Origin of the sequence: Bradyrhizobium sp. 138, assembly GCF_023074075.1 — a bacterium.
Classification (GTDB): Bacteria; Pseudomonadota; Alphaproteobacteria; order Rhizobiales; family Xanthobacteraceae; genus Bradyrhizobium.
In genome coordinates, this window is sequence record NZ_JADPKT010000007.1 from 279,934 (window position 1) to 390,654 (window position 110,721).

113 protein-coding genes, 2 tRNA genes and 4 pseudogenes (1 of these 119 only partly in view) are annotated in these 110,721 nt (G+C 64.5%); 50 read left to right on the top strand and 69 right to left on the bottom strand.

Translation table 11 applies throughout. The annotated features are described in order from the left end of the window. Positions 1–147: 147 nt before the first annotated feature. Complete coding sequence (gene clpS, locus IVA79_RS05750) at positions 148–480, bottom strand: ATP-dependent Clp protease adapter ClpS (RefSeq protein WP_063194953.1); 333 nt, start codon at positions 478–480, stop codon at positions 148–150. Between the two features lie 481 nt (positions 481–961). Here clpS and IVA79_RS05755 point away from each other — a divergent pair, with 481 nt between their 5' ends. Then, complete coding sequence (locus IVA79_RS05755) at positions 962–2,308, top strand: pilus assembly protein (protein ID WP_247550872.1); 1,347 nt, start codon at positions 962–964, stop codon at positions 2,306–2,308. Positions 2,309–2,382: 74 nt separating this feature from the next. Here the strand turns inward: IVA79_RS05755 and IVA79_RS05760 are convergent, their stop codons facing one another. After that, the gene (locus tag IVA79_RS05760) at positions 2,383–2,721 is read right to left on the bottom strand and encodes a phasin family protein (protein WP_247550873.1); all 339 of its coding nucleotides are present in this window, start codon (positions 2,719–2,721) and stop codon (positions 2,383–2,385) included. A 387-nt stretch (positions 2,722–3,108) separates the two neighbouring features. On the opposite strand from IVA79_RS05760, the gene IVA79_RS05765 reads away from it, so the two are divergent. Then, positions 3,109–4,944, top strand: a complete 1,836-nt coding sequence (locus IVA79_RS05765) for a D-alanyl-D-alanine carboxypeptidase (RefSeq protein WP_247550874.1) — start codon at positions 3,109–3,111, stop codon at positions 4,942–4,944. A 235-nt stretch (positions 4,945–5,179) separates the two neighbouring features. Here IVA79_RS05765 and IVA79_RS05770 read toward each other — a convergent pair whose 3' ends face one another. From IVA79_RS05770 to IVA79_RS05785, 4 genes are all read right to left on the bottom strand, one after another. After that, positions 5,180–5,905 carry a DnaJ domain-containing protein gene (locus IVA79_RS05770; RefSeq protein ID WP_247550875.1) on the bottom strand — a complete coding sequence of 242 codons (726 nt, stop codon included), beginning with the start codon at positions 5,903–5,905 and terminating at the stop codon, positions 5,180–5,182. Positions 5,906–5,977: 72 nt separating this feature from the next. Next, positions 5,978–6,727, bottom strand: coding sequence for a VWA domain-containing protein (locus tag IVA79_RS05775; protein WP_247550876.1), 750 nt, complete (start codon positions 6,725–6,727; stop codon positions 5,978–5,980). 133 nt (positions 6,728–6,860) lie between these two features. Continuing rightward, the gene (locus tag IVA79_RS05780; RefSeq protein WP_247550877.1) at positions 6,861–7,721 is read right to left on the bottom strand and encodes an alpha/beta fold hydrolase; all 861 of its coding nucleotides are present in this window, start codon (positions 7,719–7,721) and stop codon (positions 6,861–6,863) included. A gap of 340 nt (positions 7,722–8,061) precedes the next feature. Beyond that, positions 8,062–8,985 (bottom strand): division plane positioning ATPase MipZ, encoded by a 924-nt coding sequence (locus tag IVA79_RS05785; protein WP_247550878.1) that lies wholly within the window; start codon positions 8,983–8,985, stop codon positions 8,062–8,064. A 283-nt stretch (positions 8,986–9,268) separates the two neighbouring features. Between IVA79_RS05785 and panC the strand changes: the two genes are divergently transcribed. Continuing rightward, positions 9,269–10,120, top strand: coding sequence for a pantoate--beta-alanine ligase (panC, locus tag IVA79_RS05790; RefSeq protein ID WP_247550879.1), 852 nt, complete (start codon positions 9,269–9,271; stop codon positions 10,118–10,120). Here the strand turns inward: panC and IVA79_RS05795 are convergent. The 4 genes from IVA79_RS05795 to IVA79_RS05810 all read right to left on the bottom strand — a co-directional run bounded on the left by IVA79_RS05795 (position 10,117) and on the right by IVA79_RS05810 (position 12,933). After that, complete coding sequence (locus IVA79_RS05795) at positions 10,117–10,557, bottom strand: DUF1489 domain-containing protein (RefSeq protein ID WP_247315332.1); 441 nt, start codon at positions 10,555–10,557, stop codon at positions 10,117–10,119. The two genes, panC and IVA79_RS05795, sit on opposite strands and share 4 nt — an antisense overlap. 42 nt (positions 10,558–10,599) lie before the next feature. Then, positions 10,600–11,610, bottom strand: coding sequence for a hypothetical protein (locus IVA79_RS05800; protein ID WP_247550880.1), 1,011 nt, complete (start codon positions 11,608–11,610; stop codon positions 10,600–10,602). A gap of 174 nt (positions 11,611–11,784) precedes the next feature. Next, entirely contained in the window at positions 11,785–11,976 is a 192-nt protein-coding gene (locus IVA79_RS05805) for a hypothetical protein (protein WP_247550881.1), read from the bottom strand. Between the two features lie 294 nt (positions 11,977–12,270). Then, the gene (locus IVA79_RS05810) at positions 12,271–12,933 is read right to left on the bottom strand and encodes a glutathione S-transferase family protein (protein WP_247550882.1); all 663 of its coding nucleotides are present in this window, start codon (positions 12,931–12,933) and stop codon (positions 12,271–12,273) included. A gap of 122 nt (positions 12,934–13,055) precedes the next feature. Here IVA79_RS05810 and IVA79_RS05815 point away from each other — a divergent pair, with 122 nt between their 5' ends. Further along, positions 13,056–13,772 carry a DUF599 domain-containing protein gene (locus tag IVA79_RS05815; protein ID WP_247550883.1) on the top strand — a complete coding sequence of 239 codons (717 nt, stop codon included), beginning with the start codon at positions 13,056–13,058 and terminating at the stop codon, positions 13,770–13,772. A gap of 924 nt (positions 13,773–14,696) precedes the next feature. On the opposite strand, the gene IVA79_RS05820 is transcribed toward IVA79_RS05815, so the two are convergent. The 4 genes from IVA79_RS05820 to mgtE all read right to left on the bottom strand — a co-directional run bounded on the left by IVA79_RS05820 (position 14,697) and on the right by mgtE (position 18,550). Continuing rightward, the gene (locus IVA79_RS05820; RefSeq protein WP_247550884.1) at positions 14,697–15,533 is read right to left on the bottom strand and encodes a hypothetical protein; all 837 of its coding nucleotides are present in this window, start codon (positions 15,531–15,533) and stop codon (positions 14,697–14,699) included. 49 nt (positions 15,534–15,582) lie between these two features. Further along, positions 15,583–16,401 (bottom strand): aldo/keto reductase, encoded by an 819-nt coding sequence (locus IVA79_RS05825; protein WP_247550885.1) that lies wholly within the window; start codon positions 16,399–16,401, stop codon positions 15,583–15,585. A 178-nt stretch (positions 16,402–16,579) separates the two neighbouring features. Beyond that, on the bottom strand, positions 16,580–16,897 hold the full coding sequence (locus tag IVA79_RS05830) for a helix-turn-helix domain-containing protein (protein ID WP_247550886.1): 318 nt from the start codon (positions 16,895–16,897) through the stop codon (positions 16,580–16,582). Positions 16,898–17,128: 231 nt separating this feature from the next. Then, entirely contained in the window at positions 17,129–18,550 is a 1,422-nt protein-coding gene (gene mgtE / locus IVA79_RS05835; protein ID WP_247550887.1) for a magnesium transporter, read from the bottom strand. Positions 18,551–18,632: 82 nt separating this feature from the next. Between mgtE and IVA79_RS05840 the strand changes: the two genes are divergently transcribed. Then, positions 18,633–19,439 carry a polysaccharide deacetylase family protein gene (locus tag IVA79_RS05840; protein WP_247550888.1) on the top strand — a complete coding sequence of 269 codons (807 nt, stop codon included), beginning with the start codon at positions 18,633–18,635 and terminating at the stop codon, positions 19,437–19,439. 161 nt (positions 19,440–19,600) lie between these two features. Beyond that, positions 19,601–20,875: a polysaccharide deacetylase family protein gene (locus IVA79_RS05845; protein WP_247550889.1), complete on the top strand. Its 1,275-nt coding sequence runs from the start codon at positions 19,601–19,603 to the stop codon at positions 20,873–20,875. A gap of 3 nt (positions 20,876–20,878) precedes the next feature. Here the strand turns inward: IVA79_RS05845 and IVA79_RS05850 are convergent, their stop codons facing one another. Beyond that, the gene (locus tag IVA79_RS05850) at positions 20,879–21,253 is read right to left on the bottom strand and encodes a hypothetical protein (protein WP_247550890.1); all 375 of its coding nucleotides are present in this window, start codon (positions 21,251–21,253) and stop codon (positions 20,879–20,881) included. Between the two features lie 285 nt (positions 21,254–21,538). Here IVA79_RS05850 and IVA79_RS05855 point away from each other — a divergent pair, with 285 nt between their 5' ends. From IVA79_RS05855 to IVA79_RS05865, 3 genes are all read left to right on the top strand, one after another. Beyond that, a complete protein-coding gene (locus IVA79_RS05855) occupies positions 21,539–21,796 on the top strand; it encodes a hypothetical protein (protein ID WP_247550891.1) in 258 nt (85 codons plus the stop codon). Positions 21,797–22,059: 263 nt separating this feature from the next. Continuing rightward, positions 22,060–22,740, top strand: coding sequence for a class I SAM-dependent methyltransferase (locus tag IVA79_RS05860; protein ID WP_247550892.1), 681 nt, complete (start codon positions 22,060–22,062; stop codon positions 22,738–22,740). Then, entirely contained in the window at positions 22,737–24,416 is a 1,680-nt protein-coding gene (locus IVA79_RS05865) for a Rieske 2Fe-2S domain-containing protein (protein ID WP_247550893.1), read from the top strand. The genes IVA79_RS05860 and IVA79_RS05865 overlap by 4 nt, the downstream gene beginning before the upstream one ends. Positions 24,417–24,438: 22 nt before the next feature. Here the strand turns inward: IVA79_RS05865 and IVA79_RS05870 are convergent, their stop codons facing one another. The 5 genes from IVA79_RS05870 to IVA79_RS05890 all read right to left on the bottom strand — a co-directional run bounded on the left by IVA79_RS05870 (position 24,439) and on the right by IVA79_RS05890 (position 28,018). Beyond that, on the bottom strand, positions 24,439–24,627 hold the full coding sequence (locus IVA79_RS05870) for a hypothetical protein (protein ID WP_247550894.1): 189 nt from the start codon (positions 24,625–24,627) through the stop codon (positions 24,439–24,441). Between the two features lie 12 nt (positions 24,628–24,639). Continuing rightward, positions 24,640–24,969, bottom strand: a complete 330-nt coding sequence (locus tag IVA79_RS05875) for a four-helix bundle copper-binding protein (protein ID WP_247550895.1) — start codon at positions 24,967–24,969, stop codon at positions 24,640–24,642. A gap of 108 nt (positions 24,970–25,077) precedes the next feature. Then, positions 25,078–26,022, bottom strand: a complete 945-nt coding sequence (locus tag IVA79_RS05880) for a cation diffusion facilitator family transporter (RefSeq protein WP_247550896.1) — start codon at positions 26,020–26,022, stop codon at positions 25,078–25,080. 26 nt (positions 26,023–26,048) lie between these two features. Then, positions 26,049–26,945: an NAD(P)/FAD-dependent oxidoreductase gene (locus IVA79_RS05885; RefSeq protein ID WP_247550897.1), complete on the bottom strand. Its 897-nt coding sequence runs from the start codon at positions 26,943–26,945 to the stop codon at positions 26,049–26,051. Then, positions 26,942–28,018 (bottom strand): flavodoxin family protein, encoded by a 1,077-nt coding sequence (locus IVA79_RS05890; RefSeq protein ID WP_247550898.1) that lies wholly within the window; start codon positions 28,016–28,018, stop codon positions 26,942–26,944. Before IVA79_RS05890 ends, IVA79_RS05885 begins: the two co-directional genes overlap by 4 nt. A 126-nt stretch (positions 28,019–28,144) precedes the next feature. Between IVA79_RS05890 and IVA79_RS05895 the strand changes: the two genes are divergently transcribed. Next, positions 28,145–28,429, top strand: a complete 285-nt coding sequence (locus IVA79_RS05895) for a hypothetical protein (RefSeq protein ID WP_247550899.1) — start codon at positions 28,145–28,147, stop codon at positions 28,427–28,429. A gap of 21 nt (positions 28,430–28,450) precedes the next feature. Here IVA79_RS05895 and IVA79_RS05900 read toward each other — a convergent pair whose 3' ends face one another. The 7 genes from IVA79_RS05900 to IVA79_RS05930 form a co-directional block, all read right to left on the bottom strand. Then, on the bottom strand, positions 28,451–28,651 hold the full coding sequence (locus IVA79_RS05900; RefSeq protein ID WP_247550900.1) for a hypothetical protein: 201 nt from the start codon (positions 28,649–28,651) through the stop codon (positions 28,451–28,453). Between the two features lie 131 nt (positions 28,652–28,782). Beyond that, positions 28,783–28,965: a hypothetical protein gene (locus IVA79_RS05905; RefSeq protein ID WP_247550901.1), complete on the bottom strand. Its 183-nt coding sequence runs from the start codon at positions 28,963–28,965 to the stop codon at positions 28,783–28,785. 549 nt (positions 28,966–29,514) lie between these two features. After that, a complete protein-coding gene (locus IVA79_RS05910; RefSeq protein WP_247550902.1) occupies positions 29,515–30,258 on the bottom strand; it encodes a Crp/Fnr family transcriptional regulator in 744 nt (247 codons plus the stop codon). Beyond that, positions 30,258–33,425, bottom strand: coding sequence for a CheR family methyltransferase (locus IVA79_RS05915; RefSeq protein ID WP_247550903.1), 3,168 nt, complete (start codon positions 33,423–33,425; stop codon positions 30,258–30,260). The genes IVA79_RS05910 and IVA79_RS05915 overlap by 1 nt, the downstream gene beginning before the upstream one ends. Before the next feature lie 99 nt (positions 33,426–33,524). After that, complete coding sequence (locus tag IVA79_RS05920; RefSeq protein WP_247550905.1) at positions 33,525–33,728, bottom strand: hypothetical protein; 204 nt, start codon at positions 33,726–33,728, stop codon at positions 33,525–33,527. Beyond that, a complete protein-coding gene (locus IVA79_RS05925) occupies positions 33,719–33,991 on the bottom strand; it encodes a hypothetical protein (protein ID WP_247550907.1) in 273 nt (90 codons plus the stop codon). Before IVA79_RS05925 ends, IVA79_RS05920 begins: the two co-directional genes overlap by 10 nt. Positions 33,992–34,001: 10 nt before the next feature. Next, a complete protein-coding gene (locus IVA79_RS05930) occupies positions 34,002–35,009 on the bottom strand; it encodes a chemotaxis protein CheB (protein WP_247550909.1) in 1,008 nt (335 codons plus the stop codon). Between the two features lie 86 nt (positions 35,010–35,095). Here IVA79_RS05930 and IVA79_RS05935 point away from each other — a divergent pair, with 86 nt between their 5' ends. Then, positions 35,096–35,500, top strand: coding sequence for a response regulator (locus IVA79_RS05935; RefSeq protein WP_247550911.1), 405 nt, complete (start codon positions 35,096–35,098; stop codon positions 35,498–35,500). A gap of 405 nt (positions 35,501–35,905) precedes the next feature. On the opposite strand, the gene IVA79_RS05940 is transcribed toward IVA79_RS05935, so the two are convergent. Continuing rightward, positions 35,906–36,514, bottom strand: a complete 609-nt coding sequence (locus IVA79_RS05940; protein WP_247550913.1) for an isochorismatase family cysteine hydrolase — start codon at positions 36,512–36,514, stop codon at positions 35,906–35,908. Positions 36,515–36,837: 323 nt separating this feature from the next. On the opposite strand from IVA79_RS05940, the gene IVA79_RS05945 reads away from it, so the two are divergent. From IVA79_RS05945 to IVA79_RS36760, 5 genes are all read left to right on the top strand, one after another. Further along, positions 36,838–37,212, top strand: a complete 375-nt coding sequence (locus tag IVA79_RS05945; protein WP_247550915.1) for a hypothetical protein — start codon at positions 36,838–36,840, stop codon at positions 37,210–37,212. 1 nt (position 37,213) lies between these two features. Beyond that, positions 37,214–37,780 carry a DNA-binding protein gene (locus IVA79_RS05950; protein ID WP_247550917.1) on the top strand — a complete coding sequence of 189 codons (567 nt, stop codon included), beginning with the start codon at positions 37,214–37,216 and terminating at the stop codon, positions 37,778–37,780. 331 nt (positions 37,781–38,111) lie between these two features. Then, positions 38,112–39,317, top strand: coding sequence for a zinc metallochaperone GTPase ZigA (zigA, locus tag IVA79_RS05955; RefSeq protein WP_247550919.1), 1,206 nt, complete (start codon positions 38,112–38,114; stop codon positions 39,315–39,317). 12 nt (positions 39,318–39,329) lie between these two features. Next, positions 39,330–39,527, top strand: coding sequence for a hypothetical protein (locus IVA79_RS05960; protein ID WP_247550921.1), 198 nt, complete (start codon positions 39,330–39,332; stop codon positions 39,525–39,527). 30 nt (positions 39,528–39,557) lie between these two features. After that, complete coding sequence (locus tag IVA79_RS36760; RefSeq protein WP_256465549.1) at positions 39,558–39,692, top strand: hypothetical protein; 135 nt, start codon at positions 39,558–39,560, stop codon at positions 39,690–39,692. Between the two features lie 171 nt (positions 39,693–39,863). Here the strand turns inward: IVA79_RS36760 and IVA79_RS05965 are convergent, their stop codons facing one another. Together IVA79_RS05965 and IVA79_RS05970 are read right to left on the bottom strand one after the other, a co-directional pair. Then, positions 39,864–40,628: an SDR family NAD(P)-dependent oxidoreductase gene (locus IVA79_RS05965; protein WP_247550923.1), complete on the bottom strand. Its 765-nt coding sequence runs from the start codon at positions 40,626–40,628 to the stop codon at positions 39,864–39,866. 113 nt (positions 40,629–40,741) lie between these two features. Next, positions 40,742–41,533, bottom strand: a complete 792-nt coding sequence (locus IVA79_RS05970; protein ID WP_247550925.1) for an SDR family oxidoreductase — start codon at positions 41,531–41,533, stop codon at positions 40,742–40,744. Positions 41,534–41,831: 298 nt separating this feature from the next. Here IVA79_RS05970 and IVA79_RS05975 point away from each other — a divergent pair, with 298 nt between their 5' ends. Both IVA79_RS05975 and IVA79_RS05980 read left to right on the top strand, forming a co-directional pair. After that, on the top strand, positions 41,832–42,590 hold the full coding sequence (locus tag IVA79_RS05975) for an SDR family NAD(P)-dependent oxidoreductase (protein ID WP_247550927.1): 759 nt from the start codon (positions 41,832–41,834) through the stop codon (positions 42,588–42,590). Next, positions 42,587–43,519 (top strand): sigma-70 family RNA polymerase sigma factor, encoded by a 933-nt coding sequence (locus IVA79_RS05980; RefSeq protein WP_247550929.1) that lies wholly within the window; start codon positions 42,587–42,589, stop codon positions 43,517–43,519. The genes IVA79_RS05975 and IVA79_RS05980 overlap by 4 nt, the downstream gene beginning before the upstream one ends. A 498-nt stretch (positions 43,520–44,017) precedes the next feature. On the opposite strand, the gene IVA79_RS05985 is transcribed toward IVA79_RS05980, so the two are convergent. Both IVA79_RS05985 and IVA79_RS05990 read right to left on the bottom strand, forming a co-directional pair. Continuing rightward, positions 44,018–44,102, bottom strand: a tRNA-Leu gene (locus IVA79_RS05985). 182 nt (positions 44,103–44,284) lie between these two features. After that, a complete protein-coding gene (locus IVA79_RS05990) occupies positions 44,285–44,527 on the bottom strand; it encodes a FliM/FliN family flagellar motor switch protein (protein WP_018647371.1) in 243 nt (80 codons plus the stop codon). Positions 44,528–44,594: 67 nt separating this feature from the next. Here IVA79_RS05990 and lipB point away from each other — a divergent pair, with 67 nt between their 5' ends. Further along, the gene (gene lipB, locus IVA79_RS05995) at positions 44,595–45,344 is read left to right on the top strand and encodes a lipoyl(octanoyl) transferase LipB (protein ID WP_247550931.1); all 750 of its coding nucleotides are present in this window, start codon (positions 44,595–44,597) and stop codon (positions 45,342–45,344) included. Positions 45,345–45,542: 198 nt separating this feature from the next. Next, on the top strand, positions 45,543–46,256 hold the full coding sequence (locus IVA79_RS06000) for a DNA helicase (RefSeq protein ID WP_247550933.1): 714 nt from the start codon (positions 45,543–45,545) through the stop codon (positions 46,254–46,256). A 43-nt stretch (positions 46,257–46,299) separates the two neighbouring features. On the opposite strand, the gene IVA79_RS06005 is transcribed toward IVA79_RS06000, so the two are convergent. After that, entirely contained in the window at positions 46,300–46,722 is a 423-nt protein-coding gene (locus IVA79_RS06005; protein ID WP_247550936.1) for a 4-oxalocrotonate tautomerase family protein, read from the bottom strand. 112 nt (positions 46,723–46,834) lie between these two features. Between IVA79_RS06005 and IVA79_RS06010 the strand changes: the two genes are divergently transcribed. Further along, positions 46,835–47,698 (top strand): LysR substrate-binding domain-containing protein, encoded by an 864-nt coding sequence (locus IVA79_RS06010; protein ID WP_247550938.1) that lies wholly within the window; start codon positions 46,835–46,837, stop codon positions 47,696–47,698. Here the strand turns inward: IVA79_RS06010 and IVA79_RS06015 are convergent. Genes IVA79_RS06015 through IVA79_RS06025 form a run of 3 tightly spaced genes read right to left on the bottom strand, consistent with a single transcriptional unit; the run spans position 47,693 to position 50,365 of the window. After that, complete coding sequence (locus IVA79_RS06015) at positions 47,693–49,129, bottom strand: TIGR01777 family oxidoreductase (RefSeq protein ID WP_247550940.1); 1,437 nt, start codon at positions 49,127–49,129, stop codon at positions 47,693–47,695. The genes IVA79_RS06010 and IVA79_RS06015 overlap by 6 nt on opposite strands. After that, positions 49,126–49,791 (bottom strand): DUF4166 domain-containing protein, encoded by a 666-nt coding sequence (locus IVA79_RS06020; protein ID WP_247550942.1) that lies wholly within the window; start codon positions 49,789–49,791, stop codon positions 49,126–49,128. Before IVA79_RS06020 ends, IVA79_RS06015 begins: the two co-directional genes overlap by 4 nt. Positions 49,792–49,807: 16 nt before the next feature. Continuing rightward, positions 49,808–50,365 carry a MarR family transcriptional regulator gene (locus IVA79_RS06025; protein WP_247550944.1) on the bottom strand — a complete coding sequence of 186 codons (558 nt, stop codon included), beginning with the start codon at positions 50,363–50,365 and terminating at the stop codon, positions 49,808–49,810. A gap of 144 nt (positions 50,366–50,509) precedes the next feature. Here IVA79_RS06025 and IVA79_RS06030 point away from each other — a divergent pair, with 144 nt between their 5' ends. Continuing rightward, positions 50,510–52,030: a PAS domain-containing sensor histidine kinase gene (locus tag IVA79_RS06030; RefSeq protein ID WP_247550946.1), complete on the top strand. Its 1,521-nt coding sequence runs from the start codon at positions 50,510–50,512 to the stop codon at positions 52,028–52,030. A 168-nt stretch (positions 52,031–52,198) separates the two neighbouring features. On the opposite strand, the gene IVA79_RS06035 is transcribed toward IVA79_RS06030, so the two are convergent. From IVA79_RS06035 to IVA79_RS06050, 4 genes are all read right to left on the bottom strand, one after another. After that, positions 52,199–52,498: an acylphosphatase gene (locus tag IVA79_RS06035; protein ID WP_247550948.1), complete on the bottom strand. Its 300-nt coding sequence runs from the start codon at positions 52,496–52,498 to the stop codon at positions 52,199–52,201. Then, positions 52,495–53,361 (bottom strand): isocitrate lyase/PEP mutase family protein, encoded by an 867-nt coding sequence (locus IVA79_RS06040; RefSeq protein ID WP_247550950.1) that lies wholly within the window; start codon positions 53,359–53,361, stop codon positions 52,495–52,497. The genes IVA79_RS06035 and IVA79_RS06040 overlap by 4 nt, the downstream gene beginning before the upstream one ends. A 159-nt stretch (positions 53,362–53,520) precedes the next feature. Beyond that, on the bottom strand, positions 53,521–55,536 hold the full coding sequence (locus IVA79_RS06045; RefSeq protein WP_247550952.1) for an acetyl/propionyl/methylcrotonyl-CoA carboxylase subunit alpha: 2,016 nt from the start codon (positions 55,534–55,536) through the stop codon (positions 53,521–53,523). A 165-nt stretch (positions 55,537–55,701) separates the two neighbouring features. Continuing rightward, complete coding sequence (locus IVA79_RS06050; RefSeq protein WP_247550954.1) at positions 55,702–56,793, bottom strand: putative zinc-binding peptidase; 1,092 nt, start codon at positions 56,791–56,793, stop codon at positions 55,702–55,704. Positions 56,794–57,018: 225 nt separating this feature from the next. Between IVA79_RS06050 and IVA79_RS06055 the strand changes: the two genes are divergently transcribed. From IVA79_RS06055 to IVA79_RS06065, 3 genes and pseudogenes are all read left to right on the top strand, one after another. Beyond that, positions 57,019–59,496 carry a PAS domain S-box protein gene (locus tag IVA79_RS06055; protein WP_247550956.1) on the top strand — a complete coding sequence of 826 codons (2,478 nt, stop codon included), beginning with the start codon at positions 57,019–57,021 and terminating at the stop codon, positions 59,494–59,496. A gap of 151 nt (positions 59,497–59,647) precedes the next feature. Further along, positions 59,648–60,087, top strand: a pseudogene (locus IVA79_RS06060) (EamA family transporter). A gap of 54 nt (positions 60,088–60,141) precedes the next feature. Beyond that, positions 60,142–61,401: an arsenic transporter gene (locus IVA79_RS06065; RefSeq protein WP_247550958.1), complete on the top strand. Its 1,260-nt coding sequence runs from the start codon at positions 60,142–60,144 to the stop codon at positions 61,399–61,401. Between the two features lie 76 nt (positions 61,402–61,477). On the opposite strand, the gene IVA79_RS06070 is transcribed toward IVA79_RS06065, so the two are convergent. Beyond that, a complete protein-coding gene (locus IVA79_RS06070) occupies positions 61,478–62,842 on the bottom strand; it encodes an MFS transporter (protein WP_346658147.1) in 1,365 nt (454 codons plus the stop codon). Between the two features lie 24 nt (positions 62,843–62,866). Continuing rightward, entirely contained in the window at positions 62,867–63,634 is a 768-nt protein-coding gene (locus IVA79_RS06075) for a GntR family transcriptional regulator (protein ID WP_247550961.1), read from the bottom strand. Between the two features lie 179 nt (positions 63,635–63,813). On the opposite strand from IVA79_RS06075, the gene IVA79_RS06080 reads away from it, so the two are divergent. The 3 genes from IVA79_RS06080 to IVA79_RS06090 are packed head-to-tail and all read left to right on the top strand — an operon-like array spanning position 63,814 to position 66,845. Beyond that, the gene (locus tag IVA79_RS06080; protein ID WP_247550964.1) at positions 63,814–65,013 is read left to right on the top strand and encodes a mandelate racemase/muconate lactonizing enzyme family protein; all 1,200 of its coding nucleotides are present in this window, start codon (positions 63,814–63,816) and stop codon (positions 65,011–65,013) included. A gap of 12 nt (positions 65,014–65,025) precedes the next feature. After that, a complete protein-coding gene (locus tag IVA79_RS06085) occupies positions 65,026–65,793 on the top strand; it encodes an SDR family oxidoreductase (RefSeq protein ID WP_247550966.1) in 768 nt (255 codons plus the stop codon). Between the two features lie 20 nt (positions 65,794–65,813). After that, the gene (locus tag IVA79_RS06090; protein ID WP_247550968.1) at positions 65,814–66,845 is read left to right on the top strand and encodes an L-idonate 5-dehydrogenase; all 1,032 of its coding nucleotides are present in this window, start codon (positions 65,814–65,816) and stop codon (positions 66,843–66,845) included. Positions 66,846–66,912: 67 nt separating this feature from the next. Here IVA79_RS06090 and IVA79_RS06095 read toward each other — a convergent pair whose 3' ends face one another. Continuing rightward, complete coding sequence (locus IVA79_RS06095) at positions 66,913–67,797, bottom strand: DUF3280 domain-containing protein (RefSeq protein WP_247551435.1); 885 nt, start codon at positions 67,795–67,797, stop codon at positions 66,913–66,915. A 192-nt stretch (positions 67,798–67,989) separates the two neighbouring features. On the opposite strand from IVA79_RS06095, the gene IVA79_RS06100 reads away from it, so the two are divergent. Both IVA79_RS06100 and IVA79_RS06105 read left to right on the top strand, forming a co-directional pair. After that, positions 67,990–69,372 carry a HAMP domain-containing sensor histidine kinase gene (locus IVA79_RS06100; protein ID WP_247550970.1) on the top strand — a complete coding sequence of 461 codons (1,383 nt, stop codon included), beginning with the start codon at positions 67,990–67,992 and terminating at the stop codon, positions 69,370–69,372. Beyond that, positions 69,369–70,031 carry a response regulator transcription factor gene (locus tag IVA79_RS06105; protein WP_247550972.1) on the top strand — a complete coding sequence of 221 codons (663 nt, stop codon included), beginning with the start codon at positions 69,369–69,371 and terminating at the stop codon, positions 70,029–70,031. Before IVA79_RS06100 ends, IVA79_RS06105 begins: the two co-directional genes overlap by 4 nt. 23 nt (positions 70,032–70,054) lie before the next feature. Here IVA79_RS06105 and IVA79_RS06110 read toward each other — a convergent pair whose 3' ends face one another. After that, positions 70,055–71,038, bottom strand: a complete 984-nt coding sequence (locus IVA79_RS06110) for a VOC family protein (RefSeq protein ID WP_247550974.1) — start codon at positions 71,036–71,038, stop codon at positions 70,055–70,057. Between the two features lie 143 nt (positions 71,039–71,181). Here IVA79_RS06110 and IVA79_RS06115 point away from each other — a divergent pair, with 143 nt between their 5' ends. The 4 genes from IVA79_RS06115 to IVA79_RS06130 all read left to right on the top strand — a co-directional run bounded on the left by IVA79_RS06115 (position 71,182) and on the right by IVA79_RS06130 (position 75,685). Further along, on the top strand, positions 71,182–71,973 hold the full coding sequence (locus IVA79_RS06115) for a DNA-binding transcriptional regulator (RefSeq protein WP_247550976.1): 792 nt from the start codon (positions 71,182–71,184) through the stop codon (positions 71,971–71,973). Positions 71,974–72,047: 74 nt separating this feature from the next. Then, complete coding sequence (locus tag IVA79_RS06120; protein ID WP_247550978.1) at positions 72,048–73,556, top strand: bifunctional 3-(3-hydroxy-phenyl)propionate/3-hydroxycinnamic acid hydroxylase; 1,509 nt, start codon at positions 72,048–72,050, stop codon at positions 73,554–73,556. A gap of 24 nt (positions 73,557–73,580) precedes the next feature. Then, positions 73,581–74,432: a fumarylacetoacetate hydrolase family protein gene (locus IVA79_RS06125; protein ID WP_247550980.1), complete on the top strand. Its 852-nt coding sequence runs from the start codon at positions 73,581–73,583 to the stop codon at positions 74,430–74,432. A gap of 41 nt (positions 74,433–74,473) precedes the next feature. Continuing rightward, positions 74,474–75,685, top strand: a complete 1,212-nt coding sequence (locus tag IVA79_RS06130) for an ABC transporter substrate-binding protein (RefSeq protein WP_247550982.1) — start codon at positions 74,474–74,476, stop codon at positions 75,683–75,685. A gap of 101 nt (positions 75,686–75,786) precedes the next feature. Here IVA79_RS06130 and IVA79_RS06135 read toward each other — a convergent pair whose 3' ends face one another. Then, positions 75,787–76,629 carry a hypothetical protein gene (locus tag IVA79_RS06135; protein WP_247550985.1) on the bottom strand — a complete coding sequence of 281 codons (843 nt, stop codon included), beginning with the start codon at positions 76,627–76,629 and terminating at the stop codon, positions 75,787–75,789. Between the two features lie 202 nt (positions 76,630–76,831). Between IVA79_RS06135 and IVA79_RS06140 the strand changes: the two genes are divergently transcribed. Together IVA79_RS06140 and IVA79_RS06145 are read left to right on the top strand one after the other, a co-directional pair. Continuing rightward, entirely contained in the window at positions 76,832–77,716 is an 885-nt protein-coding gene (locus tag IVA79_RS06140; RefSeq protein WP_247550987.1) for an IclR family transcriptional regulator, read from the top strand. Between the two features lie 57 nt (positions 77,717–77,773). Then, positions 77,774–78,232, top strand: a pseudogene (locus IVA79_RS06145) (tripartite tricarboxylate transporter substrate-binding protein); the annotation flags it as partial. 27 nt (positions 78,233–78,259) lie between these two features. Here IVA79_RS06145 and IVA79_RS06150 read toward each other — a convergent pair. From IVA79_RS06150 to IVA79_RS06160, 3 genes are all read right to left on the bottom strand, one after another. Then, on the bottom strand, positions 78,260–78,526 hold the full coding sequence (locus IVA79_RS06150; RefSeq protein WP_247550989.1) for a hypothetical protein: 267 nt from the start codon (positions 78,524–78,526) through the stop codon (positions 78,260–78,262). Positions 78,527–78,663: 137 nt separating this feature from the next. Beyond that, a complete protein-coding gene (locus tag IVA79_RS06155; protein WP_247550992.1) occupies positions 78,664–79,155 on the bottom strand; it encodes an SRPBCC family protein in 492 nt (163 codons plus the stop codon). Positions 79,156–79,157: 2 nt separating this feature from the next. After that, complete coding sequence (locus tag IVA79_RS06160) at positions 79,158–79,544, bottom strand: metalloregulator ArsR/SmtB family transcription factor (RefSeq protein WP_247550994.1); 387 nt, start codon at positions 79,542–79,544, stop codon at positions 79,158–79,160. A gap of 281 nt (positions 79,545–79,825) precedes the next feature. On the opposite strand from IVA79_RS06160, the gene IVA79_RS06165 reads away from it, so the two are divergent. Beyond that, positions 79,826–80,878, top strand: coding sequence for a serine hydrolase (locus tag IVA79_RS06165; protein WP_247551437.1), 1,053 nt, complete (start codon positions 79,826–79,828; stop codon positions 80,876–80,878). 9 nt (positions 80,879–80,887) lie between these two features. On the opposite strand, the gene IVA79_RS06170 is transcribed toward IVA79_RS06165, so the two are convergent. Beyond that, positions 80,888–81,592 (bottom strand): SDR family oxidoreductase, encoded by a 705-nt coding sequence (locus IVA79_RS06170; protein WP_247550996.1) that lies wholly within the window; start codon positions 81,590–81,592, stop codon positions 80,888–80,890. 116 nt (positions 81,593–81,708) lie between these two features. On the opposite strand from IVA79_RS06170, the gene IVA79_RS06175 reads away from it, so the two are divergent. Further along, positions 81,709–82,551: a GNAT family N-acetyltransferase gene (locus tag IVA79_RS06175; RefSeq protein ID WP_247550998.1), complete on the top strand. Its 843-nt coding sequence runs from the start codon at positions 81,709–81,711 to the stop codon at positions 82,549–82,551. Positions 82,552–82,559: 8 nt separating this feature from the next. On the opposite strand, the gene IVA79_RS06180 is transcribed toward IVA79_RS06175, so the two are convergent. The 7 genes from IVA79_RS06180 to IVA79_RS06210 all read right to left on the bottom strand — a co-directional run bounded on the left by IVA79_RS06180 (position 82,560) and on the right by IVA79_RS06210 (position 86,318). After that, positions 82,560–83,000 carry a hypothetical protein gene (locus IVA79_RS06180; RefSeq protein WP_247551000.1) on the bottom strand — a complete coding sequence of 147 codons (441 nt, stop codon included), beginning with the start codon at positions 82,998–83,000 and terminating at the stop codon, positions 82,560–82,562. A 313-nt stretch (positions 83,001–83,313) separates the two neighbouring features. Next, positions 83,314–83,607: a hypothetical protein gene (locus tag IVA79_RS06185; protein WP_247551002.1), complete on the bottom strand. Its 294-nt coding sequence runs from the start codon at positions 83,605–83,607 to the stop codon at positions 83,314–83,316. A gap of 12 nt (positions 83,608–83,619) precedes the next feature. Further along, positions 83,620–84,048 carry a curlin repeat-containing protein gene (locus IVA79_RS06190; RefSeq protein WP_276577457.1) on the bottom strand — a complete coding sequence of 143 codons (429 nt, stop codon included), beginning with the start codon at positions 84,046–84,048 and terminating at the stop codon, positions 83,620–83,622. 90 nt (positions 84,049–84,138) lie between these two features. Beyond that, a complete protein-coding gene (locus IVA79_RS06195) occupies positions 84,139–84,549 on the bottom strand; it encodes a curlin (protein WP_247551006.1) in 411 nt (136 codons plus the stop codon). Positions 84,550–84,575: 26 nt separating this feature from the next. Next, on the bottom strand, positions 84,576–84,968 hold the full coding sequence (locus IVA79_RS06200; RefSeq protein ID WP_247551008.1) for a curlin: 393 nt from the start codon (positions 84,966–84,968) through the stop codon (positions 84,576–84,578). Positions 84,969–85,089: 121 nt separating this feature from the next. Beyond that, on the bottom strand, positions 85,090–85,491 hold the full coding sequence (locus IVA79_RS06205) for a curlin subunit CsgB (protein WP_247551010.1): 402 nt from the start codon (positions 85,489–85,491) through the stop codon (positions 85,090–85,092). A 179-nt stretch (positions 85,492–85,670) separates the two neighbouring features. Continuing rightward, complete coding sequence (locus tag IVA79_RS06210; RefSeq protein WP_247551012.1) at positions 85,671–86,318, bottom strand: response regulator; 648 nt, start codon at positions 86,316–86,318, stop codon at positions 85,671–85,673. A gap of 611 nt (positions 86,319–86,929) precedes the next feature. On the opposite strand from IVA79_RS06210, the gene IVA79_RS06215 reads away from it, so the two are divergent. The 5 genes from IVA79_RS06215 to IVA79_RS06235 all read left to right on the top strand — a co-directional run bounded on the left by IVA79_RS06215 (position 86,930) and on the right by IVA79_RS06235 (position 93,424). Continuing rightward, positions 86,930–88,360, top strand: coding sequence for an efflux RND transporter periplasmic adaptor subunit (locus IVA79_RS06215; RefSeq protein WP_346658148.1), 1,431 nt, complete (start codon positions 86,930–86,932; stop codon positions 88,358–88,360). Further along, positions 88,357–89,082, top strand: coding sequence for an ABC transporter ATP-binding protein (locus tag IVA79_RS06220; RefSeq protein ID WP_247551017.1), 726 nt, complete (start codon positions 88,357–88,359; stop codon positions 89,080–89,082). Before IVA79_RS06215 ends, IVA79_RS06220 begins: the two co-directional genes overlap by 4 nt. Further along, entirely contained in the window at positions 89,079–90,302 is a 1,224-nt protein-coding gene (locus IVA79_RS06225) for an ABC transporter permease (protein WP_247551019.1), read from the top strand. Before IVA79_RS06220 ends, IVA79_RS06225 begins: the two co-directional genes overlap by 4 nt. A gap of 51 nt (positions 90,303–90,353) precedes the next feature. After that, entirely contained in the window at positions 90,354–90,671 is a 318-nt protein-coding gene (locus tag IVA79_RS06230) for a LuxR C-terminal-related transcriptional regulator (RefSeq protein ID WP_247551021.1), read from the top strand. Between the two features lie 851 nt (positions 90,672–91,522). Next, positions 91,523–93,424 carry an alkaline phosphatase family protein gene (locus IVA79_RS06235; RefSeq protein ID WP_247551023.1) on the top strand — a complete coding sequence of 634 codons (1,902 nt, stop codon included), beginning with the start codon at positions 91,523–91,525 and terminating at the stop codon, positions 93,422–93,424. A 40-nt stretch (positions 93,425–93,464) separates the two neighbouring features. Here IVA79_RS06235 and IVA79_RS06240 read toward each other — a convergent pair whose 3' ends face one another. Next, a complete protein-coding gene (locus tag IVA79_RS06240) occupies positions 93,465–94,037 on the bottom strand; it encodes a hypothetical protein (protein WP_247551025.1) in 573 nt (190 codons plus the stop codon). A 393-nt stretch (positions 94,038–94,430) separates the two neighbouring features. On the opposite strand from IVA79_RS06240, the gene IVA79_RS06245 reads away from it, so the two are divergent. Next, positions 94,431–95,090, top strand: coding sequence for a peroxiredoxin (locus IVA79_RS06245; protein ID WP_247551027.1), 660 nt, complete (start codon positions 94,431–94,433; stop codon positions 95,088–95,090). Positions 95,091–95,147: 57 nt separating this feature from the next. Here IVA79_RS06245 and IVA79_RS06250 read toward each other — a convergent pair whose 3' ends face one another. Beyond that, positions 95,148–96,878, bottom strand: coding sequence for a Cache 3/Cache 2 fusion domain-containing protein (locus tag IVA79_RS06250; RefSeq protein ID WP_247551029.1), 1,731 nt, complete (start codon positions 96,876–96,878; stop codon positions 95,148–95,150). Positions 96,879–97,224: 346 nt separating this feature from the next. Between IVA79_RS06250 and IVA79_RS06255 the strand changes: the two genes are divergently transcribed. Next, positions 97,225–97,539: a histone gene (locus tag IVA79_RS06255; RefSeq protein ID WP_247551031.1), complete on the top strand. Its 315-nt coding sequence runs from the start codon at positions 97,225–97,227 to the stop codon at positions 97,537–97,539. A 54-nt stretch (positions 97,540–97,593) separates the two neighbouring features. On the opposite strand, the gene IVA79_RS06260 is transcribed toward IVA79_RS06255, so the two are convergent. From IVA79_RS06260 to IVA79_RS06270, 3 genes are all read right to left on the bottom strand, one after another. After that, positions 97,594–98,337 (bottom strand): hypothetical protein, encoded by a 744-nt coding sequence (locus IVA79_RS06260; RefSeq protein WP_247551033.1) that lies wholly within the window; start codon positions 98,335–98,337, stop codon positions 97,594–97,596. A gap of 97 nt (positions 98,338–98,434) precedes the next feature. Beyond that, on the bottom strand, positions 98,435–99,307 hold the full coding sequence (locus IVA79_RS06265; protein WP_247551037.1) for a DMT family transporter: 873 nt from the start codon (positions 99,305–99,307) through the stop codon (positions 98,435–98,437). Between the two features lie 97 nt (positions 99,308–99,404). Next, a complete protein-coding gene (locus IVA79_RS06270; protein ID WP_247551039.1) occupies positions 99,405–99,851 on the bottom strand; it encodes a hypothetical protein in 447 nt (148 codons plus the stop codon). 292 nt (positions 99,852–100,143) lie between these two features. Here IVA79_RS06270 and IVA79_RS06275 point away from each other — a divergent pair, with 292 nt between their 5' ends. Beyond that, complete coding sequence (locus tag IVA79_RS06275; protein ID WP_247551041.1) at positions 100,144–100,404, top strand: hypothetical protein; 261 nt, start codon at positions 100,144–100,146, stop codon at positions 100,402–100,404. Between the two features lie 31 nt (positions 100,405–100,435). Here the strand turns inward: IVA79_RS06275 and IVA79_RS06280 are convergent. After that, positions 100,436–100,890: pseudogene (locus IVA79_RS06280) on the bottom strand (host attachment protein). Between the two features lie 295 nt (positions 100,891–101,185). Here IVA79_RS06280 and IVA79_RS06285 point away from each other — a divergent pair. Together IVA79_RS06285 and IVA79_RS06290 are read left to right on the top strand one after the other, a co-directional pair. Continuing rightward, positions 101,186–101,473: a hypothetical protein gene (locus tag IVA79_RS06285; protein WP_247551043.1), complete on the top strand. Its 288-nt coding sequence runs from the start codon at positions 101,186–101,188 to the stop codon at positions 101,471–101,473. Positions 101,474–101,925: 452 nt separating this feature from the next. After that, positions 101,926–102,894, top strand: a complete 969-nt coding sequence (locus IVA79_RS06290; RefSeq protein ID WP_247551045.1) for an AraC family transcriptional regulator — start codon at positions 101,926–101,928, stop codon at positions 102,892–102,894. A 68-nt stretch (positions 102,895–102,962) separates the two neighbouring features. Here IVA79_RS06290 and IVA79_RS06295 read toward each other — a convergent pair. The 3 genes from IVA79_RS06295 to IVA79_RS06305 all read right to left on the bottom strand — a co-directional run bounded on the left by IVA79_RS06295 (position 102,963) and on the right by IVA79_RS06305 (position 104,425). Next, positions 102,963–103,039: transfer RNA gene (locus IVA79_RS06295), tRNA-Arg, on the bottom strand. A 154-nt stretch (positions 103,040–103,193) separates the two neighbouring features. Then, positions 103,194–103,691 (bottom strand): hypothetical protein, encoded by a 498-nt coding sequence (locus IVA79_RS06300; RefSeq protein ID WP_247551047.1) that lies wholly within the window; start codon positions 103,689–103,691, stop codon positions 103,194–103,196. Between the two features lie 161 nt (positions 103,692–103,852). Further along, positions 103,853–104,425, bottom strand: coding sequence for a hypothetical protein (locus IVA79_RS06305; RefSeq protein WP_247551049.1), 573 nt, complete (start codon positions 104,423–104,425; stop codon positions 103,853–103,855). A gap of 187 nt (positions 104,426–104,612) precedes the next feature. Between IVA79_RS06305 and IVA79_RS06310 the strand changes: the two genes are divergently transcribed. Beyond that, positions 104,613–104,999 carry a VOC family protein gene (locus IVA79_RS06310; RefSeq protein WP_247551052.1) on the top strand — a complete coding sequence of 129 codons (387 nt, stop codon included), beginning with the start codon at positions 104,613–104,615 and terminating at the stop codon, positions 104,997–104,999. Positions 105,000–105,040: 41 nt separating this feature from the next. On the opposite strand, the gene IVA79_RS06315 is transcribed toward IVA79_RS06310, so the two are convergent. After that, complete coding sequence (locus IVA79_RS06315) at positions 105,041–105,538, bottom strand: hypothetical protein (RefSeq protein WP_247551054.1); 498 nt, start codon at positions 105,536–105,538, stop codon at positions 105,041–105,043. Between the two features lie 256 nt (positions 105,539–105,794). Here IVA79_RS06315 and IVA79_RS06320 point away from each other — a divergent pair, with 256 nt between their 5' ends. Next, complete coding sequence (locus IVA79_RS06320) at positions 105,795–106,148, top strand: GrlR family regulatory protein (RefSeq protein WP_346658150.1); 354 nt, start codon at positions 105,795–105,797, stop codon at positions 106,146–106,148. Here the strand turns inward: IVA79_RS06320 and IVA79_RS06325 are convergent, their stop codons facing one another. From IVA79_RS06325 to IVA79_RS06335, 3 genes and pseudogenes are all read right to left on the bottom strand, one after another. Then, a complete protein-coding gene (locus IVA79_RS06325; protein WP_247551058.1) occupies positions 106,149–108,836 on the bottom strand; it encodes a PAS domain S-box protein in 2,688 nt (895 codons plus the stop codon). A 123-nt stretch (positions 108,837–108,959) separates the two neighbouring features. Continuing rightward, a pseudogene (locus IVA79_RS06330) lies at positions 108,960–109,873 on the bottom strand (EamA family transporter). Positions 109,874–109,954: 81 nt separating this feature from the next. Continuing rightward, on the bottom strand, positions 109,955–110,721 hold the 3' portion of the coding sequence (locus IVA79_RS06335) for an NUDIX hydrolase (protein WP_247551060.1). Its footprint extends 49 nt past the window's final position; the window shows 767 of its 816 coding nt (coding positions 50–816); its start codon lies off the right edge, out of view; it ends in the stop codon at positions 109,955–109,957.

Here is a 110,721-nt window from a genome sequence, read left to right on the forward strand (position 1 = left end):
TTTGGATGCAAAACCCGTTCCGATTTGGGCAGAACTACCCAATTGGGCAGGGTTGACGCTGGTGCCGATGCTCTTGGGATCATGCAGCAGCTTGTGCTGCCATCACACACCACGCGAACAGAACCGCTCTAAAGAACGCGACCGCGATTACTTCTTTTCCATCACGCATTGCAGCGGATGCTGGTGCTTGCGGGCGAAATCCATCACCTGCGTCACCTTGGTCTCGGCGATCTCGTAGGTGAACACGCCGCACTCCCCGATGCCATGATGGTGAACGTGCAGCATGATCTTGGTCGCGGCCTCGATATCCTTGTTGAAGAACTTCTCCAGCACGTGGACGACGAACTCCATCGGCGTGTAGTCGTCGTTCAGGATCAGCACGCGGTAGAGGTTCGGCCGTTTGGTCTTGGGTTTGACCTTGGTGATGACCGACGTGTTCGGACCCGAGGGGGTGCCCGAACGGTTCTCATCATTGCTCATGCGAGGAGCGTAGGCAGCGGCTGGCGCGGACAGTTCGAGTCTGGAAGTCAATTGCGGCATGGCTCAGGCGTTCAAATTCCCCACGGAAGCGAATGGCGGTCACCGCGCGACCCCGCCCTTCGGAGCCTGGCGCAGGCGCGCCGCCTTGTTGGATCGCCGCTCCCGACAATCCGGTCCAAGCCGGATCGTTCGCCAGCAATATGGGCCTGCCCCCGGCTCGCCGCAAGCGCGCAAAACTGCGGCCGATGCGGCCACGGCAGTCCCGATTCCCGGACCGGGCGATCCAGCCAAGGTTAATCAACCCGGACCGATTTGACAAAAATTTCCGCGGCGCCGGTTAGACCATGTTGACCAGGAACCTGGCCATTTTACACGATTGCGACGTTTCTCCCGGGATACCCCGGACTTCTACGGTGCAATTTACCAACCATTCAATGGCGTGGCGCGAAATCGGGCAAAACCACAGATTTCGGGGATCGCCATGTTTCGCTCGCCACTTGTCAGCCTGATCGGTCGACAGTTCGCCCGCTTCGCGGCGGCCGAACAAGGCAATATCGCCATGATCTTCGCCATCACGCTGGTCCCGGTCCTGAGCCTGGTCGGCGCCGCAGTGGACTATAGCCGCGCCGTCCAGGCCCGCACGTCCATGCAGGCGGCCCTCGACTCCGCCGCTCTGATGCTCTCCAAGGATCTGTCGTCCGGCACCATCACCACGTCGCAGATCAGCACGAAGGCGCAAGCCTATTTCAACGCGCTGTTTACCGGCACCGCCACCCTGCCATCGGTCAGCGTCGCCGCCACCTATACGGCGAGCACCAGCATAGGCTCCACGATCCAGCTCAGCGGAACTGGCACCTACACGACCAGCTTCCTGAAGATCGCCGGCTTTCCGACGCTCGGCATCGGTACCACGTCCACCAGCGCTTGGGGTAACGTCCGCATGCGCGTGGCCCTGGTGCTCGACAACACCGGCTCCATGGCTCAGGACGGCAAGATGCCGGCGATGCAGACGGCCGCGAAGAACCTGGTCGATCAGCTCAGCGCGCTCGCCAAGAATACCGGCGACGTCTACATCTCGATCGTTCCGTTCGCCAAGGACGTCAACGTCGGCGCCGGCAACTACAACAAGGACTGGGTCGATTTCAGCGATTGGGATGCCGCCAACGGCAGTTGGACCTGCGCGTCGGGCAACTCCAACAACTGCAACAATTGGAAGTGGACGCCGGCCAGCCACGACACCTGGACCGGTTGCGTGGTCGATCGCGACCAGGACTACGACACCAAGAACACCACGCCGACCAGCGGCAATGTGGGGACGCTCTTCCCGGCCGAGCAGTATCCCTACTGCAATTCCGGCAGCTGGTCCTATCTGCAACCGATCATGCCGCTGAGCTACGATTGGAGCTCGCTCAAGGGCCGCATCGACGCCATGAAGCCGACCGGCAACACCAACCAGGGCATCGGCCTGGCCTGGGGCTGGATGACGTTGTCGAACGGCAGTCCCATGAACGCGCCGGCCAAGGATCCGAACTACACCTACAAGGACGCGATCGTTCTGCTCTCCGACGGCCTGAACACGCAGAACCGCTGGTACAGCAATGCTTCGCAAATCGACGCGCGACAGAAGAAGCTGTGCGACAACGCCAAGGCCGAGAACATCACGATCTACACAGTGCAGGTGAACACCGGCAGCGATCCGACCTCGAGCGTGCTGCAATATTGCGCCAGCAGCAGCGACAAGTTCTATCTGGTCACATCGGCCAGCCAGACCGTCTCGGTGTTCAAGGACATCGGCACCTCGCTGTCGAAGCTGCGCGTGGCGCGCTGACGGATTGACCATGCGCAAACAAAAAGCCCGGCTGGTTCAGCCGGGCTTTTCGATTCCAGGACGTCCTGAAAAAATTACTGGGCGGCCGGGGTGAACTTCGACACGACGGTCTCGACCGGCTTGAACGCCTGCTTGGCGAGGTCGCTGTAGAGGCCGGCGATCTTCTGCGATTCCGCAACGAAGGTCTCGTAGGCGGAACGGGCGAAATCGGTCTGCGCTTCCATGGCCTTGTCCAGCGACTTCACGCCGGAAAGCTTCTCGACGAAGGACTTGGTGTCTTCGAACGACTTCTTGGTGTAGTCGCCATAGGCGCTGGCGATCGCATGGAGGCCGTGCTGCACCGAGGTCGCGGAGGCGACGTACTGCTCGAAGTGCTCTTTCCCGTAGTTCTGAAAGTCTTCAACCTTGAACATTTCGGAATCCTTTTCCCTGGCTCTCGTCGGGAAGCCCCGGCTCCCTGACTCTGCCCACAATTAGTGCAACGCACAAAAAAGTCAAGAATCTTGTGCGACGCACAAAAATAGATTGAAATCGCCGAGATTCCCGGGGTTTCCCGCAACAGTTCCTTAAGCTTTTGGAAACCGCGGCCCCCTACCCTGATTCCCTGGACGTGTTCAACTTCCACGGACGGTCAAAAGCCGTTTGAGAACATCACCTTAGCCAGAATAGCGGCTCAGGCCGAACGTCCCCCGCGGCGAACACCAGCGGAGGGACAGCCTGAGCAGGTAATGATCCCGGGTCCTTGGGCACAATTTCGCCTCACGAGCCGGTGATCAAGTCAGAAACGGGGACGGGGTTCCATGCTTCGTAAAAACTTGTCTTCCTCGCGCTTGGCGCGGGTTGGCGTTTTCGGGCTTCTTACGGTCACCACTGCGGTCATCTTCACCACCGATGCCGCCGAGGCGCGGCGTCATCGCCGCCACTACGCGCACCATCGGGTGCAGCGCGATGTGTCCGAGAGCTCCAGCCCGAAATTCGCGTCCATCATCGTCGACGGCAATTCCGGCGCGGTGCTGCAGGCAACGAGCCCCGACGGGATCCGCCACCCCGCCTCGCTGACCAAGATCATGACGCTCTATCTGCTGTTCGAGCGCCTCGAGTCCGGCAAGATGAAACTCGACACCGAGATGCCGGTGTCCAAGCACGCCGCCGATCAGGATCCGACCAAGCTGAACCTGCGTGCCGGCCAGACCATCCGTGTCGAGGATGCGATCAAGGGTCTCGTCACCCGCTCCGCCAACGACGCCGCGGTCGTGATCGCGGAAGCCATCGCCGGCGACGAGGACGACTTCGCCCAGATGATGACGCGCAAAGCCCGCGCGCTCGGCATGTCCAAGACGGTGTACCGCAACGCCAACGGCCTTCCCAACGACGAGCAGGTGACGACCGCGCGCGACCAGGCCACGCTCGGCCGCGCCATCCAGGAGCGCTTCCCGCGCTATTATCGCTATTTCGCGACCTCCACGTTCAACTGGCGGGGACAGTCGATCCGCAATCACAATCACCTGCTCGGCAGCGTCGAGGGCGTGGACGGCATCAAGACCGGCTACACCCGCGCCTCCGGCTTCAACCTTGTCAGCTCGATGCGCCGCGGCAACCGCCATTTGATCGGCGTCGTGCTCGGCGGCCGCAGCGGCGGCTCGCGCGATGCCATCATGCGCAACCTGCTCGCCGAGAATCTCGAAAAGGGCGCGACCACCCACACCGTTGCCGCGGTCACCGAGCGCAACGGCGCTGACGCCAATGTCGAGGTCGCCGCCGCATCGGATACGCCGGCACGCCCCGCGCCGCAGGTTCAGGCCGCAGCCGCTCCTGCTCCCGAAGCCGCCCCGTCGCGTCTGGCCGCGCGTCTGACGACGCTGGCGGCTGCGACGGCAGCGGTGCCGCCGGCCCAGCCCAAACCCGAAGCCAAACCCGAGGTTCGGCCGACGGAATCCAGGATCGAGCCCGCGCCGCTCACCAATGGCGTGATCTCGAGCCAGCCGCTCTCCATCATCCCCGGCTCGTCCGAGCCGATGAAGCCGGTTCGGGTCAAGACGGTTCAGGTCAAGGCCGGCGCCGTGAAGGTCGCCTCCGCCGCTCCCACTCAGGTCGCCCCGCCGGTCACCAACGCTATTCCGTCCCGTTCCGACGTCGCGGAAACCTCCGGCGCCGTGGTCGCCCGGGCCGATCTCATCAACAAGCCCGAGATCGTCAGCCAGCCGGAAGCGCCGAAGGCCGAGACTGCCCGTAGCGAAATGCCGCGGCAGCCGACAGGCTTCGGCACCGGCAACGGCATCCTCGGGGTGCTGCCGGCCGCAACGGCCGCCGCGCCCGCCCCGGCCGCTCCGAAGCTCGCCTCCGCCGATCCTGCGCCGATCCAGATGAGCGCCACCACCAAGCCGGTCCATAGCGGCTGGATCGTCCAGGTCGGCGCGCTCGAGAGCGAGAACGAAGCCCAGCAGCGCATTGACGCCGCGCGCAGCTCGGCCCGCGGCCTGCTCAGCAAGGCCGATCCGTTCACCGAGCCTGTCGTCGCCAAGGACAATCGCAAGCTCTACCGCGCCCGCTTCGCCGGCCTCGAGCGCGACCAGGCCGAAGCGGTCTGCCGCACCCTGAAGCGCGCCGAGATCTCCTGCATCACCGTCCGCAACTGATCTTCTCCCCCCGTTCGAGACAAAATGCCCGCGCCTAGCGCGGGCATTTTCGTTTTGGGACGCGGTGATGCAGGCTGTTCATGACAAGGCTGTTCCGCGACAACCTCTCGTCAAGAATTTACGGTTAAAACTTTGCTCAAGGGATCGACCACGCCGAAATGGCGGGCATCGGGGCGACGGCAAACGGAGCAAGCGGAGCTCACACGGTACGGGCGTTTGTGGCGTGGTGCCGGAGTTAGCCGTTATGCGTACGAAGCAGAGTATCCTTGGCCTCGTTTACCCGGGCAGCGAGATAGTTCGAGCCCCCCTGGTCGGGATGGAGTTTCTTCATCAGGGACTTGTGCGCCCGGCTGATGTCGTCGCGCCCCGCACCCGGCTGCAGGCCAAGGATCTGATAGGCCTCCTCCGCCGTCATTTTGCCGCTCGCCGCCGTGCGGCGCTGCCCCCCTGCCGCGTCGCCCTGCGCGTTCTGACGCCAAGCGGGAAACCGGCGGTCCAGATAGCTTTCAAGTAAGGCCACGCTCTCGGCGTCGAACGTCGGGACCATGGCCAAAAGGCCGGCGAGATCGAACTCGCCGAGATCGCGCCCGGCGTGAGGCCCGGCGACGATCTGCCCGCCAAGCTGGCCGCTGTCGTGGTCGAGCCGCATGTCCAGGAATTGCGAGCGCACGCGCGAGGCCTGCCCTGACGCGGGCGCAGCACCGCCGCCGAATAGCCCGCCGATATTGCCGAAGGCGGTGTTTGCCAGCGGTGTCCAGCCCAGCAGCCCGGCGCCGAAAATCCCGAGCGGAATCGCCACCGCCAGCTCGCCCCGCAAGCCCGTGAACGCTGCGACCGCCAGCGCCACCACGCCGCCACCGAACCTGATGGCACGCGCCAGCACCGCCGGGTTGGCGGCGCGGAACATCTGGAGCAGCAGGTAAAGCGTGATAACAGCGACAGCGCCGGCGATCAGGGTCATGCCAGGAATATAGTCGCCCTCGCGGCAAAATGCATGGTATGCGCCCGCCGCGCGCCGCGACGGTCCTGAGCGCTATTTCATCTGGCCGATCAGCTTGGCCGCGCCGCTCGCGGTCTTCGCCAATTTCAACAATGCCTCGCGGCCGCCGGCGGCATAGGCCGCGGCGGCCCGCAGCAGCTCGCGCAACTGCGCCGCCGCGCCCGGATCAAACCGGCACCAGGCGCCGCCGGTCAGGCGCGCGATCTCGCGGAAGGCCTGCTCGGCGACCGCGTCATGGCCTTCCTGAAACACGAACACCGGCACGTTGAGCATGCCGAGCTCGCCGGCCTTGGCGCAGAGCTCGTCGACCTTCTCCTCCATGGCATCGCCGACGAAGACGACGGCGCGCACGCCCGATGCGACCGCTTCGCGCCGCGCCTCGCTCAGCACCTTGCCGATCTGGGTGTCGCCGCCGCGGCAATCGATCTTGCTCATCAACGCCGCAAGCTTATCGCTGTCGGAGATCCACCCCGTGGCGCGGCACTCGTTCAGACCGCGATAGTAGACGAGCCGGATATCGAGACTGCCGAGTGCCGCGGTCTCGCGAAACATGTCGGCCTGAAGCGCGCAGGCCATGTCCCAGGTGGGCTGCCGGCTCATCGTCGCGTCCAACGCGAAGATCAGTCGCCCCTTCGCGCCCGGCGCATGGGGCGACAGCGCCCGCGCCTTGGCGACGAAAGCCGCAATGTCCTCCGCGGTCGACGTTCCGGCCTGCGGAACCGCGCCGCCTGCTTGCGCCGAGACGGCATCGCCGCGGCGCGGCTTGATGGGTTCGCCCGACATCGCTCGCCCCTTACGTGAGTGGCTAATGTGGTCAGCGCGGGCAGCCCGGTCAATGTGCAAAGCCCCCGCGGGCGGAGACCGGCGGGGGCTTGGGAAATCCGTACAATCGGTGGCGAGACGCCTGCTCTCGATGCTAGCCCTTGGCAGGCGCCATCAGCGCGACCGGGCCAGGCTCGAGGATGTTGGGCGGCGTCGATTGCGTGTCGACCGGCGCGATCTCGCTGTCGGTCGCGCTCAGGAATTTGTCGAGCATGCTCTGGATCGAGTTCTTGGCGACATCCGGACCGGTGTCGCGCATGTCGTTGTGCTGAAACTCGGTCTTTACGACCTGGATACCCGCCTTCTCGCATTCCTCGTCGGTCGGGAGCACGCCTGCATCGGCCTTGAACTGCGGATCCTGCGAACGGAACGACAGGATCTTGAACTTGCCCGCGGTGACGAAAGGCACGCGCAGATTGTCGAGCGTGACGACCTTCTTGACCTCATCCGGATACTGCTTGGCGAAATACATCGTGATGTCGCCGCCCATCGAGTGGCCGACCATCGTCACCTTTGCGTAGTCGGCGTTGGCCTGAACCTTCTTCATCTCCTGCATGGCGAGATGAATATTGGCGACGCCGCGCAGGATCTGCGGCAGCCGGCCGACATAGAGCTCACCGGGCTTGGTGACCATCGGAGGATCGGTCGGCAGGTCGTGCTGCGGGCTCACGACCATGTAGCCGCGCGCAGCGAAGATGTTGGCGAGGAAGCCGTACTCGGTGTTCTTGACGGTATTGCCGTGATTGATCACCGCGACCGGCAGCGTGATCATGCCGGCATTGGCCTGCATTTCCTTGTCGCGGCGCACCGCGATTTGGACGGGCACCGGACGATTATCGCGGGAGGCGTCGTAGAAGGTGATGGTCTCGTGCTTGATCGCCCACTTGCTCGCCGTGAAATAGGCGACGCCGCAGAGGGCACTGACCGAAACCAGAACGGCAATTCCACGCTTCATTTTCGTCCTCAGCCTCAGGCGCTTGCGGCCTGAATCCCTGTTGAAAATCGTGTTCTTCCGGAGCTCTTCGTCCCCTGGTCGCCTATTCGCTAATATATGTCACAGGCGCGTGACAGGAAGGCCAAATATTGTGAACCGGCAGCCCTTTCGTTGTGCGGCGCACACGTTTTCTGGGCACTCGCTTATTCCTACGCTACGTCAGGGTGCAGCCAACTATCGGACGCAACCAGTCTCGATCGGGTTCAATTTCGCAGTAAACATTGAATGAAAACGGTCGAACGCGACCAGGGTTCCCGCGGGAACCAGGCCGGCAGATCGATCGGAAGTAGCGATATACCCCTCAGGCGCCCAGGATGTCGTGGACTTCGAGCGGCTTGTCGATCTGGTTGAACCACTCGGCCCGGTTGGCGGCGCGGCGGCGGCCGCGCTCGTCGAGCGGCAGCTTGAGCTGGCGAAGCAGGCTCGTCACCTCTTCCCGTGCGGTGAGATGGCCGAGATTGGGCCGCATGCCGAGCGTGGCCTCGTCGATCTCGTCGAGGGCGGTCAGGCCGCGCGGGAAAAATTCGCGATAGACGACGCGTTCGGCGAAGCCGTCGACGTAGCGGAAGCCGAGCCGCAGCGACAGATCCTTCAACCCTTCCGCGACGAGCTGCTTGTTGCGCGAGCCGAGCATCGACAGGCGGTTGCGCACAACGATCCAGTCGGTGGTCGAGCCGTCGAGCTGGCGGCGCTTGCGGCGGACGTCGCGCACCATCTCGGCATAATGGCTCTCGCCCGTCACCGCGTAGCTGGCGGGATCGACGGTCCCGAGCACGTCGAAATCGAGGAAGCTGTCGTTGATCGGCGTGACCAGCGTGTCGGCCATCGAGTGCGCGAGCCGCATGAGGTAGCTGTCGGTGCCCGGCGTATCGATGACGATGAAGTCGAAGCTGCTCTCGACTGCCGAGACCGCCTCCATGAACTGCTGGAACTCGGAATTCTCGTTCTCGGCGATCTGCATGGTCTCGCCGAGCTTGATGCAGCGATGCACCGGCAGTTCGAGGTCGAGCTTGGTGCGGCGCGCCCAGGCGGAACGGTTGTTGATGTAGTGGGTGAAGCTCTGCTGGCGGCAGTCGAGGTCGATGGTGGCGACGCGCTGGCCGGCCTTCAGGAGCGCAACCGCGATGTGCAGGGCGGTCGTCGACTTGCCGGAGCCGCCCTTCTCGTTGCCGAGCACGACTACGTGCGCCGAGCCGGATTGGCCTTGGCTAGCCTGCACAAGCATGGCGATCCTCAACACCCCTGATGAATATCTTCGAGTTGGCCGCGTCTGCGGTCAAGTGAAATGCGTGACAGGTTATGCAAATCGTACTGCGCCGTTCTTCATCATGAATCGCGGCGCCAATTATCGTCTGTGATCCAGCCCACAATGTCGCGACATCGTGCGCTGCCTTGCACGGGATGCTGTGCCGCATCCGCATGCATGGCGTCCATGATCGCTGCTTGTTAAGGTTAGTCGCCCCCGCGCCAGATCATGGCGCGTCGATTCCCAAGCCCGTCGAGTCCTGATGTCACCAAGCCCCCTGATCGTCCGCACGGTCCCCACCTTGCGCCGCGCCGTCGATAATCTCCGCAAGCGAAAGGCCACGATCGCGCTGGTCCCGACCATGGGGGCCCTCCATGACGGCCATGTGTCCCTCGTCCGCCTCGCCAAGCGGCGCGCCAGCCGCGTCGTGGTCTCGATCTTCGTCAACCCGACCCAGTTCGCCCCGACCGAGGATTTCGGCGCCTATCCGCGCACCTGGAAGGCCGACATCGCCAAGCTCGCGGCCGAGGACGTCGACATCGTCTGGCATCCGGACGTCAAGGCCATGTATCCCGACGGCTTCGCCACCCGAATCGTGCCGGAGGGGCCGGCGCTCGCCGGCCTCGAGGACCGCTTCCGCCCGCACTTCTTCGGCGGCGTCGCCACCGTCGTCGGCAAGCTGTTCACGCAATGCCGGCCGGACTTTGCGATCTTCGGCGAAAAGGACTTTCAGCAGTTGCGGGTGGTGACGCAGATGGCGCGCGACCTCGACCTCGGCGTCAAGGTGATCGGCTCCCGCACCGTGCGCGAACGCGATGGGCTCGCGATGTCCTCGCGCAACGTCTATCTGTCGCTCGAGGAGCGGCAGACTGCCACCGTCCTCTATCGTGCCATGAGGGAGAGCGCGCGGCGGATCAAGGCCGGCGATGCGCTCGCGCCCGCGATGGCCGGCGGCGCCGAGATGATCAAGGCGGCCGGCTTTGCGCTCGACTATTACGAGGCCCGCCATGCCGAGACGCTGGCGCCGGTCAGCTCGCGCAAGGACCGTCCCTTGCGGATCCTGGTCGCGGCCAAGCTCAGCAGCACCCGCCTGATCGACAATATCGCGGTTTAGAGCAGCCCGAGATCGCGCAATTCGCGCCGCATCGGCTCCGGCATCGCCGCGATCGAGCCGGCGGCGGACTTGCCGAGATCGGGCGGCACGGAATCATCGGTGAGATAGCGCCAGCCCTGGAACGGGCGCATCGGCCGCGGCGACACCGAGATCACCTTCGGCTGCATCACGATGCGGCAGCGCCCGATGCCGTCCTTGTCGCGGAACGGCTCGATGCCGATGATCTTCTCCCGCGCGGCGATCTCGCCCTTGATCACCCAATAGAGCGACCCGCCCGCGAGGATCTCGGCGTCGCGCTTGGGCACCATGCGGGTGATGTGGATGTGATGTTGCGGCAGACCCTTCTTCTTGGCGGTCTGCATCCGTTCGGCGATCCACTCCTTCAATTCCTTGACGGAGTCGCAGCCGACGGCGAGCTTGATCAGATGTAGCGGCATGCCCCAGCATTAGCCGGGCAGCACCGCATTGGGAATGCCGATCTACTCGTTATCCGCAGCCGCGGGCGCGGCCGCCGTGGCCGGCGGCGGCGCGAGCGGAACCGGCGCTGCGGGGGCGCGCGCAGCCTTGGGAGCCGGCGGCTTCTTCGCGGCCGGTGGTGCCGCAGGCGCCGCGGCCTGTGCGGCGCCAGCGGCCTGTGCGGAGCCAGCCGTTGGCGCGCGCGGCGCTGTCGTTGCATTCGCGGCGGGCGCGGCCTGCCGCGTCGTCGCCGTCGGCTCCGGATTCATGATGCTCACCGGCGGCGTCGACGAGGCGCTCGGGAACTCCGCATTGGTCGGCTTGCCCGTCGGCATCGAGGGCGGCAGCCCGGCGAGCGCCGCATTGGCCGGCATCGGCGGCACCGTCGCGGGCGCGTTCCAGGTCGGCGCATGGCGCGCGACCAGCGTATCGTAGAGGTGGGAATCCATGTTGGCGGCGACCTGCTGCTGGTCGGTCAGCGCGCGGAACGCGGCGCAGTCGAACGGCGTGCAGCCGTCGCGCGCGACCAGCACCTGCGCCACGAGGCCGTAGCGATCGCGCTCCAGCGCCTTGCGCAGCGTCTTGATCTCCATCGTCAGGCTCTTCTCGGCGATCGCGGCTTCACCGAGCGCCGTCAGCCGGTCGATCCGGGCCGCGGTGTAGGACACAGCCGCAGCCGCAGCATCCGGCGAGCCGAACAGCGCCTTCTCGCAGCCAATGGCGACCGCATCGCCGGCGAGATCGTCGAGGCACGACAGCGCCGGCAGGCTCGCGATGACAGCACCTTGCGCGCGCGCTTCGCTCGGCGCGTCCTGCCCCAATGGCCCATAGACGCGCACGGTGGCAGCTCCGGCGATCGCGATGGACAGCAGCGTAATCACTGTCAGCGCGCCGTTGGCGACCGACTTCTCGGCGCGCAGCAGCGTGATCAGCAGGATCAAGCCGAAGAATCCGGCAGCGGCCAGCGTCATCCACATCGGGAAGGCCGGCGAGCGCCAGATTTGGTCGAGCGAAGTGGCCCATGCCCAGTTCATGCGCGACGTCCCCTCACGCGAGCAGAGAGCGAATGGTCAAGCGAGCACCGCAAGCCGGCAACTGCCCCGGCCCACCTTTTGAAGGTGAAGCGGGCCTTTTGACGGCGGCAGGACTCAAATCTCTGATGGCACCAATGCGCAGAGTGCGTCAGCCTTCAGGGGCGCGTGCTGGCTTCAGGAGAGCGCGAGCTGGCTTTCCTTGGCGACGCGTTCGAAAGCTTCGGTCGAGCTCTTGATCCGGTACTGGCAGTCGTCGCCGTCGGTCGGCAGCAGACGGATGACCTCATACGAGCCGCTGGCAGCGGGGCGCGCGATATTGCTGGCCGTGAACAATACGCGCGTTCCAATCGGGAATTTGTGCTTCAACACCCTCTCCACTCAAACAACGCCTGCCTCGCCCATGGTCCCACTACGATGGCCGGCCGGAAACCCAGGCGCTGTATAGCATGCGGCCGGCGGTTTTGGCCAGCGCCATGCCAGCATGGCAAGCACGCATATTTTGCAGTCTTTTCAGAGCGATAGCGATGGAACCGGCGGGCCGATGATACCGCCGGGGGCCGCGCGTTCAGGCGGCGTGTCGCAGGCTGGTCGCAGCCTAGGTGATCCCGTGCGCCCCCGGGTCAATTCCGGACCAGGAGCGCCGCCGGTCGGACCCTGCGATCAGGCGTCCTCGAACTTGGCGATGACAAGCGTTTCGGCCAGCCCGTCGCGGGTCCATTCCTGGAACGCCGGCAGCGCCATCATCGCCTCCATGTAGATTTTGGTCTCGGGCGTGACCTCGATTGCGTAGGTGCGGAAGCGGTGCACGACCGGGGCGTACATCGCATCCGCCGCCCCGAAGCGGCCGAACAGGAACGGTCCCTTCGCGCCATAGCGGGTGCGGCACTCGCGCCAAATCTCCTGCACGCGCGCGATGTTCGCCTTGGCGTCCGCCGACAATGTCACGGGGCGTACGGGGCGATGCAGGTTCATGCCGCATTCGTTGCGCAAGGCCATGAATCCGGAATGCATCTCGGCGCACACCGATCGGGCATGGGCGCGCGCGGCGACGTCGTCCGGCCACAACTTCACCTCCGGATAGCGCTCGGCGACGTATTCGATGATGGCGAGCGAATCCCACACCGTGACGTCGCCGTCGACCAGCACCGGCACCTTGCCGGCGCGGCTGAAGGAAAGGATCTGCTCCTTGTCCGCGGGATTGTCGGTGTAGAGCGGAATCAGCGTCTCCACGAACGGGATGTCGTTGGCGCGAAGCGCGAGCCAGGGCCGCATCGACCATGACGAGTAGTTCTTGTTGCCGATCGCGAGTTTCAGCGCAGCCATGTCATCAATCCTTCCCGGGACGCTTGGAAACAAGCCGCTTTTAACGCCATCGCCTGCCGCCAATCAATCGTTGCCGCATGCTGCCATGCGTGGCAATCGTGGCGACTTCCGAGGAGATAGACATGAGCAGGCACTGGGTCGACGTCACCGCCGTCGGCTTCTTCATCATCGAATGGCTGGTCTATGCGCTGACGCTGGAGCATTCGGCCTATGGCCGCGACAGCCTGTCGGCACGCATGAACCGCTATCGCGAGGTCTGGGTCCGCCGCCTGCTCGACCGCGACACCCGCATGGTCGACATGCAGATCATGACCTCGCTGCAGAACGGCACCGCCTTCTTCGCCTCCACCAGCCTGATCGCGCTCGGCGGCGCGCTGGCGCTGCTGCACGCCACCAACGACGCCATCACGATTCTCAGCAAGCTGCCGATCGACCTCAGCACCTCGCCGGCCATGTGGGAGCTGAAATGCGTCGGCCTCGTGCTGATCTGCGTCTACGCCTTTTTCAAGTTCGCCTGGGCTTACCGGCTGTTCAATTACGTCGCGATCCTGTTCGGCGGCATGCCGCCGGCGGACCAGCGCGACACGCCAGCGGCCGAAGCCCATGTCATCCGCACCTCGCGCCTGTTCGAATCCGCCGGCCGCCACTTCAACCGCGGCCAACGCGCCTTCTTCTTCGCGCTCGGCTATCTCGGCTGGTTCGTCAGCCCCTGGCTGCTGTTCGTCACCACGGCCGCCGTGGTGGTGGTGACCTGGCGACGGCAGTTCGCATCGAGCGCCTGGGCAGCGATGGCGCCGGAGGTGGTGGATGGCGAGGAGATGGGGAAGCGCGGTCATTGAGGACAGCTCTACTCTGCGACGCGGCGCGGTGCCGTAGAGTGGGCAAAGGCGCAAAGCGCCGTGCCCACGATCTCCCTCCATGAGCAACAAGGCGTGGGCACGCTGCGCTTTGCCCACCCTACGATATCGAGCTTGTGACACGCAGTTTGACTCACAGACACGCCTTCGCAGCCTCGCGGCGGATTTCGCCCGAGCTTTGCTTCGTCGCTCCACCCTCAAATCCAAGAGGGCGCAGGGAAGGCCGGGTGCCGACAAGCACCCGCGGTCCGCTGCGCGAAATGCACACGCAGGAAGAACCGCACAGCAGCATACAGGTGGTGCCGATCACTCGGCCTTCCCTGCGCGATGGTCGGACGGCTTATGCCGTGATCTCCCGGGAGCCGAACTTTCCTTCTGGCCTCCCTCGCCTCGCGAATTGGATGATGCAGTCTGCCCGGTTGGGCTCGCTCGCATCTTCGCTGAGACTTGACCGTGGCAACGACGGTCAGGACCACACGGTTTTGCCGTACGCGCGGCCCGCCATGTCGCCCGCAGTCTTTCCAGCCCTGTCGACGAAGCTGGAAACTTACAGGCGAGACGAACCTAGCAGCGCCGCTCGTCTGCACGAAGCCTCGGGCTCACAGGGACTACCCGCCCTGCCCGCGCCTCTCGTGCCGACGCTGCCGCGTCCACCGCAAGCCCGGCTCGCGATCAAGACGACCTCGAGATCGCCCCTCTTGGTGAGCCGGGATGGGCGACACATACGATAAAACCGAATTTCGGTAAAGTGGAATATTTTTGCGATGATGGGTTGACAGAGGCGCGACACAGGCACGGTCGCGTAGCCCGGATGAGCGGAGCGACATCCGGGACAGTGCAATATGCCGCGCGAGCGGCCCCGGGTATCGCTGCGCTCACCCGGGCTACAAGAGTGGGCTCCAAGAGCTACCCGCCGAAATCCCGCAGGCTGAACGGCAGGTCGAGCACCTTCCACTCCTCGTACAGATCGGCGGGCAGCATCTTGTAGGGCTGGCAGTTCTGAAGCGCGCTCATTGCGGACTTCACCAGGGCCACCCCTTTTGTGGATGGCGGGGCTTCGAGCAGGATCGGCTCGCGCGCCAGCGTGCCGTCGGTGGCGAACACCGAGCGCAGCTTGATGTGAACGTTGTCGGTCGGGCTGAGCCCCGCCGGCAGTTTCGCACAGCTCCGCAAGTGGCTGCGAAGCGCGGCGATGATTTCTGCCGGAAGCTTGGCTGCGATCGAATCCTTGGCGTCGCCGCCATCGTCCTTGGGGGCGTCTTTCGGCAGCGCCGGCGGCAATTCGGGCGGCAGGCCGAGCATGACGCCGTATTTGACGGTGACGTCAGGCTGCGGAGACTGATAGGCCGGCGGCGGCGCGGCCTGTGGCTGCAGCATCGCCTGCGGTGGCGGTTGGGACTGCGCCTGCTGCGGCGGCTGTTGCGGCTCGGGCGAAGGCTGCTGTTTGGCCGCAGGCTTCGGCGCAGTCTCCGTCTTGTCCTTGTCGGTGGAATCCAGCTTCGGCAATTTCAGATCGAGCTTCGGCTCCGGCGGCTTCTCCTTTGCCTCCTCCTGGGCTTTCTCCTCAGCCTTCTCTTGCTCCTGCTTCACCTGCTCCGGCGTGACGATGTCCACCGTCACAGTCTCGGGCGCCGCGGCGTGGAACGGATGGACTTCGCTGATCAGGATGATCAGACCCACCAGCGTCAGATGCGCGATCGCCGACGCTGCAACGTCCGTCCGTATGATTGTCCGCAGTTCCATCGCCCGATCTTGGATTGCCGCCCTGCTGTTAGCATACCGCGGTCTCCCCTCAATCCCATTTCGGGGCGAAGCCGAAATCGGTCAGGCGGCCCTTGGGGTTGGCGAGCGCGGCGATCCGGCTCATCTCGCCCTGCGACAGCACGAAATCGAAGACCTCGATGTTCTCGGACAGCCGCTCGATGCGCGAGGTGCGCGGGATCGCAGCGACATTCTGTTGCACCAGCCAGCGCAGGCAGATCTGCGCCGGGCTCTTGCGATGCGTGCGCCCGATCTCGACCAGCGTCTGGTCGGTCTTGATGCGCCCCTTGGCGATCGGACTGTAGGCGACAAGTGCAAGGCCGTGCTGATCGCAGGCCGCCCTCACCTTCGCCTGGTCGAGATAGGGGTGGTATTCGACCTGGTTGCAGACCAGCGGCTCGCCCGATAGCGCCACCGCCTGCTCGATCAGCGCCACCGTGAAATTGGAGACGCCAATGTGGCGGGTCAGGCCCATGCGCTTGGCATGCGACAACGCGCCGAGCGTCTCTGCCAACGGCACGTGCGGATTAGGCCAGTGCAGCAGCAACAGGTCGACGTTAGGAAGCCGCAAGCGCGCCAGGCTCTCCTTGACCGAGCGCTCGAGATCATGAGGCGCGAAATGGTTGGTCCAGACCTTGGTGGTGAGGAAGACGTCGTCGCGGCGCACGCCCGAGGCGCGCAAGCCGTCGCCGACTTCGCGCTCATTGTCGTAGGCCTGCGCGGTATCGATGTGCCGATAGCCGAGCCGCAGCGCCTGCTCGACCAACCGCGCGGCAGGCCGTCCGCTCAGCTCCCAGGTCCCGAGCCCGATCGCCGGGATTCTTGCGCCATTGGCCTCGACGAACAGCATGAGGACTCCTGTTCCGATGCGGCAGTCCCAGACTCATCAGGCTCATTATGGACCCGGCCCATGACGCTGCCAACGGAAGCCGCGGCGGTCCAGTCGGGGTATTTGGCGCAAGGCTAACGGGAGGTTCGCATCAAGGCTTGGCCCTTGGCGGCAGGCTCTTGACGTCAGGCTTTTGGCGTCAGGCTTTGGCGAGCGCCTGGAACACCGTCTCCGGCGCGTGCGCGATCACCGCGAGCAGCGCGCGGGCCGGTCCCCGCGGAGCACGCTTGCCCTGCTCCCAGTTGCGGATGGTCTCGACGGGAACGCCGAGCTTGGCGGCGAACTCCATCTGGGTCAGGCAGGCGCGGCGGCGCAAATCGCGCACCGCGAGCGAGCCCGCCTCGGCCGGCGCGGCATTGGCCGCAGGCTGGACCGGAGACGGCTGGATTGGAAACTCCTGCCCTTCCCGCACCTCGACGATCCGTCCGTCCGCCTTCAACCGCACACGCATGCCCATTCCCCCCAACCGCGGCGATGATGCGGCAGGTCGCTTAAGTTCGGATTAAAGATGGTCTCGCGCCCCGGACGCTGCGCAGTGCTCCCGGCGATGCGAAGCATCGTCCGGTGCGGTGCGCTGCTGAGCCGGGGCCCACTCGCCGCGGCGTATGCTGCCTGCTGGGTCCCGGTTCTGCGCAGCAACGCTAAGGGCGTTGCTGCGCGCCCGGGACACGAGAGTGAAGAGTGCCGGCTACCTCAACCCGAACCACAGTGTCGCGATGCCGAGAAAGGAGAAGAAGCCAACGACGTCGGTCACGGTGGTGACGAAGGTGCCGGAGGCCACCGCCGGATCGGCCCTGACACGTTCGAGCGCCATCGGGATCAGGATGCCGCCGAGCGCGCCAGCGATGAGGTTGCAGACCATCGCAAGCCCGATGACGATGCCAAGGCCCGGAATCTTGAACCAGGCCACCGCTGCGATGCCCGTGATCACGGCAAAGGCGAGTCCGTTGATCAGACCGACCAGCGCCTCGCGCATCACGACGCGCCAGGCGTTGGAGGAGCCAAGCTCACGCGTCGCCAGCGCCCGCACCGCGACCGTCATGGTCTGGGTTGCGGCATTGCCGCCCTGGCTCGCCACGATCGGCGCCAGCACGGCGAGCGCAACCATCTTTTCGAGCTGGCCCTCGAACAGGCCGAGCACGGAGGACGCCAGGAAGGCGGTGGCGAGATTGACCAGGAGCCAGTTGAAGCGGCCGCGCGCGATGGTCAGGAAGGTGTCCGACAGCTCTTCGTCGCTGGTGACGCCGCCGAGCGCCTTGAGGTCCTCGTCCGCCTCCTCCTCGATGACGTCGACGACGTCGTCGACGGTGATGACGCCGACCAGGCGATCCTGGGTGTCGAGCACGGGGGCTGCGACGAGATTGTACTTGCCGAACATGCGCGCGACCTCTTCCTGGTCCTCCAGGACGGAGACGCGGCGGCGGTCTTCGTCGGTGAGCTCGGTCAGCGCGATCGGCCGGCGCGCGCGCAGCAGCACGTCGAGCGGCACCGCGCCCTGCCAGTGCTGGTCCTTGTCGACGACGTAGATCTCGTAGAACCGATCGGGCAGATCCGGCGTCTCGCGCATGTAGTCGATCGCCTGGCCCACGGTGAAATCCTGGGGCACCGCAATGAACTCGGTCTGCATCCGGCGTCCCGCGGAATTCTCCGGATAAAGCAGGCTGCGTTCGAGCGCGACGCGCTCCTTGAGCGGCAGCTTCTCGAGAATCTCCTCCTGCTCGGCCTGGTCGAGGGTCTCCAGCAGCTCGACCGCATCGTCGGATTCGAGCTCGCGGACGCCTTCGGCGACCGTCTCCGGCGGCAGCTCGTCCAGGATCTCCTCGCGGACCGCCTCGTCGACCTCGTTCAGCGCGGAGAAGTCGAAGTCGCGCCCAGTCAGCTCGACCAGGCGGACGCGGTCGTCGGGCTCCAGGGCGCCAATGAGATCGCCGAGATCGGCCTCGTGCAGCTCGGCGACACAGGCACGGAGCGAAGCGCTGTCGCCGGCCTCGATCGCGCGGGCGATCTCCTCGACGAATTCGTGCCTGATATCGCCGTCTTCATTGCGCATCGGCACGTGGTCGAGTACCGAATCCGCGGCGGGTGGGGCAACGTCCATATGTTCATCCATGGCGCGCCTCGCCGTTTGACAAGTTGGATCAGGTGGTCTGAGCTGACGGTCAGGCAATACCCACAAGGCAATCGGGAGCGCAATGACAAAGATGCTGCGACTGAGGGGGACTTCGGTGTCGCTGGGCGCGGCCCTCGGCACCTTCGCCGGCATCGCCTCGATCCAAGCCGCCGAGTGCCCGCGCAAGGACGCGCTCGGCACCTCGCGCGTGCTGAGCGTCGATGCCAGGACCACGCCGCGCGTGGGCTTGAAGAGTTTTCCGCAGACGCTTGCACTGGCCGATCGCGAGGTCGTGCTGACCTTCGACGACGGGCCGAACCCGCCGACGACGTCGAAGGTGCTGGCGGCGCTGGCGCAGGAATGCGTACGCGCGACCTTTTTCCTGATCGGCCAGCACGCCTCCGAGCATCCCGATATGGTCAAGCGCATCGCCCGCGAGGGCCACACCGTCGGCCATCACTCCTTCTCGCATCCGTTCATGGGGCGTATTCCGTTCGAGAAGGCCACGGCCGACATCGACCGGGGCATTGCCGCAGACGAAATGGCGCTGCACGGAACCTCGACGACGACACCCTCGACGCCGTTCTTCCGCTTCCCCTATTTCGAGTCGACACAAGCGCAACTCGACCTGCTCCAGTCGCGCCGCATCGTTGTGTTCGGGGCCGATCTATGGGCCAGCGACTGGGAGGAAATGACGCCGGAGCAGCAATTGAAGCTCGTCACCGAGCGCCTCGCCGCGAGCGGCAAGGGCATCATCCTCTTTCACGACAACAAGGCGCGCACGGCCGCAATGATGCCGGCGTTTCTGCGGTATCTGAGGGAGAACAGCTATCGGGTGGTCCACATCGTACCGGCGGGCACATCACAGAGGAACGCCGACGCGCGTTGATGCCGGAATGTCACGCCGGCGCAAAATGGGGTGATCCCGGCCCAATTAACACTCTGTTCATGCTACCCCGTGCAAAGTTGCGGGGGGTATTGCACCTGAACCATTTTGGGGCGGCTCCGACCTACTAAGGCGGCAATCGCAGATGAGGGCAGGCCGGATTCATGATCGGAAGTAGCGTTGTTTCGCGGACGCGATCGTGGACCGCCCTTGGCTTGATGTTGGGATTGCTGACCACCGCTTCGCCGGCAGCGCTCGCGGCCGACTGTCCGGGCCACCCCGATGCGCTCGGCACCTCCCGCACCCTGGTGGTCGACCCGCGCGAGCATCCGCTGATCGGCACCATGCAGTATCGCGAGACGCTGCCGCTTAGGGATCATGAAGTCGTCCTCACCTTCGACGACGGTCCGCTGCCGAAATATTCCAACCAGGTTCTCAAAATCCTCGACGACGAGTGCATCAAGGCGACCTTCTTCATCATCGGCAGCCAGGCCAAGGCCAACCCCGAAGGCGTGCGCAAGCTGGTCGCCGCCGGCCACACCGTCGGTACCCACAGCATGGACCATCCGCTGACGTTCGACCGGATGCCGGTCGAGAAATTCGAGGCGGAGATCAATGGCGGCATCGAGTGGACCTCGGCCGCGATGACTGATCCGTCGAAGCTCGCCCCGTTCTTCCGAATTCCCGGCCTGATGCGCGCCGAAGGCGTCGAGCACCATCTGATCGCGCGCGGCATCCAGGTGTGGAGCGCCGACTTCCCGGCCGACGACTGGCGCCATGTGTCGTCCGACCGCGTCTATCAGCTCGCGATCCAGCGGCTGGAGGCCAAGGGCAAGGGCATCCTGCTGCTGCACGACATCCAGGCCCGCACCGTCGCGGCGCTGCCGAAGATCATCCGCGACCTCAAGGCGCGCGGCTATCGCATCGTGCATGTGGTGCCGGCGACCGCCGACCGGCCGGCGACGCCGACCAATCCGGTGGAATGGCTGCTGCATCCGCCGACCGAGACCACGCCGATCGCGCGCTGGCCGGCCGTTCCGGGTTTCGTGTTCACGCAGACCAAAACGCTTCCGGCGCCCTCGCTCGCCGACCTCAATGCGCAGACCGAGCATCAGCCGCTGCTGCCGCGCCGGACCATGGCGCAGGCCGATGTCGCAGCCACCCTGCCCGTACCCGGCCGCGCTCTGTTTGCGATCCCGGAAGGCTCGGTCGAGGTGCTGCTGTCGACGACATTGTCGCGGCGTGCGGCGACGCGGCTGGCGATGGCGGCCGAGACGCCGCACGCGGCCAAGGGCAAGACTGCAAGGGGCAAGGCAGCCAAGCCCCAGGCTCGGCACACCGCACATGCGGCGCAGGCCGCGCCGAAGCATGCGGCGCAGGCCAAGACGACGGCGCCCCGCCCGACCCGCCTCGCCACCAGTGCGAAGAAACGCGCGTGAGGTCTACTGCCGCATGATGGCGGCGACGCAGAGCAGCACGATCAGCGCCAGGAAGAACAGGTCCATATAGGACTTGAGCTCGCCGTCGCGCCTGAGACGGGCGACGTCGGCGACGACCTGCTTGCGCGCGTTCGTTCCCCCGGAGCCGTCATTGATCGGCCCCTGCAGGCGCCGCGTCTCGGCCTCCAGCTTCTCGATCTTCTGGAAGAAATAGAACGCGCGCAGCGTCGAGGCCGCGCGCATGCCGGTATAGACCAGCACCAGGATCGCGATGATCGCCCGGTTCTGGTATTTCTCCATGAAGTTCAGGCTGAAATAGACCATCGCCATGAATGCGAAGTTGGTCACGAAGCGATAGACGAAACTGAGAAAAACCATGCTGGCTCGAACCTTGAGGGGCGCAACTCAATGGTGTTGCGAAATTCGGGATCGGGGGACCCAGGCCGGAACGGCCAGCCTGGATGCGGTAGCGGCCCGTCTACGCCAAGATTGTTTCGACAAAGATACGATCGTCCGCAAGTCGCCGCCTTTTAGCCACACGCGGCCATAATGCAAGCCGCAGGACGGCCATCGCCCTGGCCCGCAGTGCATCCGCAACGGCTCAATGGCGATTTGGCGGAAGTCGCGATAGACTGACCCTGCCGCCACATCTGGGATCTGCCGATGCCGAAGAAGGGAATCACCGGCCACGACGAGTGGGTTCTGACCGAGGCCCTCGCGACCGCCCTGGTCGCGCTGGAGCAGCTCGAACCGAAGCATCAGCCGACCGCGCATATGGACGACATCCGCAAGATGCTGGCGAACGGCAAGGAGCCGGCGGCGGTGAGCCTGCACCTCGCCCAGGCCAAATGCCGCCTGTTTCCCGACCTCGACCCGCTGGAGATCTACCGGGAATACGGCATCGGCGAGGAATATGGCTGACGGCTGCATTGGTGCGGCGCGGGCTCCCATCGGATCAGGACATTCGAGCTGATGCGCTCAAGGGCGTTTGAGCACCCCCTCATCTTCTGGCCGTCGTATCCCTAACCCGGACGAAGCAAGTGACCGACATCACGAGGTCCTCGCCGTCACAAGCTCCGGGGTAAGGCAGCCCCCAACGCCGCTGGCACACGCTCTGGCTGCGCCATGAGTGATAGCTTCCAGCTCGCGCTCGATTGTGGTAGGTGACCAAAAAAGGAACGGCAATGAGCCATTTTGTCGATGCTTGGAACGCGAGCTACGTTCGACTCGAAAACACCCTGTTCTATCCGAGCGAGGGAGTCGTCGCTTTCGTAAATAGGAATATCCGCAGGCGCATAGGCTTTGATCGCTTCGATCGCGAGTTTGCTTCACCGCCAGTCGTTCTGGACTTGGGAAGCGGAGCTGGCCGGCATCTTCGGTTCCTGTGCGAGAACGGTTACCACCCCATCGGGGTCGAGCTGAGCAGCGAAGCGTGCAAGCAGGCGCGCGCCTTGATGAGCCGGTCGGGATTGTCCGATTTCGAGATCCATGAGAGCGACGGCGGACGGGTTCCACTTGCAGACGCCTCTGTCGACTACGCCATCTCCGCTGCAACATTCGATAGCATGACCCGTCTCGACGCCGCGTCCAGCGCGGCGGAGGTTTATCGCACACTCAAACCCGGCGGATTGTTCTACGTGGACCTGATTTCAGATACCAGCGCCAGATCCGGGCAGGAACTGGCCAAGGGCGAATTTCTGATCGATGAGGTCCACGAAAACGGAACAGTCCAGCTTTTCTACAACAAGGACAATATTGACAGCGTATTCGCGGCTTTCAAGCTCCGCTCGCGGCGCCTTCATCAGGTGATCGACGACCGTGGCAACGTCATCTCCGCCCGCTGGGAATGTGTGTTTGAGAAATGAGCTTTTTTGACCGCCTCGTAGCCGATCCGCTTCAAACGAAGAGGACGAGGCGAAGCTTCGCCATCCCCTCGGACACCAAACAAGGGCTAACCTTATTTGAAGACATCATGGTCGTCAGGAACGGCACTGCCGTGACTGCGTATGACCGCCGGTGCGATCACAACGGCGGAAAACTGGTATCTCAACCCGGGACGAATATTGCGTCGTGCCCGCTGCATGGCTGGAAGTTTGACGCCGAGAGTGGCGCGTATACCAATGTGGCGGTTCGCAAAACGCCCCTGACTGTTGTCAAAACGGACGCAGGATATCAGGCTCATATTGACGTACTTACCCCGCTTCTCGATAACGTCGGAGATCAGTCGGTTTCGATCCGATTTATCAATCACGCCTGCGTCGTGGTCTCTTTCGACGGCCTATCCTTCGCCACGGACCCTTGGTTGCTTGGTCCAGCTTTCTGCAATGGCTGGTGGCTCAAATACAAATCACCGAACGACGCGCTCGACATCATCAATCAATGCGATTTTATATTCATCAGCCACAACCATCCTGATCATCTCCATCCGGAGACGCTTTCGCAAGTCAGGAAAGACATGCCGGTCCTGACGGCAGGCTTTGCAACCGGGTCCGCCGAATCTTACGTGAGGGATTTGGGTTTCGCCAACGTCTTGGCGGCGGATTTTGGATCCGCCTATCATGACCCCATTTCAGGCCTTCGTTTTACTGTTCTGAAGAGCGGAGACTTCCGCGATGACAGTGGCCTGTATTTTACCGTTGGCGCATTCTCGGGATTGCTGACTGTCGATTGCAATTCCTTGAATTTTAACATGCTCCCCTCTCCGGTTACATTCCTGGCGTCATCTTTTTCGGGAGGGGCATCGGGATTTCCACTCTGCTTCACAAATCTGGAGGACGACGAGAAACGCCGCGTGCTCGCGCGCAACAGGAATGCGATGATCGCGGGCGTCAAAAAATACATCGAAGTCTCGAAGCCCGGCGTCTACATGCCGTATGCCGGATATTTCGCCGAGGATCCAATCAGAGACGAAATGGTCGCGACCAACAACTTGAAGAATCAGCCCTCCGACTATTTGTCCGTATGCAGAGATTCAAACACGGTCTTGGCCGACCCCACCGTCGAAGACATGTATGTATTTTTCGGCGACAAGCTCGTTAAGTCGTATCAATCTGAAACTAGAGAGGTCGGCCAGCCTGACCGGAACTACTACGCTCAGGCATGGAAGACGTTTGGCGATATAAGCTTCGAAGAAGTCGCGTCTTACTTTATGAGCTCGGGTTTCACAGACAATCTGATCGGTTATATCGGCCTGGCGGATGAAGATTTTGTCCCGCAAGAGATCTATCGCGTGGACTTTCGCTCAACGCCTCCGTCGGTTCAGCTCAGCGACCAACCCCAGCTAAAAGAAATCCACAACGAGACTGGCGCCAGGGTGACTTATGCTCGGATCAGAACCCCTGCCTTTGTCGAGACAATTCGTAATCTTCTTCCCTGGGAAGACCTGCTCATTGGATTCCAGGCGCGATTTGATCGCGTGCCCAACGTCTACGATTCCGATTTTTGGTATCACTTCACCAATGTGCACATCAAGCAGAGAGCGCGCCGCGCGATATCGGACTGCGGCGGCAGCTGCAACCGCATCAGTGAGGTCGTATTCTGACAGGCGGCCTGACCGATCGAGCTTAAGGCCCGCCGGCGACTGATCCCGCAATCACCATCGCCAGCGCGCCCAGGTCGATCCTGCCATTGACGACCAGCTCCTCCGAGCCCTTCGCATCGTCCGCGCCTTGAACCTTCAGCGCTTGCGGCCGGTTGGCGGCTTGCCGCTGCAACTCGCCGATGATGGCCTCCTTGAGTTTCTCTTCCAGCATGGGCTTCGTCCTTCAGGCTGCCATCGCGCGGCAGGATTGTGCGCAGGAGCGGCACATGGCGACGCATTCGTCCATGCCGCCGACCCGTGCGCAATCTTCGGCGCATTCGGTGCAGATCTCGGCGCATTCGCCGCAGGTATGCCGGTGATGCGGCGTGTTGATCAGCATGAAATGCGCCGCCGTCCGGCACATCTCGGCGCAGGCCATCATCAGGCGGAAGTGTTTTGGCTCGACGTGCTTGCCGCCGGTCTCGAGGCAGTGATTCATCGCGGTGCCGAGGCAGATCTGGTAGCAGCTCATGCAGAGCGCGATGCAGCGGGTCATGTCTTCTGATTGAGCCATGTCTATCTCCTGTGGCGCCCCACCTGCCCCGCTTAACCAAGGCGAGACAACGCCCTTCGTTCCCCGGTCTGGTCGATTGTGACATCCGGGGAACCCCGCGATGCCCCGCTAGCCGAAACGCCTGCCGCGCACCGCGCGGTAGCGGGCGTCGGTCTGCGGCTTGATGAACAGCGCCGCCACGCTCGGATGCCGCTTGCGGGTCTCGGTCTCGATCGCAATGACACATTGCTCGATATCGTCTGCGCGCATGTCATCCGCAAACTCGACGCTCAGGGCTGCCACGATTTCAGCCGGCGACAGTTGCACCGTAAGAAGGCCGTTGGCCCTTAGCACGCCGGGCGAGTGCCTTGCGATGTCGAGGACGGACCGCGCCAGCTCCGGATCGGCAGGCTCGCCGATCAGCAGGCTCTTGCTCTCGCGTGCAAGGCCGATGGAGGTGATCGCCAGCAATATGCCGATCAGGATCGAGCCGATCCCGTCCCAGACCGGCTCGGCCAGCCATACGGCGGCCGCAGTGGCCGCAGCGGCAATCGCGATGCCGACCAGCGCCGCGCTGTCTTCGAGCAGCACCATGAAGGCGGGAGGATCCTTGCTGCGAACGAAGGCCTGATAATATCCGAAGCGCCGGGCGTCGGAGCGGAAGTGCCGCAGGGCGACCAGCCAGGAGCCGCCTTCAAACAGGAATGACAAGGCGAGCACCACGAAGCTGACTATCGGATCTTCCATCGGCTCGGGGGCAGCGACGTGCAGAATGCCCTGATACAGCGAGATACCAGCACCCAGCGCGAAGATGAGCAGTGCAACGATGAAGCTCCAGAAATACAGCTCGCGGCCATAGCCGAGCGGATGGGATTCGTCGGGCGGACGGCTTGCGCGCCGATAACCGTAGAGCAGCAGGATCTCGTTGGTGGTGTCCACGAGCGAATGCACGGCTTCGCTCGTCATCGCCGAGCTTCCCGTCCACGCGGCGGCGCCGATCTTGGTGACGGCGACGAGGACATTGCCGAGCAGCGCCGCATAGACCGAAGTCTTCGTGGATGATCCTGCGGCCATGTTTGCATTGTCCGATATCCCGCTGCTCACGCGAAACGCCGCGGCAGGCTGTGGTGGATTGCGCACGCGGCAACCGCGGCGTGGCCGAACGCGACCGAGATCTGGTGCAGGTCAGTGACGACGTCGCCGATCCCGTAGAGTCCGCTGACCGAGGTGCGCTGGTGGTCGTCGACTTTCAGATAGCCTTCCCCGACATGCTCGGCCCCCAGCGCCATCGCGAGCTGCGAACGCACCTCCGCGCCCATCGCCGGATAGATCGTGTCGAATTGCAGCGTCCGCCCGTCGGCGAAGACGGCCTCGACGCCCCCGCCCCTCCGCCGCAGACGCGGGTCGGGCGCGAACACGACCTCGACGCCGGCCCCGGTCAGTTCCGATGTCGCGCCCGGTTCGTCATCCTCACCGATGGCGAGCAGCGTCACGTCGCGCGAGTAACCGCGCAGGAACAGCGCCTTGCCGGCGGCCCGGCGAAGCGGGCCGATGATTCCGATACGCTGGCCGGACGCCTCGAAGGCGTCGCAGACGGGACAGTAGCGCAACAGTCCATCGGCGACGGCCGCGCGCCATTCCCGGAACGGCGGATGGGTGTCGACGATGCCGCTGGCGAGAATGACGGTGACGGCCGCATGCGCATCGCCGTTCGAACTCGCCTCAAAGCCATGATCATGCCGCCGCAACGCGGTGACCTCGGCCTCGACGCGCGCGACGGCGAGCTCGTCCAGCTGCGCCGACATGCGGGCAATCAGATCCGCCCCCGACAGCCCGTGGACGAAGCCGGGAACGTTGTGGCTGCGTGGGATCAGCGCGGCCCGGCTCGCGCCCTTGTCCACGACACAGACGTTGCGGCGGAAACGCGCCAGATAGATCGCGGCCATCAGTCCGGCGGGGCCGCCGCCGACGATCAGGCAATCAAACCGCGCGGTCATTTGGGGTTCGGATCTCGAAGACCGGCCCCGGGCTCCTCAAGGCGGCCGCTCCGCGCCAGCCGGACGGCATTGCCGAGCGCGCGCGCTGCGTTCTGCACCTCCTGCTGGAATTCGGCGTCCTCGTCGAGATCGCGATGCGAGGTGGCATAGGGCGTCATGTAACCGACATAACCGTCGAGCTCGGCGTAGCGGCCCGCCGAGATCAGCTGCATGTCGGTCAGCCAGTCCGACAAGGCGCGACGTACGCCCTCGGCACCGACGGCATCGCCGTGAACGACGACGCCGAAATGGCGGCCGGCGAGATGGCGCGGATAGGGCCAGCCTTTCAGCTCCATCGCCTTGGCTTCATCAGCCTTCTTGCCATGCGTCGAGGTCGGATCGGGATTGCCGCCGTCGGCGCAGACCATGCGGTCCATCATCGCCTTGAGGCCTGAAGGCACGTGATACCAGTTCACCGGTGTCACGATCAGGATGCCGTGAGCGGCGACCCACAGCGGATAGATCTCGTTCATCCAGTCGTGGGTCTGCCCCAGCGAATGGTTCGGATAGCAGCTGCATGGCCAGTGGCAGAGCGGCATCGCGGTTGCGACACAGGACTTGCAGGGATGAATGGTCTTGCCGAATTCGGAGGCGAGGCGCGACAGATCGAGGATGTCGACGGCAAACCCCATCTCCGTGAAGACAGGCTCGGCCAGCTTGACCAGGCGCCAGGTCTTGGACATCTCGCCGGGACAGGTGTGCTCGCTGCGGGCCGAGCCGTTGATGACGAGGATGCGCGGCGTCTCCTCCGCATCGTCGTGCCGCCGCTGCGCTTCCAGGATTTTTGCGCGCGCATCCAGCCAGTCGATGGCGATGTCGTAGTCGGGATCGGAGAAGCCCGCCCCCGCCTTGCGCGTCAACGGCGCCTTGCGCGAATGGCTGTAGGCATCCCAGGCCGCAGAGGTGATGGCATCGAGCTCGCGTTGCAGCGGCGCAAAGGCGTGATCGACGAACTGGCTCTTGTAACGCCGCTCGAACTCTTCGCGCGCCAGCTTGACGGGCGGCATCCCCTTGCGAATTTCGGCGTCCGTCATGCTGGCTCCGGGCGAATTCGGTATCCGACCAACCCGGGGCGCTGCACGCGGTTCCTCACCCCTGTGACTGCGGCGGAACCGAAATGCTGATTCGTATGTTCTTGAAGGACTTGAAGGAGAACCAGCATGGCAAAAGCAGCATGGAAGCGCACGGGCTCACCGATCGGCCGCAAGGGACCGCGCAAGGCCAATCCCGCATACAAGCGCCGCACGCGGCAACCGTGGACGCCCGCAGACGTGAGCAAGCTGAAGCAGCTTGCGAAGGGCAACACGCCGACCGGCGTCATGAGCGTCAAGCTGCAGCGTCCGGTCGCGGCCATTCGCAGCAAAGCGCAACGCGAGGGGATTTCGCTGCGGCCCGTCAACCGCTCGCCGTACAACCGGCGCCGCAAAACGGCGAAGCGGCGCTAGCACCGCCGCGTTCAGCTCACGCTAATCCGGTGGCTGCAGGCCCGGTGACCGCAGCCACTCGCTCATCTGAGCGCCGGTTTCCGCCTGACGCGCCTTGCGCAACATCTCGTCGCGCGTTGCGCCGGGCGGAATCAACTCGGCTTCTTCGCGCAGCCGCTCCGCCTCCGCGGCGAGCCGCGCTTCCAGTGGATCTCTTTGCTTGAACCGATGTCGCATCGTCATCAGGCATTCTCCGATGCATGAGGTCACGCGCGCCGTTGCGTTCCGACGTTGTGGGTGCCTGGCCGCACATATGGCAGACATCAACGTTCCGAAGGTTGAACGGTTGCTTTGCGTCCGTGAAAAGACCGGATCTACGGTTCCTTGTTGTCCCGGCGCGCCTTGATCTCCGAACGAAGCATGGCGCTGTCCATGATGGCCAATCGCAAATCGTTCACGGTTTCGCCGTAGCGGCCCACATCTTCTCTGTGCTGTTCCCGGAGGGAGCGGCTCTCGTCGATAGCGCGTGTGGCGCGGGCAAACAGGGCGTCAGGCATCCGCCATCATGCAACAAAGCTCACGAGCGCGCGCTTGCATAAGTTACTTCCGTCGAGCAAATCGCCAAAAAGCTTCGCCGACTGACCCTGATCAAGAATTCACAGCCCTTTCGAGCCGTTCTTGGAACGGGAATTGACCGGCAGATCCCCCCGATTTGCTTAGCCGAAATGCCGCAATGGGTGTATAGTCACTCATCACCGGCTGAGGCTCCGCCCGTAGGCGCTGGTGGCTGAGAGACCGATGGCGCTCCCGCCTGCATGTTCCGGGAGCCGCTCGATGGCGAAGCGAACTCACTACCCATTGCAGTCGGACGAGAAGCACGTGGAGCAGGTTCGCAAGACCATCCGCGACTCCTTGGATTTATTGAGGCTTCCACAGCCGGATACGTTCCTCGGCCGACAGACTCACGAGCCTTTTCCAAGCGAACAAGGTGATGATGCACAAGCAGAGCCGCGTCACAAACCGCGATGATCACGAGAGGCAGCTCCTGCCCGACCGCGTGTCACCGACGAAGCGCTCCGCGCGAAGCAAGGCTTCATGGCGTCGCTTCAGCCTCGATAGATCTGCAGATAGCTCGGCGAGTACAAGGCCGCGTTCTTGAGCGCATCGAGATCTGGGATGGTCAGCATCCGCTCGCGCAGAGTGATCAAGCCCGACGCGCGTAGCTCCTGAAGAGTCCGATTGAGGTGAACGACGGAAAGTCCCGTGGCGTCCGCCAGATCCATCTGCGTCACCGGCATCATGCACGAATTCCCCTCGACCATGCCGACGGGACGAAGCCGCTCGAAGATCTCGCAGAATAGGTGCGCCACGCGCTCCACCGCGACACGCCGGCCGAGATTGATGGCCCATTCGCGCTGGATCGCGCTGCTGACCAGCGTCTCGCACCAGAACGCTTCGGCGAGCGAGCGGTCGCCGGCCAGCAGGCTCTCGAAACGCGCGCGCTTGATCTCGGCGTAGACCACCGGCGTCAGCGTCGCGATGGAATGGTCCATCACCGAGAGCAGGAACGCGTGCGCATCGCAGCTCTCGCCCGGAAACAGAAAATTGACGATCTGGCGACGGCCGTCCTCGAGGGTCTTGTAGCGGCAGAGCCAGCCCGACAGCACGAGGCGGACGCTGTCGACCGGATCGCCGTCCGCGACCAGGTCCTCGCCCGCTCCCGCGCGCTGGATCCCCTCGAGCATCGCGTATTCGAGCGACGTGCGGGCTTCGGCAGACAACGGCCTCAGCAGGTTCAGCCGGCGAATGACCGGCTCCACCAGGCTGCGATCTGGCTTCGACAACGGCATCAATCAGCCACCGCCGGTGTGTGAAACGCGCGCTTGGTCAGAGGAATGGTAATCGTGCATTGCAGCCCGAGAGGGTTGAATGCCATCGTGGTCTGCCCCTTGAACTCGAACGCCAGGGTACGCTCGAGAAGCTCGGTACCAAATCCTTTTCGCGGCCGCGGCGCCGCGGGCGGCCCGCCGCGCTCCTGCCACTCGAACACCAGCTCTGCCGGCTCCGTGCGCTCATCGATGCGCCAGGTGACTTCGATGCGCCCGCTCGGCTGGCTCAGGGCGCCGTATTTGAGCGCATTGGTCGCGAGCTCGTGGATGGCGAGCGCGAAGGTTTCCGCGGCCTTGGGCTGGAAGCGCACCATCGGCCCCGAGACCCGCATCTGCTCGCCTTCGCGGGCCTTATAGGAGAGCAATTCCTCGATCACGAGATATTCGAGGTCGACACCGCCTTCTGGATCCCGCGTCACCAGCGCCTGGGTGCGAGCGAAGGCACTCAGCCGGCCATCGAGATGGGAGGCGTATTCGTCCACCGTCGAGCTCGTTTCCGCCGAGCGGCGGGCGATCGAGCGTACCACGCCGAGCGTGTTGCGGACGCGGTGCTGGAGCTCGGCCAGCAGCAGGCGCTGGCGCTCCTCGGCACGGGCGATGGCGGTGACGTCGATGAAGGTGATGACGACGCCGGCGATGAAATTGTCGATGCTGCGATAGGGCAGGATGCGCACGATGTAACGCGTACCGCTGTCGGGCGATCTCAGCTCGCGCTCGGCGCTTGCAAGCGTCCGCAGCACGCGGCGAATGTCGTCGTAGAGCTCCTCGATCGGGATGCGCGCCTTGATGTGCGCGATCGGGCGACCCGCGTCGGTTTCCACCAGATGCAGGACCTGGGTGATCGCCGGCGTGAAGTTCATCACCCGCAGGTCGTTGTCGAGGAACACGGTCGCGATCTGCGTGCTCTCGAGGAAATTCTTGAGGTCGCTGGTGGCGCGGGTCAATTCCTGGACGCGGTGCGCCAGCTCGCCGTTGACGGTGGTCAATTCCTCGTTGACCGACTGCAATTCCTCACGCGAGGTTTCGAGCTCCTCGTTTGCGGACTGCAGCTCTTCATTGAGCGACTGGTATTCCTCGTTCGAGGACTTGAGCTCCTCATTGGTGCTCTCCAGCTCCTCGATGGTGGCCTGGAGACGCTCCCGCGTCGCCCGCAGGTCGCTTTCGAGACGTTCGACATGCTCGGTGCGCACCAACCCATTCGGACCGCCTTGATCGGCATCGACGCCGCGGGCCGGGCCGTCTTTGAACAGGACAAGGAAATTGCGATTCCCGCCGGGCCCATCCTGGATCGGCTCCACGGTGACATCGACCAGCATGCCGTGACCGTTCACGCCGAGCTGCACCTGCTCGGCACGGGCGGGCTCGTTGGTTTCCGCCGCGCGGCTCAGCACGGTCCGCAGCTCCAGACGGAGATCGCGGTGCACGAGCTGAAGCAGGTCGAGGGTGGCTGCGCCCGCCGTCGGCTCGATGTAACGACCGGTGCGCCCGGAAAAGTGCAGGACCTGGAAGTTGCCGTCGGTAATGACATAGGCCGGGGCATAACGCTCCGCGATCCGCTGCGCACGACGCTCCAGCCCGACGTCCGGCCCGAACGAGCGGAGCGGCGGCGTTTCGACGGATGCCCTGCCCACAGCGGACGTGATCGGAAATTCCGGCGGCAGCCGCGTTCCGGTCTCGAGCTTCCTGAAGATGCGGGCACGGCGGTCGACCGGCACGAACAGCTTCGGATGCCGTGTCACATTCTCGGAATTACCGAGGAAGAGGAAGCGATCCGGCAACAGCGCGAAATGGAATAGCGGGATCACCCGGTTCTGCAATTCGGCGTTGAGATAGATCAGCAGGTTGCGGCAGGAGACGAGATCGAGCTTGGAGAACGGTGCGTCCTTGATCACGTTGTGCTGCGAGAAGATGCACATTTCGCGCAGCTCCTTGACCACGCAATAAGTGTCGCCCTCGCGCACGAACCAGCGTGAAAGGCGCTCGCTGGTCATGTCGGCCTCGATACTGGTGCGGTAGCGGCCGACACGCGCGGTCGCCAGCGCCCGTCCGTCGATGTCGGTCGCGAAGATCTGGACCTGCGGCGCCGAATCCATCCGCGCCATGTGCTCGCGCAGGAGGATGCCGATCGAATAGGCCTCCTCGCCGGTGGCACAGCCGAGCACCCAGACGCGCACCTGCTGGCCCGCGCCCTTGCCCTCGAAGATCTTTGGAATGATCTGCGTCTCCAGCACCTCGAATTCGCGCTTGTCGCGGAAGAACTCGGTGACGCCGATCAAGAGATCGTTGAAGAGGTGCTGCGCCTCCTCCTTGTCGTTCCGCAAGAAATCGACATAGGCCGAAATCTCGTCGATCTGGACCACCTGCATCCGGCGCTGCACGCGGCGGAGAAACGTGTTCTGCTTGTAGCCGTGGAAATCGTTGCCGGTCTTGCTGCGCAGGATGTCGGCAATGCGCGACAGCGAGGTCGCGGCCGCGGCCAGGATCTCGTCGAACCCCTGTTTCTCGTCCAACCGCCTGAGATGACGGGCATAGACCCGGATGTGCTCGGGAATGTCTTCGGGCGCCAGCACGTAATCGGCGATCGCCGCCGGCGTGTTGGCATCAGTCAGATGAGCCGTCTCCTCGCTCCCGACCCTTTCGGCGAGGGCGAGACCGCCATGTTCCTTGAGCGTCGCGCTGCCCAGCGTGCCGTCCCCGCCGGTACCCGACAGGATCACGCCAATCGATTGCTCGGCGCGTTCCTCCGCCAGCGACACCAGGAAGCTGTCGATCGTGGCCCGCTCGCCGGGCGCCTGCTCTGCCTGGCGGACCGCGAAATGGCCCCCCTGGATGGTCGTGATCATTGCCGCCGGGCACAAATAGATCGTGCCGCCCTCGATGGTCTGGCCGTCGCCGATCTCGCGGATCTTGCCGCCATTGGAGGTTTGCACGATCTGGCGCAGCCGCGGCTCGTCGAGTGCCTCGTGATGTTGAAGCGCCAGCACGATGGCCTGGTCAGTCCCAACCGTCAGCTTGGCAAAGAAGCGAGCGATGCTGTCCAGAGCAGCGGGCGAAGCCCCGACGCCGATGATCAGCGGGGACTTGATCTGGCGCTCTCTTTCGACGGGCTGGTCGTCGAATTCATGCATGGTCTCGGTAGCTCTCATTGGGTGGCGGTCACCGGCGATCGCCCGCTCACCGCAAATAGCAGAAATCGATGTTATCCCAACAGATGAAAGGCAGAAATGTCACTCTCCGTTCCATACGGCGGGCGGCGTTGCCAATTTCTCGATGGCATGGTCCATAGTGGCTTGCGGCAGGAGCCCGGGGATGCCGGCATCGGAAGGGTTCGCCGTGAGAGCGATCGTTTGCGCCGCAGCGTCGAGCGCCAGCTCGACTGTCTGTTCAAGCTCGGTGTAGAGTTCAGGCAGCCTGCCGAACCCTAGCGCCACTCCAGATCGACCTGCTGCTCAAGATAGGCAATGCGCTGCTCGATCAGGACGCGGTGGCGCTGCCATTCCGTCAGGGTTTGCCTCAGCACATCGACCAGCCGTTTCGCCTGGCGCGAATCGTGGCCGCCCGCGCTGAGTTCACGGATGCGATCCTCCTGGTCGCTGATGCGCTGCAGCCCCTGCTCGATATCCCGGTCAGCCTTGCTCAGCTGACGACGCTCGGAAGCGAGCTGCTCGGTCCATTCGGCGGGGGACATGGCCATGGCGAAGCCCTCAACCCTCCCGCTTGCGAGCCGGAGGATCAAGCGACTTTAGCACGACGCGCCGGATCATGTCGGCATATTCGCGATATTCGGCGGCCCGGCTCTCGTACATCTGGGCAACCGCGGGCCGGCCGCTGCGCCGGCCGTCGGTGGCCATGCGGTGCACCAGCTCGGCTCGCTCCTCGATGATGCGCAGTGCCACCCGCAAGGCTTCATCCACCCGCCCCTCCTGCTCCTTGGCGAGGATGTCGGCGGTGAAGGCATGACCGACCTGGCAACGAAAACGCATCGGGCGCGCGTCCTTCATCTCGGACAGCACGCCGCCACAGGCCGGGCAGGTCAGCGCAACTGGATCAGCCACCTCAGCGAGATTGTCACTGCCGATCCGATCGCCGGCCGCGATCTCGACCTCGAGCCGGATCTCCGGCGGGATCGGCGGCGTGGCGCCGGCAGCCTCCCTGGCCAGATCGGACAGAACGTCGCCCATTCCGGCGCCGGCGACGCAAAGGTCGATCGTGGTCGCCTCCAGGGCACTCCTTGGCATTTCATCGGCGATGGCGTCCGTGGGGTCCTGAACCACTGTCATCCCGCCGCAGCGCTTGATGGCGTTGAGACCGGCGGCACCGTCGGACAACAGGCCGCTGAGCAGCACGCCGATCACGCGAGGGCCGTGGTTGATGGCGGCCGAGCGAAACAGGGCATCGATGGCCGGCCGCACCATGTTCTCGCGCGGACCGCGCCCGAGGACCAGGTGATCCTCGGAGAGCAACAGGTGATGGTCCGGTGCGGCCAGGTAGATTTGGCCGGGCTCGATCTTCATGCCGTCTTCGGCCTGTCGGACCGGAAGCGGGCCGGCACTGCTGGCGACCGTCGAGAGGATGCCGATGCCCTGCGCCGGAATGTGCAGCACGATGAACACGGCAGCCGGCAGGTCCGCCGGTAGACGGCCCAGGATCTGCTTCAAGGGCTGGGTGGCTCCGGCAGAGCCGCCGATCACGATGATGTCGCGGTTGCCCATGGAACCCGCCTTCGGTTGCTTCGTTGCACCAAGGCGTCCTCCAGCCTTATGTTCCTCATGGTGAGGAGGGAACGCTGGAGGGGATCATGTCAGTATCGCCCACGTCGTCTCGTCAACGCGCGCCGCTGACCGGGCGCCGTATCCTTGTGGTCGAGGACGAATATTTTCTCGCCGATGACATCGGCAACGCGCTGCGCACGCTCGGCGCGGAGATCGCCGGTCCCGTCGGCCACATCGAGGATGCGGCCGAGATGCTACGCAATGGCGGCGCGCTCGATGCCGCGGTCCTCGACGTGAACATCCGCGCCGCGCCGATCTTTCCGATCGCCCGCGAGCTCAGGGCACGTCAGGTGCCGTTCGTGTTCACCACCGGCTACGACAGGATCAGCATCGAGACGGAATTCCGGGACGTGCCGCTCTGGGAGAAGCCGTTCAACGTCGTGGCCATGGCGCAGAATCTTGCGAGCCTCGTCGGCGGTCAACCGGCGTGACGGGCGGCGCAGCGGTGCCGCGACCGCGGCTTGCAAGCGAGCGTTCGCCGCAAGCATCTCTTGCAACAACTCTTGCAAACAAAAGTGACGTTCGATGATCCACGCCAATCAAAGCAGATGCGCGAAGGCGAGCCAGGCGGTCACGGCCAGGCAGAGCAGAACCGCGGCGTAAGGTAACGCAACGCGCAAGATAGCAAGTCTCCCCCGTCAGCTCATATCCAAACGATGGCCAGCATCATCACGAGGAAACCCGTGATTGCCGTCGCGACAAAGGCCTGTTCGATGCGATCCATCGCCATCGCAGCCCCCTTTCCAGCCCGTACAATTTGACGGTTTCGGGGCGGCTGCGCATTAGGCTATGTGAATCGGCCGCGACGCATTTTTCGCCTTGGGCGATGCTCCACCCTACTCGCGCCAGTACTCCGACATTTCCTCCGCGGTCATCAGGTCGACCTGGCCATGAAAGCGGGTGCGGTACATCGTCATGAGCGCGTCATGCCCGACGTCGGACGAGCTGCACAGTGCATCCTCGACGATGACGACCCTGAAGCCGAGATCGACGGCGCTCAGGACCGTCGACAGCACGCAGACGTCCGTCTCCGCGCCCGATATCACGACCGTGCCGACATTCTTGTCGATCAGCAAGCTCGCAAGGGCGGGATTGCTGAACGCGGAATAGGCCGGCTTGTCGATGATTGCGGCCGGCGGAACGAACTTGTTCAGGGCAGGCACGAGTTCGAGCGCGGATGGCGGAAGATGCCTGCGCGTCGCCTGATGCCAGCGACGAAAATAGCTCTGCCACTGGCCGGGCCGATCTTCCGGATCCTGCGGCGTGATGAAACGCGTGAAGATGGTTCTGGCCTGGTGGCGCGAAACGATCGAGGCGATCGTCGGCAGGACCCGCTCCATCCATGGTGTCGCCCACAGGCCATTGGGGGCGAAAATGTTCTGCATGTCGATGCAGAGGTGAACGGCCTGCGTGATGTCGGCGACTTCCGAAGCGCTGTCCCTCATCGTTCTCCACCATGAAGCGTATCTCCGCGGACATCAATCGACATCGCCGCGGCGACTTCAGCGACTGAATGCCAATGGAAGGGCTTTGGTTCCGCGAGCACGACGGCCAGCCCGGTCGCGGCGGCATTCCCTAGACACGCTCGCCCCGGGCAGCGTCCATCGGCATCGGGCCATCACGCGGTTGCCGCCGATGAAGTGCTCGCTTCGCTGCGCGCCGCGCATTGCGTAGTGGACGGCGAAGCGCTCGCATTCCGCGTCTTGAAGGCTGGGCGCCGAAACGCTATGTTAGACAAAATTCAATTTTGTCTAACATAGGCAGTGTGATGGCAAAGGCATCAGCGGGCAAGTCCCGAGCACGCCGGGACAAGCAGGCGGCAGGCACGACGAAAGGTGGCTTGAGAAAGATAAAGTCCGCTCATCAGGAGCCGACGACCGGCCGATTTGTCGTGAGCAAGGCACGTTTCGAAGCGGTGATGCGTGCAGCGGAACAGTCCGGTCTCCTGAACGAAAAAGGTGGCCGTATCGGCGGCAGGGTGAGCTCGGCTCTGGTCAGGCAGGCCAAACGGCAGACGGGCATCGAGACAGATACGGACTTGATCGAGTTTGCCCTGGCGACGGTCGCGCTCGAGGATAACTTCGCAGACGCGTTCAAGGAGTCTCGCGGCAAAGTCGACCCAAAGCTGAAGCTCGGTTTTTGAGGTGGCGGAGTTTGATTTCGACGCTGCGCGGCGGTGGGCACGCTTCGATCCGCAGAGAACGCTGACACGGCGAAGCGACAATGAGTTGCCGTTCGTCAATCCGGGCGTGATCGTCGGACAAGGACTTCTGCTCGATACCTCTGTTTACATCGATCAGATGCAAGATCGTTCGCCTCGGATCCTGGACGATCTGATCGCGCAGCGACAGGTCAATCATTCGACCGTCGCGATCCAGGAGTTGATGCACACGGTCGGAGTATTGAATCCATCCGACGCGCGAACCACTGCCGTCATCGACGTGATCGGCACGCAGATCCGAGCAATGCCACCACATCGAATCTTCGCGCCGGATACCGACGTTCTCGGACGAGCTGCACTGCTGTCGGGGATACTCTGCCGTCTCCAAGGCTACGAGAAGGATGGCAAGCTGCGCGCGTTGCAGGACTGCGTGCTGTTTCTTCAAGCGCAAAGGCTCGGCCTGGTGGTCCTGACCGCAAATGTCGGCGATTACGATATTCTGCTCCAACTCATTCCGACCGGACGCGCGCTGCTCTATCGTTCGAAATGACATGGCCACCGGCCTTGTGTGTGTGTGGCCGCGGGCGCCTGGCTGCTGGTGTCCTTGCCGCAGTGATGAGCAACCTGCTTGTTCAGTTCATTGCCACCGGCAACACCGCAGGTGTCCTTCGCGCGCAGCTGTCCGGCATCCGCCTGCCCTGACCGCTCCGTGCAGGTCAAAGATCAATCACTTGAATGTTCGTATGAATTTCAGCTGGGCCGCAAAACGGCTTGACGAAGGCTCGCGTACGTAATGTAATGTTATAACATTACATCACTGGTTCAAATGCCCGATCCCACCCGCCGTCGTCGTATCCCCTTGAAAAGGCTCTTCGATCTCCATGCAGAAACTCCCCGTCACCGTCTTGTCCGGCTTCCTCGGGGCTGGAAAGACCACTTTGCTGAACCACGTCCTGAACAACCGGCACGGCCTCAAGGTGGCGGTGATCGTCAACGACATGAGCGAGGTGAACATCGATGCGGATTTGGTCCGCGATGGCGGTGCGAATCTATCCCGGACCGATGAGAAGCTCGTCGAGATGACGAACGGCTGCATCTGCTGCACGCTGCGCGACGATCTCTTGAGGGAGGTCCGCGCACTCGCCGAAAGTGGTCGCTTCGACTATCTGCTGATCGAGTCGACCGGCATTTCCGAACCGCTCCCGGTCGCGGCGACCTTCGATTTCCGTACCGAGGGCGGCGAAAGCCTCTCCGACGTCGCGCGCCTCGACACCATGGTCACGGTGGTCGATGCCGTGAACCTGCTCAAGGACTATTCGTCGACCGACTTTCTGGAGCAACGCGGCGAAGCACTGGACAACGATCAACGCACGCTGGTCGATCTGCTGGTTGAGCAGATCGAGTTCGCCGACGTGATCGTTCTCAACAAGGTCGACGACGCCTCGCCCGCGCAGCGCGAAGCGGCCCGACAAATCATCCGCGCACTCAATCCGGAAGCGGATCTCGTCGAAGCCAATCACAGCCGGGTGGCTTTCGATCGCATTCTCGACACCGGCCGGTTCGACTTCGAAAGGGCACAGCAACATCCGCTCTGGTACAAGGAGCTTTACGGCTTTGCGGATCATGTGCCGGAAACCGAAGAATACGGCGTGAAGAACTTCGTCTATCGCGCGCGCCGGCCGTTCGATCCAGCCAAGTTCGACAAGTTCATCAAGGAGCCCTGGCCGGGCGTCATTCGCGCCAAGGGGCATTTCTGGCTGGCGACACGCCCGCATTGGCTTGGTGAAATCAGTCAGGCCGGTTCGATCACGCGCACTCAGGCTCTTGGTGCGTGGTGGGCGAGCGTGCCGGCGGAGCGATGGCCGGATGATCCGTTCTGGCGAAAGCGGCTGCGCGAGAACTGGAACGACATCTATGGCGATCGCCGCCAGGAAATCGTGTTCATCGGCACCGGCATGGACGAGCCTTCGCTTCGCGCCCGGCTGGACGCATGCCTCGTACCGGGCAAACCCGCCATGAACGTCGCGGAATGGGCGAAGCTCGCCGACCCGTTTCCGGTCTGGCGGCGCGCGGATGAAGCCGCCTAGGCGGGAGCGCGCATGGACAACGTCGTTCGATTCGTTTCGAAATCCGAGCGCGAGCGGGAGCGCCTGATCCGCGAGGCGCGCGCGATCTACGACAGCATATTCCCACCGACCACTGCGGCCGGGCTGGCGGATGATGGTCTCGCGGGAGAGACCCAAGCGCCCCCCTCGGGCCACACTCCCTCGCGAAAATCCGCGGTCGACAAGGACTGACGAAATCCTGGCTGCAGACGGGTTGCGGTGATGGATGTGCGCGAAAAAACATCCGTCACCGCGCGGGGCGGCTGCAAAACCCCAATCAAAACCAACGGCAAGGTGATGGTGGTGCGCTCGGAGGGCGGTCGCATTTCTTGCGATTTCAATGATTTGCCAAGATGAGCAAAGAAATTAGGTGCATTCCTGCCTAAGAGTGCCTTTCAAGTCGGGCGCCCAAGCCGGCACCAAAGTCGGGCGTCGCCGTCCCCAGCGCCACGTGCCGCCACCACCGGCCCTTTGATCGGAGCCGTCATTTGAGGCGACATCGGGCACCAGGTTGCGTCAACCTGAAGCCTATCCCAATGGAACAAGAGGCCTGGCGGCCTTCCAAAGCTGGCGATTGATGAAGTCAGGCGCAACTCGTCGAAGGAGTGCGAGCTGCGCCGATTGACCAGGCCGGACTTCGATGGCGCCGCGCTTGAGCGACGCGATGGAGAGCGCAACGAGCTTGTCCGTCGTGATTAGGGTTAGACCCTCGTCGGGCAGATCTGCCGTCATTTCCGTTCTCACCGCCGGCGGCATAAGCTCGATGACCTCCACGCCGGTGTCTTCCAGTTGGAAGCGAAGCGATTGGGTGTAGGAGTGGATCGCCGCCTTCGTAGCGCAGTAGATGGGAAGGCACGGAAGTGGCACGTACGCCAGCGCAGACGAGACGTTGATCAGAGTACCTTTGTTGACCTTTAAGAGGTCGATGAAGGCCGACGTCATGCGTATTACACCGCCTACGTTGACGTTCACCTCCGTCATCAAATCGGCGAGATCGAACGCAGGCACGGTAAGGTTCTTGTAGCGGCTGATGCCAGCGTTATTCACTAAGACGTCCAGCTCGGGGAAATCTCGCTTGATGGTCTGCGCGAGGGTCGAGATTTGGGCGGGATCGGCAACATCACTTTGAACCGTGTGAAGCGCAGGATGCTTCGCCTTAACGTCATCAAGCACGGCCTGACGTCGTCCCGTGACGATGACGCGGTTGCCGAGTTCCAGGAATTTGAGGGCAAAGGCGAGCCCGATGCCAGCGGACCCACCTGTGATCAGGATGGTACGATTTGTAAGTTTCATGAAGGACCCTTGCTTTAGCTGCAGCCGCAGTGGCGGGCGCCGATCGACAAACATATCGACCGGGCGTTTTTCCTGGATCGGATGCGGTGAGGAGAGGAGGAGAACTTGGAGCGCTAGTCGTCCAAATTCCCGAGGCTCAAATTGACGATCGTCCCAGTCATTGCGCTCGCATTATCGGAGGCCGCGAAGGCCGCCACGTTTGCCATTTCGAGAAGTGACGGCAGGCGCTTGGCATGAGTTCTGCCGGTGATGATACCGGCGAACTGCTCGCGGGTAATTCCCCATGCGTTGGCGTGAAGCCCATAGACCTCTTCGATCGTGCCCGAGTCTGGCATGCCCAGGGGCCGCAGACCAACGACACGAATTCCGTGCGGAGCGAGTTCCGCCGATAGTCCGCGCGTGAGGCCCTCGATGGCGCTCATGGCTGGACCAACGCCGCCCATCATCGGAATCCCCGCTCGCGACGGGCTAGATGTGACCGTCATGATCACGCCGGACTTTTGTTTGATCATATGCCGGGCAGCTATCCGGGACGTCAAAAAATACGACCTGGTGTAGGTGGCAATGGGGGAAGAGAACTGTTCGACGTCGAGGTCGGTCAGCGCGGTGCCTTGGAGCTTCGTGTTGCGGATACCGACAGCGTTGAACGAGATGTCGAGCCTACCCACCATCTCGACAGTCGATGCAAAGTGCCTTTCGATTGCGGCTTCATCGAGCGCATCGACCTCCGCAGCCTGCGCAGAGCCGCCGATCTCGTCTGCAACGGCTTGTACTCGGGCGAGAGTGCGGCCCGCCAAAAAGACCTTTGCGCCCTCGCGGGCAAAAGCTTTCGCGACCGCGCCGCCAACGGCACCACCGCCGCCATAAATAATCGCGTTCTTGTCCTTTAGCTGCACGGCGAACATCCTTTGCTTGTATAGCCGAGCGTCAGGAGGCTCCGACGCCGGTATGTTACCGCAGCTATGACGTTCGAGCCGGCCTCGAAGAGTCAGGACAACGCGTCGGGTCAGCCCGATTGATCCCGGAAATAAGCAGCCGTGATGCACCTATCTCACTGATTCAGAAAAATAATTTCGATCCCTCCGTATCTTTGAAACGAGACGACGCGGGGCGGCCTGAAGGAGGCTCTGACGTGGATCGGGGGATGACTCTTTTTCGGGCTGTCAATCGTCTTAGCTTCACATAGACGTTGGAGCAGTGCAGATGAGCCTCAAAGATAAATGCGCGGTTGTTACAGGTGGAAGCCGCGGCCTTGGACTGGGTTTGGTCGAAGCGCTTGTTGCTGAAGGCGCGAAAGTCACCGTGGTCGCGCGCAGCGCTGACGCGCTTGATGCCGTCAAGGCTCGACTTGGCGTGGATACCATCTCGGCAGATGTAACCGACCGCGCTGCTGCTAATCGCATCCTTGCCGATATCAAGCCCGATATCCTAGCGCTCAACGCAGGTGTGACGCCGAGGATGGGTCGATTGGATCAACTGAGCTGGGAGGACTTCTCTGTGGCTTGGGAAACGGATGTCAAAGCCGGCCTGTTTTGGCTTCAGGCGGCTCTGAACCTTCCCCTGAGGCCCGGAAGCAGGGTCTTGGTCGCGTCGAGCGGAGCCGCCGTCACCGGCTCGCAAATGTCAGGCGGCTATGGCGGATCCAAACGAATGCTGTGGTTCATGGCGAAGTATGCGACCGGGGTTTCTCAGGAACTGAACTTGGGCATTCGCTTCCAAGCTATCGTCCCGAGACAGATGATCTTGGGAACCGGAACCGGAGATGCGGCCGCTGGCGCCTATGCGGGCTCGATGGGCATCACGCCCGAGCAATTCGTGGCTCGATTCGGCGCACCGATGCCCCCACGAGCATTCGGCGATCGTGTGGTTTCCGTGCTGGAGGACCCGCAATACGCCGATGGCATCGTGTTCGGCCTCAATGGTGCTGCCGGTGTGACAATCATGGAGGGAGCGGCGGCTTGATCAAGGGCGAGCATTCTCCGAATGCCGATCGGCGGGCTGAACTTCTCGCCCTGGCCGGGGAGTTGCGGCCTGAGCTCCACCGCTATTGCTCACGTCTTATGGGGTCGGTGATCGAGGGCGAAGACGTTGTGCAGGACGCACTTGCCAAGGCCTTCATTGCCCTCGACGGCCTGTCCGAAACTCCTCCACTCCGTGCCTGGCTCTTCCGAGTTGCCCACAACCGAGCATTGGATTTGTTGCGCAGCAAAGCCGTCCGAGCATCTAAGCCGATAGAGGCCGCACAAAATGTCATCGACGAAGCAAATCCTGATCCGTTGGAGGGGTTGATGCGTCAGGAAGCGGTGAGAACAGCGGTGTCACGCTTTGCGGAGCTTCCGATTCTCCAGCGCAGCGTGCTCATCCTGAAGGATATTCTCGACGAGCCGCTGGCCGACATCGCTCTACTCCTCGATCTTACGGTGGACTCGGTGAAAGCCCATCTGGCGCGGGGACGCGCTCGGCTTCGCGAAATCAACGGGAAGGCGTCGCAGTTTCCCGAGATCAAACCGCCGTCCGCTGCGGTGGCACGCTATGTCGCCTTGTTCAACCAGAGAGACTGGGACGGCCTGCGCGCGCTACTTGCGCATGACGTGAAACTGAATCAATCAACCCATCCCGTCCGTGTCGGCTCCGCTGACGTTGGAATGTTCTTCAGCATCTACGCAAAGATCGACGGGGTGTGGCTTGCACCTGCCTGGCTGGAGGGTCGAGAGGTTATCGCGGTCTTTGAAAATCGCTTGGATGCGAAGCCGAGCTACTTCATGTGGCTGGAGTGGCGCGGTGATGAGATCACGTTCATCCGTGACCACAAGTATGTGCGCTACGTTATGGCGGACGCTGAGCTGACGTTTGCGCCTGATGCATTGGATATCGGTGGGAGCGCGTTCTGAACGAAGGTCGTCCGCCCGGGCCGTCATCGTTCCCTAAAGTGCTGCTTGACCAGAACACGCGCCGAAAGAACGCCTCTGACGAAGGTGAATTCAAACCGTGAGATTAAAGCTTCGCGATGGGCGATTGCTGCGTCTCAGCATTGAAGCCTCCGCCAATTGCGGTGATTCCCCTTCCTGATCGGACTTCTCATCGTCCCGGTCGGGCTCTACATCCGGCAGGATCGCTGAAACTCCAGAGTTCTCGATCGCGTGGCGCCCACTGACGAGAGTGCGGGCCCGCCGATTTCTACGCTGGGCTACGCCACTGCCCTCTCGTGGGCAAACAGCGATTTTCCTTCGCGGGGTTCAAAGAATGCTGCGACGACCACAAGAGCAAACCCTCGACCACGAGATCAAACATGGAGGATTAGCTGAAGAGCATTCTAGCATTCGCTGCGGGTAACAACGTGGGCGTAGCGGGATCGCGAAAACATTTTTTGTATCAATGACTTACGCCATTGGTGCGCTCGGAGGGACTCGAACCCCCACGATTTTACTCACTGCCACCTCAAGGCAGCGCGTCTACCAGTTCCGCCACGAGCGCTTTGGGGATGCCGGCTTGAGGCTTGAGGGCCGGCCGGATCAACGGCGCCGATCTAACAAATCCATCAGGGGGGTACAAGCCTGCAAAGGTCCTGAATTCCACAAGCTTTGTAGGAAAGTTCGGGCCCCTCACCCGAATCGGCCTCGGCCCAGTGCCCGGGCCGCTACCGCGTGCCCGGGTCGCTACCGCGTGCCCGGTGAGCGCGGCAGCATCTGCTTGACCTCGACCGCGATGCGGTTGCGGTCGACCAGGACGACGCCGGAGGCGACCGGCAGATTATTGGCCAGAACCTTGACCTCGTCGGCCTCGGTTGCGTCCAGCTCGATGATGGCGCCGCGGGAAAGACGTAATACTTGATGGATCGGCATGGTGGTCGTTCCGAGGACGACCATGAGATCCACGGTGACTTTATCGAGGGTGGGCACTGTCAGGACCGCCGCAACTTGAGACTGGCATTTGCTCCCGAGATGATCACCACGTTATGGTTAGCCAATGGTTAATTCGCCTCAAGACCCCCGCCAAAACCCGCGTCAAGAGCTCGATTTGACGTCGTTTTCCACGTCCAATGGCCAACCGGTCGAGTGGCGGATCTCGGACGCGCCGGTGCCCTATCCCGAGGCGGTCGCCGCCATGGAGGCGCGGGTCGCCGCCATCGCGGCGGGCGAAGCCGCGGAGCTGGTCTGGCTGCTCGAACACCCCCCGCTCTACACCTCCGGCACCTCGGGCAAGGAAACCGATCTGCTCGATGCACGATTCCCGATCTTCGCCACCGGACGGGGCGGCCAGCTCACCTATCACGGGCCCGGCCAGCGGGTGGCCTATGTCATGCTCGACCTCAAGCGCCGGCGGCCGGACGTCCGGGCCTATGTCGCGAGCCTGGAGGAGCTGATCCTGCGCACGCTCGCCGCCTTCAACGTCCGCGGCGAGCGGCGTGAGGACCGGGTCGGCGTCTGGGTCAAGCGGCCCGACAAGGGCGAAGGTTACGAGGACAAGATCGCCGCGATCGGCGTGCGGCTGAAGCGCTGGGTCTCGTTCCACGGCATCGCGATCAATGTCGAGCCAGAGCTGTCGCATTTCGCCGGCATCGTGCCGTGCGGCGTCGTCGACCCCCGCTACGGCGTCACCTCGCTGGTCGATCTCGGCCAGCTCGTGACCATGGCCGATGTCGACGTCGCGCTCCGGCAGGCATTCGAGGAGTTGTTCGGGCCGACCCGCGCGCGGACGCCGGAAGCCGCCGCCTGACGTATTCCTGTTGGAGACGCGCGACTCCGCGTTCTCCGCCGATGCGGAATCGGCTATGTTCGATTCTGGCGTCGCCCACGCCTCCCCCCTCCGCCGGGAAAGCAGACCTCATGCCGGGCAACAAGATCACCGGCCGACTGTTCGAGCGCCAGGCATAAGGAGGGATTGCGCTTCTGCTCGCAATGGGAGGTTTTGACGATGAGACTCTCTGCGCCGATCTATCATCTGAAGCGACGTGCGAAGCGCCTGTCCCGCGAGGCGCGCATTCCGCTGCACGATGCGCTTGACCGCATCGCCACGACGGAAGGGTTTTCCGCCTGGAGCATGCTCGCAGCGAAAGCCGCCGCGCTGACGCCCGCGAGCAGACTGTTCCTGCAATTCCGGCCCGGCGACCTGGTGCTGGTCGGCGCCCGGCCCGGTCAGGGCAAGACGCTGATGAGCCTCGAGCTTGCGCTGGAAGCCATGAGGGCGGGCCGCCGCGCCGCATTCTTCTCGCTCGAATATACCGAGACGGACGTTCTGCGCCGTCTACGCGTAATCGACGCGGATCCGGCGCTATACGATGAGCTATTCGAGGTCGATTGCTCCGACGCCATCAGCGCCGACTATGTCGTCAAGCAGATGGCGACAGCGCCCCGTGGCACGCTCGTGGTGATCGACTATCTGCAGCTGCTCGACCAGCGCCGGGAAAATCCCGACCTCTCTGTTCAGGTACGTGCGCTGAGATCGTTCGCGCGCGACAACGGCCTGATCGTCGTCTTCATCTCGCAGATCGATCGATCCTACGATGCTTCGGTGAAGCCCTGCCCCGACCTCAGCGATGTCCGCTTGCCGAACCCGCTCGACCTGAAGCTGTTCGACAAGGCCTGCTTCCTGAACAAGACCGAGGTTCAGTTCAGCGCGGCGAGCTGACGATAAGGCCGCGGGTGAGATGGCTCGCCCGCGGCCTGCTGTCTTATGCCGCCTGCAGCGCCACTTCGAGCTTGCCGGCGATGTAGCGGCGCTCCTGGGTCAGGCCGCCGAAGCCGTAGGCATCGCCCTTGACCTCGTCGACATGCAGATAGGTCTCGGGATGCAGCGGGCCGAGAATCTCGGCCATGCGCTTGAACATCGCGGCGAGATAGGCCGCTTTCTCGTCCTTGGTGTTGGTGCCTTCGCTGACATGGATGTCGATCCAGTAGCTGGCGAGCTTCTGCTCGGCCAGCGACTTGCCGCCGGCGAACCAGTCATCGGCATCGACCGACTTGACGATGATGGCGGTCACCGCGGGGTCCTTGTGCAGGATTTTTGCGGTGAGCTCGGACACGGCGCTCGCGATGTCGGCCTTCAGCGACGGCGACTGGCGGGAGGTGGTGTAGGACACGGTGATCAGCGGCATGGTCGTTCTCCTCAAGATGCTGCGCCGGTTGGCGCCGCGTTGGTGAGAAGCTAGACCTCCGCTCGTCATTTTGGTATCTTATCTCTGTCGATATCAGTGATAAGCATTCATAATGACACCGACCCTCGACATCGCCACCATCCAGGCCTTCCTGCTGGTCGCCGACCTCCAGAGCTTTACCCGCGCTGCCGAAGCGCTCGGCACGACGCAGGCGGCAGTCAGTCTCAAGCTGCAGCGGCTGGAGACGTTGCTGGGAAAACGTCTCGTCGAGCGCTCGCCGCGCGCGGTCCGGCTCACCGCCGACGGCGCCTCGTTCCTCGAACGCGCCCGTGCGCTGATGGCGGCACATGATCTCGCGCTGTCGGGCGAGGCGCCGACCGCGCAATCGCTCTCGCTCGGCATCTCCGACCACGCCGCCGGCCCCGAGTTGGTGCCGCTGCTCGAACGCCTTCACGCGATGTCCTCAAACCTCACCCTCGCCGTCACCATCGGCTTCTCGCGCGAGATGCACGATGCCTATGACGCAGGTCAGCTCGATGCGGTGATCGTGCGTCAGGAAGGCAGCCGCCGCGGCGGCGAAAAGCTGACCGAGGACGAGTTCGGCTGGTTCGCCGCGCGTCGCCTCACGCTGCCGAAGGGTGAGCCGCTGCCGCTCGCGACGCTCGCCCCGCCCTGCGGCGTCCGCGCCGTCGCGGTGCGCGCACTCGACAAGGCCGGCATCGCCTGGCGCGAGCGCTTCGTCGGCGGCGGCGTCACCGCGGTGGTCGCGGCAGCGCTTGCGGGACTTGCGATCGCGCCGCTGGCACGGCGGATCGCGCCTCCTGGCCTCGTCGACATCGGGCCTGCGCACAAGCTGCCGAAGCTCGGCAGCTCGAAAGTGATGCTGCACTCGAAGGTCAGCGATCCCGCCAAGCTCGCGGCGCTGCGCGCGGTGGCGGCGACGTTTCGGAGTGGAGCCGCCACCAGAGCCTCATAAGATCGCCTCGAACGCGCTGCGCAGCGTCTCGTGCCGAAAGACAAAACCGCGGCTCAGCGCCTTGTTCGGCAGCACGCGCTGGCCGCCGAGCAGGAGTTCGTCGGCAAAGCCGCCGCCGATCCGGCGCAAGAGACCGCCGGGAATGCGGAACATTGCGGGCCGGTGCAGCCGACGGCCGAGTTCCTCGGTGAACTTGGCATTGGTGACGGGGATCGGCGCGGTGGCGTTGACGGGACCGGCGAGATCGGGCGTCGCCATGACATAGGCGATCAGCCGGATCAGATCGTCGCGCTCAATCCAGGACATCCACTGCCGCCCGGTGCCGAGCGGGCCGCCGAGGCCGAACTCGAACGGCGTCAGCATGCGGGTGATGAAGCCGCCTTCCGTGCCCAGCACGAGGCCGATGCGCAAGTAAACCACGCGCACGCCGAGCTCCTCCGCCGGCCGCGCCGCCTGCTCCCAGGCCGCACAGAGCTCGTGGCTGAAGCAGGCGTGCGATTTCGCCGATTCCGTCAGCACTTGGTCGGCCCAGAGGCCGTACCAGCCGATCGCGGAGCCGCTGACGAGCACCTCGGGCTTGCAGTCGAGGCGCGTGATCAGCTTGACGATTTCGCCGGTCATGTCGACGCGCGAGCCGATGATCTTCGCACGCTTCGCCGCGGTCCACAGCCCGTTGCCGATCGGCTCGCCGGCGAGATTGACGATGGCATCGATCTCCGTGTCCGAAGAGAGCTGATCGAGGCTGGTGATCAGCGCGACCGGTGGCGGCAGCGTCTCGGCCTTGGCGGGGTTGCGGATCAGCGCGATGACGTTGTGCCCCGCCCCGCTGAGGCTCGCCGCAAGCCGGCTGCCGATGAAGCCGGTGGCGCCCGTGATCAGCACGGTCTTGCGCCCGGGAACCTTGTCGACGAGGCCGGCTGCCGGAACGCTCTTCATGCGGCCCAATCGCCGCATCGCGGCAAAATCCCTGACGCCGCACAGCGCGGCTCCAACAGCGCAGGCGGTCGCGGCCATGCTGAGCAGGCCCTGATAAACCACGGTCACGCCGAACGGCTGCATCGCCCAGTCGATCAGCACCGGCAGCAGCAGCACCAGGATGGCGCCGTAATTGATGGCGAGCAGCGTGTGATTGATGCGCTCGCTCGCCGGCAGTTTTCGGCTCAGATCCTCCTCGACGAAATCCATCAGCGTGATGACGATCTCGGCGACCAGCACCGCGACGATCAAGAGCGCCATCACGCCATGGATTTCGAGCCAGCCGAGCAGCAGGAACAGCAACGCATAGAGCATGTTGCGGATGCCGTGCAGCTTCAGCTCGAAGCGCTGCGACGGCCGCCAGGCAAGGCGCTCGGTGAATTCGTGATGGTAGAAGGTGTCGAACACGCCCATCACGATCTGGATGGCGATGAGCGTCCACAACAGCGGCGTCATGACACGGCCTCCCTGAAGATGGCGGACTGGTGGATCAGCATGCTGTAACGCGGATGAATGACATCGAGGGTGAAGCGGAATGCGCCTTCGCCGAGGTCGCGGTGCGTCACCGTGAGATCGCCGGGCGTGAGCCAGCGCGGCAGCGGGATCCATAGGCGTCCGAACTGCAAGCCATAGCCGGCGCTGCGGAAGGTCAGCGCCTGGTCCTCGACCGCGATACGGAGCGCCATCGAAACGCCGAAGCCGACATATTCCTCGAGCCCGGTCGGACCGGCAAAACGCTTGGCGGAATGGATCACTTGCGGAAAGCCGCGCTTACGCGCGCAGATGCGGGTCCAGGTCTGACCACCGCTCGCGGCATCCTCGGTCACGCTGACGATCATCGGCACGCCAATGTCGCGGCCGGTCGGCAGCGGCCCGCCGATCATGCGTGCGGCCTGTGCGAGCCACCAGCCGATGTCGCTGAAGGAGATCTCGTCGACCAATCCGACATAGACGACGCTGTCGCCGTCGGCGACGCGTTTGGAAAAGCGCCGCCAGGTCGCGAGCGGCAGACGGCCCCAATCCTCGTCCGACAGCAATGCGCGGAAGCGGCGATCGTCGAGCAGTTTGGTGTGAGCGGAGGTCGATGCGCTGGAGCCTGATAATCGAGCCGACGTCATCGCACCCTCCTCGACGCTATTTGGCCTTGCCCAGCGGCAGCAGGTTGGCGATCTTCTCGCCAAGCCGCATCAAGGCGACCAGCCGCGGCCGCGGCACCTTCAGCATCTGCATGAACCAGTGATCGGCGAGCTCGGTGAAGGCGAGCATCTCCTTCAGCCGCTTGCTCGCGACCGGATTGATGGCGGGATCGCCGGCGGCATCGGACACGCATGCCCTGAGCGCCGCGATCGCCGGATCGAGCTCCCGCTCCTTGCGCCGCGCCGCGATTCTGGCCGCGACCTCCCAGATGTCGGTCTCGGCCTCGTAATGGTCGCGGCGGTCGCCCAGGATCGGGACCCGCCGGATCAGGTTCCAGGCGAGCAGCTCCTTCAGCGAGTTGGAGACGTTGGAGCGCGCCATGCCGAGCGTGTCGGCGATGTCCTCGGCGGTCATCGGCGCTTCGGCCAGATAGAGCAGCCCGTGGATCTGGCTGACCGAGCGATTGACGCCCCACTCGTCCCCCATGTCGCCCCAATGCAGAATGAAGCGCTCAACGGCGGCGGGGAGTTTCTTCTTTCCGGTTATTTCTGTCATGACAGAAACATCTGACAATACTGCTCCCCTGTCAAGAGCCTCTCCAATCCGTATACGGCGCGTGATATCTGCCTAAAAATCTCCCAAATTCAGGGAACCATCCGCCGCCTGTGGCGTTTGCTCCGGTCGAGGCAGGGTCCGGGAATGGTCGAAAAGTTCAGTCAACAGAGAGACTTGTTCGAGAGCGAACGCAGTTTCCGGCTGTTGGTTGAGGGAGTTGCGGACTACGCGCTCTACATGCTCGATCCCAACGGGATCATCACCAGCTGGAACATCGGCGGCGAGCGCATCAAGGGCTATTCACCCGAAGAGATCCTCGGCCAGCATTTCTCCCGCTTCTACACCGAAACCGACCGCGCCAACGGTAGGCCGGCCCGTGCGCTCGGCATCGCCAGGGAAAAGGGCCGCTACGAGGAGGAAGGCTGGCGCGTTCGCAAGGACGGCACCTTCTTCTGGGCCAGCGTCGTGATCGATCCGATCTACGAGGACGGCAAACTGGTCGGATTCGCCAAGATCACGCGCGACATCACCGAACGCCGCAATACACAGCTCAAGCTCGAGGCGATGCAGAAGCAGCTCGCCGAGTCCCAGAAGTTCGACGCGCTCGGGCAACTCACCGGCGGGGTCGCCCACGACTTCAACAACCTCCTGATGATCATCAGCGGCAGCCTTCACATGCTGAAGCGAGGGGCCGGCGACCCGGCCAAGCTGCAGCGCGCGATCTCGGCGATCGAAACCGCCACCAAGCGCGGCGCGGCGCTGACGAACCAGCTCCTCACCTTCGCGCGGCGGCAGAGCGTCAATCCGCAGGCGATCGATTTCGCCGAACGCATCGCGGAGATTCGCGAGGTGCTCGATGCAGGCGTCGGGAGTTCGGTACGGCTGGCCTTCGACATCGAGCGCGACGTCTGGCCGATCAAGGCCGACGCGTCCGAACTCGAGACAGCGCTGCTCAACCTCGTCATCAATGCCCGCGACGCGATGCCCGACGGCGGCACGGTGACGATCGGCGCGCGCAAGGTCGTGCTGGACGAGGCGCCCCTCACTGGCGATTTCGTTGCGATCGACGTCACCGATACCGGGCTCGGCATTCCCTCCGACGTTCTCGACAAGATCTTCGAGCCGTTCTTCACGACCAAGCCGATCGGAAAGGGAACGGGCCTCGGCCTGTCTCAGGTGCACGGCTTCGCGCACCAGGCCGGCGGCACGGTGAGCGTCGCGAGCGAACTCGGCAAGGGCACGACGTTCACCATTCTCCTGCCGCGCGGAGAAGACGCGCCATCGTCCGACACGGCGGGGGAGCCGGCGTTCCAAGGCAGCGGCACGGTGTTGCTGGTGGAGGACAATCCGGACGTCGCCCTCGTCAGCATCGGCCTGCTGGAGCAACTCGGTTACCAGGTGCGCCGGGTCGCCGATGCCGAAGCTGCCCTGCGCGAGATCGAGGACAACGGCGTCGACTTCGTGTTCTCGGACATCGTCATGCCCGGCAAGATGGACGGTCTCACCCTCGCCCATCATCTCCGCCAGATCCGCCCCGGCCTGCCGATCCTGCTCGCCACCGGCTACAGCGAGGTCGCCGCCGGCGTACGCGGGGATTTCCCGATCCTGCGCAAGCCCTATGAGATCCACGAACTCAGCGAAGCGATCGCCAAGCTGCCGAGGTGAGCGCCGTGAGAGGTGAACACTTCGTAGGGTGGGCAAAGGCGCCCTTGCGCCGTGCCCACCATCTCTCTCGATCGCGAAAGATGCGTGGGCACGCTTCGCTTTGCCCACCCTACGAGACCTTCCTAAGAACGGGGCGAGGGAGCGCACCGTCTGCGCGCCGAGAAGCACCTACACCGTCGGCAGCACCGAAAATGCTTCCCCTGCCCGGCGCAGGTTCAGCTCATCCGCACCGGCGGTCTCGCTGGTGACGCTGTCGACGCGCGAGGACGGCGGGCCGTGGCGGCAGAGCGCGACCATGTCGGCGACGTGGTTCGGCGCGCCGGCGAAGAGCGCTTCAACGCTGCCGTCGCGGCGGTTGCGGACCCAGCCTTCGAGGCCGCTCGTTATCGCCTGGTGCTCGACCCAGGCCCGATAGCCGACGCCCTGCACGCGCCCGCGGATCATGACCTGGAGAACCGCCCGGCTCATTTTTTCAATCCGAGGATTTCGGCGCTGCGCGCCTTGACGTCGGCCTCGCGCATGACGCGGGCCGTCAGCTCCGAGGATGCTAAGCCTTTGAGGTTCTTTGGCGCCGTGCCTTCACGCAGCGCCTTCTGCGTCTCGTAGACGGCCTGCGTCGCAGCCGCGATCGGTGCATGGCCCTGGAGCGCGACGCGCACGCGCTGGCTCGCAAGGTAATCAAGCGCGCTCAAGTCCTCCGGCGCCCCGCCGAGCACGATCGGCAGGCGCGTCGCAGCGGTCACCGCAACGAGCTCGGCGCGCGACTTGATGCCGGTGAAGAACAGCGCGTCGACGCCGGCGGCTTCATAGGCCTGGGCACGCTTAATCGCATCCTCGATCGAGGTGATCGAAGCAGCGCCCGTTCGCCCCATGATGACCAGCGAGGCATCGCTGCGGCCACCGAGCGCGGCCTTCATCTTGCCGACGCCCTCCTCCAGCGAGATCAGCTGCGTCTTCGCTTCGCCAAAAGCAGCCGGCAGCAGCGTGTCCTCGATGGTGAGACCGGCGGCGCCAGCCGCTTCCAGCTCCTGCACGGTGCGACGCACATTGAGCGCATTGCCATAGCCGTGATCGGCATCGACCAGCACCGGCAGCGCGGCAGCACGCGACATCCGCCGCATCTGCTCGCAAAGCTCGGTGAGCGTGATCAGGGTGATGTCGGGCTCGCCAAGCACCGCGAGCGAGGCGACCGAACCGCCGAACATGCCGAGCGGAAAGCCGAGGTCCTCGGCGATGCGGATCGAGATGGCGTCGTAGACCGAGCCGGGATGGACACAGGCCGAGCTCGACAGGATGGAGCGAAGTTTCTCGCGGCGGGAACGAAAGGCCATGGTGCTGTCTCGATTGGTGCGACGCCGTCACAGCATACTCCGTCATTGCGAGCGAAGCGAAGCAATCCAGGAATGCATCCGCGGAGACAGTCTGGATTGCTTCGTCGCGAAGGGCTCCTCGCAATGACGGTGGACAGACTGCGCCGCCACACTGACGCTTTACGCGAACTCCAAAATCAACGCGTCCACCGCAAGCGTCGCGCCGGCGCTGGCGTGGACTTTCTTCACGGTGCCGTCCTGCTCGGCGCGCAGCACGTTCTGCATCTTCATGGCTTCGACCACCGCCAGCGTCTCGCCGGCCTTGACCTCCTGTCCCTCGCTCACCGCGATCGAGACCACGAGGCCGGGCATCGGACAGAGCAGCTTCTTGCCGCTGTCGGAGGCCGTCGTCACCGGCATCAAGCGCGCCGACGCAGCTTCGGCTTCGGTCCAGACATAGACCGGCACCTCGACGCCCTGATGCGCCAGACGAATGCCATTGGGAATCAGGCGCGCCTGCACCGCGATGAACTGGCCGTCGATGGTGCCCTGCCAGACCGGATCGCCCGGCTTCCACGGCGACTGCATCAGATGCCCATTGCCGGCCTTGCCCTCGGTGTCGATGAATCGGACCGCGATCGCCTCGCCCTCGCGTCCGACCTCGAGCTGGATCTCCTGGCGGTCGAGCCAGACCGCACGACGCCGCTCGCGCTGCACGATGCGGCCGCCCATCTGGCCCGAGATCTGCCGCTTGCGCTCGCCAAGCACGTGATCGATGGCGGCGCCGACCGCGGCGATGCGCCGGGCGACCTCGCCTTCCGGCACGCGCACCGCAAAGCCCTTCGGGAATTCCTCGGCGATGAAGCCGGTCGACAGCCGGCCCTCGCGCCAGCGCGGATGATGCATCAGCGCCGACAGGAACGGGATGTTGTGCCGGATGCCGTCGACATAGAACGAGTCCAGCGCGGTCGCCTGCGCCTCGATCGCGGCCGCGCGCGAGGGCGCGTGGGTGACGAGCTTGGCGATCATCGGATCGTAATGGATCGAGATCTCGCCGCCCTCCTGCACGCCGGTGTCGTTGCGGATGGTGATGCCGTCCTGGCTGGCTTCCGCCGGCGGGCGATACTTCACGAGCCGTCCGATCGAGGGCAGGAAGTTGCGGAACGGATCTTCGGCATAGAGACGCGATTCCACCGCCCAACCCGTCAGCGTGACGTCCTTCTGCGCGATGGCGAGCTTCTCGCCGGCGGCAACGCGGATCATCTGCTCGACCAGGTCGACGCCGGTGACGAGCTCGGTGACGGGATGCTCGACCTGCAGGCGCGTGTTCATCTCCAGGAAATAGAAGCTCTTGTCCTGGCCGGCGACGAACTCGACGGTGCCGGCGGAATCGTAATTCACGGCTTTCGCCAGCGCGACCGCCTGCTCGCCCATCTTGCGGCGGGTGGCCTCGTCGAGCAGCGGCGACGGCGCCTCCTCGATGACCTTCTGGTTGCGGCGCTGGATCGAGCATTCGCGCTCGCCGAGATAGATCACGTTGCCGTGCTTGTCGCCCAGCACCTGGATCTCGATGTGGCGGGGATCGACGATGAACTTCTCGACGAAGACGCGGTCGTCACCGAACGAAGCCTTGGCCTCGGCCTTGGCGAGATTGAAACCCTCGGCGACCTCGGCCTTCGAATGCGCGATGCGCATGCCCTTGCCGCCGCCGCCGGCGGAGGCCTTGATCATCACGGGATAACCGATCTCGTCGGCGATCCGCACCGCGTGTTTGTCGTCCTCGATGACGCCGAGATGACCCGGCACGGTCGAGACCTTGGCCTTGGCGGCCGCCTTCTTCGACTCGATCTTGTCGCCCATCGCCGCGATCGCGCCCGGGTTCGGGCCGATGAAGACGATGCCGGCCGCCTCCAGCGCGCGCGGAAACGCCTCGCGCTCGGACAGGAAGCCGTAGCCGGGATGCACGGCCTCGGCGCCCGTCTTGCGGCAGGCCTCCACGATCTTCTCGATCACCAGATAGCTCTCGGCCGCCGCGGGCGGGCCGATCAGCACGGCCTCGTCGGCCATCTCGACATGGAGGGCGTCGCGATCGGCTTCGGAATAGACCGCAACCGTTTGAATTCCCATCTTGCGAGCGGTCTTGATGACCCGGCAGGCGATTTCGCCGCGATTGGCGATCAGGATGCGTTTGAACATGCTTTTCTTGAGTCTCGACCTTGGGCGGGACCCTTCCCTGGCCGTTGGGGCCTATGGGACGGGCCGTTGTGGCTTCCGTGGTACATCAAAATCGGCCGGAGGCAACGGTCTAAATCCGGCCCGCTGTGGCGTACCAGCACAAGACCAAACGGGCTCGGCAAGACCCTAGGGACGCCCTGCGGCGTCCTGCGCCTTCCTGGCCTTGGCTACGTCCCGGACCAGGCCGTGAATGAAGCCGAGCTTGCCGACCACCGCGGGCGACAGGATGAAGGGATAGAGATCGCGCAGGCCCATGGCGCGGTTGACGCTGTTCATGGCGAAGGTGAAGGGCAGCCATGCGCCAACCAGCGCCTCGACGTCCCTGGCCTCGTAGGGGTTGAAACGGATGCGCGCCGTCAACTCCCCGTCGCGGTCGACCTTCGGACGCACCTCCATGCCGAACTCGCCGGCCATCTCCAGAGCATCCACGATGTGGAGATAGTGCGCCCAGGTCTCGGCGAAGTCTTCCCAGGGATGGGTCGTGGCATAGGCCGAGACGTAATGCTGCTGCCAGTCCGGCGGCGGGCCTTCGGCATAGTGGCGCTGCAAGGCCTGGCCGTAATCGACGGAATCGTCACCGAATATTGCGCGGCATTCATCGCGCTTGCCGCCGCCGCGCACCAGCACGTCCCAGAAATAGTGTCCGACCTCGTGGCGGAAATGCCCGAGCAGCGTACGGTACGGCTCGCCCATCTCGAGCCTGCGCCGCTCGCGCACGATGGTATCGGCCTCGGTGAGCGCAATCGTGATCAGGCCGTTGTCGTGGCCAGTCAGGATCTTCTGGCTGCTGTTCGGATCGTCGGCGAGGAAATTGAAGATCAGGCCATGCGCGGGGTCGTCTTGCCGGGTCTTGAGCGGCAGCTTCCAGCGGATCAGGGAATAGAACAGACGGTGTTTCGCCACCTCCAGCTCGCGCCAGCCGGCAAGCTGGGCGGGATCGGACAAATCCGGGACGATGCCGTTGTGGCGGCAGGCGCAGCAATAGCCGTTGCCCTCGCCCGGATCCGTCAGCCAGTTGCAGGCATCGTACGCGGCATTCCGGCACAGCATCCGGCTTTCGCCCTTGTCCGCCAGGATCCTCCAGGCCTCTCCGACGGGCTCGATCGCCGACATCGTCTCCTTCTCGGGAAGGAAGGCGACCTGATGGCCGCAACGTTCGCAGGCACGATTCTCGAAATAGAGGACGTTGCCGCAGGCCTGGCAGACAAAGAGCTTCAAGATTGTGCCTCTTCGGAAAGGATGTCCGACGAATGAGAGTTGTGGCGCCTCGCGAAGACGCATCTGCAGGTGTATCGTTCCAACATCCGGAGCAAAATGCCAGCCCCGGGCGTTGCCTGACCGCAGTTTCCGCACGTCCCCGGCTCGCCGCCGGCCTTTCCAGACAGTCTATTTCCTCTAAACGATGGCCATCACGCTCCGTCTGTGTGAATATCGGCCCGGCACGTGCGCAACCGCATGACAACGGCCGATGCCTTGAACGATCCCTTGCCCGAAACCATCGCCGCCGAAAGGCTGCGCCAGCACCTCGAAGACGTCGCGCGTGAGCGCGACAATGCCTATCGCGCGCTCCAGGAGCGCGAGGCCGAGCTCGCGCGCGTCCAGCGCATCGGCAAGGTCGGCGGCGTCGAGGTCGACTTCCGCGAAGGATTCAAGAACCGCCGCTCGCCCGAATATCTGATGATCCACGGCCTGCCGCTCGAGGCCGTCGACGAGTCGCATGAGGATTGGGTCAATCGCCTCCATCCCGAGGATCGCGAAGCGACGGTCAAGCATTTCTTCGAGGCTCTCGCCGGAACGAGCGAGGACTACACCGCCGAATACCGCATCATCCGCCCCAATGACGGCGAGACCCGCTGGATCCGGGTCGTCGCCAAGATCGAGCGCGACAAGGGCGGCCGCGCCATCCGCCTCGTCGGCGCCCATATCGACATCACCGACCAGATGTTCGCGCGCGAGACCCTGCGCGAGAGCGAGGAGCGCTTTCGGCTCATCGCCGACAGCGCGCCGGTGCCGATCTGGGTGACCAAGCTCGACCGCAAGCGGTCCTTCGCCAACCAGGCCTATGTCGACTTCGTCGGCCTTCCCTACGATCAGGCCATCGACTTCGACTGGCGCAAGGTGCTGCATCCGGACGACCTGCCGCACGTGCTGCAGCTATCCGTCCAGGGCGAAGCGTCACTCAAACCCTTCGTGCTGGAGGCGCGTTACAGGAACGCCAGCGGCGAATGGCGCTGGCTGCGCTCGGAATCGCAGCCGCGCTGGGACCCGACCGGCAAGCATATCGGCTTCATCGGCGTTGCCCACGACATCACCGCCGCCAAGCAGGCCGAGATCGAGCTCAGGCGGCTCAACGAGACGCTGGAAGAGCGTATCGCCGAGCGCACCGCCGAGCTCGAATCCAACGAGGCGCGGCTGCGCGCGATCCTGGAAACCAGCAATCAGTATCAGGGCCTCGTCAATCTCAGCGGCGAATTGCTCTACGCCAACAGAACCGCGCTCGACGGCATCAAGGCGAACTATTCGGACGTGATCGGAAAGCCGTTGTGGGAGACGCCCTGGTTCAGCGCGACGGAAGGCATGAGCACGCTGGTGCAGGACGCCTTCCATACCGCGCTCAAGGGCGAAGCCGTGCGGCTCGAGATGCGCCTGCGCCTGCCCATCGGCGAGCGCGATTTCGACTTCGGCATGCGTCCCGTGCTCGACCGCCACGGCAACATCACCGGCGCCGTCCCTGAAGCCGTCGACATCACCGAGCGCCGCCTCGGCGAGGAAGCTTTGCGGCAGTCGCAGAAGATGGAGGCGATCGGCCAGCTCACCGGCGGCGTCGCGCACGATTTCAACAATCTCCTCACCATCATCCGCTCGGCCACCGATTTCCTGCGCCGGCGCGAGCTGCCTGAAGAGCGCCGGCGCCGCTATGTCGATGCCATCTCTGAGACGGTCGAGCGCGCCTCCAAGCTGACCGCGCAGCTTCTGGCGTTCGCGCGCCGCCAGCCGCTGAAACCCCAGATCTTCAACGTCGGCAGCCAGGTCGAGGGCGTCGCGCAACTGGTCCGGCCGCTGGTCGGCGGCCGCATCGAGATCGTCGTCGAGATCGACGATGCCGACTGCTTCACAGTGGCCGACATCGCCCAGTTCGAGACCGCGCTCATCAACCTCGCCATCAACGCCCGCGACGCCATGGATGGCGAAGGCCGCCTCACCATCGCCGTGCACAAGGTTCAGGGTATCCCTCACCTGCGCGCGCAATCGGCGCGCCGCGGCGACTATGTCGCGATCTCGGTCGCCGATACCGGCAGCGGCATCGCGCCGGAACATCTCGACTCCATCTTCGAGCCGTTCTTCACCACCAAGGAGGTCGGCAAGGGCACCGGTCTCGGCCTCAGCCAGGCCTTCGGTTTCGCAAAGCAGTCCGAGGGTGACGTCGCGGTGAGGAGCACGCAAGGCGAAGGCGCCACCTTCACCATCTATCTGCCGCGGGCGCAAAGCCCGGCGACGGACAAGGAAGCCGCCGCGCTGACCTATGAGGCCGCGGCCACCGGGCGCGGCTATCGCGTGCTCGTGGTCGAGGACGACGACGAGGTCGGCCGCTTCTCCACCGAACTTCTGGAAGATCTCGGCTATGTCGTCCGCCGCGTCGCCAACGCCAACGCGGCGCTCTCCATCCTCGGCGAGAACGAATTCGCCGTCGACCTCGTCTTCTCCGACGTCATCATGCCCGGCATGAACGGCGTCGAGCTCGCCGGCATCATCCGCGAGCGCTATCCGGGCCTGCCCGTGGTGCTCACCTCCGGCTACAGCAACGTGCTCGCTGAGAACGCCCATCGCGGTTTCGAACTGATCCAGAAGCCGTATTCGGTGGAAGCACTGTCGCGCATCCTGCGCAAGGCGATCATGGAGAAGCTGTCGGTGGCGCGGTGAGTCTGAGTTTCACGAGGAACTGCCACAGACTCCGTCATTGCGAGCGCAGCGAAGCAATCCAGAATCTTTCCGCGGAGACAGTCTGGTTTGCTTCGCTGCGCTCGCAATGACGGCGCTGGTGCGCCGTCCTAAAGCAACGGATATCGATGACATGAATCCCGCCCTCCTCTCCGCCTGGCAGACCTGGGCGCTGCTCTCCGCCAGCTTTGCAGCGCTCACCGCGATCTTCGCCAAGATCGGCGTCGAGAACATCAATCCGGATCTGGCGACCTTCATCCGCACCATCGTGGTGCTGCTCGCCTTCTCGGTGCTGCTGTTCTTCACGGGCCAATTGGCCGTGCCGTCGGCGGTCTCCCCGAAGACCTGGCTGTTCCTGGTGCTGTCGGGGCTCGCAACCGGCGCATCCTGGCTGTGCTATTTCCGCGCGCTGAAGCTCGGCCCCGCCACGCTGGTGGCGCCGATCGACAAGCTCAGCGTCGTGCTCGTCGCCCTGTTCGCGTTCGCCTTTCTCGGCGAGCGGCCGACCGCACAGGGCTGGGTCGGCATCGCATGATCGGCGCCGGCGCGGTGCTGCTGGCGGTCAAGTTTTGAGGCTGGCGGTTCCCCCCGGGGCACGATAGTCAAGGGCGGATTTTGGAGATCGACGTGCCGACCGCACCGCATGACGCCATCTGGGCCTGGAGCATCGTCGCAACTGCGACCGCAGGCGTGATCATCCGCCCTTTTCGCCTGCCGGAAGCGATTTGGGCCGTGCTCGGCGCTGGCGCCCTGGTGCTGCTCAGCTTCCTGCCGTGGCGGGACGCGCTCACGGGCATCGAGAAAGGCATCGACGTCTACCTTTTTCTGATCGGCATGATGCTGATCGCCGAGCTCGCGCGGCTCGAGGGCCTGTTCGACTATCTGGCCGCGTTTGCGGTTGAGCATGCGCGCGGCTCCCCGCAGCGGCTGTTTCTGCTGATCTACCTGGTCGGCACGCTGGTGACGGTGCTGCTCTCGAACGACGCCACCGCGATCGTGCTGACGCCGGCCGTCTACGCCGCCACCCGCGCGGCCGGCGCCAAGCCGCTGCCCTATCTGTTCGTCTGCGCCTTCATTGCCAATGCCGCGAGCTTCGTGCTGCCGATCTCCAACCCGGCCAACCTCGTGGTGTTCGGCAAGAACATGCCGCATCTCGGAACGTGGCTCCGTCAGTTCGCGCTGCCGTCACTGGCCTCGATCGGCTTCACCTACGTCGCATTGCGCCTTGCGCTGCACCGCGAGCTCAAGCACGAAACGATCGAGACGCGGGTCCCTCACCCGAAGCTCGGCCGCGGTGGTCTGTTGACGGCCTATGGCATCGGCGCCATCGGCATCGTGCTGATCTGGGCTTCCGCGCTCGATCTGCAATTGGGCCTGCCGACGTTCGTCTGCGGGACCGCGACGGCGGCGGCCGTGCTGCTCATCAATCGGCAATCGCCCTTGCCGGTGCTGCGGGGCGTGTCCTGGAGCGTGCTGCCGCTGGTCGGCGGGCTCTTTGTCATGGTGGAGGCGCTGGTGAAAACAGGCGTGATCGCGCAGCTCAGCGCGCTGCTGCATCAGGCAGTGGGGCAGTCCGTAACGAAAGCTGCCTGGAGCGTCGGTATTGCCACCGCGCTCGCCGACAACATCGCCAACAACCTGCCGGTCGGCCTCGTCGCCGGCTCGGTCGCCGCCAGCGATCATCTGCCCGCCCCTGTTGTCAGCGCCATCCTGATCGGCGTCGACCTCGGCCCCAATCTGTCGGTGACCGGATCGCTCGCCACCATCCTCTGGCTGGTCGCGCTGCGGCGGGAAAAGATCGAGGTCGGCGCCTGGCCGTTCCTCAAGCTCGGCCTCCTGGTGACGCCGCCCGCCTTGATCGCGGCGCTGGCGGCGGCAATCTGGTGAGGGACGCCGGAGGCGGCTTTCGAAAGCAAGCAGGTCCCGATCGCGGCGATGACGCCGCGACCGGACCCGCGCTTCGTCAGTCGTTCTCGTAGCCGTAGACTTCCGGCAGGATGAAGATCGCGGCGAGCAATCCGATCAGCGGGAAGATCGCGACCATCAGCGTGGCATTCGCCTGCCCGATCGCGGCGAACACCGTCGGAAACAGGAAGATCGCCAGGAACGACGGCAGCTTCACGAACATGTAGGCGAAGCCGCTGGCGGTGCCGCGATATTGCGGCTTGGCGACCATGGTCGGGATCGTCATGCAGTTCGACGCGTCCCAATAATGGCCCCACAGCATCGCAGCGGCCGCGAACGGCAGCAGGATCTTGTTGTCGGTGTAGAGCGCGAAGGCCGCGACCAGTAGCGCAGCCAGCACGATTCCGAAGCCCGCGATCGAGATGCCGCGGTGGCCGATCTTCGGCGTCAGCAGCGGACCGACCCAGCCCGACAGGGCGGCGAAGGAGAACAGCGCCATCGTCACCAGATTGATGCCGAGCACGCTCGACACGCCGACCATCACGAACAGCACCGGCAGGTAGAACGCGAAGGTCGAGAATTCGCTGGCCTGCGCGAAACAGGCGATCCAGCCATACAGCGTGGCGCGCCAGCGGATCGGATCCTTCTTGAGGTCGGCAAGGAAGGCGCGCGTGCTGGTTTTGGGAACCACGACGTCCCGGTCCGGCAGCATGTCGAGATTGTCGTTGAACATCTCGCGCGCGACCCGCTTGGCTTCGCGGTAACGCCCCTTTTGCACCAGCCACACCGCCGTCTCCGGCACGTCGTGGCGCATCAGAAGGATGATCAGCGCAGGCACCGCGCCGAGGCCGAGCGTCACCCGCCACAGCATCTCGTGCTGCATGTCGATCAGCAGGAAGATCACGATGACGCCGATGGTGAGGACCTCGCCGACGGCGAACATGAACTGCCAGCGGTTGCCCATGACCTCGCGCTCGCCCTTGGCCATGGATTCCATGATGTAGGTGTAGCCGGTCGAGATGTCCGAGCCGAGCGGGATGCCGAGCAGGAAGCGGATCACGACCAGCCAGAACACATCGGGCACGAAGGCCTGCGCCAGCGCCAGCACGATGAACAGCACCATCGTCACCAGGAACATGACGCGGCGGCCGATCTTGTCGGAGAGCCAGCCGCCGAGCAGCGCGCCGATCAGGGCGCCGCCCTGCGTGCCCGCGGCGGCCAGGCCCAGCATCAGCGGATCGGGATTGAATTGCTCCTTGATGAAGATCAGCACGAAGGCGATCGAATAGAGGTCCCAGGCTTCGACCAGGATCGAGGCCATCATCAACCAGCCGACCTTGTTGCCCTTGGGACTGTAGTTCGTGATGAGGTAGCGGACCGCGGCTTCGCTCGCGGTCGGTTGTGGCATCGCCATCGTCGACATCTCTGGTCCTCTCCTAAGAACTCTTTACGCCCCAAGCAACGGCTCGATGCTGCAATCGAGCAGGCGCGGGTCGATCCCCACCTCCATGCCCGTGAACATCTCGCCCATGTAGTCGATCAGCGCATCGCTCGCCTTTACGCCGTCGTCGACGCGGCGGTTGGCCACCGCGTTGAGAATGGCGAGATGGCGATCGATCGTGCCGGACAGATCGGCCTGCCCCGGCATGAAGCGGTGATGGATGTAGCCGATGCGCCGGTACAGCGTGTGCAGCGGCCGCAGCGTGTGCACCAGGAACGGCTCGCCAGCCGCCTCCAGCACCAGCGCGTCGATGCGGCGGTCGATGCTGTTGAATTCGTCGAGCGTCAGGCTGGCGCGGCGCTCGCGCAGCAGGCGCTCGATGTGAAGCGCCTGATTGCGATGCGAGAGGCTGGCGCGATCGGCCGCGAGGCGGATCACGAAACGCTCCATGTCGCGGCGCAGGGCCAACAGCATGCGCTCGCGCGCCAGATCGATCGGCGCAATGTGCAGACCGTGGCGCGGACGGATGATGATGAGCGTGTCGGCGGAAAGACGATTGACGGCGTGGTGCACCGGCGTGCGACCGAAGCCGGTCATCTCCTGCAATTCCAGCATGGTCATGAATTGGCCGGGCTTGAGCTCGCAATGGACCAGGAGCTCCTCGATCTTCTGATAGGCCAGCTCGAAGAAGTTGAGGCGGTTGCGTCGCGAGGGCCTGCCCTCGCCGTTGTCGTCGCTTCTCACCACCTCGAGCGCGCGCTTGCGCCGTGCCATGTCGTCCTCCCGTCCGCCCGCGCTCTCGCCTCGCGCGGCGGCGCCTTATTTGTGATATCCTTAAAACATATTGTGATATATTACAAGCGGGCGTAAGACTGCCTCAGATGCACCGTCAATGGCGGCGCAGAAATGACAAACAATGCGGGCGCTATGGGCCCGATGGGAGGATTATTGCCGTGAAAATCACGTCGATCGAAACCCTGCGCACCGAGGAGTTCTCCAACGTCATCTGGGTGCGCGTCCATACCGATGCGGGCGTGATCGGGCTCGGTGAGACCTTCTATGGCGCGGGCGCAGTCGAGGCGCAGATCCACGACACCTTTGCCGGCCGCCTGCTCGGCCGCAATCCCCTGCACATCGAAGCGATCCATCGCGACATGCTGAACTTGCCGATGGCGCAGTCATCCACCGGCGTCGAATATCGCGCGGCCTCCGCGATCGACATCGCGCTGTGGGACCTGTTCGGCAAGGTCTGCGGCCAGCCGGTGCACCAGATGCTCGGCGGCCTCTGCCGCGACAAGCAGCGCATCTACAACACCTGCGCCGGCACGCAATATGTCCGCTCCACCAATATCAGCCCGGTCGCGAACTGGAATCTCGGCGCCAACAAGGGCCCTTACGAAGATCTCGACGGCTTCATGAACCGCGCCGACGCCCTCGCCGAAAACCTTTTGGAAAGCGGCATCTCCGCGATGAAAATCTGGCCGTTCGATCCGGCGGCGCAGGAGAACAAGGGCCTCTACATCACCGCCGCGCAGATGAAGCAGGCGATCGAACCGTTCGAGAAGATCCGGAAAGCCGTCGGCGACAGGATGGAGATCATGGTCGAGCTGCATTCGCTGTGGAATCTGCCGACCGCCAAGCAGATCGCACGCGCGCTCGAGCCCTACAAGCCGACCTGGTACGAGGACCCGATCCGGATGAACTCGCCGCAGGCGCTCGCCGAATATGCGCGCTCGACCGACGTCTGGGTCTGCGCCAGCGAAACGCTGGGCTCGCGCTTCCCCTACAAGGACATGCTCGACCGCGACGCCATGCACGTGGTGATGGCCGATCTGTGCTGGACCGGCGGCCTCACGGAAGGGCGCAAGATCGCCGCGATGGCCGAGACCTATCACCGTCCCTTCGCGCCGCATGATTGCATCGGGCCGATCGGCTTCATCGCCGCCATCCACATGTCGTTCAGCCAGCCCAACACGCTGATCCAGGAATCAGTGCGCGCCTTCTACAAAGGCTGGTACAACGAGCTCGTCACCACGATGCCGACGATCAAAGATGGCTACGTCTTCCCGATGGAAGGACCCGGCCTTGGCGTCGACCTTCTGCCCGCCGTCTTCGACCGCACCGATCTGATCGTGCGCCGCTCCAACTCATAAGGACTTTCCGACATGAGCACGTCCCTCTTCGATCTCTCCGGCCGCACCGCGCTCGTGACCGGCTCCTCCCGCGGGCTCGGCCGCGCCATCGCCGAAGGCATGGCGAAGGCAGGCGCCAAACTGATCATCAACGGCGTCGATCCCAAGCGCGTCGAGCAGGCCGTCGCAGAATTTCGCGCCGCCGGGCATCAGGCCGAAGGCGCCGCCTTCAACGTCACCGACGAGCCCGCCATCGTCGCCGCGTTCAACGACTTCGACAGGAAGGGCCTCGCCGTCGACATCGTCGTCAACAATGCTGGCATCCAGCACCGCAAGCCGCTGGTGGAATTCACCACCGACGAATGGCGCAAGGTGATCGAGACCAACCTCACCAGCGCCTTCGTGATCGGCCGCGAGGCGGCCAAGCGCATGATCCCGCGCAAGCACGGCAAGATCATCAATATCGGCTCGCTCGGCAGCGAGCTCGCCCGCCCGACCATTGCGCCTTACACCGCGGCCAAGGGCGGCATCAAGAACCTGACCCGCTCGATGGCGGTGGAATGGGCCCAGCATGGCATCCAGGCCAACGCCATCGGCCCCGGCTACATGCTGACCGACATGAACGAGGCGCTGGTCAACAACACCGATTTCAACAACTGGCTGATGGGCCGCATTCCCTCAAAGCGCTGGGGCAAGCCGGACGAGCTGGTCGGTGCCGCGATCTTCCTGGCCTCGGACGCGTCCACCTACGTCAACGGCCAGATCATCTATGTCGATGGCGGCATGATCGCCGCGATGTGACCGCGAACAGGGAGCAAGCCATGCGCGCCGTCGTCATTCACGCCCCGAAGGATTTGCGGATCGATAGCTACCCCGATCCGGCGCCCGGCCCGGGCGAGGTCCGCGTCAAGATCGCCAATGGCGGCATCTGCGGCTCGGACCTGCACTACTACCACCATGGCGGTTTCGGCGTCGTGCGGATCCAGCAGCCGATGGCGCTGGGGCATGAGATCGCCGGCGTGGTCGCTGCCGTCGGTGACGGCGTCACCAACGTGACGACAGGCACGCGCGTTGCGGTCAATCCGAGCAAGCCGTGCGGCGCGTGCCTGCATTGCCAGGAAGGCATGCGCAACCAGTGCCTCGACATGCGCTTCCTCGGCAGCGCGATGCGCTTTCCCCATGTGCAAGGTGGCTTCCGTGAATTCATCACGGTTGACGCCACGCAGGCGGTGCCGATCGCCGACAAGCTCTCGCTGGCGGAAGCCGCGGTCGCCGAGCCGCTCGCGGTGTGCCTGCATGCCGGCAAGCAGGCCGGTCCCCTGCTCGGCAAGCGCGTGCTGATCACCGGCTGCGGCCCGATCGGCGCGCTGATGATCTTGGTCGCGCGCTTCGGCGGCGCATCCGAGATCGTGGTGACTGACGTCGCCGATGCACCGCTCGCGGTCGCCAAAAAGCTCGGGGCCAGTCACGCCATCAACGTCGCAAGCGATGCCACAGCGCTCGATCCATGGCGTGCCGGCAAGGGTGTGTTCGACACGCTGTTCGAAGCCTCTGGCAACCAGGCTGCGCTGCGCACCGCGCTCGACGTGCTCAGGCCCGGTGCGACCCTGGTGCAGCTCGGCCTCGGCGGCGAGATGACGCTGCCGATCAACTCGATCGTCGCCAAGGAATTGCAGCTCCGCGGCACCTTCCGCTTCGATCCCGAGTTCGAACTTGCGGTGCGGCTGATGGGCGAAGGCCTGATCGACGTCAAGCCGCTGATCACGGCCACTATGCCGTTCGAGAACGCGGTCGCCGCCTTCGAGCTCGCCAGCGACCGCTCGCAATCGATGAAGGTGCAGCTGACGTTCTGAATGCGACGCGGCTTGGTTCACCTCTCCCGTAGGGAGAGGTGAAGAGACCGCCGGCACACAACAAGACCTATCGGCTCTCGATCAGCCGGTCGCTCACCAGCCGCACGGCGCCCCGTTTCCACGAATAGTCCGCGCCCATGCGCAGGCCGCTGTCGCCGCGCGCCAGCACCGCGCCGGTGCTGGCGTCGCGCAGCTGGAATCCGAGCGTGTATTCGGTGCGGCTGACCCGCCGCACCACGCCGCTCAGCGATTGATCGGCCCCCAGCTCTTTCGCGATCGCCGCCTCGCAGCCACTGCAGTCGCGTAGCGCTCGCGCCGTCACCGCCTCGCCGCTCGCGCTGCCGACGTCGATGATGCGGTAGCGGCCGGATTGGCCGAGGACGTCACGCACGCCGGCAGTGACCTCTGCCAGGTGCGATGCGTCTGAAGCGGCTAGAGTGGTCCCCGAAGCGGCGGTCATGTCCTCGAGCTCGAAATCGAACACGGCAAGCGCGACTGGCGCAGGCTGCGCGAGCGCCGCGATGATCTCGCGGGCGAGGAACGCCTCGGCGCGGTCCCAGGCTTCATCGTTGTCGCCGCGGAACGTGTAGAGCTTCTCGGACAGAACCTTCCTGGCGGCGGTGTCGATCACGGCGACCCGCGCCCATTGCACCAGTGTGCTCGTCTTCTGGATACCGCCGACGACCTTGAATTTCGCATCAGCTTGTCCGGCGGGTGTGAGCTGATAGCGCTTGTCCGCCCCGACATCCCGCCGCAGCGCGACCATGAAGGCTGCAAGCCGCTTCTCGTGGGCGGCGGTCTGGTCGACCGGCTCGCCTGATGTATCCAGATACTGGAAATCCTCGATCGACACGCCCGCCGGCGCTGCCGCCTCGGTGCCCGCACCGGCAGGGCGGACATCCACGAGGACAGCGAGGAGCAATGCAGGGAGGATCAACCGGAAAAGGTGCATGAGCGGGCCTCGCAGCAGGAAGCGGTTCGCAAATCTCGGCGGCCAGCCCAAGCCGCTGCAACGGCGACCGTCCCGGCGAACGCCGGGAAAACTTCACGGCGCTGCACTGCGGTAGAGCGTAGCGCTTTCCGCGGCTGGCGTTCTGCCGTTTAATGCGCAGGCGACAAACCCCGTTCGCGCCAGGTGCCCTCGATGTGGAACCGCCCGAGATTCGATCTCAAGGTCCGTCTGACGTTGCGCGTCGCCGCCATAACGGCCGCCTGCTTCGCCGCAATCTCCGCCTATTTCCTGATCGCCGCCGACCGCGCAGTGCACGCGCGCATCGACGGCATCGCCGCGATCGTGGCGAAGTCGCTGGAGCTGCAACAAGGCAAGATCCAGTGGGCGGCCGGCCCGCGCGATTTTCCCAACCTTGACCCCGTCGCAGCCTATGTGATGACGCCCGGCCTGTGTCTGGCCTTCCGCGGCGCGAGCGGCGAGATGCTGCAGCGGTTCTGCAGCGGTGCACCTGCCCCGGCGAGCCCGCCGCCGCAAGCTTTCGCGGCGTTCTATCGCAGCCTGTTCGACCCCGGCCGCGAAGCGGCACGGCCTGTGATCGTACGGGGCGTCAAGATCGGCGAGACCGTTGTGTCGGTCGATCCGGCTGTGCAGACGGCGGAGGCGTGGCACGAGGCCGGCCGCCTGATGATCGCGCTTGCGATCGCGCTGCCGCTGCTGTGCCTGCTCGTCTACGCTGCGCTGGCGCGCGCGCTGCGCCCGACCCGCCTGATCTGCACCGGCCTCGAGCGGATCGCGGCCAACGACCTCACGGCGCGGCTGCCGCCGTTCGATCTCGCCGAGCTCTCGGCGATCCGCGACGGCTTCAACCATCTCGCCGAAAGCCTCGACAATGCGCTCGCCGAACGCAGCGAGCTGACGCGGAAGCTGATCGCGCTGCAGGACGACGAGCGTCGGCATCTCGCCCGCGAGCTGCACGACGAGTTCGGCCAGTCGCTCGCCGCGATCCGCGCGCTGGCCTCCTCCGCCCGGCAGACCGCCGCGCAGGACTGCCCCGCTCTGCTCGGCGAATGCGACGGCATCGCGCGGACCGCGACCGGCATGATGGAGACGCTGCGCGGCGCGCTGTTCCGGCTTCGCCCGCCCGACGTCGAGGAGCTCGGGCTGGTTGCGAGCCTGGAAGGCCTCGTCGCAGGCTGGAACGGACGCAGCCGCGGCGAGACGCGCTTCATGATCCAGTTCGACGGCGCGTTCGAGACCCTGCCCGCCACGATCAGCGCCAATCTCTACCGCATCGTGCAGGAGGCACTCACCAACGCCGCCAAGCACGCCGGCGCCACCAGGGTCGGCGTGCATTTGACGATGGCGGAAAACGAGATCGCGCTGGCCATCGACGACGACGGCCGGCCGAGCGATGCCTCGAGCAAATCCGGCATGGGCCTGCTCGGCATGCGCGAGCGCGTTGCGGCCCTGCGTGGTCGGATGAACTTTGAAGTCGGCCCCAACGGCGGCTCGGCGCTGCGCGTCGTCATTCCGCTCGCCGCCGCCGACCGGCAGGCGCTGGAGCATGCAGCATGAGCGCGGCCGATGCGTCCATCCTGCTGGTCGACGACCATTCCGTCGTCCGCGAGGGTTATCGCTCCGTGCTGCAGAAGCAGCCGGGCCTGCGCGTCATCGCTGAAGCCGCCGACGGCGCGGAAGCCTATCGTCTGTACAAATCCGAGGCGCCCGATCTCGTCATCATGGACCTCAGCATGCCCGGCATCGGCGGCATCGAGGCCGTCAGGCGGATCAGGCAGTGGGACAAGAGCGCCAGGATCCTCATCTTTACCATGCATCAGAATGCGGGCTTCGCCGTGCAGGCGATCCGCGCCGGCGCCAGGGGTTACGTCACCAAGACCAGCCCGCCGGAAACGCTGGTGCGCGCGGTGATGGACGTGCTCGCCGGCAAGATCGCGATCAGCCCCGACATCGACCACGAGCTGGCGTTGAGCCGGCTCGGCGGCGAAAGCTCGGCTGCCGACGTCCTCACCGCGCGCGAGTTCGAGGTGCTGCGGCTTCTGCTCGCGGAGAAGACGACCGACGAGATCGCGGAGACGCTGCACGTCAGCCCGAAGACGGTGGCGAACCTGCATTCCCTGATCAAGGACAAGCTCGGCGTCGGCTCCGACATCGAGCTGGTTCGCCTCGCGCTGCGCCAGGGACTGTTGACGCAGCTCGATCTGGGCGAAGCCTGATCGTCAGGCGGCCCCGCGCGCGGCTATTCGCGGGCGATCACCTGGTCCAGCCACGCGCAATTGAGCGGCGGCACGCGTGGATCGGGGACGCGGACGCCGCGGGCCGCCGCGTCCAGCCGCATGTCACGCAAGCGCTTGCGCTGCTCGCCCGTCATGTAAAGCCGCTCATGGCCCCACAGCGACGGGCCGTCAAACGTCTCGTGCGGCTGCCAGGTCACGGGATCGATGACACGCGCGCCCCAGCCATATTCGATGAAGAAGCCGGAGGGCGTGTTCACGTAAAACGAGGTCATATGGTCGTTCGTGTGCCGGCCCAGCGTATAGGCGATACGGCCCTCGTCCATCTGCGCGAGGTCGTAGCCTTGCCCGATATCGTCGAGGCTACCAAGCTCGACCATGAAATGATGCAGCGCCTTCCGCCCCGAGCCGACCATCGCGAAGCTGTGGTGGCGGCCATTGACGTGAAAAAAGTACAACCCGTAAGGCTTCAGTCCGAAATCCGAGACGTGGAAGCCGAGCACGTCGCGGTAGAACGGCAAGAGTGGCCCGACATCCTCCACATTGAGCACGACATGCCCCATCCCAAGCGCACCGGTGCGGAAGCCCGAGATCGGCCGGCCCGGCTTGAAGGGCTCGGCCGCAAGCTCAGGCTTGCAGAACGCCTCGAGCCGATTGCCCACGGGATCGGCGAATGAAATCAGCTCGGTCACATGCCGTTCGTCGGCGAGCGCGCGTGATCCAGGCGTCACCTTCACGCCGTGGTTCTCCAGCCGCCCGGCGAGGCGATCGAGCTCTGCACTTGACGGAACCTCCCAGCCCATCACCGCAAGACCGGCGTCGCTGCTGCCGTCCACGATCAGCCGCTGCTTGCGATCGTCCATCCGGAACGCGCGCATCTTGCCGCCGCGATCGACCTGCTGCATGCCGAGCAGTCCCGTCGCCATCCGGCCCCACTGTTCGAGCTGCGATGAATTGATTCCGATATAACCGAGTGCGGTGATTTCCATCGAATTCCTCCCGAAGGCATCGCGTGCACCGCAATACGGCGAACTTGATACCGACCGCGCACGATCCTACGGTGCGTTCCGCAATCGCTTCGCGTTCGCAACAATAATCGCGGGACCGTGCGCCACAAGGGAGGAAATGCGAAGTGTCCAAGGAGCGGACGGGGACGGGAGCGCCGCGGCAGTCGGAAGGCGTCCGCGCCTTCAAGCGCGGGCTGGACGTGCTGCGAGAGGTCAACCGCTCCGGCGGCATCCGCGCCGGCGACGTCGCCCGCGCACTCGACCTGCCCCGTCCCACCGTCTACCGCCTGCTCGAAACGCTGGAAGAACTCGGCTACATCGCCCGCAGCGCCAGCGACGACCGTTTTCGCGTCACCCGGCGCGCGCTGAGCCTCGGAGACGGCTACGATCCCGGTGTGGTGGTCTGCCAGGCGGCGGCGCCCTATCTCGCCGAGCTCAGCAAGACCCTGGTCTGGCCGGTCGATCTCTCGACTTACGAGAACGCCGCGATGGTCGTCCAAGAGACCACCCACGCGCGGAGCCCGCTCTCGATTGACCGGGGCATGATCGGCAAGCGCCTGCCGATGCTGCGCACCTCCGCCGGCCGCGCCTATCTCGCCGCCTGCCCCGCGCGCGAACGCGATCTGATCGTGAATCATCTGCGCCGCATCGACGAAGTCGACGACCGCCCGTTCCTCGACCAATCCTACCTTGAGCGCGTGATCGCCGAGACGCAGGCGCGGGGCTACGCGACCCGCAGCGAGGGCGAGTACAATCCCAAGACGGCTTCGATCGCGGTCCCGATCGTGCGGGACGGGGCCGTGTTCGGCTGCATCTCGATCATCTGGATTCGCTCGGCGCTGGGGATCGACGAGGCGATTGCGCAGTTTGCAGCACAGCTTCGGGAGACGGCTGCGGCCATCCCGGTCGAGGGCTAGGCCGATCCGTCCGCTGGGCGGACACTTGGCGCGGCGGCGTTGAACGGACGGCTTGGCTTGGGGAGAGATACCCCATGCAAGATAAATCCGCCCCTGAAGAATTTGACGTCGTGATCGTCGGCCGCGGCCCGGTCGGCGCCACGCTCGCCAACCTGCTCGGCCTGTGCGGCGTTCGCACGCTGGTGCTGGAGCGCGAGGCGCGGACCTATCATTTGCCGCGGGCGGTGCATTTCGACGACGAATGCATGCGCGTGTTCCAGACCATCGGCCTCGCCGACGCGATTCTGCCGCTCGTCATCCTCAGCCCCGGCATGCTCTTTCTCGATGCCGACGACCACATGCTGCTGGACTGGTCCCGTCCGCAGACGCTGACCCCGATGGGCTGGCATCTCAGCTACCGCTTCCATCAGCCGGATCTCGAGGATGTCCTGATCGGCGGCCTCTCCCGCTGGCCACACGTCGCCTTGCGCAACCGCTGCGATGTGTTCGCGCTCGATCAGGACGAAGACGGCGTGCGCGTCCGCTACGAAGACCTGTCCAGCGGAAAGCTCGCTGACGTCAGGGCTGGCTATGTGATCGGCTGCGACGGCGCCCGCTCCCTGGTCCGCCGCTTCATCGGCTCCGGCATGGACGATCTGGGCTTCCACGAGCGCTGGCTGGTGATTGACGTCCTGCTCAAGCGCGCGCGCGATGATCTTGGCGACTACAGCCTCCAGCATTGCGATCCCAGGCGGCCCGCAACCTACGTGCGCGGCACCGGGACGCGGCGGCGCTGGGAGATCGCGGTTCTTCCGGACGAAGATTCTCAGGAGATCACGCAACCGGCAATGGTCTGGGAACTGCTGTCGCGCTGGATCACGCCCGAGGATGCCGAGATCGAACGTGCCGCGGTCTACACTTTTCATTCCACTATCGCACAGCAATGGCGGAATGGACGATTGCTGCTCGCGGGCGACTCCGCACACCAGACCCCGCCCTTCCTCGGCCAGGGGATGTGCGCGGGCATCCGCGATGCCGCGAACCTCGCCTGGAAACTCGATGGCGTCATCCGGGGCGGCGCCCCGCCCGATCTGCTCGACACCTATCAGAGCGAGCGTCAGCCTCATGTGCGCGAATTCATCGAGCTCGCCATCCGTCTCGGCGGCGTCATCAACACCAAGGCGATCGAAGCGGGCCTTGCCGCCGGCGAGGCTAGAGAGAACGCGCCGGTCAAGCTCGAGGTGAAGAAGCCCCTGCTCGGCCCCGGGCTCGCGCTCGGCGCGTCGCCCCTGGCCGGACATCTCGCGCCGCAATTCGTGTTGATGGACGGCCGCCGCTGCGACGACCGGGTCGGCTACAGCCACGTGCTCCTCACCGAGAGTGTGGCCATGCTCTCGTCGCCTCTCGCTCTTTCACGGGCAGGAATCAAGGTCCTGACCAACGATGACGCGGAAGCCATCGGCGACTGGCTGCGCAAGCACGGCATTACCGCCGCGCTGGTTCGTCCAGACCGATACGTGCGCGGCACTGCCAGTAACGGGACCGAACTCGACCAGCTCATCGCCGCCATCATGCCTCCAGCCCAGGTGCCGTCCGCGGCCTGACCGAACAATTCTCAGGGATATCTCATGAAGCTGCTTTCTTTCATCGCCGACGGTCGCGCCTCCTTCGGCACCATCAAGGATGACGGTGTCGTCGATCTCGGCACGCGGATGACGGGCTGCACGACGCTGCGGCAATTGCTCGAAGCCGGTCGCCTCGCAGAAGTGGCGAAGCTGGCCGCATCCACTGCGCCCGATCATCCGCTCGACAAGATCGTCTTCGCCCCCGTGATTCCCGATCCCGGCAAGATCATCTGCGTCGGCCTCAACTATCGGGACCACGTCGCCGAGACCGGACGCACCGTCACTGAGAAGCCGGCGCTGTTCGCGCGCTTCGCCTGCAGCCAGGTCGGCCATCTCCAGCCGATCGTGAAGCCTGAGGTCAGCGACCACTTTGACTATGAAGGCGAGCTCGCGCTGGTCATCGGCAAGCAAGGCCGGCACATCCCGGCGAGCCGCGCGCTCGATTACGTCGCGGGCTATTCCTGCTACAATGAAGGCAGCATCCGCGACTGGCAGCGGCATACCAGCCAGTTCCTGTCCGGCAAGACATTTGCCGAAAGCGGCAGCTTCGGCCCGTGGCTGGTGACGACGGACGAAATTCCGGATCCGTCAAAGCTCGCCTTGCAGACGCGCCTGAACGGGGCCGTCGTGCAGGACACCACGACCGACCTCCTGATCACCGCCATCCCCGAGTTGATCGCCTACATCTCCACGATCTGCCCGCTCGTCCCCGGCGACGTCGTCGTGACGGGTACGCCAGGCGGCGTCGGCGCCAAGCGCACGCCCCCCTTGTGGATGCGGCCCGGCGATACCATCGAGGTCGAGATCTCAGGCATCGGTACCTTACGCAACCCCGTCATTGCCGAACCGGCCTGACGGCGCCTTCAAACAATCAAGACGACAAACCAGGAAACACCATGGGCAAGCTCCGCACGACATCCGCCGCCATCCTGCTGGTCACGCTGGCGCTCGCAGCCCAGTCTGCGCGCGCCGAGATCAAGAGCGACGCGATCCGCATCGGCGTGCTCACCGACATGAACGGCGTATTCGCCACCGCGATGGGCCCGGGCTCGGTCGAGGCGGCGCGGATGGCCGCGGAGGAGTTCGGCAGCAACATCAACGGCAAGCCGATCGAAATCCTGCAGGCCGATCACCAGAACAAACCGGATCTTGCGGCATCGCTCGCCCGCAAATGGTTCAGCGACGGCATCCAGGCAATCGCCGACGGCGGCAGCTCCGGCGCCGCCCTCGCCGTGCAGGAGCTCGTCCGCGGCAACGGAAAAATCTTCCTCGTCTCCGGCGCCGGCGCAAACCAGCTCACCGATGAGGCCTGTGCGCCGACCAGCGTGCAATGGACCCAGGACGCCTATTCCACCGCGACGGCGGTGGTCTCAGGCATCATGCAGACCAGCAGGGAGCCGTGGTTCTTTATCACCGGCGATTATGCCTTCGGCCATTCGATCGAAGCGACCGCGCGCGCCCGCATCGGCGAGCTCGGTGGCAAGGTCGCGGGCAGCGTCAAGGCGCAGCTCGGCACACCCGATTTCAGCTCGTTCCTGCTGCAGGCGCAGTCGTCCGGCGCCAAGATCCTGGCCATCAACGTCGCCGGCGACAACGCCACCGCGATCAAGCAGGCCGAGGAGTTCGGCCTCACCGATCAGGGTATCAAGATCGTGCCGATGTCATTCCAGAACGTCGATATCAAGGCGGTCGGGTTGAAGGCAACCCGTGGCGACCTCATCCTCACCTCCTTCTTCGAGGACGTCTCGCCGGCAGCCCGGAAGTTCTCCGACGCCTTCTACGCGCGGCGGAAAGCGATGCCCTCGCAGATCCAGGCCGGCGTCTATTCCGCCGTGCGCCACTATCTGCAAGCCCTGAAGGACACAGATTCCGACGACAGCGCAACCGTGATGGCCAAGATGAAGGCGACAGCGGTGTCGGATGCCTACACAACCAACGGCCGTATCCGGGAGGATCAGCGCATGGTGCACGACCTCTACCTGGTGCAGGTCAAGACGCCCCAGGAGTCCAAAGGTCCCTGGGATTTCGTCAAGCTGGTCGCGACCATCCCGCCCGATCAGGCCTTCCGCCCGCTCGACCGCAGCAAGTGCGACCTTGTGGGCAAGTAGAGCGTTTCCGAGCGAGGTGGCAACCGGCTCGCGTCACGAAAGCGCGTCAGACACAGAATCCAGCGCACTGCTCCGATCCCATCGGAACGGTGCTCTAGCGCTCACGCCAGATACTGCGCCAGATAGCCTTCCATCGCGTAGAGCGCGCAGAGCGCAAGACTCGACCACACCGCGGCGCTGAAATACAGGAACATCCAGGTCAGCTCGCCCTTCCAATGCGCGATGTCGTGGGTCACCACCCAGCGCGTCGACACATCGTGCAGGCCTTCGAGGAAGCCGAGAAACCTATTGCCCTCGGCGTGCCGTGCCCGCCAGCGGCTGAAATACATGGGAACGTCGACGGTGATGAGGAAGGCGAGGAAGCAGGCGATGCCGACGATGCCCGCGATCAGCGCCCAGCGCACGGGGCCCTGGAATTCCGGCATCAGGCGGCACAGTGCGATGCCAGCCAGGAAGAAGGTCACCGCCCAGAGCGAATTCTCGATCGCGTTGTAGAGGAAGTTGGTGGTCACCACCGCATACCAGGAGAAGCACTCCGCGATGATGATGATCGGCACGATCACGAGCGCGATGTTCACCGCGGTCTCCGCGCCGGTCATTTGACCCAGCTGGTGCAGGATGATGGCCCATTGCGCGACGAAGCAGAGCTCGGCAACGGTCGCAACCGTCCGGCCGACGACCACGCTCGACAGCCAGGTGTCGAACAGGCAGATGCGCTGCACGTCGGCGCGTGGCAGGACCGAGCGGAACGCGCAGCCGAACACATAGCCGGCGCACAGCAGGAACATCAGCCCGATGTCCGAGCCGCCGCTGAGGCTGCTCGACGGCGTCGGATAGAACTCACGGTACAGCATGAACCAGACGAGGATGTTGGCGCTGCTCACGAGCGTGAGAGATCCCCACCACCATGCGAGGGGATTTGACCGCGCCTGCCACTGCAACATGAACCGCTCCAAGAATTATCGATCTGACATATCGTCGTAATAATCCTGTCACAAGTCAGCATGTAATCACGACAAAAATCTGTGTGTACGGTCAGCCCGGTGCGCGCATCAGCGAAACCTCGGCGCAGACCAATGTCCACATAGCGGACAATTTCTCGCTAATGGTCAAATCTATTAGACAGAAGTGGCTGCGTTGTCTGAAATGGCCCGGACAGACTCATCCAAGCCGCGACATCCGCTCTCCTCCGCCGCCGCCGTGCTGGCGGAGAGTGTCGATGACGCCGCCTTCGCCACGACGCTGGCAAAGGGGCTCGTCGTGCTCGAGGCGTTCAAGGCCGGCAGCACGCTGCTGGGCAACATGGAACTGTCGACGCTGACGGGCATCCCGCGGCCGACCGTCGCGCGCCTGACCCACACGCTGGCCGAGCTCGGCTACCTCCGCTACGACGCCGAACGGGCCAAGTACCGCGTCGGTGCGCGGGCGCTGCGGATCGCGCATCCGCTGCTGGCCGGGATGCAATTCCGCCAAATGGCGCGGCCGATGATGCAGGAGCTGGCGCTCAGCGTCCGCGGCACGGTCTCGATCGGCCTGCTCGACGCCACCTCGATGATCTATGTCGAGACCGCGCGCTCCGGCGATGTCGGACCGCACGTGCCCGACATCGGCATGCCGATTCCCGTGGTGATGACCGCGATGGGACGCGCCGCGGCAGCGACGTTGCCGCCGGCCGATGCAGACCGGCTCGAACGGAACATCGCCGCCGAAGACGCCGAGCTATGGTCGGCTTTTCGTGACAAATACCGAGCCGGGATCGCGCAAGGCAAAAGCCGCGGCTTCTGCACCTGCTGGGGCGAATACATCGCCTCGATCCATGCGGTCGCCGCGCCGCTGTTTCACGCCAGCGAATCGAAGCAGTCGTTCTCGATCAATTGCGGCATCCCTGCTTTCCGGCTGCAACCGGGGCAGCTGGAGGGCGAAATCGGACCGCGGATCGCGGCGCTCGCCGACAGCATCCGCGCCATCGTCGGACAAACGGCACCCGCGCTGCCGGCGCGCAAGACAAGAAAGATCAGCGCCGGGACATGAGCGAAAGGTGATCTGAGCGCAACAAGAAGACCAACAACAAAAGGGAGGAACAAGATCGTGGCATCGCTCGACGTCACACGACGAACCCTGCTGGGCACCATCGCTTGCGGCCTCGCCGCTACCTCGGGCCTGACGGCACGGGCCGAGGATGCCTGGCCCTCGCGGATGGTGCGGCTGATCTCGCCTTACGGGCCCGGCGGCTCCAACGACATCTCGCTGCGCCTGCTGGCCGAGGAGTTCGGCCGCAGCCTGCAGCAGCAGTTCATCGTCGAGAACAAGCCGGGTGCCGGCATCCGCATCGCCAACGACATGGTCGCGCATGCGCCGGGCGACGGCTACACCATTCTCTACGTCGCGGCCCCCTACGCCACCGCCGAGGCGCTGTTCGGCAAGCTGACCTATGATCGCAAGGATCTGCAGCCGGTGGCGATGGCAGTGATCGCGCCGCTGTTTCTCATCATCAGCGCCGACGCGCCGTTCAAGACGCTTCCCGAGCTGATCGCCTATGGCAAGGCGCTTTAGCGGCTCATTCGGATGCGGCGCTCAACGTCCTTCCGCACGACGGCCGCCGCTGCGGATCACGTCGTCGCTCTCGTCGACATGGTGCTGATATTGGGAGATCGCGCGGTTGGCCATGCGGATCCGGTTCGTCTCTCCCTCCTCGACCATCACGGTGATACGCTGCGCCAGGAACACGCAGGCTTGGAATTCGTCGCGGATGGTGCCGCTGCGCGCGAGAAAGTCCCAGGCGATCTCGTAAGCCTGCTCCGCGGCGGGATTGCGACAGTCGCTGAAGATAATATGCGTCATCACTGCCAAAGCCGGAGCGCGGCGATGGTTCCTACCACGGCGTTAGTTGCGCCGTCGATCGCGCTTCGGCAACCGAACTTTTCGACGGTGCGCGCGGGAACGGTCCCGGCTTGCCCTCAGCCGGGACCGCATTGTCCTCAGCGCTTCATACCGGCCACATAGGCCGCAAGCTTGTCCAGCGTCTGGTAGCCGTATTCGACTGCGCCGAAACCGATCATGCCGTCGCGCTGCTCGGAGCTCGAGGCCAGCTGGCGCATCATCAGCACGGTCTTGCCGTTGCTCTGCTCGGCAAAGGTGACCGTGAAGCGGAACATGCCGAGATCCTCGTCCTGGTCGACGCCGTGGTCCATCTCCATCAGGGACGGCCGCTCGATGCGGCGGAAGCGCATGCGGTTTGGATAGACCGTGCCGTCGGGGCCGATCATGTTGAAGCGCCAGACGCCGCCGACCCGCACGTCGATCTCGAAGGTCTCGACCTTGAACTCCTTCGGCCCGAACCATTGCGGCAGATGTTTGGGGTCGGACCAGGCCTCGAACACCAGATCGCGCGGCGCGTCGATCACGCGCGACATCACGATCTCGCGGTCGAGCGACCATTGCGACAGAGCGGGATTGGCAGAGTTCGTCATCGTCAGGAACCTTTCTTCTTGGTTGCGCGGGACGGCCGCTTGGCGGCCGCCCTCTCCTTCTCTTTCTTGAGCTTCATCACATAGGCTTCGAACCGGTCGAGCCGCGCCTCCCAGATCGCGCGCTGCCGCTGGAACCAGTCTTCCGCACCGAGCAGCGCATCCGGGCTGAGGCGGCAGGTGCGCACGCGGCCGGATTTCTCCGACAGAACCAGTCCGCTCGTCTCCAGCACGCGGATGTGCTTGATGAAGCTCGGCAGCGCCATGTCGAAGGGATCGGCGAGCTCGCCGACCGATGCCTCCCCTGCGCAGAGCCGCATCACGATCGCCCGCCGCGTCGGATCGGCGAGCGCGGAGAAGACCTGGTCGAGCTGGGACAATTGGTTAGCCATGTAGCTAACTATAGAACCGCCACGATCCGGCGTCAATGATTGTTAGCTGAAAGGCTAAGTTATTTTGTCGCGAGCCCCACAAGGCGGAACCCACAACGCGCAATCGTGAATTGGGACCCCCGCCTCTTCACGCTAAGAAGGCCGCGGGGGCGCATCATACTTGCGTCAGAGCCGTGCCAGCCATTGTCACTTCATCGCACCTCACCCGGCGGGCGCTCGCCGGGGCAGCGCTCGTTCCACTCGCCCTCGCCTGGCCGCGCAGCGCCGCGGCGGATTCCGACATGATCGCGCAGATGCGCGATATCGTCGCGAGTGAGCTGGCGCCGACCGTGACGCCGGACCATGCGGGCGGCCTCGCCGCCGCCCTCTATGCCGGGCGCCATGTCGAGTTCTTCACCTATGGATTTGCCGACGACGCCACCAAGCGGCCGGTGACGCCGGACACGCTGTTCAACCTTGCGTCTTTGCGAAAACCGTTCGAGGCGGCTCTTGTCGCGCTCGGCGCGCTGCGCGGCGAGCTGCGGCTCGACGACCGCCTGCCGAAATATTTGCCCGAGCTCGACGGCAACTATATCCGCAACGTGACCGTTGGCCATCTGGCCACGCACACCTCTGGGCTGCTGCTGCCGACCGACCATCCGCCCTGGCCGAACGAGCAGTACACGCGCGAGCAGTTCATCGCCATGCTGAACGCGTTCGCGCCGGCGCCCGACGTCGCGCCCGGCCGGCAGCGCGTCTACACCCATGCCGGCTACGTGCTGCTTCAGCTCGTGCTCGAGCGCTGCACCGGCAAGCCGATCCACGCGCTGATCCAGAATCGCATTCTCCGTCCCCTCGCCATGGAAGCCACCTTCATCCCCGAGCGCGGCGCAGACCATCGCGCCGTCATGGACGAGGCCTGGATGCAGCGCGTGGTCCAGGGCTATTCCGACCAGGGCATGGCGATCGGCCCGATCGGCAGTCAGCAGAGCTATTTCGACTTTCCCGGCACGGGCCAGATGTTCTCCTCTGCCCGCGACCTTGCCGCTTTTGCTGCGGCCTGCGTCGACGGCCGTGCGATCGATCCGCATTTGCGCGAGGCACTGCGGATGACTCAGCGTGAGGCCGTCCGCGTCGACGAAAAATTCGGACAGGCCATGGCCTGGGAGACCGTGCATCTCCAGGACGCCACGATCGTCGACAAGCCGGGCGGCCTCAACAACGCCTCGGGCTATATCGGGCTGGTGCCGGCGCGGCGGATCGCCATCGTCCTGCTCGCCAATCGCGGCGAGTATCCGCATGAGATCGCCCGCTACAAGATCCTGCCGAAGCTGGCGCGGCTCGTCGCCTCTTGAGACGCGGCCTCAGACCGAGCGCATCAGCCCGCCGTCGACGCGGATGTTCTGGCCGGTGATGTAGGCCGCGCCCTCGGAGGCCAGGAACGAGATCGTCGCCGCGATCTCCTCGACCTTGCCGTAGCGCTTCATCGGCACGCTGTCGCGGCGCGCATCAAGCTGCGGCAGGCTGTCGATCCAGCCCGGCAAAACGTTGTTCATGCGGATGTTGTCGGCCGCATGGGTGTCGGTGAAGATTTTTGTGAAGGCGGCGAGACCAGCGCGGAACACCGCCGAGGTCGGGAACATCGCGCTGGGCTCGAACGCCCAGGCCGTCGAGATGTTGATGATGGCGCCACCCTTTTGCGCCTGCATGATTGGCGTCACCAGCCGCGTCGGACGGATCACGTTCAGGAGATACGTGTCGAGGCCGGTGTGCCATTGCTCGTCGGTGATCTCGGTGATGGGCGCGCGCGGCCCGTGTCCGGCGCTGTTGACGAGCACGTCGATCCGTCCCCACTTCGCCATGGTGCCGTCGACGAGACGTTTCAGATCGTCGTTCTCCCTGTTCGAGCCGGTGACGCCGAGCCCGCCGAGCTCGGCGGCCAGCACCTCGCCCTTGCCGGACGACGACAGGATCGCGACGCGAAACCCGTCCGCCGCCAGCCGCCGCGCAGCCCCTGCCCCCATGCCGCTGCCGCCGGCGGTAACGAGCGCAACCTTCTCTGCTGCCATGACCGATCATTCCTTGAGTTGAGGCGAGCCACAGGCTCGGCCTATCATGAGGCCTTCTACAGCCAGACCTGTCGGCAGGTCCATGGTGGAAGGATGTCTGTCATGAGCAATGCGAGATGAGTGACGTACAGATCCGCAATTTACGTCCCGAGGAGATCTCCCTCGCGGTCGACTGGGCCGCGGCCGAGGGGTGGAATCCGGGCCTTTCCGATGCGGCCTGTTTCGCGCTTCCCGACGCGCAGGGCTTCTTCGTCGGCGAGATCGATGGCGAGCCGGTCGCGACAATCTCATGCGTCAATTACGACCACCGCTTCGCCTTCCTCGGCTTCTATATCGTGCGCGCGGACTTGCGCGGCTCTGGCCACGGGCTGCGCATCTGGAACGCGGCGATCGCGCATGCGGGCGCGCGCGTGATCGGGCTCGACGGCGTCGTGGCGCAGCAGGACAATTACAGAAAATCCGGCTTCCAGCTCGCCTACGCCAATATCCGCTATGGTGGCATCGTCGCCGCACCGTTGAAGCCGCCCGCCGGTGTCGTTGCGCTCGACACGATCCCGTTCGCAGATCTGGAGGCCGACGACGCCACTGTCTTCCCGGCCCGGCGCAGCGCCTTCCTGCGCGCCTGGATCAACACGTCAGGCCATGTCGGCCGCGCGCTCATGCGCGACGGCAAGCTCAAAGCATGGGGCGTGATCCGGCCGTGCCGGACCGGCCACAAGATCGGCCCGCTCGTCGCCGACGACCGCGCGGCGGCCGAGACGATCGTCCAGGCCCTGCTGGCGGGCGCTGATATCAGCGAAGTCTTTCTCGATGTCCCCGCCGTCAATCGCGAGGCCATCGCGCTCGCGGAGGCGCTTGGACTCAAGCCGGTGTTCGAGACCGCGCGGATGTACACGGGGCCGATCGCGCCGCTGCGCATCGACCGCGTCTTCGGGGTGACCAGCTTCGAGCTGGGTTAGAACCCAAATCAGTAGCAGCGCATGATGTTGACGGTGTGCTCGCTGCCGCCGCGGCCGGGAACCGTCACCCGCTCGGTCGGGCAGCTCGGCACATAGGGCCGGTCGGACGGCACGACGTTCGGCGGGAAGCGATGCGTCCAGTCCCAGGGAACGTCATACGTGTAGGTGTAGCGCACGTCGGTGGAGACCGGCTGGTTCGTGTCGACGAAGGGCTGGCTGTAGCCGGCGCCGTCGTAGAAGAACCCGCCACCGCCGGGCCAATAGACCCAGGGATTGCTGCGCCGATGGAACCTGGCGCCGATCGGGGCACGCGCCATTGCGCCGGACGGGCCAGCCGTCACCCCATGCGGCGCAGCGCCGCCGGCTCTGGCAAAACTGTCACCGGGGGTAAGGAGCAGCGCGGCCGCGCTGAGTGAGGCGAGCAAGGCCCCGTGCATTCTATAGGTCATGATACGCACCAACTCGTTTGGCAGGCGATAGCGGCTCCCCGCAGCTACGCTAGGCCGGGCCGTCGCCCACCCGCAAACGTATAATTAATTATTGGTTAAGACACGGGATTAAGGGCGGGGATAGCTGCGGCAAGACGCCCGGAATTCCCGGCTGATGGGCATTTCGTTCCGAAAACGCACCACCCCGAGCTCGACGCAGGGCGATGTCGGCCCCCGAGGGCAACAACAACGGAACGCTGACCGGCATCTATCGCTGGTGAGGCCGCTCGGCGTGAGACCCATCGTGCGAAAGCGGACGATGGGCCTTCGCGCGTCAACGGCCCTGCTGCTTGCGCAGCCAGTCGAGCATGTCCTGCGAGTTGCCGGTGCCTTGTCCGGTGCCTTGCGTCACGATCGCAGTGTTGCCGCCGCTGCGGCGATAGACCGTCGTGCGCCCGGGTTCCTTTTCGATCTTGACCTCGGCCTGCGCCGGATCGCCGCTCTGCGTGATCACCGACGTGCCGTTCTCGTCCTGGACCATCGTGGTGTGACCGTCGCCGGCTCCGGCCGGCGCCGCCGCAACCACGCTCATGAGTCCTATTCCGGATGCGAGCAGGAGCAACCTCATGTCACACCTCCATCATCGGCTGAACTGAAAGATCGCCAGCCAGTTGAAACGCCCGAACTGCCTCACGGCTCCCGTATTCATGTCTCCGATCTGGAGCAGGAGCGCGTTGGTGGAATTGCCGATCTGGGTGATGTCGGCGGTGTTGCTCACACCGGATTGACCGATGATCGCATTGGTGGTGCCGCCCACCTGGAACACATTGGCATAATTGCGCGTGCCGTTCTGGATGATGGTCGCGTCCGCCGTCCCGGTGCCGCCGATCTGGATCACCCGCGCGATATTGATGCGGCTGTTCTCCTCGATCGTGACGGGCTGGACGTCGTTACCGAACTGCACGACCGTTTCGACACTCACATTCCCTTTCGTCACGCTGCGCTGGACCGACCCGGCGCTCGCCTGCGTGGCCGCGTCGATGGCGGCGACCAACACCGCCCCGGCCATTGCGTGAATCGAGACACGCCGCAAGATCTGTCCGCCGCATCGCATCGCGCTTCCCCGTTCGTTGTCGATACCGGCGAGCTCGCCCGCCTGTTACGGGCCGGTCTGGACGATCGTCGACGCGTTGATCGTGCCGAATTGCGCCACGGTGCCCGCATTCATCGTGCCGAGCTGGGATATCAGGCTGGTCGCCGACTGGCCGGTCTGACCGACGAAGGCCAGATTGTTCGTTCCGGCCTGCCCGATCGATGCGGAATTCGTCCCGCCGAATTGCAGAACGCCCGTGGCATTGTTGGTGCCGTTCTGCGTCACGGTCGCACTGGTGCTGCCGCCGATCAGGAACACGCCCGCCATGTTGAGCTGACTGTTCTGATTGAGCACGACCGGCGGCCCGCCGACCGAGACGATGGTCTTGATGTCGGCGGTCTGGGCGCCGGCCGGTCCGGCGCCCACCGAGCACAGAGCGAGCACGACGGCGCCCGCGCATCCCAAATGATGTTTCATGACATGCCTCGCCACTTCAGATCCGCTCACGGAGCCTGCTGGATGATCGTCGAGCCGTTCAGGATTCCGAGCTGTCCGACGCCGGCCGCGTTGTTGGCGCCGATCTGCCCGATCAGGCTCGAATTGAAGCCGCCGACCTGGCCGGCCAGCGCGGTGTTGGTCGCCGTCGCCGTCGTGCCGCCCTGCCCGATCACCGAATTGTTGACGGTCAGGAGCGAGCCCGTCTGCAGGGTGGTCGCGCTATTGGTGGCGCCGAACTGCATCGTGGTGGCGTTGTTGCTGGTGCCGCCGCTTTGCGAAATGAACGACGTGTTGGTCGTTCCGAATTGCAGCACGCTGGCGCTGTTGCCGGCCTGTGCATCGGCGGCCGCCAGCGCGCCGAACGCTGCAACCGTTGCAATGAAATAGGTGATCCGCATGTCATTTCCTCCGCGAGAATAGGCGGGCTATCGCAATTGATCGGCCGGCCGGATTGCGGTGCATTCGAGAATGGTCCGGACGCACCGCAACTGGATGCGTCCGGCCAAACGGTTGCGTGGTTCAGTGCGCCGTCTGCGTGACGGTGCTGCCGTTGGTGCCGAACACGCTGAGCTGGCCGACGCCGGCGGCGTTGTTCTGCAGCGCGGCAGGCCCGAACGAGTCCTGGGTGATCGAGCTGCCGTTGTTGCCGAACGCCACCTGGCCGGTGGTCGCCGAGTTCTGCACGCCGATCTGGTTCACCGTGCTGCCGTTGTTGAGCGAGGCCGAGCTGGTGCCCTGCATCGTTGTCGCACTGTTCACGATGCCGAGCTGGCTGGTCGAGGAAGTGTCGTTGGTGAGGCCCTGCTGCGAAACGCTCGAGCCGTTCACGATGCCGACCTGCACCGTGGTCGCGGTGTTGGCGGCTTGCGCGGCGGAGGACAGGGCGAACAATGCGACGGAAGCAAAAAACAATTTACGCATGGAGTATCCCTTTCTGGCCAAGTTGTCTGACTGGGTTCTGATGCCGTCTTGGAAGAGGCCGACATCGTAGGGATACTGTGAACCGATCGTGGCCTGCGCGACAGACTGCAGTTCATGCTAATCGGTACGGACTAGACGCCTGCGCGAAATGTCGGCACGTGGAAGCGCAAGAGCTGCTTCTAGCCCATGCCGGCGCGCGTCGTCTCCGCCTCGCGCCCCATGCTGTCGATCAGCCGCACCACTTCGATTGGTGTACGCAGCTCCAGCTTTCGCATCATCCTGGCGCGATGGACCTTCGCCGTCACCTCGCTCACGCCGAGCCGCGCCGCGATCTGCTTGGCGACGAGCCCTTCGGCCATCAGCAGCATGATCTCGCGCTCTCGCGCCGTCAGCGTCTCGACGCGCTGGCGGGCTTCACGCACGGTATCTTCGCGTTCAAGGCGCCTGCGATCGCGCTCGATGCCATGCCTGATGGCATCGAGGATCTCCTGCTCGCGAAAGGGTTTTGGCAGAAACTCGACCGCGCCGCGCTTCATGGCTTCGACCGAGACGCGAACGTCGGAATGGCCGCTGATGAAGACGATCGGAATCGGCACGCCGGTCTCGGCGAGCCGGCGCTGAAGCTCGAGGCCGGTCGGCGACGTGCCGGGAAAGCGGACATCGAGCACGAGGCACGACGGCCCGGGCGAAATATTCTGCGCGAGGAATTCTTCCGTCGAGGCGAACAGCTTCACCTGGTGTCCGGTCTCCTCGCAGAGACTTCCGATCGCAGTTCGAATCTGAATCTCGTCGTCAACGATATAAACTATGGCTTGACCTGAACTCATGGCAACGGACTCCCCGGCTTGGGGCTCGATGAGAAAGCAAAGAGCCATCCATTCTTCCTGCAAGCGAAAACAATGTGCTTGGATGAATTCGCGGGGATCGGGCGAAGCGCTTCGGTCCACCGGTTCGACGTCTTAGGGCTAACACGTGCTCGTGACGAGTGAAGGCGTTCACATATCGGGCTTCGTGATTGGAAGGAATTGCGCGCGCCGCCGTCCGCATCGCGGCAGCGCGCGATCGCGAGAATGTGGCAATCCGGTGTCGTGCAGTCCGGTATCTTGAAAGCGGTATCGCCAGCTGCGTCATGCATCGCCACTCATGTGCCGATCTGAACGCCGCGCACCGTCCGCTTCGCCAGAGCAGACGGGACGTTCAGTCAGCTAGTCGAGTTCGATACCGCGCGCGTCATATCGATACGCTTGGTATGCATTTCGAGCAAATCACGAAAAGTAGCACGTCACCGGCTTTACTACTGGATGATGAGGCGCACCCGACCGTCGCCCCGGCAGCGGCGACACATTGACGATCGATATCGCTTTGGGGGATTTACAACCATAGCGTGATCTTTTTCCGTGCCGCCAGCGAAGCCATTTCAAAGAGGCGGGTTTTTGATATGCGATTTGTACCTTTTATTGCCTTGCTCGGAACTGCATGCAGCATCGCCGCAATCTACACCGCGGGACCCGCAATCATCGCCGGCGCGGCCGGGAGCGCTGCGGACAGGGCGTCGCACGCCCTGGAGTCGACCAGGCGCCTGCTCGTGCCCACTGGGCGAGACGCCCCGACCTTCGGGTCGGATGCGCCGATGTTCCGCTATGCCTCGATCCAGCGTGGCAGCATCGAGCAGACCGTCACCGTCACTGGTGCCCTGCAGCCGGTCAAGACGATCGAGGTCGGCTCCCAATTGTCCGGGCAGCTCGCCCGGGTCTATGTCGATTTCAACGACACGGTCACGCGGGATCAGCCGCTCGCCTTGATTGATCCGCGCAGCTTCGCCGCCAAGGTTGACGAAGCCAGGGCTTCGCTGGCCGTCGCCAACTCCCTGGTTGACATCGCCAGGGCGAAGCTCGATCGCGCCAGGATCGACCTGCAAAATGCCAGGGGCAGCCGGGACGTGCTCGTTGCCAAGCTCGAAAGCGCGCAGGCGGTCAAGTCTTCGGCGCAGAAGACCCTGCAACGGAAGCTGGCGCTGCAGTCGCAGAACGTCGTGGCGACGACGGCGGTCGACGACGCGCAGACGGAGTTCACCGCACGCCTCGCCCAGGAGCGCGAAGCCGAGGTCCTGATGTCCCTCAACTCCTATTCGGTGGAGGGCGCGCAGGCCGACGTCCGCCGGATCGAGGCAGAGCTGCAGCAGGCACGCATGGCCGTGCCGGAGAAGGCGGCCGTTCTCGCCGCGGCGCAGGCCGATCTCGACCGCACCGTGATCCGCTCTCCGATCGATGGCGTGGTCGTCGGCAGGTTCGTCAACGAGGGCCAGACGCTCGCGGTGGGCTTGGAATCGCGCACCACCTTCGTGGTGGCGCATCGCCTCGAGGACATGGAGATCCATGCGCAGGTCGACGAAGCCGATATCGGCCGCATCGCGCCGAACCAGCGCGCGCATTTCACCGTGGATGCCTACCCGGACCGCCGCTTCCAGGCGGTGGTGCGGCAGGTGCGCAAGGCGCCGCAGAACCAGCAGCACGTCGTCACCTACACCGTGGTGCTGGCGACCTCCAACCTGGACGGTGCGCTGCTGCCGGGCATGACCGCCCTGGTCAAGATCGTGATCGAGCGCCAGGACGACGTCCTGAAGGTGCCGCTCGCCGCACTGCGCTTCCAGCCCTCCGGCACGCGTCCGGTCTCAGGCAGCGCGCACAGCGGGGTGTGGGTGCGCACCGCGAGCGGCGCGCTCCAGCGCATTGCCGTGACGGTCGGCGCAGCCGGCATCGAGCAAGTCGCACTCAAGAGCGGAGATCTCGACGAGGGCAGCCAGGTCGCCGTCGGCCAGGCGATCCGTCCGGCCGGCTTTGAATTTCTCGGAATCAGGTTCGGATCATGACCGCCTCCCCGCCCCTCATCAGCCTGCAATCGGTCACCAGGACCTATCGCACCGACGGGATCGCGGTGACTGCGGTGCGCAACGTCAGTTTCGAGATCGCGCAAGGCGAGATCGTCGCCGTGATGGGACCGTCCGGCTCCGGCAAATCGACATTGATGAACATGATCGGGCTGCTCGACCTGCCGAACGAGGGCGCCGTCTACCTCCAGGGCGCCGACGTCGCCGGCCTGTCGGAAGATCGCCGGTCGTCCTTGCGTGCCCGCAGCATCGGCTTCGTGTTCCAGTCCTACAATCTGCTCGCCCGCCACAACGCGATCGAGAACGTGGCGCTGCCACTTGTCTATTGCGGCATCGCTCGCAAGGAACGTCTGGCGCGCGCCGAAGCGAGCCTTCTGTCCGTCGGCATGCTGCACCGGGCCCATCACTTCCCGCGGCAGCTCTCCGGCGGCGAGCAGCAGCGCGTCGCGATCGCGCGCGCACTGATCGCCTCTCCGCTGATCGTGCTCGCGGACGAGCCGACCGGCGCGCTCGACAGCCGCACCGGCGCCGAGATCCTGGCCCTGTTCGCCGCGCTGAACCGGACCGGCCAGACCATCGTGATGATCACGCATGATCCCGGCATCGCGACGCAGTGCCGCCGCACCATCCGCCTGCATGACGGCGAGCTCGTCAGCGACGAGACTCTGGTTCCGATCCTGCCGAAACGGAGCGCCGTGTCATGACGATGCTCCAGGGCTTCCAGATCGCGCTGCACGCCTTGCGCCTCAATCCGCTGCGCAGCTTCCTCACCATGCTGGGCATCGTGATCGGCGTCGCCTCCATCGTCACCGTGTTTGCGATCGGAGCCGGCGCGCAGCTTCGGCTGCAGGAGCAGATCCGCTCGATCGGCGCCAACGTGCTGATGATCACCCCCGGCGCGGTCTATCAGGGCGGCGTGCGTCTCAAGGACGGCAGCAAGCTGACGATGACCGAGAGTGACGTGCAGGCCATCCTCGAGCAGATTCCGGAGATCCAGGCGGCGGCCGGCTCGATCGCCGGAACGGCGCAGGTGATCCACGAGGGCAAGAACTGGAATACGACGATCAACGGCACGACGACGGGGCATTTCATGGTGCGCGACTGGCAGCTTGCGAGCGGGCGCTATTTCTCCGGCTCCGAGGAGGCCGGCGCCGGCAAGGTCGTGATCCTCGGCAGCACGGTCGCGCGCGAGCTGTTCGCGCCCGGCGACGATCCGATCGGCGCACAGATCCGGATCATGAAGGTGCCGCTCGAAGTGGTCGGCGTGCTCGATCGCAAGGGACCCGCGCAGGACGACGTCGCCTTCGTGCCGCTCGCCACCGCCAAGCTGCGCTTTCTCGGCAGCGCCAGCAACATCAACCGGGATTCGGTTGCCTATATCATCGCCAAGGTGGCGGGCGACGGACAGATGGCGGGGGCGCGATCGGAGATCGAGAACCTACTGCGGCAGCGCCACCGCATCCCCGCCGGCCAGGAGGACGACTTCAAGGTCCAGGATCCGGCCGCCGCGATGGAAGCGCAGCAGGGCGCGATCCGCACCGTCGCGCTGCTGCTCGTCGCCATCGCCTCGGTCTCGCTGCTGGTCGGCGGCATCAGCATCATGAATGTGATGATCGTCTCGGTCACCGAGCGCACGCGCGAGATCGGAATTCGCCGGGCGCTCGGCGGGCGGATGCGCGATATCCGCCTTCAGTTTCTCTGCGAGGCCCTCGTGCTCTGCCTGCTCGGCGGCGCCATCGGCGTCGCCGGCGGCGTCACGCTCTCGATGACGGTCGCCCGTATGGCCGGATGGGTCACCTCGATCGACGGTCAGGCGATCGGCCTCGCCCTCGCCTTCTCGATCGCCACCGGCCTCATCTTCGGTTTCTATCCCGCTCACAAGGCATCCAAGCTCAGCCCGATCGAGGCGCTCAAGACGGAGTGAGAAGATGTTCGAGGCGGCCAAGTCAGCCCGAAGACCAGGGAGGAGCCCATCATGAGCCCGGATCCGAAGGATTCGATTGCACCGACACCGCGCGAGCGTGAGCTGATGATGCTGATCGCGCGCGGGCTGCAGAACAAGAACATCGCCTACGAGCTCAAGATCTCGGAGAACACGGTGCGGGCGCATATCGGCAACATCATGCGCAAATACCGGCTTTCGAACCGAACGCAGATCGCGATCACGTTCGCCCTGCACGCGGCGCCAAATTCGCTGCGCCGCGATCTTGCCAGGACCGACCGCCGTCCGGCGGCACCGAAGCCCGCGCAGGCGCCTGCTCAAGGTCCACCGGTGCAGACCGCGCCGGATTGAACGGCGGACACAATCCCTTGCGTTGCCCGACGGGCAAAACACGCCATGGGTCGGTCAATCAGCGGCGGCGAAAATATTCCACTTTACCGAAATTCGGAAAGGGCGTATGTGTCGCGGCAACCCGGCCCTGAGGGGCGTATCGCGATCGTCACGAACGCGGGCCGGGGGGCGGTGGACGCAGGTCACATCGGCGCGATGGGTTTTGCAGGGCGGGCAACCGTGAGCGAAACGCGTCGCGCATACGACCGGTGTGATCAGCGTACGGCAAAATCGTGTGGTCCTGGCGCCCGGGGTCTGTGCGTCAAGGCTTGCGGCGATGAGTGTGGCTCAACCGGGCCCACGCATCATTCATCCGCAAGGCGACGGGGGCAATAGTGCAACGCTCCCCGGGGAGAGCACGACATAAGCCGTCAAACCACTGCGCAGGGAAGGCCGGTTGTTGGGCTTCACCTGTATGCCGCTGTGCAGCTTCTTGTTGCCACCTTTCGCACAGTGGACCGTGGGTGCCCGGCCGGCACCCGGTCTTCCCTGCGCCCTCTTTCAATCGAGGGTGAAGAGATGAAGCAAAGCTCGGGCGAAATGAGCCGCGAGGATGCGAAGGTGTGCCTGCGATTTCAGCTGCGTATCACAAGCTCGGGCATCGTAGGGTGGGCAAAGCGGAAGCGTGCCCACCATCTTTGCCTGTCGCGATTGAATTGGTGGGCACTGCAGCGCGTCCGGGACACGAGTTCACCTCCCTGCCCTTCTTTGCATGGCTCACCGCTCTTGTAACGAAACTGTCATCCAGCGAAACTAAACGAACCCGAGGCCGCGGTCGGCGGCCATGCCGCCTCACCGCACGGAGAGATTTGATGCGCCGTTCACTGCTGTTGCTGTCCGCCGGACTGACGGTGCTGTCCGCCGGACTGACGGTGCTGTCCACCGGACTTGTCAACGGACCTGCGTCCGCCCAGAACAACACGCCCCGCAATCTGATCCTGTTCATTCCTGACGGTCTTCGCGCGCTGAAGGTCACACCGGAGACGGCGCCGGCGATGGCCGAGGTCCGCGACAAGGGCGTCAATTTCAAGAATCCGCATTCGCTGTTCCCGACCTTCACCATGGCCAATGGCTCGGCGATGTCGACCGGCCATTATCTCGGCGACACCGGCGTGTTCTCCAACACGATCTGGACCAATTACATCTCCGCGCCCGCCGGCGACATGGTGGTCCCCTTCATCGAGAACGACGCCGTGCTCGGCGACATCGACGAGCACTTCAAGGGTAACTACCTCAATGAGGACACCGTCCTGAAATTGGCCCGCGACAAGGGGTTCAGCACCGCCGCGCTGGGCAAGCATGGTCCGACCTACCAGTTCGACCACACCGACAAGCCGGAAAAGGCCGGTTTGCATTCGATCGTGTTCGACGACGCCACCGGCGGCAAGAACGGCGTGGCGCTGTCGGACGAGGTGAAGGACGCGCTGACCAAGGCGGGCCTTCCCACCACGACGCCGCCGCGCGGCGACAATTCCAAGGCGGGCGATGCCAAGACGCCCGGCACGACGTCTGCCAACGTCGCGCAGCAAGCCTATTTCGCCGACGTCGCCACCAAGGTGGTGCTGCCGATGTTCAAGGCACGCAACAAGCCGTTCGTGCTGGTGTTCTGGTCGCGCGATCCCGATGGCAGCCAGCACAACACCGGCGACAGTCTCAACCAGATCAAACCCGGCATCAACGGCCCGACCTCGATGGCTGGCATCAAGAATGCCGACACCAACCTCGCCCAGCTCCGCAAGGCGCTCGACGAGCTCGGGCTCGCCGCCTCGACCAACATCATCATCTCGGCCGACCACGGCTTTTCCACCATCTCCAAGGAGAGCAAGACCAGCCCCTCGGCCAAGGTCAGCTATGACGACACGCCGAAGGATTTCCTGCCGATGGGATTCCTGGCGCTCGATCTCGCCAAGGCGCTCGACCTGCCGCTGTTCGACCCCAACGACAAGAACGCGAAGATCGAGGGCAATAAGCATCCCAAGGCCGGTAACGGCGTGCTCGGCAAGGACCCCACCAAGCCCGATCTCGTCGTTGCCACCAATGGCGGCTCCGACCTCGTCTATCTGCCGACCAAGGACAAGAAGTTGGCGGCGAAAACCATCAAGGCGCTGCTCGAGCAGGATTACGTCTCCGGCCTGTTCGTCGAGGACTCGCTCGGCCGCTTCCCCGGCACGCTGCCGCTGTCGAGCATCAATCTGCGCGGCCAGTCGGCAACGCCGACGCCGTCGATCGTCGTCAACTTCCGCTCCTATGCCAGCGATTGCGGCGAGGCGCCGACCAACTGCTCGGTGCAAGTCGCCGACACCGTGCTGCGCCAGGGCCAGGGCATGCATGGCAGCTTCAGCCGCGGCGATACCATGAACTTCATGGCGGCGATCGGGCCGGACTTCAAAGCCGGCTTCGTCGACGAGCTGCCGGTCAGCAATGCCGATGTCGGCATGACGGCCGCCCAGCTCATGGGCCTGCGCGCGACGCAGAAAGGAGACCTGGTCGGCCGGGTGATGACGGAGGCGCTGCCCAACGGCGCGGTGCCGAAGGCCTATGCCGGCACGATGAAGTCCAAGCCTGCCGAGGGCGGCCTGACGACCGTGCTGAACTTCCAGCGCGTCGGCGGCCAGCGCTATTTCGACGCCGCCGGCTTCCCGGGCCGCACGCTCGGGCTCGAGGTGGATCATCTGGGGATGCAGACCGGCAAACAAAAAACGGCGGGGAAATAACCCCGCCGCTGCAGCTCGTTCTCACCACGAGGCGAAGATGTTACATTCCGATGTCGAACACGTTCGGCAGTTGGCCCGCCAGAGGCAGCGCGGTGGCGCCGAGGAAGGTCGCCACCATCGCCATCAGGCGACGGTTGTTGTGGCGCTTGCCGCGCATCTGGCCGGCGATCCACTCCAGCATCTCGCCGTTGACCCTGGAGGCGTAGGACGGCGCCCAGCTCTCGATCTCGGTGTCGGCCGACAGCGCAACGCAGCGCGGCGGCACCTTCAGGCCGGAGGCGCTGGCGGCATAATGGGCAACGGCCTTGGCAAGCAAATCGTCGAAGCGGCCGCCATCGGTGCGCTCGGTCGCGGCCTCGTTGATCTCGAACAGCACTTCAGCCTCAGTGCGGCTGACCGGCTGGTCGTTGACGGCGGTTGCGGTCAGGATGCGCGTGCACCAAGCGGTGTCATCGGCATCGAGCGAGCGGGAGAAATGGACTCGGCCCTTGGTGGTCGGGCCTTCGCCGGTGATCACGCCGTCGCGCACGATGGAGAGCGCATGGGCCGCGGTATCGCGGCAGGACGGTTCGAGGGACGGCGACTCAACAGATTTAGGCGCTGCGGCAGACATAGTTCACTTCCAGACTTCTTCTGATCGACCAGCATTTTCATGCCGGCGTAAAGGGGTGGTTAACGATTCGATACGGCGATTGCGACTTTTCGAGATGGTTGCCAATTGGTCGCTGTCAGGACCCTCTTGGTTCTGGCGAGCGCCGGGCGAGCGTGATGAAAGTCATAAAAGGCTTAATCGGGGCGAGCGAGACCGTGTGACCCCGGGTGGAGCTGTTTCGCCGCAGGTGCCGCTGTAACAATAAGTTGCTAGGAAATCAGGCCTTCAAGGAAGGAATTCACATTTTACTTGAACCGGTTCAGTGGGCGTTCACTTGGTCTTGTAAGGTCTCTATACTGAGGACGACGGCCAGAACTGAATTTGTCAGTAAATTCAATGCGATGAGGTAGAACCATGACACTTCCGATCGGCACCACCGCACCCGACTTCGAAGCCGAGACCACCGAAGGGAAGATCAAGTTCCACGACTGGATCGGCAACAGCTGGGCGCTGCTGTTCTCGCATCCCAAGGACTTCACGCCGGTCTGCACGACCGAGCTCGGCGCGCTCGCCAAGCTGAAGCCGGAATTCGACAAGCGCGGCGTCAAGCTGATGGGCCTCTCGGTCGATCCGGTCGACCGCCACTCGAAATGGTCGGAGGACATCAAGGAGACGCAAGGCGCAGCTCCCAACTATCCGATGATCGGCGACACCGATTACAACGTCTCGAAGCTCTACGAGATGCTGCCGGCCGCGACCTCGGGCGATCCCCTCACCCGCACGCCGGCCGACAACCAGACCGTCCGCAACGTCTTCATCATCGGGCCCGACAAGAAGATCAAGCTGGTGCTGGTCTACCCGATGACGACGGGGCGGAACTTCCAGGAGATCCTGCGCGTCATCGACTCGCTCCAGCTCACCGCCAAGCATCGCGTCGCCACCCCGGCCGATTGGTCGCAGGGCGAGGACGTCATCATCGCGGGCTCGGTCTCCAATGACGAGGCCAAGACGATCTACCCGCAGGGCTGGAAGGAGCCGAAGCCCTACATCCGCATCGTGCCGCAGCCGAAGTAACTCTCCGTCATCCCGGGGCGATGCGTCAGCATCGACCCCGGGGATGACGACGTTGGATCAGGCCGCGTGCACGCGGTCGAGGAACCTGTCGACCTCGGCCTTCAGATGCAGGCTCTCGCCCGACAGCGCCTGGGCGGAGACGAACATCCGGCTCGAGGTCTCGCCGGTCTCGCTCGCGCCCTTGGCGGCGTGACGGACGTTGACGGCGACATCGGCCGTGCCCGACACCGCGGCGCGGACGCTGGCCACGATGTTGTGGGTCGCGCTCTTCTGCTGCTCGACCGCAGTCGAGATCGAGCCCGCGATGCCGCTGATGCGCTCGATGGTCTGGCTGATCGCCTTGATGGCGGCGACCGATTCCTCGGTCGCGAGCTGCATGCTCTCGATCTGGTTCGAGATCTCGTCGGTCGCCTTCGCGGTCTGGCCGGCCAGCGTCTTGACCTCCTGGGCCACCACCGCGAAACCGCGCCCGGCATCGCCCGCGCGCGCGGCCTCGATGGTGGCGTTCAGCGCGAGCAGGTTGGTCTGCTCGGCAATCGAGGTGATCAGCTTGACGACGTCGCCAATGCGCGCGCCCGCCTCGGAAAGCTGCGCGATGCGCTGGTCGGTCGCCTCGGCCTGCTGCACCGCCTCGGCGGAAATCTCGTTCGATTCCTGCACGCGCCGGGTGATCTCGGAGATCGATTGAGACAGCTCGTCGGAGGCCGATGCCGCCGAACGGACGTGCTCGGAGGCATTTTCGGAGGCGCCGGCGGACTGAGCCGACAGATCGGCGGTGGAGCGTGCGACGTCGGTGAGTTGCCGCGCCACGCGCTCGAACTCGCCCGACGACGTCAGCACCTTGTCGAGGACGCCGCCGACGCTGCCGCGGAATTCCTCGACGAAGTTGCGCAGGTCGGATTTGCGCTGCTCGGCCGCCGCGGCTGTGGCTGCCGCCTGCTCGCTGCGCATGCGCGCCCGCTCCAGCGAATTGCTCTTGAACACCGCGACCGTGCGGGCGATCTCGCCGATCTCGTCGGCGCGATCCTCGCATTCGATCGCGACGTCGCTCTGGCCGTTGGCAAGCGCGGTGAGCGAGCGCGTCACCGAGGTGAGCGGCCGGGTGACGCGGCGGACGACCAGCAGGGTCAGGACCAGCACCACAAGCGCGGCGAGCCCGGCGGCCACTGCCATGCTCTCGATGGCGTGGGCCAGCATGCTCTCGTACTGGACCATGGGAATGCCGACATAGAGAATGCCGACGACCTTGCCGGCCCCGTTCGCGATCGGGAAATAGGCGGTCATGAACGACTTGCCGAACAGCGTGGCCGGGCCCTTATAGGCCTCGCCCCGGCGCAGCGGCGCCTGCCCCGGATGGTCGGCGGCAAGCTGGGTGCCGACGGCGCGGTCGCCATTCTCCTTCTTCACGTTGGTCGAGCGGCGCACGAACTGCCCGCTCGCATCGTCGAACACGAACAGGGTCGCATTGCCGCCGACATAGGACACCGCACGATCGACGATGGCGTGATCCTTGAAATCAGGCATCTTGGGGATCTCGGCGCGCACCACCGCGCCGTCCCGCATCGTGACCTTGGCCTCCGGAACGGTCTCGGTAAAGGCCAGCGCCAGCGTGCGCAGACTGACCTCGATGTCGCGCAATGCGCGGTCATTGAAGGCCGACGTCAGCGACCAATAGCCGGCGCCGACTACGAGCGCCGTGTTCACGGCGATCAGCAACACGGCGCAAAGGACCGCCTTGGTGCCGAGCTTGAACTGCGGCAGGAACTTCGCCGTTAGGATCTTGGACATGGATGGAATAACCCCCGTAATCCCTGCATATTGGTGCAATCGGCTTACGGCCGCATTAACGGCGGTTCCCACCGTCGCACCCGGCATGCTTTACAATTGGTAAACGAGGACGCCCCGGCCACCCCCGAGCGCGCTGCCATCGAAGCCTGGCTCAGAACTTTCGGCACCGGCTTGCGAGCGCGGGCCTCACGCCCGGCAAGTCCCATCCGCGGCCGATCGTCGATCACGCCAGGGGCGCGAGCGCACGCTCGCCGCTTACGCAAAGCTGCGCCAAGGTTGAGCACTGCTTTGACACAATTTCGAAACCCGCTATCGTTGTCATTTCGTTCAAACAATGGGGGACGATATGGACGACGACAAGCCGATCACCGAGCAGGCGATGGATACCATCACCAACGCCGTGGAAGCGACCAAGGACGCCGCAGTCACTGCGGTCAAGCAGGTGAAGAAAGCCGCCAAGAAGGTCGCGAAGAAAGTAGCCCCGAAGAAGGCTGCCAAGAAGAAAGCCAAGAAGGCTACGAAGCAGGCTGCGAAGAAGACCACGAAGAAAGCGGCGAAGAAGTCTTCAAAGAAAGCCGCGAAAAAAGCCACGAAGAAGTCCGCGAAGAAGGCCGCCAAGAAAGCCACCAAGTCGAAGAAGGCCAAAAAGGCCAAACGCTGAGCCTAACGCCTGGAGACGTCTCCGGGTGCGGACGCACCCGGAGGCGGCGACACCCTACCCTCGCCGCTTGGCTGCGCGCCGACCCGGGTGATGCTCTCCCTGCGGATCGCGGAATTCGCTGCGATGGCCGCGGCGGTCCTCGGCGTTGAAGCGCCGCCGCTTTTCCGGCGAGCCGAACTGCTTGATCACCCGCCTGCCATTGACCTTCTTGATGACGTAGCCGCCCTCGGTCATCGAGAACGGCTCCTTCAGCGATCCCATATGGTCGAATTTGGTGCCGCGCGGATGCCCGAACGGCTCGAACCAGGACGGATAGACGAAGTTCGACATCGGAAAACCGTTGACGAGAAAAGCCTCCTCCTCCACGGCGTCGCAGACCTCGTAGGCATATTGGGTGTGCCGGGTCTTGTCGGCCCACAGATTGGCCATGGGATCGAGCACCATCTCGAACAGCTCGTGCGAGGCCGCCACGCTGACCGGCTCGTCACCCAGCGCCTTGACGAAGATCTTCGAGATCGGCTGTCCCCGATGGGTCAGCTCGTGCCGTCCGAGGAAATTCTTGTGGGTGGCATCGTCGAAATAGACCAGCTGCCAATCCGTCGGCTTCGGCTTGCGGGTTACGTCGAGATCGACGGGGTAGCCCCACACGGGCAGGAAGTGCTCGTCGTAGCATTTCTGAAGCGCGGCCGTGAGCCTCGCCATCATCCGGTCGCTGATCATCTCCTCCGCGTAGTTGATGCAGGCAATCCGGACCGGCTTCAACGACCTGCCAAGCAGCGCGCGCCTCGCCTTCTTCATGGAAATCACCGTGGGAATGTGAATCTGAAATGTATTCAATCTAGCACGACGTATCGCGCACGCCAGGGATGTATTCCGACGCCCCCGCCCTTTCCGTCTAAACGCGTCGGTTGACGACGAACACCGCGGCCGCGCACATCGCCATGCCGGCAATCGCCAGCCCATCGAGCTTCTCGCCGAACAGCAAATAAGCCATCAGCGCGGTCACGGCAGGCACCAGATAGAACAGGCTCGCGACCGAGGTCGCCGCAGCGTGGCGGATCAGCCAGTACAACAGCCCGATCGAACCGATCGAGAGCGCCACGGCGAGCCAGGCGAGCGCGAGCACGAACTCCCGCGTCCAGTGCACCACGCGGTCTTCGAACAGGAAGGCCCCGATCGCGAAGAAAATGGTGACAGCGACATACTGCACGAGATTGCCGGCGCGCCAGTCGATCTGGTTGCAGTAGCGGCGCTGATAGAGCGTGCCGAGCGTGATGCTGATCAGGGAGACCACCGAGGCAAGCCAGCCAAGCCCGGCTTCACCTGTCATGGGACGGTTGTGCAGGATCATCACCACGCCGCCGAGGCCGAGCACGAGCCCTGCCCATTGCAGCGGCGTCACCCGCTCGCCGAGCCAGCGATTGGCGATGGTCGAGGTCAGGATCGGCTGGAGGCCCGGGATGAGGGCGGAGAGCCCTGCGGGAATCGAATGCGCGATCGCGATCGCGGTGCCGCCGAGATAGAAGCCGTGGACGAGAATGCCGGCGACCGCGCTGTGCGCAATGCCGGTGGCATCAGGCCATTTCGGCCGCGCGATGCCTGCGATGATCGCCATCAGGCCGACCACGATCGCCATGCGGATGGCGAGATAGGTCAAGGGATCGGCGTTGTTGACGACGTATTTGGTGCCGATGAATCCGGTGCTCCAGAGCAGGACGAACAGGATCGGTGCGGCGCGGGCGGTCAGGGCTTCTTGATTATGGTTCATTGCCGCCCTCATTGCCCCAGCGAGGGCTATGCGGCAATGCGAATTTCGCCTGGACGATGCTGCGCTGCGAGGCGAGACGACGGCTCAGCTCAGCCGCTCACCACTCTTCCGGACAGGGGTCGACGATCTTCCAGAGCTCGACGCCGTTCTTGATCTTCTTCATGTCGGTGGTGAGCCCGCCATTGCGCCGAATCCAGTCCTTCACCGTATTGGGGTAGTAGGACATCAGGTCAGACGTCCCCTCGGAGCTGGTGACCTTGATGCCGAAGGTGAAGGCCTTGTCGTAATAGGCCTGGTGGAAGCCGAGGCTGGCGCGCGGCGTCACGCAGATCTTGTTCATCGGCACCATGCCGAGCACCAGCGTGCAGGCCGAGTTGCAGATGCCGTCGATGATGACGCGCTCGCCCTTCTCGCGCACGCGCTGGTACTTGACCTTGTATTCCTCGACATAGCCGCCGTGGTCGCGGGTGATACGCAGCTCGGCCCGCGCCGGCGTGGCGGCGGCGAGGCAGAGCAACAGCAGGCTCAAAAGCGTGATGCGCATGGCGAGGTGACGGCGAAAGCCTTCAGCGATGCACCGGCCTCGAAGGACCCCCAAGAGGCCGGCGACAGGATTCTTAACCGAATTCTCTTTGGTCATACTTGTGTGGGGAATTCGTTAAGCATCCCGAAAAGGCCAAAAATGGGCAAGGTCCGACGGCGTTTCGGGCAATTCTGTCACACCCACCCGGGATTCTGCGGGACCATCCCGGATTTCCGGGCGCCGGACGGGTGCCCCGGAGCCTCGAAGTGGCTATAGATGACCGACCCATTTGCGCGGGTCCCGGAGAATCAAGATGAGCAAGTTGAAGCTTGTAGCCGCGGTTGCTGCCCTGTCGGCCGCAATCCTAGCCCCTGGCCTCGCGGAGGCCGGGGGACACCACCGGCACCACCGTTACGTCAACCCGCTGCCCTACCCGATCAGCTACGTGCACAATTACGGCCCCGGCATCACCCCCGGTACCTTCGCCTATTACGACGGCCCGTCGACCAACCATTGCTACCAGAGCGCGGCCGCCTATGTCGGCCAGGACCGCCGCCGGCACCCCTGCTACTGAGGAGCACTGGCGCGGCCTTCCGCGGGCGCCTCTATTTGGCGGCGCCCGACAGCAGCAATTGCTTTTCGATCTCGTAGACCGGCAGCTTGACGAGATCCTTGCCGACCTCGCCCGCCTTGCGCATCGCGTCCGAGTAATCGGCGCGGATCATGCCGAGGGCACGTGGTGAGGCCACCATGGTCAGGGCCGCGGTCTCGCCCGCGCTGACGGCGGCATCGAGCCGGCCCGCCAGGCTTCGCAGGAAGGCGCGCTCGGCCTCATCATGCCAGTCGGTCTGCTCGGCCGAGCTGCTGGCGCCGCCGGCAGCGGCATGCAGGCGGTCCGGTGCGTCGGTCCCTTGCGCGCCGGCGAGGGATTGGGCTGCTCGTGCACCTCCCTGGTGTGAAGGTTCGGAAACATCTCGTCGCCGAGGTTTTCCAGAATGAGCGCCTTGCGCCCGTCGCACACGACCAGCCAGTCGCCCTTGTCGATTCTCATCTTGTCCATTGCACAGCTCCAAGCAACCTGTGAGCCTGCTCTTCGAATTCGTCGAAAGGACCGGCCACGCGACAAGACTACGAACGAAGCTCCGGCGATGAATTGCGCAGGATCAAGAATGGCAGCGATGTCCTGCGAGGCATCGCAGCGTTGGTCACTCGCCAACCGGGATAGTCCCGGAGGTTACGGTCGGGCCTGTGGCGGATTTCCTGAAGATCCGTTCATCAGCATTACATTTCGGCTCCGCCGCAATTTGATCAGAACAAGTTCGATATCGTGTTCAGCCTCAGCGGAGGAAGACATCATGACTCGCAAGATTGGCCTCGTCGCCGCAGCCCTGTTCGGTGCCATGCTTGGTGCCCTGGCGGCGTCGCCGGCGGCATCCGCCATGCCTATCGCGCCCGCGCTCGCAACACCTGATATCGCCGGCGTCGAGCCGGTGCGCATGGTCTGCAACGCCTGGGGGCGCTGCTGGTGGCGCCCGAACTACTATGGGTATTATGGGCCGCGGCCGTATTACGGCCCCCGATTTTATGGGCCGCCGCGCTATTACGGCCCACGTTATTATGGCTACGGCTATCGCCGCTGGTAACAATTTGAAGGGGCCCTCCGGGCCCCTTCGCTTTTGCGAGATTATGTCTTGCGCAGTTGTCGCCGGCCTGGAGCGATTCCAAAACTGATCTAGATCAAAGATGAAATCGGCCCGCACCGTCATTCTGCGGTGATGGCCGAGTTGATCGTTTTTCGATGCCCTCAGACGGGCATGAACGTGCAGACGCATCTTGAGAAGCAGCTGAGACAGGAGGGCCGGAGCTTTGCCTCCTTCACCTGCCCGGCCTGCACGCGTCTGCATTTCATCGACCTCGCCTCCGGCCAACCGATGAGCCGAGAACGTTGACGGTGGCATTGATCTGACGGACGCCATGGCATGACGTCCGCAATACTACGGCCTGGAATTCGATTTACTGGAACGCGATGTTCCGCCATTGATGGCCATGCATCGACCTTTCATTTGATTGTCACATTGCGCAGCCGGCCAGACCCATGTTGTTCGACGCCCTCGCTCCATCCTCTGCGCTTCAACTGATCGGCTTTGCCGACGTCGATGCGTTTCGGCCGATCGAGACGATGGAGGACGCGAGAAGCATTCCGCTCGATGTTGCGAACTTCGCGGCGACCCGCGCCGTGGTCTCCCTGCCGGCATGCCGCATCGTTGTGATGAGATCGTTCGCGCGCATCCTCGACACCGCCTATCGAATGCCTGGCGGGATGGTGATCCTGTCGATGACCGACGACGTTCAGGCCAGCTTCAAGGGCCTGGATCTCGATGCGCGTTTCTTCATTGCGCTCCGCGGCAACGATGAATGCCATTTCGTCGAGCCTCAGACCAACTACTATGCAATGATCATCTTCTCGCCCGGGCTGAGGGACCGGGGCTGGTTCGATCGCGCCGACGATTTGCGGGCCCGTGTCGCGAACCGGCCCGCCCTGCTCCACACACGGCAACTCCTGCGCGACATCCTGCGCACCGCGTCGGTGCAGCCCTTCCTGTTCGAAACCACCGAGGTGGCCGCCCATCTCCAGGAAGGTCTGCTTCTTGCACTCGACGATTTGTTTCGGATCGATTCGTTGTCGGATCTAGGCGCCTCGATCCAGGGCGAGCGAGCGATCAAGCTCGTGCAGCGGATCGACGACTATGTGGCAGCCCGACCGACCGCACCGATCTACACCGCCGATCTTGCCGCCGAGTTCGGCGTCTCGATCCGGACGCTCGGCGGCGCAGTCAGCAAGGTGCGTGGCATGAGCCTGCACCAGTACATTCGCCTCAAGAGGCTGTGGGCGACCCGCGGCCGCCTCCTGAGGGGTGGCGGCGCCACCGTCGCCACATGCGCGCGTGCCCAGGGCTTCCATCACATGGGCGAGTTTGCCGCGGCCTACCGCGCGACCTTCCACGAGGCGCCCTCGGACACGTTGGCACGGGGGCGGCAAAGCCGGGTCCGTCGGGCTGACTGACACAGCAGCCTCGCAACGGATGACCCGGCATCGGCGTCATCTCGGAACATATCTGGAGCGCCAGGGACTGGCGCGCTCGGAAGGATTCGAACCTCCGACCCTCGGAATCGAAATCCGATGCTCTATCCAGCTGAGCTACGAGCGCCCTGGCCCGGGGGCTACCGGGCCACAACCGAGACCTGCCGGGCCTGTTGCTGACGAGCCAGCGCACCGGGCGGGGTACGGATGGGTTCGAATAGCAGAGAGGTTGACCAATAAAAAGCCCTCCTCGCCTCGATCGAGACGGATCGGGGGTGCTCTCACCAGGTCGTGTTGAAGAGACCGAAATGCGGCTGCTGGGCGACCAGCATCATCGGCCGGCCGGCCGGCGGGGCCGGATGCGCCCTCACGACCTTGCGCTTGGGCTGAGCTTGGGCCTGAGCCTGGGACCTGCCATCGCTCTTCCCGGCTGCTGCGGCGTCGGCCTTCGGCTCCGGTGTGAACTGGGCGAATGTCTCGCGTACCCGCGCCTTCGCCGACATCTCCGCGAGAGCTGCCGACGTGCTGTCCTGCACCGGCGGCTGTGGCGCAACGATAGAGGCTGTCTTCACCGCAGGCGGGACAATCGTGGGCTGGGTGGTGTCGAGCACGACACGCTCGGGCAGATGGCGGTCGGAGCGGATCCGGATCAACGGCTGATCATTGCTTACAGTGGCGACGACCTGCGCAACCGGCTGCGACGGCAGAACGAAGTCCGCTGCGAATAGCAGTGCGAGCAAAGCTCCACCGACAAAGACGAAATACCGAAAGATGGGCATTGGCCACACTCCGCCCCCCGCATCCCCGCGTGGGCTCTTCGCCTTCAACAGGCGATTACTCAATTGGTTCCTGGCCCAGCCATTCGGTTCAAATGGCGACGCGAGGTTTTTTTACCAAGGACTACGGAGGGTAACTTTTCCGCTACCGGAACATGCCATCCTTACGCGCGCCGCGCCGCAACCAGCGAGCATTTTGCCTGATCGGCATTCACGTTGACGACACCAACGGGGATCCGCACAAAGGTCTTGCGGCTCTTCATGCTGACCGGATCTGCCAGCACGCGGCTGCGATTCGTGAGATGGCTGCCGTCGCGCCGCACGAAGGCGCAGACGATCTCGAGGTCCTTTACGGCATAGTCATTGTCGTTTCGCAGCGTGAACGTCACCAGGGCTTTTGAGCCAAGGCCGCCGCGGCGCCAGGTCTGCGATGAAATCCTGAGACGACCGAGGTCGGCCATAGCAGGTACCTGAGCTTCGGAAGCCAGCGGGGCCGATGCTGCCGGATCGCCCGAAGGAGCCGGCTCGACCGCAGCCAGCTCGGACTTCACCTGCTCAGCGCTATTGCCTTTGGAGAGAGGCAGCAGCATCCAGACGCCGCAGCCGACGATGATGGCGGCCAGCAGCCACAGCAGGCTTCGGCCAAACGATACGCTCGCCATCGTCACGGCCCGCGCCAGCCGCTCGCCGCTCCCGGCGAAGCGCCCCAATCCGATCCGGTCGAGCCTGGCGTTCATGGTTGCATCACCGATGGCGGCTGAAGCACGTTCGACGGCCGACTCGCGACGACGGACTCGGCCGCAGCTTAACTCAATCCGGAAGTCGAACTAAGGTTCCCTGCGAATCGGCAAGGACAGTGGCGATCACCGGCCAAGGCCGCTAACATGCACTGCAACATCGAACGATCGCGTTGGGAGAATTGGAATGCCAGTCGTCGTCACTTGGGATCACGTCCATCTGCGCAGCCCCGATCCAGAGGCCACGGCGGCCTGGCTGCGGGACATCCTCGGCGGCGAGATCGTGCACGCGCCGGGACGGATCGACGTGAACCTTGGCGGCGCCAGGATCTTCATCGCGCCGCTCGAGGGCGATAGCGCCGTCAGCCCGCCGCCTCCGCACCCGCATCAGGGCCTCGATCATTTCGGCTTGACGGTGAAGGACATCGATGCCGTCGCGGCTGAGATCAAGGCCAAGGGCGTCACCTTCACGCGCGAGCCGACCACGATCCGGCCCGGCGTGCGCATCTGCTTCATCCGCGGCCCGGAAGGCATCTCCATCGAGCTGCTGGAGCGCGACAAGAAATATACCTGACGCGGCGCGTGCCTCGTCGGACGACATGCCGTCCGATGCGGCTAGGTCATGCTGCCGGGCATGAAGCAGCGGATGGTGACGCCCATGTAGCCGTAGATCGGCCACACCATGGTGCGCCCCACCCGGTTCGGCTCGGAGATCACGGCCTCCTCGGGGACCTCGACCCAGACGAGCTCCTGCGGCTGCCCTTCGAGCCCGGAGGCATAGCGCGGGAGGCGAACACGATAGCGCCCGTCCTTGCTGTCCCAGTCGGTATCCGAGAGCGCCGAACCGTCGGCATCGGAGCAGCACGGCCCCTTGCCGCTGCGCAGGCCGTCGAACCAAGCCTTCAAATCCGGATTGGTGTTGGCGAATTGTCCGCGGTCGCGCGCATGCCCGAGGGGCGCTGCGAGCGCAATCAAGACCAGCGCTCCTGCCAGTCTCGTCACGCTTCGCCAGCGTGTTGCGCTGCCGGAGCGTCGTCGTTCGCTTTTGCAATTCGTGGGACGCGCACTGTACAGACGCGGCTCATCGCCGCCGGAATCGATCCAGTTGCTCATCGTCTTGCTCCAGCACCCCGCGGCCAGTGCAGCAAATGTTATGCATTTCGCAGGCCAACTCTGATTCGCAACGATTGGCCTCGCACCATCATCAGACGGTCATGAGGGCGTCGCGCACAAGCCGGGACAACTACGGCTCGCGACGGCAACTCCCGCGGCGGCCGGCAAACTGCCGCGTTGCGCGAGCGGATGCGCTTTGGCATAAAAGCAGGACCGGTTACGCCATTGGGCGATGGCGGCCGGCCTGCGGGACGTTATGAAGAACGGTCTCTATTCGATTCATGTGACCCTGCTCGATGGTCGAGCCGGCAAGGGCAGCGGCGTCATTCTTTTTCGTGACGGCAGGATTCTTGGCGGCGATGCCTACCTCTATTACACCGGCAGCTACGTGGTGAAGGACAACAACACCTTCAAAGGCGAGGTGCTGGTGCAACGGCACACCTCGCCTCGGGGCGACGACAATCCGTTGTTCGGCGGCCCCGCCCCGGTCGGCATCGGCGTCAGTGGCACGTTCACGGAGACGCGCGGGCAGATGACGGGCACGGCGCTGGTCGGCAAGGCCAGCCAGATTTTCGGCGCGACTCTGCACAAGCTCGCTGACGCCGACTAGCTATTCCGCAGCCTGCTCGAGCGGCGCCGTGCGCGGCAGGATGATCTGGATGCGCGTGCCGCTGCCCGGTTCGGAATCGAGATCGAGCCGTCCGCCGAGCCGGTTGGTGACGATGCTGTAGACGATGTGCAGGCCGAGGCCGGTGCCGCCCTGGTCGCGCCGTGTCGTGAAGAACGGATCGAAGGCGCGGCGGCGGACGTCGAGCGACATGCCGCAGCCATTGTCGGAGAAGATGATCTCGACATTGTCCTTGCCGGACTCCCGCACCTGGATGTCGATGGTCCCCGGCCGGCCGTCCGGGAAGGCGTGCGCCACCGAATTGAGAAACAGATTGGTCAGCACCTGGCCGTACGGGCCCGGATAGCTGTTCATGGTCAGATCCGGCTGGCACTCGACATTGAGCGTCAGATTGTGCTTGCGCAGGCCCGGACGCAGGCTCATCACCACCTGCTCGGTGAGGTCGCCGAGATCGAACGTGCGTTGGTCCGAATAGTTGCGGTCGGCCGCGACCTGCTTGAACGACTGGATCAGCTCGGCGGCGCGGTTGAGATTGGAGACGAGCTGCGAGGATGCGTCGCGGCTGGTGCTGAGGAAGTCGTTGAGCGTGGAGCGGCGCAGCTCACCGCGCTCGACCTCGGCGGTGAACATCGCAGTCTTGCGCTCCAGCGCGGACGCGACCGTGAGGCTGATGCCGACGGGATTGTTGACCTCGTGGGCGACGCCAGCGACGAGGCGTCCGAGCGCCGCGAGCTTCTCGGCCTCGATCAGCGAGGCCTGCGTCTCGCGCAGATTGCGCAGCGCGGTCTCGGCGGATTCCTTGGCCTTGCGCATCTCCTGCTCGCCGCGCTTGCGCTCGCCGATGTCGAGCGCCACCGTGACGATCCGCTCGATCTCGCCCTCGGCATCGAGCAGCGGCAGCTTGTTGACCAACCACTGCCGCATGTTGCCGGAGGCGTCCTGGTACTCCTCCTCGTAAAAGCCAAGGCCTTTACGGAGCTTGAGCACCCTCTTGTCGCTCTCGTCGGATTTGGCCGCGCCATAGCGCGACATCAGGTCGGCCGTGGTGCGGCCGAGCGCCTCGCCCGGCTCGATGCCGAAGATGCCGGCCATATAGCGGTTCATCAGCACGTAGCGCAGATTGCGGTCCTTGACGTTGATCACCGCGGGCACGGTGTCGATGACCTGCTGGAGCAGACGCCGGCCTTCGGCGATGGCTTCTTCCGCGCGCTTCTGGTCGGTGATGTCGCGCAGCGTGCCTTCGTAGCGGACGATGTTGCCCTGCTCATCCCGCACGCCGGTGGCACTGTCGGAGAGCCACAGGATGTCGCCACTGCGCTGGCGCACCTGATACTCGAACTCGCGCACCATGCCGTCGCGCGCCATCAGCCGCTGGTATTCGACGCGCGCCTCGGGATGGACGTAGATCGTGTGGGCGATGTCGTTGATGCTGTCGATCAGCTGCTGCGGGCTGTCATAGCCCATCATGCGCGCCAGCGCGGGATTGGCGTTGAGCAGATCGCCGGCCGGCGTCGTCACATAGATGCCGTCGATCGAGCCCTCGAACAGTTTCCGGTAGCTCTCTTCGGCGAGGCGCTGCTCGGTGAGCGCGCGCACCGCCGCCTCGCGCGCGGTATCGGCCTCCTCCAGCGCTCGGCGGAACACTTCGGCCGCACGCGCGATGTCGCCGATCTCGTTGTCGAGATCGGCTGACGGGATAGAGGTGTCTTTCTGGCCCGCCGCAAGCGCGCGGATGGAGCGCGCGATCTGGGCGAGCGGACGGACCGTCCTGCGCACCACGAAGCCAGCCGCGAGAATGCCGATCAGAACGCCGATGCTGCCGAGCACGATGCTCTGCCATCGCGCTTCCGTCAGCGTACGGGCAAAGTCGCGCGACAGCACGTGGCCGCGCCGGGAGCTGACTTCGCGCAGCAATTCGGTGACGCGGCCGATCAGCCGGCCCTCCGTTCCCAGCACCTCGCGGTCGATGTCGGCGATCTGCCGCTCGCGGACGGCCACCGCCATGATGGCCTCGGCATAATCGTTCACTGCCGACTTCAGCCTGGCATCGCCGATGTTCAGTGCCCGCATGTTCTGCGCGGCCTGTTCCGCCGCGGACGGATTGCGCGCGAGCAGCCCGAGCGCGATGCGGCTCTGCTCTTCCGACAGGCGCGAGGCCAGCTCGCGGTCGGCGGCGCCGGAGACGGCCACGTCGAATTGGTCGCGCAGCGGCGGCAGGCCGGCGAGCAGCTGGGCGCGGCGATCGATCAGGGTCGAGATCCGCTCGAGGCCGGTCCGGTAGGTCGCAAGGCGTTCAGTGACCCCGTCGATCATGTCCTGCTGCTCGGGCGCGAGCTCGATGCGGGTCTTTTTCAGGATGTCGCTCAGCGTCGAGGCCGCCTCGCCGACCTGCTGGAACTGGGTGCCGGCGCCGGGATCGGTGACGAAGTCGCGCGCGGCAAGCCGCAGCTCGTTCATGCGGCGGTCGATGTCCTCTGCGAGGTCGCCGACGCTCTGGAGCCGCTGCAGCTCGGCAAAGGTCGTATCGATGTGCCGGATCGCGATCACGCTCGCGGTCGAGGTGACGATGATCACCGCCAGCACGAGCAGGAAGCTGCCGAAGGTGAGCTGGCCGATGGAGAGCGAGAAGGTTCGCTTTTTCTCAGGGGTCGGCGTCGATTCGGCGGACATTGGGTGTCTTGGGGGACCGGGCTACTGGAGGCCCAATATACGACGTATTGCGCCCCGGGGGGAACATGCCTCGCACCCCGCAATATCGTTAATATCGTGCTCCCCGGCCCCTCCTCGCCCGCTCTATGACGCTTTGACGCTGGCCGGCCGGCGAGCCGGGATCGTCATGGCGGCAACGCCAAGGACGACGCAGGCGAGCCCGAGCCAGGCGGTACGGCTCAGGGTCTCGCCGAGGAAGACTACGCTGATGGCTACCCCGATCGGGACACGCAGATAAGCCTGCGCGGTGGTGCCGACGGAGCCGAGGGTCTGGATCAGGCGGAAATAGATCGCAAAGGCTGCGGCCGTCGAGAACACGGCGAGCGCGAGCAGCGCCAGCACTGAGCTTTGCGAGGCGACAGCGTCCAGGGCTGCTCGACCAATAGCGAGGCCGGGATCAGGACGGCGGCCCCGGCCAGCAACGAGCCGGCGGCCGGCGTCATGGGATCGAGGCCTTTGAAGCTGCGGCCGAAGATCGCGGCGCAGGCGTAGCAGATGGTGGCGGCGACGATCGCCGCCTCCGCGACGAGGCCGCTACCGATGTCGTGGAAGGCGTCGACGCCGACAATCAGCAGGATGCCGGCCATGCCGGCGACGACGCCGAACAATTTTCGAGGAGTCGTCGCTTCGTGACGGGTCACGATTGCGGTGAGCAGGAAGGTGAAGATCGGGCCGGCCGAGTTGAGGATGGTGGCGAGCGCGGCATCGACATGGCGCTCGCCCCAGGCGATCAGCGTCCAGGGGATGACGCTGTTGAGCACGGCCTGGAACGCGAAGCGCCGCCAGGTCGCGGCATCCGTCGGCATGCGGCTGCCGCGCGCGCACATGACGGCCAACAGCAACAGACCTGCGATCGTGGTGCGCACCGCGATCAACGTGATCGGCGGAATGGTGGCGACACCGAGCTTGATGAAGGTGTAGGAACCGCCCCAGAGCGCTGCGAGCGCGACCAGGAGCGCCAGCTCGACGGCGATGTTGGTGTCCTGCCTGTTGTCCATCCGATGCGTTCCCGTCCATTTGCGATGGACGGAACCTAGCGCGATGGCGGCCCTGGATACTTCGCCGGGCGTCGAAGTGTATTAGCCCAGCGCTCCCACCTCGAACACCTCGCCGTCATAGCCGGCCTCGCGGGGGATGCGGAGCTGGCGACCGGTTTCGGTCTTGGTCATGACCGGCATCACCGTGACGATCGACATGCTGCGGGCATGGTCCATCGCGGCCTGCACACTTGGCTGCTTCGCCAGCCGGATCAGATTGCGCGTGGTCGGGAACGGCAGCTTGAAGCGGCCGTTCTCGCCGCCCTCCACCGCCTCGCGCGGCGAGACCCAGATCGAGTCGGTGGATTCGCGGCCGTCATGGGCGCCGAGCTGATCGGGCGGCGCCGCGGCGAGGAAGAACCAGGTGTCGAAGCGCTTTGGCATGCCCTCCGGCGTGATCCAATGCGCGTAAGGCAGGAGGGTGTCGAGCGCGAGCTGCAGATCGTTATCGGCGAGGATATCGAGGAAGCTGACCTTGTGCTCGTTCAGCGCGACGCGGTGCGCGTCGGCGATCTCGCCGGCACGCTTCGCATCGACAGGCAATCCCGTCGCCTTCGACCGCGCCAGCAGGATGCCGCTTTCCTCAAAGGTCTCGCGGATCGCGGCGATGCGGAAGCCTCGGTCCGATTCGCTGAGACCCTCGCCGCCCGAATAGAGATCGGAGCGGGCGACGATCTCCTTGTCGCCGGCATCGACGCTGCCGCCGGGAAACACCAGCGCGCCCGAATTGAACTCGATCTGATGATGGCGGACCATCATGAAGACTTCGATTTCACCGCGGCCCTTGCCGTCGGCCTGAGATCCGTCGC

Coding starts and splice junctions, on each gene's coding strand:
- clpS (WP_063194953.1), bottom strand. CDS start 480: ATGAGCAATGATGAGAACCGTTCGGGCACCCCCTCGGGTCCGAACACG.
- IVA79_RS05755 (WP_247550872.1), top strand. CDS start 962: ATGTTTCGCTCGCCACTTGTCAGCCTGATCGGTCGACAGTTCGCCCGC.
- IVA79_RS05760 (WP_247550873.1), bottom strand. CDS start 2,721: ATGTTCAAGGTTGAAGACTTTCAGAACTACGGGAAAGAGCACTTCGAG.
- IVA79_RS05765 (WP_247550874.1), top strand. CDS start 3,109: ATGCTTCGTAAAAACTTGTCTTCCTCGCGCTTGGCGCGGGTTGGCGTT.
- IVA79_RS05770 (WP_247550875.1), bottom strand. CDS start 5,905: ATGACCCTGATCGCCGGCGCTGTCGCTGTTATCACGCTTTACCTGCTG.
- IVA79_RS05775 (WP_247550876.1), bottom strand. CDS start 6,727: ATGTCGGGCGAACCCATCAAGCCGCGCCGCGGCGATGCCGTCTCGGCG.
- IVA79_RS05780 (WP_247550877.1), bottom strand. CDS start 7,721: ATGAAGCGTGGAATTGCCGTTCTGGTTTCGGTCAGTGCCCTCTGCGGC.
- IVA79_RS05785 (WP_247550878.1), bottom strand. CDS start 8,985: ATGCTTGTGCAGGCTAGCCAAGGCCAATCCGGCTCGGCGCACGTAGTC.
- panC (WP_247550879.1), top strand. CDS start 9,269: ATGTCACCAAGCCCCCTGATCGTCCGCACGGTCCCCACCTTGCGCCGC.
- IVA79_RS05795 (WP_247315332.1), bottom strand. CDS start 10,557: ATGCCGCTACATCTGATCAAGCTCGCCGTCGGCTGCGACTCCGTCAAG.
- IVA79_RS05800 (WP_247550880.1), bottom strand. CDS start 11,610: ATGAACTGGGCATGGGCCACTTCGCTCGACCAAATCTGGCGCTCGCCG.
- IVA79_RS05810 (WP_247550882.1), bottom strand. CDS start 12,933: ATGGCTGCGCTGAAACTCGCGATCGGCAACAAGAACTACTCGTCATGG.
- IVA79_RS05815 (WP_247550883.1), top strand. CDS start 13,056: ATGAGCAGGCACTGGGTCGACGTCACCGCCGTCGGCTTCTTCATCATC.
- IVA79_RS05820 (WP_247550884.1), bottom strand. CDS start 15,533: ATGGAACTGCGGACAATCATACGGACGGACGTTGCAGCGTCGGCGATC.
- IVA79_RS05825 (WP_247550885.1), bottom strand. CDS start 16,401: ATGCTGTTCGTCGAGGCCAATGGCGCAAGAATCCCGGCGATCGGGCTC.
- IVA79_RS05830 (WP_247550886.1), bottom strand. CDS start 16,897: ATGGGCATGCGTGTGCGGTTGAAGGCGGACGGACGGATCGTCGAGGTG.
- mgtE (WP_247550887.1), bottom strand. CDS start 18,550: ATGGATGAACATATGGACGTTGCCCCACCCGCCGCGGATTCGGTACTC.
- IVA79_RS05840 (WP_247550888.1), top strand. CDS start 18,633: ATGACAAAGATGCTGCGACTGAGGGGGACTTCGGTGTCGCTGGGCGCG.
- IVA79_RS05845 (WP_247550889.1), top strand. CDS start 19,601: ATGATCGGAAGTAGCGTTGTTTCGCGGACGCGATCGTGGACCGCCCTT.
- IVA79_RS05850 (WP_247550890.1), bottom strand. CDS start 21,253: ATGGTTTTTCTCAGTTTCGTCTATCGCTTCGTGACCAACTTCGCATTC.
- IVA79_RS05855 (WP_247550891.1), top strand. CDS start 21,539: ATGCCGAAGAAGGGAATCACCGGCCACGACGAGTGGGTTCTGACCGAG.
- IVA79_RS05860 (WP_247550892.1), top strand. CDS start 22,060: ATGAGCCATTTTGTCGATGCTTGGAACGCGAGCTACGTTCGACTCGAA.
- IVA79_RS05865 (WP_247550893.1), top strand. CDS start 22,737: ATGAGCTTTTTTGACCGCCTCGTAGCCGATCCGCTTCAAACGAAGAGG.
- IVA79_RS05870 (WP_247550894.1), bottom strand. CDS start 24,627: ATGCTGGAAGAGAAACTCAAGGAGGCCATCATCGGCGAGTTGCAGCGG.
- IVA79_RS05875 (WP_247550895.1), bottom strand. CDS start 24,969: ATGGCTCAATCAGAAGACATGACCCGCTGCATCGCGCTCTGCATGAGC.
- IVA79_RS05880 (WP_247550896.1), bottom strand. CDS start 26,022: ATGGCCGCAGGATCATCCACGAAGACTTCGGTCTATGCGGCGCTGCTC.
- IVA79_RS05885 (WP_247550897.1), bottom strand. CDS start 26,945: ATGACCGCGCGGTTTGATTGCCTGATCGTCGGCGGCGGCCCCGCCGGA.
- IVA79_RS05890 (WP_247550898.1), bottom strand. CDS start 28,018: ATGACGGACGCCGAAATTCGCAAGGGGATGCCGCCCGTCAAGCTGGCG.
- IVA79_RS05895 (WP_247550899.1), top strand. CDS start 28,145: ATGGCAAAAGCAGCATGGAAGCGCACGGGCTCACCGATCGGCCGCAAG.
- IVA79_RS05900 (WP_247550900.1), bottom strand. CDS start 28,651: ATGACGATGCGACATCGGTTCAAGCAAAGAGATCCACTGGAAGCGCGG.
- IVA79_RS05905 (WP_247550901.1), bottom strand. CDS start 28,965: ATGCCTGACGCCCTGTTTGCCCGCGCCACACGCGCTATCGACGAGAGC.
- IVA79_RS05910 (WP_247550902.1), bottom strand. CDS start 30,258: ATGCCGTTGTCGAAGCCAGATCGCAGCCTGGTGGAGCCGGTCATTCGC.
- IVA79_RS05915 (WP_247550903.1), bottom strand. CDS start 33,425: ATGCATGAATTCGACGACCAGCCCGTCGAAAGAGAGCGCCAGATCAAG.
- IVA79_RS05925 (WP_247550907.1), bottom strand. CDS start 33,991: ATGGCCATGTCCCCCGCCGAATGGACCGAGCAGCTCGCTTCCGAGCGT.
- IVA79_RS05930 (WP_247550909.1), bottom strand. CDS start 35,009: ATGGGCAACCGCGACATCATCGTGATCGGCGGCTCTGCCGGAGCCACC.
- IVA79_RS05935 (WP_247550911.1), top strand. CDS start 35,096: ATGTCAGTATCGCCCACGTCGTCTCGTCAACGCGCGCCGCTGACCGGG.
- IVA79_RS05940 (WP_247550913.1), bottom strand. CDS start 36,514: ATGAGGGACAGCGCTTCGGAAGTCGCCGACATCACGCAGGCCGTTCAC.
- IVA79_RS05945 (WP_247550915.1), top strand. CDS start 36,838: ATGGCAAAGGCATCAGCGGGCAAGTCCCGAGCACGCCGGGACAAGCAG.
- zigA (WP_247550919.1), top strand. CDS start 38,112: ATGCAGAAACTCCCCGTCACCGTCTTGTCCGGCTTCCTCGGGGCTGGA.
- IVA79_RS05960 (WP_247550921.1), top strand. CDS start 39,330: ATGGACAACGTCGTTCGATTCGTTTCGAAATCCGAGCGCGAGCGGGAG.
- IVA79_RS36760 (WP_256465549.1), top strand. CDS start 39,558: ATGGATGTGCGCGAAAAAACATCCGTCACCGCGCGGGGCGGCTGCAAA.
- IVA79_RS05965 (WP_247550923.1), bottom strand. CDS start 40,628: ATGAAACTTACAAATCGTACCATCCTGATCACAGGTGGGTCCGCTGGC.
- IVA79_RS05970 (WP_247550925.1), bottom strand. CDS start 41,533: ATGTTCGCCGTGCAGCTAAAGGACAAGAACGCGATTATTTATGGCGGC.
- IVA79_RS05975 (WP_247550927.1), top strand. CDS start 41,832: ATGAGCCTCAAAGATAAATGCGCGGTTGTTACAGGTGGAAGCCGCGGC.
- lipB (WP_247550931.1), top strand. CDS start 44,595: ATGGTTAATTCGCCTCAAGACCCCCGCCAAAACCCGCGTCAAGAGCTC.
- IVA79_RS06000 (WP_247550933.1), top strand. CDS start 45,543: ATGAGACTCTCTGCGCCGATCTATCATCTGAAGCGACGTGCGAAGCGC.
- IVA79_RS06005 (WP_247550936.1), bottom strand. CDS start 46,722: ATGCCGCTGATCACCGTGTCCTACACCACCTCCCGCCAGTCGCCGTCG.
- IVA79_RS06010 (WP_247550938.1), top strand. CDS start 46,835: ATGACACCGACCCTCGACATCGCCACCATCCAGGCCTTCCTGCTGGTC.
- IVA79_RS06015 (WP_247550940.1), bottom strand. CDS start 49,129: ATGACGCCGCTGTTGTGGACGCTCATCGCCATCCAGATCGTGATGGGC.
- IVA79_RS06020 (WP_247550942.1), bottom strand. CDS start 49,791: ATGACGTCGGCTCGATTATCAGGCTCCAGCGCATCGACCTCCGCTCAC.
- IVA79_RS06025 (WP_247550944.1), bottom strand. CDS start 50,365: ATGACAGAAATAACCGGAAAGAAGAAACTCCCCGCCGCCGTTGAGCGC.
- IVA79_RS06030 (WP_247550946.1), top strand. CDS start 50,510: ATGGTCGAAAAGTTCAGTCAACAGAGAGACTTGTTCGAGAGCGAACGC.
- IVA79_RS06035 (WP_247550948.1), bottom strand. CDS start 52,498: ATGAGCCGGGCGGTTCTCCAGGTCATGATCCGCGGGCGCGTGCAGGGC.
- IVA79_RS06040 (WP_247550950.1), bottom strand. CDS start 53,361: ATGGCCTTTCGTTCCCGCCGCGAGAAACTTCGCTCCATCCTGTCGAGC.
- IVA79_RS06045 (WP_247550952.1), bottom strand. CDS start 55,536: ATGTTCAAACGCATCCTGATCGCCAATCGCGGCGAAATCGCCTGCCGG.
- IVA79_RS06070 (WP_346658147.1), bottom strand. CDS start 62,842: ATGTCGACGATGGCGATGCCACAACCGACCGCGAGCGAAGCCGCGGTC.
- IVA79_RS06075 (WP_247550961.1), bottom strand. CDS start 63,634: ATGGCACGGCGCAAGCGCGCGCTCGAGGTGGTGAGAAGCGACGACAAC.
- IVA79_RS06085 (WP_247550966.1), top strand. CDS start 65,026: ATGAGCACGTCCCTCTTCGATCTCTCCGGCCGCACCGCGCTCGTGACC.
- IVA79_RS06090 (WP_247550968.1), top strand. CDS start 65,814: ATGCGCGCCGTCGTCATTCACGCCCCGAAGGATTTGCGGATCGATAGC.
- IVA79_RS06095 (WP_247551435.1), bottom strand. CDS start 67,797: ATGCACCTTTTCCGGTTGATCCTCCCTGCATTGCTCCTCGCTGTCCTC.
- IVA79_RS06100 (WP_247550970.1), top strand. CDS start 67,990: ATGTGGAACCGCCCGAGATTCGATCTCAAGGTCCGTCTGACGTTGCGC.
- IVA79_RS06105 (WP_247550972.1), top strand. CDS start 69,369: ATGAGCGCGGCCGATGCGTCCATCCTGCTGGTCGACGACCATTCCGTC.
- IVA79_RS06110 (WP_247550974.1), bottom strand. CDS start 71,038: ATGGAAATCACCGCACTCGGTTATATCGGAATCAATTCATCGCAGCTC.
- IVA79_RS06120 (WP_247550978.1), top strand. CDS start 72,048: ATGCAAGATAAATCCGCCCCTGAAGAATTTGACGTCGTGATCGTCGGC.
- IVA79_RS06125 (WP_247550980.1), top strand. CDS start 73,581: ATGAAGCTGCTTTCTTTCATCGCCGACGGTCGCGCCTCCTTCGGCACC.
- IVA79_RS06130 (WP_247550982.1), top strand. CDS start 74,474: ATGGGCAAGCTCCGCACGACATCCGCCGCCATCCTGCTGGTCACGCTG.
- IVA79_RS06135 (WP_247550985.1), bottom strand. CDS start 76,629: ATGTTGCAGTGGCAGGCGCGGTCAAATCCCCTCGCATGGTGGTGGGGA.
- IVA79_RS06140 (WP_247550987.1), top strand. CDS start 76,832: ATGGCCCGGACAGACTCATCCAAGCCGCGACATCCGCTCTCCTCCGCC.
- IVA79_RS06150 (WP_247550989.1), bottom strand. CDS start 78,526: ATGACGCATATTATCTTCAGCGACTGTCGCAATCCCGCCGCGGAGCAG.
- IVA79_RS06155 (WP_247550992.1), bottom strand. CDS start 79,155: ATGACGAACTCTGCCAATCCCGCTCTGTCGCAATGGTCGCTCGACCGC.
- IVA79_RS06160 (WP_247550994.1), bottom strand. CDS start 79,544: ATGGCTAACCAATTGTCCCAGCTCGACCAGGTCTTCTCCGCGCTCGCC.
- IVA79_RS06165 (WP_247551437.1), top strand. CDS start 79,826: ATGATCGCGCAGATGCGCGATATCGTCGCGAGTGAGCTGGCGCCGACC.
- IVA79_RS06170 (WP_247550996.1), bottom strand. CDS start 81,592: ATGGCAGCAGAGAAGGTTGCGCTCGTTACCGCCGGCGGCAGCGGCATG.
- IVA79_RS06175 (WP_247550998.1), top strand. CDS start 81,709: ATGAGTGACGTACAGATCCGCAATTTACGTCCCGAGGAGATCTCCCTC.
- IVA79_RS06180 (WP_247551000.1), bottom strand. CDS start 83,000: ATGACCTATAGAATGCACGGGGCCTTGCTCGCCTCACTCAGCGCGGCC.
- IVA79_RS06185 (WP_247551002.1), bottom strand. CDS start 83,607: ATGAGGTTGCTCCTGCTCGCATCCGGAATAGGACTCATGAGCGTGGTT.
- IVA79_RS06190 (WP_276577457.1), bottom strand. CDS start 84,048: ATGGCCGGGGCGGTGTTGGTCGCCGCCATCGACGCGGCCACGCAGGCG.
- IVA79_RS06195 (WP_247551006.1), bottom strand. CDS start 84,549: ATGAAACATCATTTGGGATGCGCGGGCGCCGTCGTGCTCGCTCTGTGC.
- IVA79_RS06200 (WP_247551008.1), bottom strand. CDS start 84,968: ATGCGGATCACCTATTTCATTGCAACGGTTGCAGCGTTCGGCGCGCTG.
- IVA79_RS06205 (WP_247551010.1), bottom strand. CDS start 85,491: ATGCGTAAATTGTTTTTTGCTTCCGTCGCATTGTTCGCCCTGTCCTCC.
- IVA79_RS06210 (WP_247551012.1), bottom strand. CDS start 86,318: ATGAGTTCAGGTCAAGCCATAGTTTATATCGTTGACGACGAGATTCAG.
- IVA79_RS06215 (WP_346658148.1), top strand. CDS start 86,930: ATGCGATTTGTACCTTTTATTGCCTTGCTCGGAACTGCATGCAGCATC.
- IVA79_RS06220 (WP_247551017.1), top strand. CDS start 88,357: ATGACCGCCTCCCCGCCCCTCATCAGCCTGCAATCGGTCACCAGGACC.
- IVA79_RS06225 (WP_247551019.1), top strand. CDS start 89,079: ATGACGATGCTCCAGGGCTTCCAGATCGCGCTGCACGCCTTGCGCCTC.
- IVA79_RS06230 (WP_247551021.1), top strand. CDS start 90,354: ATGAGCCCGGATCCGAAGGATTCGATTGCACCGACACCGCGCGAGCGT.
- IVA79_RS06235 (WP_247551023.1), top strand. CDS start 91,523: ATGCGCCGTTCACTGCTGTTGCTGTCCGCCGGACTGACGGTGCTGTCC.
- IVA79_RS06240 (WP_247551025.1), bottom strand. CDS start 94,037: ATGTCTGCCGCAGCGCCTAAATCTGTTGAGTCGCCGTCCCTCGAACCG.
- IVA79_RS06245 (WP_247551027.1), top strand. CDS start 94,431: ATGACACTTCCGATCGGCACCACCGCACCCGACTTCGAAGCCGAGACC.
- IVA79_RS06250 (WP_247551029.1), bottom strand. CDS start 96,878: ATGTCCAAGATCCTAACGGCGAAGTTCCTGCCGCAGTTCAAGCTCGGC.
- IVA79_RS06255 (WP_247551031.1), top strand. CDS start 97,225: ATGGACGACGACAAGCCGATCACCGAGCAGGCGATGGATACCATCACC.
- IVA79_RS06260 (WP_247551033.1), bottom strand. CDS start 98,337: ATGAAGAAGGCGAGGCGCGCGCTGCTTGGCAGGTCGTTGAAGCCGGTC.
- IVA79_RS06265 (WP_247551037.1), bottom strand. CDS start 99,307: ATGAACCATAATCAAGAAGCCCTGACCGCCCGCGCCGCACCGATCCTG.
- IVA79_RS06270 (WP_247551039.1), bottom strand. CDS start 99,851: ATGCGCATCACGCTTTTGAGCCTGCTGTTGCTCTGCCTCGCCGCCGCC.
- IVA79_RS06275 (WP_247551041.1), top strand. CDS start 100,144: ATGAGCAAGTTGAAGCTTGTAGCCGCGGTTGCTGCCCTGTCGGCCGCA.
- IVA79_RS06285 (WP_247551043.1), top strand. CDS start 101,186: ATGACTCGCAAGATTGGCCTCGTCGCCGCAGCCCTGTTCGGTGCCATG.
- IVA79_RS06290 (WP_247551045.1), top strand. CDS start 101,926: ATGTTGTTCGACGCCCTCGCTCCATCCTCTGCGCTTCAACTGATCGGC.
- IVA79_RS06300 (WP_247551047.1), bottom strand. CDS start 103,691: ATGCCCATCTTTCGGTATTTCGTCTTTGTCGGTGGAGCTTTGCTCGCA.
- IVA79_RS06305 (WP_247551049.1), bottom strand. CDS start 104,425: ATGAACGCCAGGCTCGACCGGATCGGATTGGGGCGCTTCGCCGGGAGC.
- IVA79_RS06310 (WP_247551052.1), top strand. CDS start 104,613: ATGCCAGTCGTCGTCACTTGGGATCACGTCCATCTGCGCAGCCCCGAT.
- IVA79_RS06315 (WP_247551054.1), bottom strand. CDS start 105,538: ATGAGCAACTGGATCGATTCCGGCGGCGATGAGCCGCGTCTGTACAGT.
- IVA79_RS06320 (WP_346658150.1), top strand. CDS start 105,795: ATGAAGAACGGTCTCTATTCGATTCATGTGACCCTGCTCGATGGTCGA.
- IVA79_RS06325 (WP_247551058.1), bottom strand. CDS start 108,836: ATGTCCGCCGAATCGACGCCGACCCCTGAGAAAAAGCGAACCTTCTCG.